This window comes from Ruegeria sp. CK2 (assembly GCF_056536585.1).
Genome location: NZ_JBQFPW010000007.1, coordinates 1 through 115343 on the forward strand (window position 1 = coordinate 1; position 115343 = coordinate 115343).

105 protein-coding genes, 1 tRNA gene, 3 pseudogenes and 1 riboswitch (1 of these 110 running past the window's edge) are annotated in these 115343 nt (G+C 56.0%); of the genes and pseudogenes, 64 read left to right on the plus strand and 45 right to left on the minus strand.

Going from position 1 to position 115343, the window contains the following annotated elements; translation table 11 throughout:
- Window positions 1-95 (plus strand): annotated as a pseudogene (locus tag ACR0BU_RS12185) (bifunctional methylenetetrahydrofolate dehydrogenase/methenyltetrahydrofolate cyclohydrolase); the annotation flags it as partial.
- Complete coding sequence (locus ACR0BU_RS12190; RefSeq protein WP_480737574.1) at window positions 92-577, plus strand: hypothetical protein; 486 nt, start codon at window positions 92-94, stop codon at window positions 575-577. The pseudogene ACR0BU_RS12185 and the gene ACR0BU_RS12190, both read left to right, overlap by 4 nt.
- Here the strand turns inward: ACR0BU_RS12190 and ACR0BU_RS12195 are convergent.
- Window positions 562-1407, minus strand: coding sequence for an EamA family transporter (locus tag ACR0BU_RS12195; RefSeq protein ID WP_480737575.1), 846 nt, complete (start codon window positions 1405-1407; stop codon window positions 562-564). The two genes, ACR0BU_RS12190 and ACR0BU_RS12195, sit on opposite strands and share 16 nt — an antisense overlap.
- A gap of 140 nt (window positions 1408-1547) precedes the next feature.
- On the opposite strand from ACR0BU_RS12195, the gene ACR0BU_RS12200 reads away from it, so the two are divergent.
- On the plus strand, window positions 1548-1979 hold the full coding sequence (locus ACR0BU_RS12200) for a group II truncated hemoglobin (RefSeq protein WP_480737576.1): 432 nt from the start codon (window positions 1548-1550) through the stop codon (window positions 1977-1979).
- Window positions 1980-2091: 112 nt separating this feature from the next.
- Here the strand turns inward: ACR0BU_RS12200 and ACR0BU_RS12205 are convergent, their stop codons facing one another.
- The 5 genes from ACR0BU_RS12205 to ACR0BU_RS12225 all read right to left on the minus strand — a co-directional run bounded on the left by ACR0BU_RS12205 (window position 2092) and on the right by ACR0BU_RS12225 (window position 8640).
- A complete protein-coding gene (locus ACR0BU_RS12205) occupies window positions 2092-2298 on the minus strand; it encodes a helix-turn-helix domain-containing protein (protein WP_480737577.1) in 207 nt (68 codons plus the stop codon).
- Window positions 2299-2305: 7 nt separating this feature from the next.
- Window positions 2306-4543 carry a serine/threonine-protein kinase gene (locus ACR0BU_RS12210; RefSeq protein ID WP_480737578.1) on the minus strand — a complete coding sequence of 746 codons (2238 nt, stop codon included), beginning with the start codon at window positions 4541-4543 and terminating at the stop codon, window positions 2306-2308.
- A gap of 305 nt (window positions 4544-4848) precedes the next feature.
- The gene (locus ACR0BU_RS12215) at window positions 4849-5889 is read right to left on the minus strand and encodes a hypothetical protein (RefSeq protein ID WP_298935182.1); all 1041 of its coding nucleotides are present in this window, start codon (window positions 5887-5889) and stop codon (window positions 4849-4851) included.
- A 76-nt stretch (window positions 5890-5965) separates the two neighbouring features.
- On the minus strand, window positions 5966-7537 hold the full coding sequence (locus ACR0BU_RS12220) for a phosphate ABC transporter substrate-binding/OmpA family protein (protein ID WP_299890388.1): 1572 nt from the start codon (window positions 7535-7537) through the stop codon (window positions 5966-5968).
- Window positions 7538-8022: 485 nt separating this feature from the next.
- Complete coding sequence (locus tag ACR0BU_RS12225) at window positions 8023-8640, minus strand: helix-turn-helix domain-containing protein (protein ID WP_480737580.1); 618 nt, start codon at window positions 8638-8640, stop codon at window positions 8023-8025.
- A 101-nt stretch (window positions 8641-8741) separates the two neighbouring features.
- On the opposite strand from ACR0BU_RS12225, the gene ACR0BU_RS12230 reads away from it, so the two are divergent.
- The 6 genes from ACR0BU_RS12230 (at window position 8742) to ACR0BU_RS12255 (ending at window position 13287) form a co-directional block, all read left to right on the plus strand.
- Complete coding sequence (locus tag ACR0BU_RS12230) at window positions 8742-9932, plus strand: LLM class flavin-dependent oxidoreductase (protein WP_480737581.1); 1191 nt, start codon at window positions 8742-8744, stop codon at window positions 9930-9932.
- The gene (locus ACR0BU_RS12235; RefSeq protein WP_480737583.1) at window positions 9925-10602 is read left to right on the plus strand and encodes a glutathione S-transferase family protein; all 678 of its coding nucleotides are present in this window, start codon (window positions 9925-9927) and stop codon (window positions 10600-10602) included. Before ACR0BU_RS12230 ends, ACR0BU_RS12235 begins: the two co-directional genes overlap by 8 nt.
- On the plus strand, window positions 10602-11084 hold the full coding sequence (locus ACR0BU_RS12240; RefSeq protein ID WP_480737585.1) for a flavin reductase family protein: 483 nt from the start codon (window positions 10602-10604) through the stop codon (window positions 11082-11084). The genes ACR0BU_RS12235 and ACR0BU_RS12240 overlap by 1 nt, the downstream gene beginning before the upstream one ends.
- On the plus strand, window positions 11081-11977 hold the full coding sequence (locus tag ACR0BU_RS12245) for an alpha/beta hydrolase (RefSeq protein WP_480737587.1): 897 nt from the start codon (window positions 11081-11083) through the stop codon (window positions 11975-11977). Before ACR0BU_RS12240 ends, ACR0BU_RS12245 begins: the two co-directional genes overlap by 4 nt.
- Complete coding sequence (locus ACR0BU_RS12250) at window positions 11974-12348, plus strand: nuclear transport factor 2 family protein (RefSeq protein ID WP_299080513.1); 375 nt, start codon at window positions 11974-11976, stop codon at window positions 12346-12348. Before ACR0BU_RS12245 ends, ACR0BU_RS12250 begins: the two co-directional genes overlap by 4 nt.
- Window positions 12349-12630: 282 nt before the next feature.
- Window positions 12631-13287 carry a helix-turn-helix domain-containing protein gene (locus tag ACR0BU_RS12255; protein WP_299080511.1) on the plus strand — a complete coding sequence of 219 codons (657 nt, stop codon included), beginning with the start codon at window positions 12631-12633 and terminating at the stop codon, window positions 13285-13287.
- On the opposite strand, the gene ACR0BU_RS12260 is transcribed toward ACR0BU_RS12255, so the two are convergent.
- From ACR0BU_RS12260 to ACR0BU_RS12280, 5 genes are read right to left on the minus strand one after another with little or no spacing between them, the layout of a single operon-like run.
- Window positions 13265-13771, minus strand: a complete 507-nt coding sequence (locus tag ACR0BU_RS12260) for a GNAT family N-acetyltransferase (protein WP_298935173.1) — start codon at window positions 13769-13771, stop codon at window positions 13265-13267. The genes ACR0BU_RS12255 and ACR0BU_RS12260 overlap by 23 nt on opposite strands.
- Before the next feature lie 8 nt (window positions 13772-13779).
- Window positions 13780-14847, minus strand: coding sequence for a heme-dependent oxidative N-demethylase family protein (locus tag ACR0BU_RS12265; protein WP_480737588.1), 1068 nt, complete (start codon window positions 14845-14847; stop codon window positions 13780-13782).
- A 13-nt stretch (window positions 14848-14860) separates the two neighbouring features.
- The gene (locus ACR0BU_RS12270) at window positions 14861-15823 is read right to left on the minus strand and encodes a PDR/VanB family oxidoreductase (RefSeq protein WP_299080505.1); all 963 of its coding nucleotides are present in this window, start codon (window positions 15821-15823) and stop codon (window positions 14861-14863) included.
- Window positions 15820-16416, minus strand: a complete 597-nt coding sequence (locus ACR0BU_RS12275; protein WP_480737590.1) for a dimethylamine monooxygenase subunit DmmA family protein — start codon at window positions 16414-16416, stop codon at window positions 15820-15822. The genes ACR0BU_RS12270 and ACR0BU_RS12275 overlap by 4 nt, the downstream gene beginning before the upstream one ends.
- A 55-nt stretch (window positions 16417-16471) precedes the next feature.
- Window positions 16472-17617 (minus strand): aminomethyl transferase family protein, encoded by a 1146-nt coding sequence (locus ACR0BU_RS12280; RefSeq protein WP_480737592.1) that lies wholly within the window; start codon window positions 17615-17617, stop codon window positions 16472-16474.
- Between the two features lie 340 nt (window positions 17618-17957).
- Between ACR0BU_RS12280 and ACR0BU_RS12285 the strand changes: the two genes are divergently transcribed.
- The 6 genes from ACR0BU_RS12285 to glnT all read left to right on the plus strand — a co-directional run bounded on the left by ACR0BU_RS12285 (window position 17958) and on the right by glnT (window position 24075).
- The gene (locus ACR0BU_RS12285) at window positions 17958-19331 is read left to right on the plus strand and encodes an ammonium transporter (protein ID WP_298935168.1); all 1374 of its coding nucleotides are present in this window, start codon (window positions 17958-17960) and stop codon (window positions 19329-19331) included.
- An 11-nt stretch (window positions 19332-19342) separates the two neighbouring features.
- Window positions 19343-19558 (plus strand): hypothetical protein, encoded by a 216-nt coding sequence (locus tag ACR0BU_RS12290; RefSeq protein ID WP_298935167.1) that lies wholly within the window; start codon window positions 19343-19345, stop codon window positions 19556-19558.
- 146 nt (window positions 19559-19704) lie between these two features.
- On the plus strand, window positions 19705-20634 hold the full coding sequence (locus tag ACR0BU_RS12295; protein WP_480737594.1) for a class II glutamine amidotransferase: 930 nt from the start codon (window positions 19705-19707) through the stop codon (window positions 20632-20634).
- Window position 20635: 1 nt separating this feature from the next.
- Entirely contained in the window at window positions 20636-21319 is a 684-nt protein-coding gene (locus ACR0BU_RS12300; protein ID WP_300073779.1) for a GltB/FmdC/FwdC-like GXGXG domain-containing protein, read from the plus strand.
- A gap of 20 nt (window positions 21320-21339) precedes the next feature.
- The gene (locus ACR0BU_RS12305) at window positions 21340-22668 is read left to right on the plus strand and encodes an FMN-binding glutamate synthase family protein (RefSeq protein ID WP_480737783.1); all 1329 of its coding nucleotides are present in this window, start codon (window positions 21340-21342) and stop codon (window positions 22666-22668) included.
- Between the two features lie 78 nt (window positions 22669-22746).
- Window positions 22747-24075 (plus strand): type III glutamate--ammonia ligase, encoded by a 1329-nt coding sequence (glnT, locus tag ACR0BU_RS12310; protein ID WP_300073781.1) that lies wholly within the window; start codon window positions 22747-22749, stop codon window positions 24073-24075.
- Window positions 24076-24688: 613 nt separating this feature from the next.
- Here the strand turns inward: glnT and ACR0BU_RS12315 are convergent.
- Window positions 24689-25738, minus strand: a complete 1050-nt coding sequence (locus ACR0BU_RS12315) for a LacI family DNA-binding transcriptional regulator (RefSeq protein WP_480737596.1) — start codon at window positions 25736-25738, stop codon at window positions 24689-24691.
- Window positions 25739-25865: 127 nt separating this feature from the next.
- On the opposite strand from ACR0BU_RS12315, the gene ACR0BU_RS12320 reads away from it, so the two are divergent.
- The 18 genes from ACR0BU_RS12320 (at window position 25866) to ACR0BU_RS12405 (ending at window position 45607) form a co-directional block, all read left to right on the plus strand.
- On the plus strand, window positions 25866-27371 hold the full coding sequence (locus tag ACR0BU_RS12320; RefSeq protein ID WP_480737598.1) for a sugar ABC transporter ATP-binding protein: 1506 nt from the start codon (window positions 25866-25868) through the stop codon (window positions 27369-27371).
- A gap of 11 nt (window positions 27372-27382) precedes the next feature.
- A complete protein-coding gene (locus ACR0BU_RS12325; protein ID WP_299080482.1) occupies window positions 27383-28402 on the plus strand; it encodes an ABC transporter permease in 1020 nt (339 codons plus the stop codon).
- A gap of 19 nt (window positions 28403-28421) precedes the next feature.
- Window positions 28422-29468: a substrate-binding domain-containing protein gene (locus tag ACR0BU_RS12330; RefSeq protein WP_298935160.1), complete on the plus strand. Its 1047-nt coding sequence runs from the start codon at window positions 28422-28424 to the stop codon at window positions 29466-29468.
- A gap of 120 nt (window positions 29469-29588) precedes the next feature.
- On the plus strand, window positions 29589-30350 hold the full coding sequence (locus ACR0BU_RS12335) for an ATP-binding cassette domain-containing protein (RefSeq protein WP_298935159.1): 762 nt from the start codon (window positions 29589-29591) through the stop codon (window positions 30348-30350).
- Window positions 30351-30361: 11 nt separating this feature from the next.
- The gene (locus ACR0BU_RS12340; protein WP_298935158.1) at window positions 30362-31489 is read left to right on the plus strand and encodes an ABC transporter permease; all 1128 of its coding nucleotides are present in this window, start codon (window positions 30362-30364) and stop codon (window positions 31487-31489) included.
- Between the two features lie 84 nt (window positions 31490-31573).
- The gene (locus ACR0BU_RS12345; protein ID WP_480737601.1) at window positions 31574-32719 is read left to right on the plus strand and encodes a substrate-binding domain-containing protein; all 1146 of its coding nucleotides are present in this window, start codon (window positions 31574-31576) and stop codon (window positions 32717-32719) included.
- A 122-nt stretch (window positions 32720-32841) separates the two neighbouring features.
- Entirely contained in the window at window positions 32842-33804 is a 963-nt protein-coding gene (locus tag ACR0BU_RS12350) for a YncE family protein (protein WP_480737603.1), read from the plus strand.
- A complete protein-coding gene (locus ACR0BU_RS12355) occupies window positions 33801-34805 on the plus strand; it encodes a 4-hydroxythreonine-4-phosphate dehydrogenase PdxA (RefSeq protein WP_480737604.1) in 1005 nt (334 codons plus the stop codon). The genes ACR0BU_RS12350 and ACR0BU_RS12355 overlap by 4 nt, the downstream gene beginning before the upstream one ends.
- Window positions 34806-34815: 10 nt before the next feature.
- Window positions 34816-35991: an L-rhamnonate dehydratase gene (locus ACR0BU_RS12360; RefSeq protein ID WP_298935154.1), complete on the plus strand. Its 1176-nt coding sequence runs from the start codon at window positions 34816-34818 to the stop codon at window positions 35989-35991.
- Window positions 35992-35994: 3 nt separating this feature from the next.
- Window positions 35995-36903: a dihydrodipicolinate synthase family protein gene (locus tag ACR0BU_RS12365; protein ID WP_480737606.1), complete on the plus strand. Its 909-nt coding sequence runs from the start codon at window positions 35995-35997 to the stop codon at window positions 36901-36903.
- Window position 36904: 1 nt separating this feature from the next.
- The gene (locus ACR0BU_RS12370; RefSeq protein WP_480737608.1) at window positions 36905-38407 is read left to right on the plus strand and encodes an aldehyde dehydrogenase (NADP(+)); all 1503 of its coding nucleotides are present in this window, start codon (window positions 36905-36907) and stop codon (window positions 38405-38407) included.
- A 60-nt stretch (window positions 38408-38467) separates the two neighbouring features.
- Window positions 38468-39508, plus strand: a complete 1041-nt coding sequence (locus tag ACR0BU_RS12375) for a LacI family DNA-binding transcriptional regulator (RefSeq protein ID WP_480737609.1) — start codon at window positions 38468-38470, stop codon at window positions 39506-39508.
- Window positions 39509-39600: 92 nt separating this feature from the next.
- Entirely contained in the window at window positions 39601-40689 is a 1089-nt protein-coding gene (locus ACR0BU_RS12380; protein ID WP_480737611.1) for an ABC transporter ATP-binding protein, read from the plus strand.
- Window positions 40690-40719: 30 nt separating this feature from the next.
- Window positions 40720-42051: an extracellular solute-binding protein gene (locus ACR0BU_RS12385; RefSeq protein WP_480737612.1), complete on the plus strand. Its 1332-nt coding sequence runs from the start codon at window positions 40720-40722 to the stop codon at window positions 42049-42051.
- Window positions 42052-42133: 82 nt separating this feature from the next.
- The gene (locus tag ACR0BU_RS12390; protein ID WP_298935148.1) at window positions 42134-43060 is read left to right on the plus strand and encodes a carbohydrate ABC transporter permease; all 927 of its coding nucleotides are present in this window, start codon (window positions 42134-42136) and stop codon (window positions 43058-43060) included.
- 5 nt (window positions 43061-43065) lie between these two features.
- Window positions 43066-43938, plus strand: a complete 873-nt coding sequence (locus ACR0BU_RS12395; protein WP_298935147.1) for a carbohydrate ABC transporter permease — start codon at window positions 43066-43068, stop codon at window positions 43936-43938.
- Window positions 43938-44678, plus strand: a complete 741-nt coding sequence (locus ACR0BU_RS12400; protein ID WP_480737614.1) for a cytochrome b561 domain-containing protein — start codon at window positions 43938-43940, stop codon at window positions 44676-44678. Before ACR0BU_RS12395 ends, ACR0BU_RS12400 begins: the two co-directional genes overlap by 1 nt.
- Window positions 44678-45607 carry an SMP-30/gluconolactonase/LRE family protein gene (locus ACR0BU_RS12405; RefSeq protein WP_480737616.1) on the plus strand — a complete coding sequence of 310 codons (930 nt, stop codon included), beginning with the start codon at window positions 44678-44680 and terminating at the stop codon, window positions 45605-45607. The genes ACR0BU_RS12400 and ACR0BU_RS12405 overlap by 1 nt, the downstream gene beginning before the upstream one ends.
- Window positions 45608-45676: 69 nt before the next feature.
- Here the strand turns inward: ACR0BU_RS12405 and ACR0BU_RS12410 are convergent.
- Both ACR0BU_RS12410 and ACR0BU_RS12415 read right to left on the minus strand, forming a co-directional pair.
- Window positions 45677-45907 (minus strand): annotated as a pseudogene (locus ACR0BU_RS12410) (transposase); the annotation flags it as partial.
- Window positions 45908-46073: 166 nt separating this feature from the next.
- A complete protein-coding gene (locus ACR0BU_RS12415) occupies window positions 46074-47102 on the minus strand; it encodes a nucleotidyltransferase family protein (protein ID WP_480737617.1) in 1029 nt (342 codons plus the stop codon).
- A gap of 250 nt (window positions 47103-47352) precedes the next feature.
- Here ACR0BU_RS12415 and ACR0BU_RS12420 point away from each other — a divergent pair, with 250 nt between their 5' ends.
- Window positions 47353-47478 (plus strand): hypothetical protein, encoded by a 126-nt coding sequence (locus tag ACR0BU_RS12420; RefSeq protein WP_298935143.1) that lies wholly within the window; start codon window positions 47353-47355, stop codon window positions 47476-47478.
- 556 nt (window positions 47479-48034) lie between these two features.
- Here the strand turns inward: ACR0BU_RS12420 and ACR0BU_RS12425 are convergent.
- Together ACR0BU_RS12425 and ACR0BU_RS12430 are read right to left on the minus strand one after the other, a co-directional pair.
- Window positions 48035-48111 (minus strand) — tRNA-Pro (locus ACR0BU_RS12425).
- Window positions 48112-48227: 116 nt separating this feature from the next.
- Entirely contained in the window at window positions 48228-49343 is a 1116-nt protein-coding gene (locus ACR0BU_RS12430) for a THUMP domain-containing class I SAM-dependent RNA methyltransferase (protein ID WP_480737620.1), read from the minus strand.
- 297 nt (window positions 49344-49640) lie between these two features.
- Here ACR0BU_RS12430 and ACR0BU_RS12435 point away from each other — a divergent pair, with 297 nt between their 5' ends.
- From ACR0BU_RS12435 to nqrF, 6 genes are read left to right on the plus strand one after another with little or no spacing between them, the layout of a single operon-like run.
- On the plus strand, window positions 49641-50984 hold the full coding sequence (locus tag ACR0BU_RS12435) for a Na(+)-translocating NADH-quinone reductase subunit A (RefSeq protein ID WP_480737784.1): 1344 nt from the start codon (window positions 49641-49643) through the stop codon (window positions 50982-50984).
- A gap of 5 nt (window positions 50985-50989) precedes the next feature.
- Window positions 50990-52198 (plus strand): NADH:ubiquinone reductase (Na(+)-transporting) subunit B, encoded by a 1209-nt coding sequence (locus tag ACR0BU_RS12440; RefSeq protein WP_480737621.1) that lies wholly within the window; start codon window positions 50990-50992, stop codon window positions 52196-52198.
- The gene (locus ACR0BU_RS12445) at window positions 52191-53006 is read left to right on the plus strand and encodes a Na(+)-translocating NADH-quinone reductase subunit C (protein WP_480737622.1); all 816 of its coding nucleotides are present in this window, start codon (window positions 52191-52193) and stop codon (window positions 53004-53006) included. Before ACR0BU_RS12440 ends, ACR0BU_RS12445 begins: the two co-directional genes overlap by 8 nt.
- A complete protein-coding gene (locus tag ACR0BU_RS12450) occupies window positions 53006-53659 on the plus strand; it encodes an NADH:ubiquinone reductase (Na(+)-transporting) subunit D (protein ID WP_120631336.1) in 654 nt (217 codons plus the stop codon). Before ACR0BU_RS12445 ends, ACR0BU_RS12450 begins: the two co-directional genes overlap by 1 nt.
- Window positions 53659-54267 carry an NADH:ubiquinone reductase (Na(+)-transporting) subunit E gene (nqrE, locus tag ACR0BU_RS12455; protein ID WP_120631335.1) on the plus strand — a complete coding sequence of 203 codons (609 nt, stop codon included), beginning with the start codon at window positions 53659-53661 and terminating at the stop codon, window positions 54265-54267. The genes ACR0BU_RS12450 and nqrE overlap by 1 nt, the downstream gene beginning before the upstream one ends.
- A gap of 10 nt (window positions 54268-54277) precedes the next feature.
- Window positions 54278-55501: an NADH:ubiquinone reductase (Na(+)-transporting) subunit F gene (gene nqrF, locus ACR0BU_RS12460; protein WP_298935139.1), complete on the plus strand. Its 1224-nt coding sequence runs from the start codon at window positions 54278-54280 to the stop codon at window positions 55499-55501.
- Window positions 55502-55553: 52 nt separating this feature from the next.
- Here nqrF and tviB read toward each other — a convergent pair whose 3' ends face one another.
- Complete coding sequence (gene tviB, locus ACR0BU_RS12465) at window positions 55554-56837, minus strand: Vi polysaccharide biosynthesis UDP-N-acetylglucosamine C-6 dehydrogenase TviB (protein ID WP_480737624.1); 1284 nt, start codon at window positions 56835-56837, stop codon at window positions 55554-55556.
- Window positions 56838-56851: 14 nt separating this feature from the next.
- Window positions 56852-57865, minus strand: coding sequence for a GDP-mannose 4,6-dehydratase (locus tag ACR0BU_RS12470; protein WP_480737626.1), 1014 nt, complete (start codon window positions 57863-57865; stop codon window positions 56852-56854).
- A 182-nt stretch (window positions 57866-58047) separates the two neighbouring features.
- Between ACR0BU_RS12470 and ACR0BU_RS12475 the strand changes: the two genes are divergently transcribed.
- Window positions 58048-58812, plus strand: a complete 765-nt coding sequence (locus tag ACR0BU_RS12475; protein ID WP_480737627.1) for a metallophosphoesterase — start codon at window positions 58048-58050, stop codon at window positions 58810-58812.
- 41 nt (window positions 58813-58853) lie between these two features.
- On the opposite strand, the gene ACR0BU_RS12480 is transcribed toward ACR0BU_RS12475, so the two are convergent.
- Window positions 58854-59378 carry a CBS domain-containing protein gene (locus ACR0BU_RS12480; protein WP_480737628.1) on the minus strand — a complete coding sequence of 175 codons (525 nt, stop codon included), beginning with the start codon at window positions 59376-59378 and terminating at the stop codon, window positions 58854-58856.
- 122 nt (window positions 59379-59500) lie between these two features.
- Between ACR0BU_RS12480 and ACR0BU_RS12485 the strand changes: the two genes are divergently transcribed.
- From ACR0BU_RS12485 to ACR0BU_RS12500, 4 genes are all read left to right on the plus strand, one after another.
- Window positions 59501-59686 (plus strand): hypothetical protein, encoded by a 186-nt coding sequence (locus tag ACR0BU_RS12485; RefSeq protein ID WP_300069917.1) that lies wholly within the window; start codon window positions 59501-59503, stop codon window positions 59684-59686.
- Window positions 59687-59752: 66 nt separating this feature from the next.
- Window positions 59753-60778, plus strand: coding sequence for an FAD:protein FMN transferase (locus ACR0BU_RS12490; protein ID WP_480737629.1), 1026 nt, complete (start codon window positions 59753-59755; stop codon window positions 60776-60778).
- A gap of 15 nt (window positions 60779-60793) precedes the next feature.
- Complete coding sequence (gene nqrM / locus ACR0BU_RS12495; protein WP_120631329.1) at window positions 60794-61030, plus strand: (Na+)-NQR maturation NqrM; 237 nt, start codon at window positions 60794-60796, stop codon at window positions 61028-61030.
- Window positions 61031-61103: 73 nt separating this feature from the next.
- Window positions 61104-62774 carry a sulfatase-like hydrolase/transferase gene (locus ACR0BU_RS12500; RefSeq protein ID WP_480737631.1) on the plus strand — a complete coding sequence of 557 codons (1671 nt, stop codon included), beginning with the start codon at window positions 61104-61106 and terminating at the stop codon, window positions 62772-62774.
- Here ACR0BU_RS12500 and ACR0BU_RS12505 read toward each other — a convergent pair.
- Complete coding sequence (locus ACR0BU_RS12505) at window positions 62771-64192, minus strand: pyridoxal phosphate-dependent decarboxylase family protein (RefSeq protein WP_480737632.1); 1422 nt, start codon at window positions 64190-64192, stop codon at window positions 62771-62773. The two genes, ACR0BU_RS12500 and ACR0BU_RS12505, sit on opposite strands and share 4 nt — an antisense overlap.
- Before the next feature lie 3 nt (window positions 64193-64195).
- Window positions 64196-65335 (minus strand): DUF819 family protein, encoded by a 1140-nt coding sequence (locus tag ACR0BU_RS12510; protein WP_480737634.1) that lies wholly within the window; start codon window positions 65333-65335, stop codon window positions 64196-64198.
- Window positions 65336-65565: 230 nt separating this feature from the next.
- On the opposite strand from ACR0BU_RS12510, the gene gpmI reads away from it, so the two are divergent.
- Genes gpmI through ACR0BU_RS12525 form a run of 3 tightly spaced genes read left to right on the plus strand, consistent with a single transcriptional unit; the run spans window position 65566 to window position 69557 of the window.
- Window positions 65566-67083, plus strand: a complete 1518-nt coding sequence (gpmI, locus tag ACR0BU_RS12515) for a 2,3-bisphosphoglycerate-independent phosphoglycerate mutase (RefSeq protein ID WP_480737636.1) — start codon at window positions 65566-65568, stop codon at window positions 67081-67083.
- Window positions 67080-68210: a murein hydrolase activator EnvC family protein gene (locus tag ACR0BU_RS12520; RefSeq protein WP_480737637.1), complete on the plus strand. Its 1131-nt coding sequence runs from the start codon at window positions 67080-67082 to the stop codon at window positions 68208-68210. Before gpmI ends, ACR0BU_RS12520 begins: the two co-directional genes overlap by 4 nt.
- A 6-nt stretch (window positions 68211-68216) precedes the next feature.
- Window positions 68217-69557, plus strand: a complete 1341-nt coding sequence (locus ACR0BU_RS12525) for a S41 family peptidase (protein ID WP_298935126.1) — start codon at window positions 68217-68219, stop codon at window positions 69555-69557.
- Between the two features lie 54 nt (window positions 69558-69611).
- Here ACR0BU_RS12525 and ACR0BU_RS12530 read toward each other — a convergent pair whose 3' ends face one another.
- The 3 genes from ACR0BU_RS12530 to ACR0BU_RS12540 form a co-directional block, all read right to left on the minus strand.
- Window positions 69612-71138 carry an MFS transporter gene (locus ACR0BU_RS12530; protein WP_480737638.1) on the minus strand — a complete coding sequence of 509 codons (1527 nt, stop codon included), beginning with the start codon at window positions 71136-71138 and terminating at the stop codon, window positions 69612-69614.
- A gap of 78 nt (window positions 71139-71216) precedes the next feature.
- A complete protein-coding gene (locus tag ACR0BU_RS12535; protein WP_298935124.1) occupies window positions 71217-71576 on the minus strand; it encodes a hypothetical protein in 360 nt (119 codons plus the stop codon).
- Between the two features lie 11 nt (window positions 71577-71587).
- Window positions 71588-72349: a DUF6478 family protein gene (locus tag ACR0BU_RS12540; RefSeq protein ID WP_480737639.1), complete on the minus strand. Its 762-nt coding sequence runs from the start codon at window positions 72347-72349 to the stop codon at window positions 71588-71590.
- 248 nt (window positions 72350-72597) lie between these two features.
- Here ACR0BU_RS12540 and ACR0BU_RS12545 point away from each other — a divergent pair, with 248 nt between their 5' ends.
- Genes ACR0BU_RS12545 through ACR0BU_RS12560 form a run of 4 tightly spaced genes read left to right on the plus strand, consistent with a single transcriptional unit; the run spans window position 72598 to window position 78857 of the window.
- Entirely contained in the window at window positions 72598-75708 is a 3111-nt protein-coding gene (locus ACR0BU_RS12545) for an ABC transporter transmembrane domain-containing protein (protein WP_480737641.1), read from the plus strand.
- Window positions 75698-76594, plus strand: coding sequence for a CPBP family intramembrane glutamic endopeptidase (locus ACR0BU_RS12550; RefSeq protein ID WP_480737785.1), 897 nt, complete (start codon window positions 75698-75700; stop codon window positions 76592-76594). The genes ACR0BU_RS12545 and ACR0BU_RS12550 overlap by 11 nt, the downstream gene beginning before the upstream one ends.
- Before the next feature lie 59 nt (window positions 76595-76653).
- A complete protein-coding gene (gene accD, locus ACR0BU_RS12555) occupies window positions 76654-77586 on the plus strand; it encodes an acetyl-CoA carboxylase, carboxyltransferase subunit beta (RefSeq protein WP_480737642.1) in 933 nt (310 codons plus the stop codon).
- Window positions 77583-78857 carry a bifunctional folylpolyglutamate synthase/dihydrofolate synthase gene (locus tag ACR0BU_RS12560; protein ID WP_480737644.1) on the plus strand — a complete coding sequence of 425 codons (1275 nt, stop codon included), beginning with the start codon at window positions 77583-77585 and terminating at the stop codon, window positions 78855-78857. Before accD ends, ACR0BU_RS12560 begins: the two co-directional genes overlap by 4 nt.
- Before the next feature lie 56 nt (window positions 78858-78913).
- Here ACR0BU_RS12560 and zapE read toward each other — a convergent pair whose 3' ends face one another.
- Entirely contained in the window at window positions 78914-79972 is a 1059-nt protein-coding gene (zapE, locus tag ACR0BU_RS12565; RefSeq protein WP_480737646.1) for a cell division protein ZapE, read from the minus strand.
- Window positions 79973-80121: 149 nt separating this feature from the next.
- Between zapE and ACR0BU_RS12570 the strand changes: the two genes are divergently transcribed.
- On the plus strand, window positions 80122-81360 hold the full coding sequence (locus ACR0BU_RS12570; protein WP_480737647.1) for an MFS transporter: 1239 nt from the start codon (window positions 80122-80124) through the stop codon (window positions 81358-81360).
- Between the two features lie 14 nt (window positions 81361-81374).
- Here ACR0BU_RS12570 and mtnA read toward each other — a convergent pair whose 3' ends face one another.
- The 5 genes from mtnA to ACR0BU_RS12595 form a co-directional block, all read right to left on the minus strand.
- Window positions 81375-82469 carry an S-methyl-5-thioribose-1-phosphate isomerase gene (gene mtnA, locus ACR0BU_RS12575; protein WP_480737649.1) on the minus strand — a complete coding sequence of 365 codons (1095 nt, stop codon included), beginning with the start codon at window positions 82467-82469 and terminating at the stop codon, window positions 81375-81377.
- A gap of 118 nt (window positions 82470-82587) precedes the next feature.
- Entirely contained in the window at window positions 82588-83043 is a 456-nt protein-coding gene (locus ACR0BU_RS12580) for a YaiI/YqxD family protein (protein ID WP_299080375.1), read from the minus strand.
- On the minus strand, window positions 83040-84497 hold the full coding sequence (gene sthA, locus ACR0BU_RS12585) for a Si-specific NAD(P)(+) transhydrogenase (RefSeq protein WP_300069963.1): 1458 nt from the start codon (window positions 84495-84497) through the stop codon (window positions 83040-83042). The genes ACR0BU_RS12580 and sthA overlap by 4 nt, the downstream gene beginning before the upstream one ends.
- A 3-nt stretch (window positions 84498-84500) precedes the next feature.
- Complete coding sequence (gene fghA, locus ACR0BU_RS12590) at window positions 84501-85334, minus strand: S-formylglutathione hydrolase (protein WP_480737651.1); 834 nt, start codon at window positions 85332-85334, stop codon at window positions 84501-84503.
- Between the two features lie 104 nt (window positions 85335-85438).
- Window positions 85439-86368, minus strand: coding sequence for an AEC family transporter (locus tag ACR0BU_RS12595; protein WP_298935111.1), 930 nt, complete (start codon window positions 86366-86368; stop codon window positions 85439-85441).
- 201 nt (window positions 86369-86569) lie between these two features.
- Between ACR0BU_RS12595 and ACR0BU_RS12600 the strand changes: the two genes are divergently transcribed.
- On the plus strand, window positions 86570-87187 hold the full coding sequence (locus tag ACR0BU_RS12600; protein WP_299080364.1) for a TetR/AcrR family transcriptional regulator: 618 nt from the start codon (window positions 86570-86572) through the stop codon (window positions 87185-87187).
- 147 nt (window positions 87188-87334) lie between these two features.
- Window positions 87335-88780 carry a phosphonoacetaldehyde dehydrogenase gene (gene phnY / locus ACR0BU_RS12605; protein ID WP_480737653.1) on the plus strand — a complete coding sequence of 482 codons (1446 nt, stop codon included), beginning with the start codon at window positions 87335-87337 and terminating at the stop codon, window positions 88778-88780.
- 54 nt (window positions 88781-88834) lie between these two features.
- Here phnY and ACR0BU_RS12610 read toward each other — a convergent pair whose 3' ends face one another.
- Both ACR0BU_RS12610 and ACR0BU_RS12615 read right to left on the minus strand, forming a co-directional pair.
- Entirely contained in the window at window positions 88835-89536 is a 702-nt protein-coding gene (locus ACR0BU_RS12610; protein ID WP_480737655.1) for a GntR family transcriptional regulator, read from the minus strand.
- An 80-nt stretch (window positions 89537-89616) separates the two neighbouring features.
- On the minus strand, window positions 89617-90981 hold the full coding sequence (locus tag ACR0BU_RS12615) for a formimidoylglutamate deiminase (protein ID WP_480737657.1): 1365 nt from the start codon (window positions 90979-90981) through the stop codon (window positions 89617-89619).
- Window positions 90982-91062: 81 nt separating this feature from the next.
- Between ACR0BU_RS12615 and hutI the strand changes: the two genes are divergently transcribed.
- The 7 genes from hutI (at window position 91063) to nadC (ending at window position 99924) form a co-directional block, all read left to right on the plus strand.
- On the plus strand, window positions 91063-92274 hold the full coding sequence (gene hutI / locus ACR0BU_RS12620; protein WP_480737658.1) for an imidazolonepropionase: 1212 nt from the start codon (window positions 91063-91065) through the stop codon (window positions 92272-92274).
- Window positions 92271-93809: a histidine ammonia-lyase gene (gene hutH, locus ACR0BU_RS12625; RefSeq protein ID WP_299890271.1), complete on the plus strand. Its 1539-nt coding sequence runs from the start codon at window positions 92271-92273 to the stop codon at window positions 93807-93809. The genes hutI and hutH overlap by 4 nt, the downstream gene beginning before the upstream one ends.
- Window positions 93806-94600: an N-formylglutamate deformylase gene (hutG, locus tag ACR0BU_RS12630; protein WP_480737659.1), complete on the plus strand. Its 795-nt coding sequence runs from the start codon at window positions 93806-93808 to the stop codon at window positions 94598-94600. Before hutH ends, hutG begins: the two co-directional genes overlap by 4 nt.
- Window positions 94597-96279 (plus strand): urocanate hydratase, encoded by a 1683-nt coding sequence (hutU, locus tag ACR0BU_RS12635; RefSeq protein WP_480737661.1) that lies wholly within the window; start codon window positions 94597-94599, stop codon window positions 96277-96279. The genes hutG and hutU overlap by 4 nt, the downstream gene beginning before the upstream one ends.
- A gap of 175 nt (window positions 96280-96454) precedes the next feature.
- Window positions 96455-97504: a quinolinate synthase NadA gene (nadA, locus tag ACR0BU_RS12640; protein WP_480737663.1), complete on the plus strand. Its 1050-nt coding sequence runs from the start codon at window positions 96455-96457 to the stop codon at window positions 97502-97504.
- 6 nt (window positions 97505-97510) lie between these two features.
- On the plus strand, window positions 97511-99079 hold the full coding sequence (locus tag ACR0BU_RS12645) for an L-aspartate oxidase (protein ID WP_480737664.1): 1569 nt from the start codon (window positions 97511-97513) through the stop codon (window positions 99077-99079).
- Entirely contained in the window at window positions 99076-99924 is an 849-nt protein-coding gene (gene nadC / locus ACR0BU_RS12650) for a carboxylating nicotinate-nucleotide diphosphorylase (protein WP_480737665.1), read from the plus strand. Before ACR0BU_RS12645 ends, nadC begins: the two co-directional genes overlap by 4 nt.
- Before the next feature lie 80 nt (window positions 99925-100004).
- Here nadC and ACR0BU_RS12655 read toward each other — a convergent pair whose 3' ends face one another.
- Together ACR0BU_RS12655 and ACR0BU_RS12660 are read right to left on the minus strand one after the other, a co-directional pair.
- Window positions 100005-102416: a YbcC family protein gene (locus ACR0BU_RS12655; RefSeq protein WP_480737666.1), complete on the minus strand. Its 2412-nt coding sequence runs from the start codon at window positions 102414-102416 to the stop codon at window positions 100005-100007.
- Window positions 102417-102430: 14 nt separating this feature from the next.
- Window positions 102431-103981, minus strand: a complete 1551-nt coding sequence (locus ACR0BU_RS12660; protein ID WP_480737668.1) for a proton-conducting transporter transmembrane domain-containing protein — start codon at window positions 103979-103981, stop codon at window positions 102431-102433.
- 116 nt (window positions 103982-104097) lie between these two features.
- Here ACR0BU_RS12660 and ACR0BU_RS12665 point away from each other — a divergent pair, with 116 nt between their 5' ends.
- The gene (locus ACR0BU_RS12665; RefSeq protein ID WP_480737670.1) at window positions 104098-104973 is read left to right on the plus strand and encodes a LysR family transcriptional regulator; all 876 of its coding nucleotides are present in this window, start codon (window positions 104098-104100) and stop codon (window positions 104971-104973) included.
- A 35-nt stretch (window positions 104974-105008) separates the two neighbouring features.
- Here ACR0BU_RS12665 and ACR0BU_RS12670 read toward each other — a convergent pair whose 3' ends face one another.
- The 11 genes and pseudogenes from ACR0BU_RS12670 to ACR0BU_RS12720 all read right to left on the minus strand — a co-directional run bounded on the left by ACR0BU_RS12670 (window position 105009) and on the right by ACR0BU_RS12720 (window position 114334).
- Window positions 105009-106019, minus strand: coding sequence for a FecCD family ABC transporter permease (locus ACR0BU_RS12670; RefSeq protein ID WP_299890256.1), 1011 nt, complete (start codon window positions 106017-106019; stop codon window positions 105009-105011).
- A 1-nt stretch (window position 106020) separates the two neighbouring features.
- On the minus strand, window positions 106021-106971 hold the full coding sequence (locus ACR0BU_RS12675) for an ABC transporter substrate-binding protein (RefSeq protein ID WP_298935095.1): 951 nt from the start codon (window positions 106969-106971) through the stop codon (window positions 106021-106023).
- Window positions 106972-106983: 12 nt separating this feature from the next.
- On the minus strand, window positions 106984-107760 hold the full coding sequence (locus ACR0BU_RS12680) for an ABC transporter ATP-binding protein (protein ID WP_298935094.1): 777 nt from the start codon (window positions 107758-107760) through the stop codon (window positions 106984-106986).
- On the minus strand, window positions 107757-108113 hold the full coding sequence (locus tag ACR0BU_RS12685) for a DUF1636 family protein (protein ID WP_298935093.1): 357 nt from the start codon (window positions 108111-108113) through the stop codon (window positions 107757-107759). Before ACR0BU_RS12685 ends, ACR0BU_RS12680 begins: the two co-directional genes overlap by 4 nt.
- 99 nt (window positions 108114-108212) lie before the next feature.
- Window positions 108213-108420: riboswitch (cobalamin riboswitch) on the minus strand.
- Window positions 108421-108445: 25 nt separating this feature from the next.
- Window positions 108446-108970, minus strand: coding sequence for a hypothetical protein (locus tag ACR0BU_RS12690; RefSeq protein ID WP_480737673.1), 525 nt, complete (start codon window positions 108968-108970; stop codon window positions 108446-108448).
- Entirely contained in the window at window positions 108967-109188 is a 222-nt protein-coding gene (locus ACR0BU_RS12695) for a hypothetical protein (protein WP_298935091.1), read from the minus strand. Before ACR0BU_RS12695 ends, ACR0BU_RS12690 begins: the two co-directional genes overlap by 4 nt.
- A 134-nt stretch (window positions 109189-109322) precedes the next feature.
- Window positions 109323-109988, minus strand: a complete 666-nt coding sequence (locus tag ACR0BU_RS12700) for a D-lyxose/D-mannose family sugar isomerase (RefSeq protein WP_480737674.1) — start codon at window positions 109986-109988, stop codon at window positions 109323-109325.
- An 18-nt stretch (window positions 109989-110006) separates the two neighbouring features.
- Window positions 110007-110933, minus strand: coding sequence for a carbohydrate kinase family protein (locus ACR0BU_RS12705; RefSeq protein ID WP_480737676.1), 927 nt, complete (start codon window positions 110931-110933; stop codon window positions 110007-110009).
- Window positions 110934-110972: 39 nt separating this feature from the next.
- A complete protein-coding gene (locus ACR0BU_RS12710; RefSeq protein WP_480737787.1) occupies window positions 110973-111932 on the minus strand; it encodes a glucokinase in 960 nt (319 codons plus the stop codon).
- A gap of 66 nt (window positions 111933-111998) precedes the next feature.
- Window positions 111999-113300 (minus strand): annotated as a pseudogene (locus ACR0BU_RS12715) (GH1 family beta-glucosidase); the annotation flags it as partial.
- 2 nt (window positions 113301-113302) lie between these two features.
- Window positions 113303-114334, minus strand: coding sequence for a LacI family DNA-binding transcriptional regulator (locus ACR0BU_RS12720; RefSeq protein WP_299080306.1), 1032 nt, complete (start codon window positions 114332-114334; stop codon window positions 113303-113305).
- A 220-nt stretch (window positions 114335-114554) separates the two neighbouring features.
- Here ACR0BU_RS12720 and ACR0BU_RS12725 point away from each other — a divergent pair, with 220 nt between their 5' ends.
- Window positions 114555-115343, plus strand: partial view of an ABC transporter substrate-binding protein gene (locus tag ACR0BU_RS12725; RefSeq protein WP_298935087.1) — the 5' portion only. It continues 570 nt past the right edge of the window; only the first 789 of its 1359 coding nucleotides appear in the window; it begins with the start codon at window positions 114555-114557; its stop codon lies beyond the right edge, outside the window.

Sequence of the window (115343 nt, forward strand, 5' to 3'; positions counted from 1 at the left end):
TCGGACCCATGACAATCGCATGCCTCCTCGCCAACACACTAACCGCAGCATGCCGCGCAAACAAACTACCAGAACCCGAAGGACTAACGGCGTGAGTACCGCTGCCGCCGCCCAATCCACTGGCGGCAGCATGTTTTCTCATCCTGCGGTATCACGGTATTGGCATATTGCAGGCCGCAACACACGCATGGTGATCGTTTCGATTGGGTCTTCAAAATCCAATGCCATCCGATCCCGCGCTTTGGTGCTGCGCGCAACGCTTCTGGGAATGCCTGTAGATCAGCAGGTTTGGGGGCAGGGCATGGCAATTGAGGACTGCTACGCCAACATGAAAGAGCTTGACGCTGCTGCCGATGTGTTTGCCGTTCTTCTGCTTCCGGACGCACCGGTGCATATAAATGTGAGGAGTATTCGGCGGCAGCTACAATCGTACAAGGATCTCATTCGTCCCGGAGCATGGCATGGTGTCGGACCAGTGCGTCCGGGTGAGATTGAGTTCTTGTTAAACAGTGCAATTTCGGCCCACCAAACACATGGGAAAGTGATATTCAGATGCGATGCTCACATCGCGAGATAGCCAATTCCCGCGAAAGCGACGCCACACCCAAGCCATTGGCGTGGAGCCATGTTTTCCTTCAGAACCGCCCATGCAAGAACGACGGTAAGTAAGCCAAAAACCGAGGCTGCGACAGAAGCGTACTGGGCATTTGGCAATCCACCGGCAGCTACAACACTTAGAATTGCGACCGCGTCTAACAGGCCCATCAAACATAGCAGAGGCAACGCCTGCACCCCGGGCCAGATCGACTTGCCTGAGATGAGCGCGATCGTGGTCAGAACGAAGATTGCCGTCAGCCGCCCGATCAGTGACACGGAATATTCATCGCCGATCTCTGTTGCATATTGACCCAAGGCAAAAGCCGCAGCAAACCCGACTGCTGCAAGCAATGACAGGGCTATCGTCGGGCCGGGCGCAGGGTAGGTCGTGTCTGTGTCGTCGGACTGCGCGGCGACGATGGACACACCGACGCCGATCGCAATCACGGCTAGCCAATGCCAGACACTGACCGTCGATCCGCGCCATATTGCAAGCGTGACCGACAAGACCGGGTAGCTTGCAACAAGCGGAGCTACCAAACGTACCGGTCCACGCTGAAACGCGGCATACATGCTGAGGCCGGCCAGAAGATAAAACCCACCCGTTGCGATCGCAAAAGAGATCGCAACGCCGGACATTGGGCCGAAGTCACCCCAAGCTGCTACCAGAGCGAACTGCAGAAACGCACCGAAAACCAAAACGGCCATGAGCGATGCAATGACGCTGACGGACTGGCTGATATATCGGACCGACAGATCGTGAATTCCCCAGCACAATGCCGCCAGCAACCCAAGTAAAAGAGCGCTCATGCGGTCATCGCACGTGGTAGTTTCGAACCGATCAATCTGTTGCCAATCAATGATATCAGTCGCGCCAACATGTCACTGTTGATAAACTTATTTTCCTGTTATGCAACATAATTGACGGTAAAGACTTGGAGAAGCTGGATATGTCATCAGCTTTGGAACAACTGGGCGGCGAAGGCCAACTGCGGGTTCTTGTCGAGCGATTTTATGATCGGATGGAGACTGACCCGGCGGTGCAGTCTTTGCATAGGCTTCATTTTCGCGGTCACGGGCTAAATCATACCAGACAGGCACAGTTTGAATTTCTCAGCGGGTTTCTGGGCGGCCGCGCCTATTACCGCGAACGGTTCGGCCACATGGACCTGCGCGAGATTCATGCGCATGTGCCCATTCGGGAAGCGGATGCAGAGCTTTGGCTTGAAACCTTTGATGCTGCCTTAGCGGATTGTGGTTTGGACGGGCCAGTTGTCGAGAGAATACGCGCCACGCTGCGTCGTGCTGCATTAATGTTGATCAACGATGTACCTGATTGGCGGGTTGAGGTCGACGAAGGACAAAGGTCCGGGATTCTCTGATTAAGATAGGTCGAAAAAAAAATCGCCTTTGCGAAGCCAAGAGGGCTTGGTCAGATCTGTCGCAAAACTTAGAAGTGATCTTTGGTGGCATCGTCGTTTGCTAATGCTTTTGTCAGCACAGCGACTGCAGACCCCATTCAACTGACAAATCTGATCTCGGGGTGCCTAAGGTGCGCAATTGCATTGCGCATCGGAGAAATCCAAACTCCACTAATATCGAGATATGACGCTCGACAGTCCGAACGCTGATGTTGTTTCGCTTGGAAACCGCTGCATAGGAGGCGAAGCAGATGTGGAGACCGTACCGGCTGGCGCGCATCCACTACCTAGTTAGTACCTTCGTAGTGTAGATCCGCCAGCCACAAAGAAGCACCTCTTCTGACAGTGAACTTGAAGTCCGTCTGACCGTCACGCGATCCTGCTCGCAAAAGATCGGCAATCGTGTCTTGTCCATCGATACTTTCATCTGTTGGAAAATAGGCTGTCAGTTGATCATCTGGTTTCAGAGTTGTGCCAGGGCCGACATCATCTGGGACGTGAACCACGCTTGTAACCCACTTACCGTTTTCAGCATATTGGGATTGAAACATAACACCATTCGACAAGGTCGTGTCTTGTACGACACCCAGGGTAACTTCCCGCACTTCGACACCGTCTCGCGGATTAGAAAGTCCCAAGGTAACACCCAAGGTGCCTTCCTGCGAAGGGGTAGCCCCTGATTGAAGCAGAATGTCACTAATGGAATTTAGATCATTGATTTTGGTCCCATTGACCGCGTCAACACGCAGCCCCGCGTAAACCCATGCCGGGGCCTCGGCGGTTACGTATTCCACGGTATCGGGATTGTCCGCTGATGCCACGAAAGGCAGAAGAACCTTCCATTCCGATTCTATCGAGGTTGGTTCTAAATCCTGAAGGGGTTGTGTGGTTGTATCAACTTCGGCTTCGACATTCGCCTGAGCTATGCTTTCGGCTTCCACTTTGGCGGCCGCTTCGAGCTCAGCTTGTAGGCGGGCTTCAGCCTCAGCCTCTGCTGCCGCCTGAGCGGCCGCTTCGACCTCTGCCTGCGCTCGGGCTTGCGCCTCTGCCGCCGCTTTAGACGCGGCCTCCACTTCGGCCTGCGCACGGGCTTGTGCTTCGACCGCCGCTTTGGCGCGGGCTTCCGCTTCGGCTTGGGCCGCCGCCTGAGCGGCCGCTTCGGCCTCTGCCTGCGCACGGGCTTCGGCTTCGGTTGCTGCTTTGGCGCGGGCTTCTGCTTCGGCTTGGGCCGCCGCCTGGGCGGCCGCTTCGGCCTGGGCGCGTGCCGTGGTCTCTGCCTGCGCGCGCGCTTCTGCTTGGGCCAGACGCGCTTCGGCTTCTGCGGCGCGCGCAGTGGCATCTGCTATTGCTTCTGCCGCTGCCGCTGCTTCGACCTCAGCTTGGGCCCGGGCTTCGGCTTCAGCAGCCAATATGTCCTCTTGCGTGATCAGTGGTTCGGGGGCTGACGAAAACACTCCGCTGGCCAGAACCCCGACTACGGCGCCGACAACTCCAAGAGCAAGCAGTCCGCCGCCTATCGCAACGCGCTTGTTTCCCCCGGATGAAGAGACAGCAATTTTAACATCTTGCTCTACCGCTGGGGGTTCAGCCAAGTGGTCTATCGCCTCAAGCCACTCATCAGCGGTTTGAAAACGATCCTTTGGCATGGCCGACATGGCCTTGTCGAGCGCCTCGAGAAAAACGTCATCATATTTGTCAAAGCGACCCTGAAGGAGTTTGCAGGGATCGGGCTTCCGCTCGGCAATCGCAGAGACCCGGGTCTGGCTATCTGGTGCACGCTCTCCGGTGATCACATGATAGAATGATGCCGCCAAGGCATAGAGGTCGCTAAACGGTCCCTGAACGCCGTCAGTTACGTAAAATTCCTGTGGTGAATAGCCGTCCTTGACTGCGCGCAGGGCGGACAGAACACGGTTTGTTTTTCTGGCCTGCTCACGTGCGGCACCGAAATCAATCAAGACAGGTATCTTGTCCGGTCCGATCAGGATGTTGTCTGGCGAGATGTCCCGATGCAGCATCCCCTGCTTGTGCATATATGCTACCGCATCCAGAATTTGCCGTAGGATCGACATAACGTCGGCTTCGTCCAGCCGTGTGTCGGTGTCTTCGATTGCGTCTAGAAGATCCGGGCCTTCGATGAAATCTAGTGCCATATAGGCAGTGTCGTTGTCCTCAAAGACCTGGTGTACGCCAACGATATTGGGATGATCCATACTTGCAAGGCGCTGCGCCTCTTGGATGAAATGTCGTACAATCTGGCGAAGATTTTCCTTGTGCTTTTGAACACGTGCCTGCACCAACACGTTTTGCCGGCGGGCGAACATGGCCGGAAAGCACTCTTTGATCACCACCTTGCGGTTGAGACTGTCAGAGGCCAGATAAGTGATACCGAAGCCGCCGCTGTTCAGATAGTGATCAATCTTATACTGGCCATGCAACAGCTCGGTACCTGCAGGGAGGTCATCCGCGGAAGAGGCCCCGGTCATCTGACCTGTATCTTCATGACCAGTGGTTACAAGTTTCATTACGTTGCCCATGCCTCGTCCCGTCCGTTTTTCATCCTTTATCGCATCAGGAATTACTCAAATTCCGATCACAAGAAAGCTTCTCTGTTAAACACAATCTTTAAGCGAATCTGTTCAAACCATGATTTCCAGAAGACACTTTGTTGGATCCAAGTTGGTCAGCGTAGAGATGTCAGGACATACAAACGTTTAACTCCTAATTTACCGGATCCGGAACCATTGCACGGATGAGTTGATCAGGCAAAGGTTCCCGGTGTCTGCGAACATATGATGACCCGAACAAGCCTTGTCGTTTCAGCAGCCTGCTACAGTTTGGCTTTTAGATTGGCGGCGATACAGGATGACCGAATGTCGCGAGAGTAATAGCGGCGCATATTGTTCACCAACTGCGAGAAGATTTCGACCGGGCGTTTAGAGTTCATAAATGTGGCCTGATCAATCGAGGTCTCAACAGGGGTACGGATCGACATCAAAGTCTTATAGCCTCCTGCAATTTCCAAAGCCTGCACCACGCAATCGTAGTCAACGGTGTCTCCTTCACAGGACTCACAGTAGCGCTTGACGATATTCAGGTAACTATCGGTTTCACTGATGCGGGAAATGTTTTCGTTCAAGCGAACCAAATTGACACTTTCCGGCAAATCCGAGCCGCGGCCAAGCATAACCGTCGTGAACTGGTTTGCTTCGTCGGAAAAATGCTGATTGAGATTCAGCAGCCGCGCCAGCCGTTTCAGACCCAACAACCCTGAGACCCGCTTGGGATTGGCCTCTTCCACAAAGGCGCGCATCGTGATTGCCTTGTTTTCCCGCGCCATATAGGCTTCGATCCACTTGAGAAAACCAGCTTCGGACAGGCCATAGTTTTCTGCAGGCATGGAATTGATCAAGTCAAAACGGCCGTTGTTCAGTGTATTCCACAATACATACTCAGCACCTTCAACCTCACCATGAGATTGCAACGCTATCGCGTTGCTTATCGGCTGGCGACCAACCCGATACCCAAAGACGGCCTCACCGTTTGCTTTCAGGGCAGGGTCGCTCAGAGCAAGCAACCAGTTTACGGTTCCCTTGTCGGGATCCGGCGCGCGCAGAAGTTGGTCGCGTCCCGGATGGTCAATCAAATAGTCGGAAAACCCACCCGGTACCGTGTCGCGATCAATCTGACCGAGGATCATCTGCGCCGAACTGTTCCCCTGACTGGCCGCTTCCGACAAACCCTGCAGGCCTTCGGCCTCGCTGCCGTTTAACCAACTTTCTACAGCGGTATTATACGGCTCTTCCTGTGCGACAGCCGTCCCTGACAGGTGCAGTAGGAAAACATTGGCCAAAATTGCGAGCATTCTCATACTACGTTACTCCATTGAATTATCGTCTTGGTCACTGACCGGTGTATCCCTGTTTCGAAGCTGAGTTGGTGCCTCGCTATTGGGATGTCGCGACGATGTCCCGCAGCCAAACTTCCACACGGCGATTGATCCGGCGGCCATTCTCGGTGTCATTGCAGCTTAGCGGCGAGATCTCGCCATAGCCCAGCGTGCGGATCGTTAACCCATCTAGGCTGTTGGCAGGCGCTGCTTGCAACAAAGCGTCGTTGACCTGTTTGGCACGCTGCTGGCTGAGCGAACGATTGGATTTACCCGCTCCCACAGAGTCCGTGTACCCTATCAGCAGAAGCTCCTTGTTTGTGGTTTCTTCCTTGGCAAGCAAAGAAGCAAGACGCGTTATGTCGTCCTGTGCACGGGAATCCAGACGGGAAGATCCGAAGGCAAAACGAAAGGTGATTGAGCTACGATCGGCACCGGACAGCTCAGCCGACATTTCCCGCAACTGCTTCAGAGTGACCTCTGCATCAGTTGGCATAACTGCGCCAAGATACCGTAACCCCTGTTCATTCGGGCCTTGCAGGGATTCACCAAGCGACACAAACCCTGAAGCATCAATTGTCTCTTGCGCTTTTTCGCTTTCGAGGAATTGCATGAAACGGCTCAACTGTGCTGGCACCGTGTCGCCGGTATAAGCATACAAGCGCCGGCTTAGCGGGTATTCTTCTGTTTTGATGGTGAATGGGGTCGCAGGAACCTGGATGCCACAAACACCGCGAATTGCGAGAACCTTGGCTTCATCGGCACTTGCTAGGCTGGTAATCCCTATACCAAGTGGATCAGCGGCAACCGCCGCTGCCAATTCTGTGTCTGTTTCAAAGAGGCTCATCTCGTTCGAGTAAGTTGCCCCGGCGGGATTCATGATCAGGTCACTGAAAACTAACCCAGTTCCGCTGTCAGGCGCGCGCATGTATAGCTGGATCGGGGCATCGGGCCCACCAATCTGGTTCCAATTTGAAATGGCTCCGGAGAATATCCGCGCTAGATCCTGCTCGGCGATTGCCCGCAAAGGGTTACTTTGTGATGTAATGACAACCAAGCCATCCAGCGCAAAAATCTTCTGGTTTTCAGTTGTGGTCATATCCCCAAGCCCGGCCTGCGATGCGCTCGCAAGCTCGTCGGGTTGAGCAGGGCGTGTGGCCACAGCCAGTGCTGAGTTTCCATCGACCAGCTGCTTAATACCGTCGGTGGAATCACCACCCATCAAGGAGACTTCGGCCAAAAACTCGCCTAGTTCGTTGCGAAGCAGAAGTTTATCGACGCCTTCTTCCTGAGAACGTAATGCGGCGCCGCCGATTTCCTCTCCGAATTGCACGGTGAGATCGGCAAAAAGAACGTCCACCAAGCGAGAAGAGCCAGAAATACCATATTCCACCGGACCTTCGTTCCGGTCGGGGCAAGCCTCGCCGATGCATTCGACTTTGAAGGCGTCGACTGAAATTGTACCTACCACTGTTCGGAGCTCGTAGTTGGCACCATCGAAGTCAATAAGCTCTCCGGTTAGCGTCATTCCGCCATCCAAACTGTTCAACTGAACAGTTTCAGCGTTTGCCATGGTCGCAACGGAAAACATCAACGCACCAGAAGCATTTTTCAGGACCTGATTAAACATTTTCCTACCCTCAAACTCTAGATTATTGTTCTTCGTTTCACTGAGAGGAATTTCAAAAAACTGAAGCAACCCTCATGATTTGTTAATCACGTAGCTGTTTACTGGAAGTTCAGTCAAGGCCGCTGGGGAAGTACTTAAAATTGCCTTATTTCCCCCCATTTATGGACATGTTTGAGGCGGATTCTGACCACAGTTGCCGCTCTTTCTTAACTTGTGCTTGGGGGTGACGCGATTCAACGTCAGATTGCATCTTGCTTTTGTGCTTAGTTCTTTCCGTTGGATCGCCCGGAACGTATCTCATGCCAGTGTCGACAAGCATTAGCAGCCTTTGAATCAGGTGATTCTTATCTCAATCGGATGCCTGAAAAGCCAAGCTGGGCCTATTGGTCAGGTGTATCGCAAACTTCACGCTTGGGCTAACCTGAGTCCTGCGTGCGTGTTGACCGCGCTGATCCGTTTTGAGTCGCGTTAGAATTCTGAATTCCTCACCAGCTGATCCTGATTGGAGACATCGCCCAAACCATTGTCGCCTCCTTCTTGGTGCGGTTTCGAAACCGATGCGCGATCATGGAAGGGTAGGAAAAGCTGTCGCCTTCGCGCAGGACTATGATCTCTTCGCCAAGGCGCAGTTCGACTTCTCCGGTCAAAACAATTGCATGTTGCTCGCCCTCGAATGTGTAGCCCTCCAGGGGGTCAGGTGGTGTGCCTGCGCCTGGGCGAAAACGAGACAGGATCAGATAGCATTGACCTGACAATGTGCTTGAAAGCAGTTCGTCTTCGAAGCCGAGTTCTTCGGCGGTCCGTGTATACATCCCCGACAATGCCCGACGGTTTTCGGCGCGGACGACGTGCTTTCGCTCGAGTGAACCGTTTCCCGATTGTTTGGGAAAGAACCAGTTGGGGTCAACCGAAAGGGCCGCACTGATTTCTTGCAAAAGATCTGATGATACCTTCGCCGAGCCAAGCTCGATCCGACTGAGGTAGGCCGTGGAACATGACACAGCGGCCGAAAGATCATTCAGTGTAAGCCCGCGTGCTTTGCGCACTTCCCGGATTTCGCTGCCAAGCTGCCCGGCATCCGTCTGTGAAAGGTCTGTATCCATATTGTCGATATAGAAGATTCAGGTTGATTTTTCGAGCAAAATTCAATCTAGTTTAAAAATGAGAAAATATTCAACCAATCGCGACTGTTTGGGAGGACGTCATGCGCTTTGATTTGATCGCGAATTTCAGCCCCGGAGAGACGATTCCCTGGACTCGCATACTGGAAATGATCATCGAACAATGCGCACTGGCTGAGCAGGCCGGGTTTACGACCGCATGGTTCACCGAACATCACTTTGCCCATAACGGCTATATGAATGCCCCGCCCAATCCGATCCAGATGTGCACCCATGTTGCGGCGCATTGCAAAAAACTGCGGGTGGGGACGGCTCCGATTGTTTTACCCGACTGGCATCCGCTGCGCGTCGCGGAAGATGTGGCGATGCTGGACAACATGACCCTCGGCCGCGTGGATTTTGGCGTAGCGAAGGGCATAAACGAACGCGCGACCCTGCAGTTCAACAAGGATGCGGATCGCCGGGACAATGACAAGGTGATGCGTCTGTATCAGGAAAGCCTTGAGGTTATTCTGAAGGCCTGGACGAATGAAGCGTTTACTCACAAGGGCGAATTCTACCAGTTTCCGGTCCCCGGCTGGACAGAGACCAACCGCTTTTTTGAACCGCTTGATCCGCGCTATCACACGGACGATGGCGAATACAAAGCGATGTATTTGCATCCGCGACCCTATCAGAACGGCCACCCGCCAGTTTGGCTGATGTCCAACGCGCCACCCACCTTCAAACTTGCTGGAGAGAAAGGCTGGGGCGTGATTTCCATGTCCTCTGGGCCCAAACGCACACTCGCTTGCTGGGAGCCTTACCGCGAAGCCTTGTCACAGCGCGAAGGGCGCGACGTGAAACTCGGTGAGGGGGTGGGCGTATGCACAGCATTCTATGTGGGGGAGAACATGGACGAAGCAGTTGAAACGATCCGTCCCGCCATAAATGCCTATTATGAATTCCTCGGTGGCTCGCGCCCAGCAGGAGAATGGACCAAACATGGCTATCTTGATGTCAGTGAAGAGATGACACCCGAGGATGAGGCGATGGACTGGTTCGACTTCCTTAACAAGCGTGGGATCATCGTGGTTGGCGATGCAGCCTATGTGGCAGAGCGTTTTGCCGAGAAGCAGGAGACCATCGGCCTTGATCATCTGATGTTGATGCAGCAGTACACCGGCGTGCCCTACGAGAAGATCCTCGCAAGCTGGGACCGTCTGTTCGAGCATGTCGTGCCGAAGTTCGGCACACAGTCGATCGCAGAAAAACGGGTGCTGCAACATGCTTGAAATCTGGGGACGCCCGTATTCGTCCAACGTGATCCCGGTGATCTGGACCGCAAACGAACTGGGGTTGGACTACACCCTTCAATTGGCCGGCGGGAGCTTTGGCAAACTAGATACCGAGGCCTATGCGAAACTCAATCCCAATCGCATGATCCCCGCGATCCGCGATGGCGACTTTCCTTTGTGGGAGAGCCTCTCGATCGTGCGCTACCTGTGTGACCGTTACGGTGCTGGCACGCTCAGCCCGTCCGACCTCCGGACCCGTGCGCTTGCCGATCAATGGATGGAGTGGTCGGCGAGCCGTGCGTTCTCGCCCGTCATTTACCTCTTCTTTGCCACTGTGCGCACGCAACCCGATCAGCGAGACATCGCAAAAATCGCCGAACTGCGTGATCAGGCGCACGAGGCTCTGACCATTCTGGACGGGCATCTGGGCAACCAGCCGTTTGTGTGTGGTGACGCATTTACCATGGGCGACATCCCTCTTGGCTGCATTGCTTATCGCTACTTCAACGTGGACGTTGAACGCCCTGCGCTACCAAACGTGTATGCGTGGTACCAGCGATTGGCGGAGCGCCCTTCTTATCAGGATCATGTAATGCGCCATTTTGGAACGAATCCGGATGAGTGGGCGGCCTTGGAAAAAGCCTGCGCAAGTGAAGGGGTGCTCTAATGGACATCCGCGACTATCGACGCGCGCTTGGGTCTTTTCCGACGGGTGTCACCATCGTGACAGCCTTTGATACTGATCATCAGCCCTGGGGCCTGACCGCCAATTCCTTTACGTCGGTGTCACTCGAGCCACCGGTGATTTCAGTCTGTATTGCGAAATCCGGTCGCGTGTTCCCAACCCTGTCAGGGTCCAACCACTTTGCAGTGAACATCCTATCTGCGGATCAACAGATGCTGGCACTGCATTTCGCCAGCGATGTGGAGAACCGGTTTACCGACACCGACTGGACCACAGGTCATGCGGCCCCGATCCTGCCGGGCGCTTCGGCGCATCTGGATTGTGAGGTGCACGGCCGCATGGATGCGGGTGATCACGAAATCCTTTTGGGCCGCGTCACAAGCTACACACATACGCCTGTTCCACCTCTTGTCTATTGCCGCGGCAGCTTTTTCGGTGCGTCACAACCGGAGGCTTTGGGATGAGCGATCATCTGACTTATCACACTCGGTTCACGCCTGCTGAGTTCGATGAGCAATACAACCTGCGCGCCGGTCGGCCGGATTATGAAGAGACGGTCATTCCGGGGTGGAGTGCCGATAGTGAAGCCGCGCGCAACAGGCTCGATTGCAGCCTGGACATACGCTACGGCGATGGTGCCAACCAGAAACTGGATGTGTTCCGTTGTGGCAACGCGTCGGCCCCGACACAGGTCTATTTTCATGGCGGGTATTGGCAACGCGGCGACAAATCCATCTACAGCTTCATTGCAACGCCATTCGTCGCCGCCGATGTCAATGTCGTTATCGTGGGCTATGATCTGTGTCCTTCCGTCACAATCACACGGATCTCGCAAGAAGCACGTGAGGCGATGGCGTTTATCTGGCAGAACGCAAGCGACCTGGGGATCAACCGCCACCGCATAACCGTGATGGGGCATTCTGCGGGGGGCCATATCACCCAGATGATGATGGCGACCGACTGGCCTGTCTTTGGGGCGGATTTGCCAAGCGACCTGATCAAGGCGGGCATCCCTGTCTCACCCCTCAGTTACCTGGAACCTGTGCGCCTGACCGAAGCCCTGAATGCGGGCATTCGGATGGACCCGGCCGAGGCTGAGGCTGAGAGCCCGATGGTCAACCATCCACCGGTCACCAACGCACCACAGCTGGTTGTGGTCGGCGGGGCCGAGACGGATGAATTTCACCGTCAGGCATGCATGTATGTGCAGGCCTATGGGAGCACGAAGCGATCCGTTGGCCTTTATACGGTGCCCGATGTCGATCATTTCGACGAATTGAACGTGCTCGTCGATCCGACAAGCCCGTTCTTTAATTATGCCTGTCACATGCTTCAGGGAAAAGGACCAAACCTATGACTGCTCTGACCCGAGACCTCGTTGACTCCGTGGGCGACGCTTTCAACGCAAATGACATCGACGCTGTAATGAAGCATTTCGCCGATGATGCGACTTTCGATCACGCGGTCGGCACAGAACCGCACGGTGTGCGATTTGAGGGTGCCGAGACAATCCGCAGCGTGTTCGCGGGACTTTTTGAGAAAGTCGAGAATGTGCATTGGGAGACGCTGGATTGCGCTCTGGCGGGCAACAAGGCGTACTGCGAGTATCGGCGCACGGCCACGCATAAAGATGGATCCAAGGAAGAGTTTTTGAGTGTAGATATCCTGACCTACCGCGACGGGCTGATCGTTCACAAAGACACCTACTATAAACAGCGAACGGGTTGAGTCGGTCGGTTTGCCGACGTCAGGCTACAAGACCGGCAACCGAGCTGATCAAGCCTATGCCGACTGTGTCTTATCTCTCGCGTTTGTTGCAGTCAGCAACTTGAAGACCACGGTCAGCTAGCTAGCCGACAGCCAGGAATCCAGGCTCCGTTAATTTGTCTGTCAGCATGATTATTTTACTATCAGGAAAAACTGGTGCTAAGATAAATCGAATTGGCAAGGGGAATGCCTTGCACCTGCTTGCAGAACCAGTTCGGACACGTGTAGCAATGCATTGGACCTATGAAATTGAAAAAACGCGATACAGAAGTGGTGGCAAATCTGACGCAGGACCCTCATTCCGTTCGGACAGGCGAACGTGAAAAAGTACTCGAAGTTGCCATCGGTCGCGAAGTACGTGCCTTTCGTAAGCAGCAAAACATCACCGTCGCGGATTTGGCCCAACTGACCGGATTGTCGATTGGTATGCTGTCAAAGATCGAAAACGGCAATACGTCGCCGTCGTTAACCACACTGCAATTGCTAGCCGATGCCTTGTCGGTGCCGCTGACAAGCTTTTTTCGGCAGTTCGAAGAACGCCGGGAAGCCGTTCACACAAAAGCCGGTGAGGGTGTGGAACTGGAACGCGAGGGCACGCGTGCCAACCACCAATACAACCTGTTGGGCCATATCGGTGCCAATGGATCTGGAGTGATCGTCGAACCCTACTTGATCACGTTGACAGCCGAGTCCGACGTTTTCCCGACGTTCCAACATGGCGGTATCGAAACGATCTATATGTTGGAAGGCGAGGTTGATTATCGCCACGGGGATCAGATTTATCCACTCAGGCCTGGCGATACGCTGTTTTTTGACGCCGACGCACCGCACGGTCCGGAACGGTTGGTTAGTTTGCCCGCGCGCTACATCTCCGTGATCAGTTATCCGCAGGCAAACTGATAGGCTTGCGTAAAACAAACTCCGTGGGTTGATCAAATCCGGCGTGCGTACCCGTAGCTACGATCGTAAATCCAAACCTTGAAAATACCCGGTGGTTCTCGGTCAGCTCCACGCGTGTTTCCAACTCCAATGCCGGAAGCCCAAGGGAAAGCGCCCGACGTTCTGCATGATCGACCAGGGCCCGGCCAACGCCTTGTCCACGCATCCCGTCTTGCACTGCAAGCTTGCTCAAATACAGGCTCTCGCCTCTGGGTTTCAGGAACATGCACCCAAATAACGGTCGGCCGACAGCCCAGATTTCCCCACCATCCCGGCAATGCTCTTGCATCCCTTCCACCGTCAGATGGTGGATTGATGATGGTGGGTTGATGCGTGCGTTCATATAGTGAAAAGACGCCCGCACCAGAGCAAGCGCGTCATACATAGCAGAGTCGTCCTCTGCTACGCTCCAGAGGGCCTTATCCAGAGTTTCAACACTAGCCATGACACCCGCTACTTCGCCAGTGGCGGTTCTGTTTCCAGATCCGGCCAGATTCCGGGTGAGGTCGGAAGCCCGTCGTCAAACCGGCTGAGGTAATCCAGCATCATCGGTCTGTTATCAATGAACCCTTTGTAGGTTGCCAGTTCTTCGGGCAGGTCACGAATAACCCGGTGCAGGCGGCGACCCCATTTCGGCACCGTCATCAGATCCTGAAAACTGCACAAATAGCAACGGATCGGGAACACCAGCGCGTTGGAGCGCGGCAGACGGAAGAACGTCTGCAACTCAACCCGCAGATGCTGCTTGTGGGCGATGTTTTCGGGCGTCAGAGTCGTCTTCTGGATACCCCACTTGTGGTAGTTTTCCGGGCTGGTATCCAGCAGCGGGTTTACGGTCATGGTCCAGTTCAAACGCCGCGCGGGGGCGCCCTGCTGGATGTTCAGCAGGAACTTCAGGGCCCGCTGGAAAATACCCATTTCATGGGCTTTCGGAACTGGCGCATGCCATTCGAAAAAGTTCATTCCAATGTCGAAATCCAGGCTCCAGTCGGCCTGTGTGGTTACCATGCCGGCGTCCATCCACAGCATCTCGTCGCGCTGATCCAGCACGGCGAAATCACCTTGCGCCTGCCGGGTGATGTACTCCATCGGGCCATAAGGCAGCGTGGTTTCATCCATGAAGGTAAAGCTGTGATCAATACCCATTGGCTTATTGATCCAGCGCCACTGGTTGCCGTTGCGATGCAGTTCGAACAAATCCGGGTAATCCTCGGATTTGCTGACCATGATCAGTTCCAGTAGGTCCCAGCCCGCCAAGGTCATATGCGGCAGCGACTGACAACGCAGCGGGTCCTGATCCAGAACCATAGCGCGGTCTTTCATCTCTGAGACGTAGTGCTCGTCCACATCGAACCGCATCTCATAGACTGATCCCTCGGGACCGCCCCGATGCTGCTCCATGTTGACAGAATACATGTAGCTGTCTTCGTGAAACGGGAACGGAAACCGTTTGATCGCCCAGTCCGAGTTGTGGAACGTATAATCGTCGCGGAAGGATTCGTCGTTGAATTGAATGGTCATGTCGGGCTTCCTCTCAGCGGTCCAGCTCGAGGGACTTGCCCTCGAAACGCGATACGCAGGGCATGATCTTCTTGCCCGAAGCTTTTTCTTCAGCGGTCAACCAGTGGTCACGATGCACGAAGTTGCCATCGTGATCCAACACCATGGTTTCGCATTGGCCACAGGCGCCGCCGCGGCACAGATAAGGTGCGTCGACGCCTTCGCGTTCAATGGCTTCCAGCAGGCTTTCATTCTCACCTACATGGACAACCTTATCCGACTTCGCCAACCGAACCTCGAAAGGTTTGCCAGGTTGTGGTGCCAGAAATTCTTCGTAGTGGATGCAGTCAACAGGCCACCCCTCAGCGGCAGCGGTATTGCGCACCCAATCGATCATGCCTTTGGGACCACAGACGTAAACATGAGTGCCCAGAGGCTGGCCGCTTAATAGGTTTTTAAGATCAATCGCCTGGCTCTGGTCGTCGTAATAAAGTCGCGTCTCGTTTGGGTATCTGTCTGTAAGTTGGTCGGCATATGAAGCGAGCGCATGGTTACGGCAGGCATAGTGCAATTCCCAATGGCCATGCAGCACGTCCAGCTGTTTGATTTGTGCCAGAAAAGGCGTGATCCCAATGCCACCGGCCAGAAACAGATGTTTGCGCGCCCGCAAGTCCAGCGAGAACAGGTTAACCGGGTAGCTAATGGTCATTTCATCGCCCAGCTTGACCTGACGATGCATGAACAGCGATCCGCCCCGACCCTCATCATCGCGTCGCACCGAGATGGTGTAGGACGACTGATCGAACGGATCCGACATAAGCGAATACGGATTTAGCCGCGTGATGCCGCCATCTTGCATTTCGACCACTGTATGCGCCCCGCCCGAAAAAGTTGGCAATTGCCCTCCGTCGACGCGTTCAAACCGGAACCGCGTCACCAACTCGTTTAGCGGGGTGATTTCGGTCACTTTGACCTGAATTTTTTCGGCACCGCTCATTCGTAAATCCCCTTCGGCTCGGGCACGTTGCCATGATCTTCAGCGTCGACACGAACCCCTTGATAGGCGGCAAGGCGGCGGGAATAGTGATCGCGTACGAACAGGTTCAATCCGCAATGCGCGCAGACATAGGGGTCAATCTCGACGTCTTCGGTAATGCCCTTACAGTGCACGCATTGCATGCGGCGCGCGACTGAACCGCGGTGTTCGGTCTGGATTGCGGTGTGCGGCAGGCCAACAGCCATCACTTCGTTCATGGCCTGCCCCATCATACCTTCGGTGCCGGTCAGATAAACCTGCAACCCCATATGCGCGTCTTCCAACACACGGCGAATGCGCTGCAGCGAGGCCTCGTAGGACGGACCTTCGTAGAACTGCGCGGGATTCAGTGCTTGCAGTCGCTCAACGTAATCCGTTCCCTTGGGAATGTAGATCAGATGGGTTTTGGCCATCAGGTCGGGTGTCGCGATGGCAAGAATGGCTTCGGCCCCTTCGGCCTCGGCGATCATGAGATGATGTTCGCCCTGGCGAACCTCTAGCGTGCCCCAGACCGGGCGGCTTGCGATTGACTTGGGAAATTCGAACTTTGACATTGTGCCCTCAAATAGGAGAAGGGCGCCACGGTATGTCCGTCGCGCCCCCTGAAACTCAGCCCTTTGCGGTTCTGATCGATTTGTCCTGATCGTAGAACGGCATCTCTTCCGCAGTCGCTGCTATTTCTGTCCCATCACCGTTGCGCACTGTCAGCTTGGTGCCGGGTGAAGCACAGGCGACCGGCATCCGCGCGATGCCGACATTGTGCCCGTTGATTTCGGAATACATGCCGAAGGTCACGACGCCGACCTTTTCGCCGTTTTGAAGCAGGTCCGCGCCTTCATCCGCCGGCGTAGTGCCGTCAAGCTTGACGCCGTAGATCTTGAACCGCTCTTTGCCTTGCGAGGCATAGTGGTTTTCGGCCCCGATAAAGCCGGTTTTCCCGGGTGAAACGGTGAATTCCAGGCCCAGCTCCCAAAGCGTATCACCGCAGGTTTCGCCGTCGAACGGGTAGGTTTCCGAGTTGTCGCCCGGATAGAACAGAAGATAGCTTTCAGTGCGCAGCAGATCGAGCGTCGAGAATTGGACCGGGACGATGCCCATATCCTTACCCTCGGCCAGAATGCTATCCCACAGATGCACCGCGTGTTTAGCTTGGCAGAAAATCTCATACCCGCGCTCACCGGTGTAACCGGTCCGCGAAATCATAACCGGGCAGCCATAGAGTTTGGTCTGTATGATGCCGAAATACGCCAGATCGCGAATTCCGGGGATATGCTTGGCCAGGAAATCAACGGCCACTGGTCCCTGCAGCGACATGTCATGCATGTCGTCGTCAAAAATGATCGAGCAGTTCTTGCCTGCCGCCACCGATGTCAACTGCTCCATGCCCGTTCCTGTGCCGTGCACCACAAGCCAGGTGTTCACCGACAGGCGATAAATGATGCAGTCATCAACAAACTTGCCTTCGGCATTCAGGATTGACGCATAGGTCGACCGACCCGGCATGATCTTTTCCACATTACGCGTGGTGACTCGGTCAATGACATAGGCCGCATCTTCGCCCACGACATGAACCTTTTTCAGGCCCGAGACATCCATCAGACCGGCTTTGGTGCGGATGGCTTCGTAATCGGCTTTGGCACGTTCCGGGCTGTCGTCGTAGAACCATGCGGTCCCCATTCCATTCCAGTCTTCAAGCTCACCGCCGATTTCGGCGTGGCGCTGCGCAAGGGCCGACGTCCTCCAAAGAATGGCCATGGTTCAGGTCTCCCGTTGGTTGCTTTTGTTGGCCATATTGAGGCCGATGTCAGATCGAAAATCAACACCTCAGTGCAGATTTTTTTCCTGATGGGAATATTTGCCTTCAAATTTTGTACCCTGATCAGGGAGTGCGGCGAACTCAAAATCTGTTACTTAGCAAGAGGTTACGGCTAAATTCAACCCTCTGGAACACCGATGCGACACCACTCTAAAAGATGTTTGCCCCACATATCTATTGACAGGTGATCAACGAAATTGTCCCCTGAGTGGATAATATTTCCCAGCAGGAAAGTGTCCGCAGAGACGCCTTCTGCTGCAACAATAGGGAGACTGAGAAGTGGATGGTAATCTAAACGCGCTCACGACCGTGTTTACCGAGTTCTATTACTGGGTAACGGTCGTTTTCATGTTCCTCATCCATGTGGGCTTTTGCATGTACGAAGTCGGCGCCAGCCGTGCTCGTAACCATATGCACACATTGATGAAAAACATCATGATCATTCCGTTGGTGACGGTCACGTTCTTCTTGTTCGGATGGTGGATCTACTGGGCCTTTCCGAACTTTCCGTTCTGGGGCGGTCTGGACACTGAAGCAGGTGCTGCGAATTTGCCTTGGGCCGATACGATGGCCACAAATCTGGGTGATAGAATCACGGGTGTTTTCTGGGCCGCATTCCTGCTGTTCTCATGGACCGCTGCCTCGATTGTTTCTGGATCTGTGATCGAGCGGATCAGATCTTCGGCCCTTTGGGTGCACGCAGTTCTGATTGGATCGGTTTTTTGGATCATCGATGCGGCTTGGGGTTGGCATTATGGAGGCTGGATGGTGCGCGTACTGGGATATCACGATGCATATGCATCGGGAGTTATCCACGCGATTGCTGGTGGTTACGCGTTGGGCGTCATAATGGTGCTTGGTCCGCGCTTGGGCAAATTCGCCAAGGATGGCACGCCCCGTGATATCCCCCCCCACAATCCATGGCTGCTGACCATCGGAATTTTTCTGATTTACACCGGGTTCTGGGGCTTCTACGCCGCATGTAACGTCCCTGTAATTTCGCCCGAAGTAATCGATGGTCAAATTACCGGAGCGACCTGGACTGCGACCAACATCTATCTGGCACCCACGACGCTGTCGGCGATCACTTTCAATTTCCTGATGTCGCTGTCTGGCGGGTTGATGGCGGCTTATGTGATCTCGAAAGGTGATGCGTTCTGGACCTTCTCTGGTGGACTTGCTGGCATTATCACCGCTTCGGCAGGAAATGATCTGTACCACCCGATTCAGGCGATGATCATTGCCGCTATTGGTGTCGTGATTGTGTACAAACTGCACTATTGGGTCGAACGCCGGTTCAAACTGGACGACGCGGTTGGAGCTGTTGCGGTGCATGGTTATGCAGGGGTAGTCGGATTGGTGATTTCTGGTTTTGTCCTGTGGGGCGTGCCGTCTTCGCCGTATGAAGGCTATGCAGCAATCAATCCGATCGGCCAGATCACGGGCGCAATCATCATGTTCTTCGTTCTGGGCTTTCTGCCTGGTTGGATCGTGGCAAAGATGCAGGCCGCAGCAGGCGTTCTGCGCATCCCTGAAGAAGTCGAGCTGCAGGGCCTCGATTATGCTGAACATCATGCCTACGAGGACGCCAAAGCAGCAATTATCGAGGCTGACAAACAAGAACTTGCAGCCCGTGGCGTGGCGGCGAAGTGAGGGAGAACACTATGTCTACGAATGGATATTCAGACTGGGCCGTTGACCTGGCCGAAGTTGGACCAATCTATCCCTTTCAGGGTTATGAGGTTCTGATGGTCATCATCGGTGTGATCTTTTGGATCGGCTGGCATCGCATCCAGTTTGTCCGGGAAGCCGAGCACCTCGAAAAGGCGCGCCACACTGGCGACGAAGAGAAGGTGAAGGCGCAGTTAGAGCGATACTGACCTCGATTTGAAAACCAGCAATGGGCGGAAAATCGACATTCCGCCCATTGCCTCTCAGGAAAATTATTTTCCTATGATTATTGATGTCCCCCGATTTTGTTGGTAGCGTCGAATCATAATGAAACACACAAGGAGATCTGCCAGCCATGTGCGGAATTGTTGGATTATTCCTCAAAGACCAGTCTCTTGCGCCCCAACTGGGCAATATGCTTACAGACATGCTGATCACGATGACAGATCGGGGACCAGACAGCGCCGGAATTGCCATTTATGGTGAAGATTCTATTGGGAAAACCAAGATCACGGTCCAATCCCCCAATGCCGATAGTGACTTTGTCGGGTTAGCCGAGGAGTTGGGCAAAGGCCTGGGCGTGGCAGTGACGCAGACGGATAATGACACGCATACGGTGCTGGACATCCCCGCAGGGCAATTTGAAGCCGCACGCTCCATCCTAGCCGAAATTCGGCCTTCTGTGCGCATTATGAGCCGGGGTGAGAATCTCGAGATCTACAAAGAGGTAGGCCTGCCCAAAGATGTTGCAGACCGCTTCAACCTGAGCGGCATGACCGGAACTCATGGGATCGGGCACACTCGCATGGCGACAGAGTCCGCCGTGACAACAATGGGTGCGCATCCGTTCAACACAGGATCAGACCAGTGTCTGGTTCATAACGGGTCGCTGTCCAACCATAACTCTTTGCGTCGCAAGTTGCGCCGCGAGGGTGTGACCATCCAGACCGAGAACGACACCGAGGTCGGTGCTGCCTATCTGACATGGAAAATGATGAACGGCGCCACTTTGGGTGAAGCACTGCAATCGAGCCTGGATGATCTGGACGGTTTTTTCACCTTTGTTGTGGGCACCAAAGATGGCTTTGGCGTTGTTCGCGATCCGATTGCCTGCAAGCCGGCCGTTATGGCTGAGACAGATCAATATGTAGCCTTTGGCAGCGAGTATCGCGCGTTGGTGAATTTGCCCGGTATCGAAGATGCACGTGTTTGGGAACCCGAACCGGCGACGGTCTATTTCTGGTCCCACAATGACAGCCCTACATCCAAAGAGAAGGCGGCCTGAAATGCAGACCTATGACCTTGAAGCAGAAGGGCTGCGGGGCCTGAACTCGACCCTGCAAAAGCAGAGCGGCGAGACAAACCAGACAAATTGGCAAGTGATAAACCCCAAGGGAAGCCACGCCATTGCAGTCGGGCTGGACGCGCCGATTGAGGTGACTGTCAAAGGGTCCACTGGCTACTATTGTGCAGGCATGAACCAGCAGGCGACCATAAAGGTCGAAGGATCAGTAGGGCCCGGCGTCGCCGAAAACATGATGTCCGGTCAGGTGATCATTGATGGCGATGCCAGCCAATATGCCGGGGCTACGGGCCACGGTGGGTTGCTGGTGATTAAGGGGAATGCAAGCTCGCGCTGCGGTATTTCGATGAAGGGCATCGACATCGTCGTTCACGGCGATATCGGGCACATGTCTGCCTTCATGGCGCAGGCCGGAAATCTGGTTGTGTGCGGCGATGCAGGCGACGCGTTGGGAGATTCACTGTACGAAGCCCGCCTGTTTGTCAGGGGTTCGGTCAAAAGTCTGGGCGCGGATTGCATCGAAAAGGAATTGCGGCCCGAGCATTTTGAGATTTTGAAGGACCTGTTGGATCGCGCAGGCTCTGATGCCAAACCTGAAGAGTTCAAACGCTATGGCTCAGCTCGTCAGCTTTATAATTTTGATGTCGACAAATCAGCCGCCTACTGAGGAAGAAGGGTATGAAAGATATGGACGATCAAATCCCCCGCACCCTGCCGATCCAGTCGGCGACATTTTCAAACCCGATCAATGCAGAAATCCGACGTGCTGCGGCTACGGGCATCTATGACATCCGCGGCGGTGGGGCGAAACGGAAGGTGCCGCATTTTGACGACCTGCTATTTCTGGGCGCGTCAGTCTCCCGCTACCCGTTAGAGGGGTATCGAGAGCGCTGCGATACATCCGTCACTTTGGGCACGCGTTTTGCCAAAAAACCGATCTTGCTGGATATTCCTGTCACGATTGCCGGTATGAGCTTTGGTGCCTTGTCCGGCCCCGCTAAAGAAGCGCTTGGTCGGGGCGCCTCGGCCGCTGGTACGTCAACCACAACCGGCGACGGTGGCATGACCCCAGAAGAGCGCGGCCATTCCAACAAACTGGTCTATCAATACCTCCCCTCGCGGTATGGCATGAACCCAAATGACCTGCGCAAGGCGGATGCGATCGAGATTGTCGTCGGTCAAGGCGCCAAGCCAGGTGGCGGCGGCATGCTGCTGGGTCAGAAAATCTCTGACCGTGTCGCCGACATGCGGACCCTGCCCAAGGGCATTGACCAGCGCTCGGCCTGTCGCCACCCGGATTGGACTGGTCCGGACGATCTGGAGATTAAGATCCTCGAACTGCGGGAAATCACCGATTGGCAGGTGCCAATCTACGTCAAGGTTGGCGCCACGCGGCCGTATTACGACACCGCTTTGGCGGTGAAGGCAGGGGCTGATGTGGTGGTGATGGACGGGATGCAGGGCGGTACCGCTGCTACACAGGATGTTTTCATCGAACATGTCGGATTGCCTACGCTCTCTTGCATCCGCCCCGCCGTTCAGGCCTTACAGGATCTGGGGGTGCATCGTGAAGTGCAGTTGGTGATTTCGGGCGGTATTCGTACCGGGGCCGATGTAGCCAAAGCGTTAGCCTTGGGTGCAGATGCAGTGGCCATCGGGACCGCCGCATTGGTGGCCCTTGGTGACAACGACCCGAAGTGGGAAACAGAATATCAAAAACTGGGCACAACCACCGGTGCCTATGACGATTGGCACGAAGGTAAGGATCCGGCTGGCATCACCACACAGGATCCAGATCTGGCAGCGCGTCTGGACCCGGTTGAGGCCGGGCGGAGGCTGCGCAACTACCTGAAGGTGATGACACTGGAGGCTCAAACCATTGCGCGCGCCTGCGGACATAATCACTTGCACAACCTCGAACCCGAAGACCTGTGCGCGTTGACAATGGAGGCGGCCGCGATGGCGCGCGTGCCACTTGCGGGAACCAGTTGGTACCCCGGCAAGGAAGGGTTCTGAATTGATGCTGCGCGGCTCCCTCATGGGGGCCGCGTTTTGCTTTGAAAATCGAAAAACAACAGGGAAAGGAAAGCAATCGTGACGACAGATCTCGCAGCTTTCGCAAAAGAAAAAGGCGTCAAATACTTCATGATTTCGTTCACCGACCTGTTCGGTGGGCAGAGGGCTAAACTGGTTCCTGCGCAGGCGATCGCTGACATGCAGGAAGACGGCGCTGGGTTTGCCGGGTTCGCCACCTGGCTGGATATGACCCCGGCCCATCCCGACATGCTGGCGGTGCCGGATCCATCTTCTGTGATACAACTGCCTTGGAAACCCGAGGTGGCCTGGGTTGCGGGCAACTGCGTCATGGAAGACAAGGACGTCGCTCAGGCGCCGCGTAACGTGCTGCGCCGACTGATTGACGAAGCGGCAAGCGAAGGCCTGCATGTCAAAACCGGGATCGAGGCAGAATTTTTTCTGCTGACCCCGGATGGAGAGCAGATCAGCGACCCGTTCGATACCGCCGAGAAACCCTGCTATGATCAACAGGCGGTGATGCGCCGTTATGATGTTGTGCGCGAGATCTGCGATTACATGCTGGAACTGGGCTGGGGCCCGTATCAAAACGACCACGAAGACGCCAATGGCCAGTTCGAGATGAACTGGGAGTTTGACGATGTCTTGCGTACCGCTGACAAGCACTCTTTCTTCAAGTTCATGACCAAATCCGTGGCTGAAAAGCACGGTTTGCGCGCCACGTTTATGCCAAAACCGGTCGAAGGTCTGACCGGCAACGGCTGTCATGCCCATATCTCGGTCTGGGATGCGCCGGGTGATGCCGCAAAAACCAACGTCTTTGCGGGTGACGGCGATGGCCCAACTGGTGAAGTTGGCCTGGGCGAACAGGGCAAGCACTTTTTGGGTGGGATCATGAAGCACGCCAGCGCATTGGCGGCCATCACCAACCCGACCGTGAACTCTTACAAGCGCATCAATGCGCCGCGTACCATGTCGGGCGCGACTTGGGCTCCGAACACGGTGACTTGGACAGGCAATAACCGTACCCACATGGTCCGGGTGCCAGGGCCTGGCCGTTTCGAGTTGCGCCTGCCTGATGGGGCAACTAACCCCTATTTGCTGCAGGCAGTCATCATCGCCGCTGGCTTGTCCGGCATTCGCAGTAAGGCAGATCCGGGGCGGCGGTATGATATCGACATGTATGCTGAGGGCCACACCGTGACCGACGCGCCGAAGCTGCCGCTTAATATGCTCGACGCCCTGCGTGACTATGACAAGGACACCGAGCTGAAGGCGATGATGGGTCAGGAGTTCTCGAGCGCATTCCTGAAGATGAAACATCAGGAGTGGAACTCGTTCGTGTCACATTTTTCACGTTGGGAAAAAGAACACACGCTGGATATCTGATCAAATTCAGGTGGCGGAATTGGGGCCGCGGGTTGAACTGCGGCCCTGTTCTCTGCGATCAATCCACATCGGTTGCTCGATGAGTGTTTTGAATTTCCGGCATATGCCGGGTGAAACGCCGTTACGCTTCTTCAGTGTATTCCAACGCGTGGCGACATTACCTGCATCGTGTATCGTTACCCGTCACGAAATTGAACGACGCGTTTATTGTTGGAAACTGTAAAACAGTAGATCTTTGATTGGTCCAACTGGGCAAAGCCAAGTGACACAAGAAACTGAGCGCTTTCTACGGCTGCAAGACTACCTTCTGCAATAATCCAGCCGCCCAAATTCGGCCCGACCGGAGGCAATATCGTAGTGACCAATGCACCGTCCAGGCTGTCGTACAGCTCCTCTTTGAGCAACTCGTCGCGCAGGTTGCTGTAGAAGCTCTCGATTCAGGCGTATGTCGCGGTTAGCCCGGATCGGTATAGAGCCATTCAACATCACGCCGCCGCGCACTGCTGAGACGTCCGCGCTTGCGGGTCCAAATCTGGAGATGTAGCCATTCATGGCTCGGGTGATGTCGATTCAGCGTCGGATCAGTGGCTTAGACTAGCGGCTATGAAAACTGCTACGCGCCAGCTGTAGGCTTCAAGACCGTGCTACCAGGAATGAGCCTAAACCCGACGTCTTTGGCGGATTTCACGGGCTCTCCGTTTATCTGCGCTAAAACCATCTCGGCGGCGATTTGACCGATTTTCAGATGTGGCACAGCGATAGATGTCAACCGGTATGGCTGAATTGCCGAGATAGGCAAGTCGCCCCATCCTGCAATACCGATGTCATCCGGCACGCGAAGACCAATCTTCTGGGTGTATTGCAGGCCGCCAATGGCCATGTTGTCGTTCTGATAGAAAATGGCTTCGATGTCGCGATGGGCCGCCAAAAGCTGCTCGGTCCCATAAAAACCAGTGTAGAAGCCAGGGGTATCCTTGAGCAAAAGTTGTTTTTCAAGCCGCCCATTTGCGTCTTCAATTGCCTTGGAGAACCCGTTCAGCCGCGCTGTCGCGGCATTGGCGACGTCATGCGACGTGCCAACATATCCAAACTTTCGGTACTCCATCCCGGCAAGGTAGCGCCCCATGCTGTAACCGCTATCAAAGTGATTCAGGCCAACGCACATATCCAATGGGCTGGAATTGAAGTCCCAGATTTCCACCAAGGGAATGCCTGCACTGCGCAGCATTTGAATGGCTTTGGGGCTGTGTGAGCGTCCGGTGACGATCAACCCGGCAGGTTGCCAGGACAGAACGGTTTCGATCCACTTTTCCTCGTGGTCGATTTCGTGCTCGGTCAGGCCCAGAACCGTCTGATGGCCAAATGCCCCCAGTTTGCGGTCAATGCCCTCGAGCACCTGAGCGAAGATTTCATTGCCCAATTCCGGGATGCTGACGCCGACAAACGTCGATTTCTTGCCACCCGCAAACACGGTCGCCAAGCGATTCGGCAGGTATCCCAAGCGATCGACTTCTACCATGACCTTGGCACGTGTCTTTTCCGAAAAACCTCCTTCGTCTCGCAAGACTCGACTTGCAGTCATCTTGGAGACGCCTGCAGCCTTGGCCACTTCGGCCAGGCTTATTTTATTGTTTCTATTAGATTTATCCGGATCGTCGCTCATTTACGTTACGGGTAACTCTTTTTTGTTGACAACCAAGTGGGCTGCGAGAATGCTAACGTAACGTTACGGGTAACTCAACACGTTGTTGAGGAGCATCAGGGTTACCGCGATCTGGGAGGAGGCCACAGTGCCCGGCACTGCACAAAGCAATCTGTTCTTTGATGGGATAAAGAAGCATTTCGGAGGCACCTATGCCTTGCGCGATGTATCCCTGAACATTGAACGCGGCGAGATCGTTGCTTTGTTGGGTGAAAACGGGGCCGGGAAATCCACTCTCATCAAGATCCTTGGTGGCATTCACAAAGCCGACGAAGGTCGGGTTCTGATCGATGGTCACCCATACGAACACAGCCCTGGCGATTTTGGAGAGCGTCAGTCAGTTGCGTTCATTCACCAAGATTTGGGGATGATCGAATGGATGACGGTCGCGGAGAACATTGCATTGGCGCTCGGCTACTCTCGGAAGAACGGTCTTATCAACTGGAGGACAGTGAATGAGTTTGCCCAACAAGCGCTGGATAAGGTTGGATGCGAATTTGATCCAACAACTCGTGTTCAGGATCTTTCGCGCACCGAGAAATCGCTTGTCGCCATTGCCCGCGCCTTGGCGGTGGATTGCGACTATCTTGTACTGGACGAACCCACCGCGTCGCTGCCCGCAGACGAGGTTGAGCGCTTGTTCGAAGCTCTGCGCCCGCTGAAAGAGCAGGGCGTGGGCATGATCTATGTATCGCATAGGCTGGACGAGATTTTTCAGATCGCGGACCGCGTGGCGGTTTTGCGCGATGGTGAGTTGGTTGGGTTGCGCAGCATTGATCATACAACGCCGGAAGAGCTTGTTTACATGATCGTCGGGCGAAAGACACGCCAGGTGATCAAGCCCGACAACCCGCCGGGCGAGACCATCCTGCAGGTCAGCGGCCTGAATATGGACGCGGCTCACAATGTAAGTTTCCAGCTGCAATCGAATGAGATCGTGGGGCTGGTTGGCCTGCGCGGGGCAGGGCACGAAAACGTCTCTCGTGCATTGTTTGGGGCCGAAATGTTCGATGGGCAGATCACCCTGCGTGGCGAAGCGCCCAATCTATCCTCTCCCCAAGCAGCTATGGCGTCTGGGATCGGGCTGGTTGCCCGGGACAGGACCGAGGAGTCCGTGGCGATGTCGCTGACCATCCGGGAGAACACATTCCTGAATCCCGCGGCCTTCGGGCGAACACTGCTATCTTTCATGAGCCACCGTACAGAAACAGAAAACGCCGCCCGCGTGGGTGCGGATGTCGCGTTGTCGCCGAATGATCAAACCATGGCCATTGAAAGCCTTTCCGGTGGAAACCAGCAAAAGGTTGTGATCGGCAGATGGTTGGAAACAAAACGCAATTTGTTGATCTGCGAGGATCCTACTGCAGGCGTCGATGTCGGCGCCAAGGCGGAAATCTATGCGTTATTGAATCGGGCAATGGAAGGTGGCGTCGGGATCATCGTGGTCTCGACCGATTTTGAAGAAGTTGCAGCCATCTGTCACCGGGCCATTGTCTTCAGCCAAGGGCAGATCGTGCGTGAATTGATGGGTACTGAGCTGACCACAGAAAATCTCATACAAGCCGCCTCGGCCTCGAACGCCGTTGCGAGTTAAGGACTACGAATATGCAATCGCTTGAATCCAATGCGCTGGAACCTACCAAGGCCGAGTTGAAGAACGCTTCGCTCAGAACACGGATACTGCGCTTTCTTCCGGTCTATGGGCTGGTGCTGCTGACCGGATTCCTGATCATTCTGTTTTCGGTCCTATTGCCCAATACCTTTCCCACACTCCTGAATTTGCGGGCAATCATTTCGGACAAGGCCATTATTGCGCTGTTGTCGCTTGGGGCCATGATCCCAATGGCGGCCGGACGTATTGACCTGACGGTGGGGTATGGGATCGTACTGTGGCACATTCTGGCGATCTCATTGCAGACGACGTTTGGTATCCCCTGGCCAATTGCAGTTGCGATCGTTCTCTCATTGGGTTTGTTCACCGGTTTCCTGAACGGTTTGCTTGTCGAAGTCGCAAAGATCGACAGCTTTATTGCCACGCTTGGCACGGGCACTGTGCTGTACGCGCTGGCGCTGTGGCACACGGGAGGTCGTCAGATGGTCGGCGCGTTGCCGGATAGTTTCTACGCCATCAACGGCACCTTTGTGTTCGGCCTGCCGATCACCGGCTTTTATGTGCTGGGCATCACCGTCGCGATGTGGCTGATTCTGGAATACACGCCCATCGGTCGATATCTGTATGCAATCGGTGCCAACCAGCGCGCCGCGCAGCTGAACGGTATTCCAACGCGAAAGTTTGTCATTGGCGCGTTTATGTCATCGGGCCTGATCACCGCATTTGCCGGGGTGTTGCTGGCATCGAAACTACGGATCGGGCAAGCCTCGGTCGGTCTTGAATTCCTGTTACCTGCTTTGGTCGGGGCCTTCTTGGGGTCCACCACCATCAAGCCGGGACGCGTGAATGTTTGGGGAACAGTTGTGGGTGTCGCGATCCTGGCTGTCGGTATCTCGGGCATTCAGCAATTCGGTGGATCCTTCTGGGTCGAGCCGATGTTCAACGGTGTCACGCTGCTGATTGCGATCGGGATTGCCGGTTACGCTCAGCGCCGCAAAGGCGCCAACAAGTAAAAGCATAAGGGAGGAGATTATGCTGAAACGGACTTTTATGGCGGTATCCGCCGCCGCCCTGCTGACGGGGCTGGGTGTACCGGTCATGGCCGAGACCGCTTTTGACGGACCTACAAGCGGCCCCAAAGCTGCCGAGGGCAAGTCGATTGTCGTCGTTGCAGGGGATCTGAAAAACGGCGGTATTCTGGGCGTCACCAATGGTGTCGAGGAAGCTGTCGGAGCCATCGGCTGGGAAGTCCGCGTGCTGGACGGCGCCGGTTCCATTCAGGGCCGCACAGGTGCCATCGGTCAGGCAATGGCCTTGCAACCGGACGGGATCATCATCAATGGCTTCGACGCCGTCGAACAGCAGGCTGCGCTGGAAGGCGTTGTGAATGCGAACATTCCGATGGTCGCATGGCACTCAGGCCCCAAGATCGGCTGCGACGCACCGGGCGGTATCTTTGCCAATGTCTCAACCGATGCGATGACCGTGTCCGAAGTTGCTGCGGAATGGGCGATGAATGATGGTGGGGATGCGGTCGGGGCCATCATCTTTACGGACTCCACCTATCAGATTGCCATCGACAAGGCCGATCGCATCAAAGAAACCATCGAGGCCGCAGGTGGCACGGTATTGGAATATGTCGACACGCCCATTGCTGATACGTCAGCCCGGATGGGGCCGCTGACCACCAGCCTTCTGCAGAAATACGGAGATCAGTGGACGCACGCTTTGGCGATCAATGACCTGTATTTCGACTTCATGGGGCCTGCACTGGCGGCCGCAGGAATTTCGTCGGATGACGGCCCGCAGGCTGGCTCGGCCGGCGATGGGTCCGAGGCTGCGTTCCAGCGTATTCGCAGTGGCAGTTATCAGACCATTACCGTGGCCGAACCGCTGAACCTGCAGGGCTGGCAGCTTGTGGATGAGCTGAACCGCGCCATTCAGGGCGAGCCGTGCTCGGGCTATGTGACGTCGCCCGCGCTGGTGACCGAGGAAGGTCTGGCCAAGCTGGGTGATAGCAACCAGTTCGACCCCGACAGCCCATATCGCGATGCTTACGTGACGATCTGGGGCAAGTAACCACTCTGGCAGCCTCTGCCGTTCAGGGGCGGGGCTGCCTTCCAAAGAGATGACACAGCGCAAAGCCATCACACCGGTCTTTTGACCGCCATGGTGAAGCTTTGCGCAAAGGAGGAAGCCATGAGCGATCAGCCATTGGTTCAAATGCAGGGAATAACCAAACGCTTTGGCGGCGTCACGGCGCTGCAGGATGTTGATCTGACCGCGTATGCCGGTGAAGTTTTGGCCATCGTTGGTGACAACGGGGCGGGAAAATCGACGTTGATCAAGATCCTGACCGGTGTTCACCAGCCGACCGAAGGGCGGATCTTGATGGACGGTCAGCGGTTGGAGATGTCCAGCCACTCGGACGCAATCGCTAACGGGATTGACGCGGTTTACCAGACACTTGCGCTGGCGGATCATCTGTCGCCTGCCGCCAATATGTTCCTGGGAAACGAACTGACCAAGAACGTCCTGGGCATGGCGTTTCTGGACAATAAACGCATGAAGACCGAGGCTGCCCGGGTTCTGGAAGAACGTTTAGGCGTGCGTTTGAGGTCAATGGACGTGATGACGGAAAGCCTGTCTGGCGGACAACGTCAGGCCGTCGCGATTTCGCGCGCGGTGTACCACGAAGACCTGCGCCTGCTGGTGATGGATGAGCCCACTGCCGCGTTGGGTCCGCAGGAAACAGCCCGAACCCTGAAGCTGATCAAGTCGCTTCGAGAACAGGGGCTGGCGGTTATCCTGATTTCGCACTCGCTGGATGATGTCTTCGAAGTGTCCGACCGCATTCACGTGCAACGCCGGGGCCGCGCTGTTGGCGTTGTCAAAACCGCGGATAGTTCCGTTCAAGACGTCCTGGGCCTGATCGTCGGCGCTCAGGATGCGGCCGCGTGAAGGAGAGCAAGATGTCCGCGACCACCACCACCCCCGAACATAAAACCATCATGGACCGGCTCGAGCCGTATCTGGCCTTCATCGGTCCAATGGTGATGATCCTGGCAATCCTTATCTTCATGGGTATCGCCGAACCTGCACGGTATTTCCGCGCCACAAACCTGAACCTGATCCTACTGGACGCGGCGCTGTATATGCCAATGGCTATGGCGATGACCTTTGTTATCACCCAGCGCGGGATTGATCTCTCTATTGGATCCATTGCAGCGTTCTCAGCCATTCTTATGGCCTTTTTGATCAAGCAGTACGGCTTTCCCGCATGGGTGGCAGTGCCATTGGCTATCGTCATGGGGGCGATCATGGGTCTGATCAACGGCCTCGTGATTACTCGGTTCAAGGTACCGGACCTGATCGGCACCTTGGCTATGGACCTGGTGTATCGTGGCCTCGCGCTCGTCATCGCAAAAGGTCTGGTGCTTGCTCGGTTCCCCGACTTGATTACGGATATTGGGCGTGGGCAAATCCCCGGATTTATCCCGATCCCAGTGATTTTGGGCTTACTCACCATGGCTGTCGGCTATGTGGTTTTGACCCGCACCTATTTCGGGCGTTACACCATCGCCATTGGTTCAAACCCCGAAGCCAGTGAAATGACTGGTGTCGCGGTCGATCGCCACAAAATCTATGCATATGTGCTGATGGGTGCGGCGGCGGCGATGGCGGGTGTGATGCTGACCGGAAAACTGAACGCCATCCAGGCAACTTCAGCGCCGTATTTCAACCTACACGTCATCGCGGCGGTTGTTGTGGGCGGCACCTCTCTGTTCGGCGGACGGGCGTCAATGCTGGGTTCGCTAGCCGGTGTGCTTCTGCTGTCGATGATGATCAACGCATTGGTAACGCTGCGGATCGAGTTCTTCTGGCAATCCGTCGCTTCGGGTGTGGTCATCGTCAGCTCGGTCGCTCTGTACACGTGGATGCAAAAGAAAGACCGGGACGGTGCACATGGCTTGATGGCCGCACTGCGCAGCAAAGAGGCGCAGAAGCTGCTGCGGTTCTCGGCTGCGCTGATCGGTGCACTGATCCTGTTGTTGGCCCTTGGGGCGGGCCTGGCAACCGAGCCTGCGCCAAGCGGCTAAGGCAGACAAAAGTGGTGCGCCGGGAGGTAGGAGTCCCGACGCACCTGCAAGACCCCACAATGTTCGCGAAAGGGAGGACTTACCGTGAAACAATTGAACAAAGCCTTACTGACGACAAGCGCATTTTGCCTGTGTGCTGCTGCTGCCTTGGCGGAAGGCAACCTGCCATTGAAAGAGCTGCCCGGTATCGCAGATCGGGACTACTGGGTTCCGGGCGAGGTAAATGCCGACGGCAAGCTGGAAGCGCTGCAAGCCACGACCGGGGCTGAAGCGATAAAGTATTCAGGCACGCAGGACGGGCCGTTGCAGATCGCTTTGATCTACCCTTCGGCGGATACGTCAGATTTCTGGGCGCGCAACTATCTGGCGATGATCAAACGCCTGGACGAGTTGGGGATCGAATACGACACCACAGAATTTGCCAGCCGTCAGATCGAACACAGCCTGCAGTCAACTTATGCCAATCAGGTGGTTCAAGATGCGGATCTATATGATTTCGTCATTTTTGGCCCATCGGAATTGGCCATTCAGGCAGACAACATCGACAAGATGTCGGCTAGCGACGGCTTTGCCACCTTCGTCTGGGCCTTTCACACGCCGCCCAAGGATCTGGAAAACCAGCCGGATGCATGGTTCGATTTCAGCTCGGCCGCGGGTGCGCTGACCATGTGCGACTACATGCTGGAACGCTTGGGCAATGACGTGACCATGGCGATGAACCGGGGTATTCCGGGGATCACTGACGATCAGCGCTCGGGCGATTTCAAGGCCTGTGTTGAGGATAAGGGCAACTGGACTACCGTTTATGAACACTATGGTGAGTACCAGCGCGAAGGTGGTTTTGAGGGCACTAGCCTGATCCTGCAGGCGTATCCTGAGGCCACGATCATCCACAACGCAAACACGGCGATGGCGATGGGTTCGGTCGAGGCACAGGTTGCAGCTGGCAAAGAGAAAGAAGTCTTCTCGACCGGTTGGGGCGGTACAGGTCTTGAGCTGGACGCCATCCGTCGCGGCGAACTGGATGCAACCCCGATGCGCATGGGCGACGATGTTGGTGCCGCCACGGCTGAGGCCATCAAGGCGCATATGGAAGGCCGTCAGGACGAGCTGCCTTTTGTTTTTCTGGGCCGGATTACGGTCGCACATGACCAGATGAACCCAGACGAATTGGATGCGCTGGAACAGGAAGCGTTTCGGTTCTCAGGCGTGGGCGCTCTGGAGCGTTGACCTCGGGCTGGGCGGGGACATCCCCGCCCAAACTGAATTTGGGATTGACGATTTACGGCGCGACGCATAACGATGTGACCGGTCACATAGAATAGGTTTGATGACTCGGAAAGGGGTTCAAAATGGCGCAATCCATGATGCTGATCGAAAAGTGCAGCCATTGCGTAAGCTGGTATGATATTCAAACGGGTGCCCGTCAGGGTCGTTTGGACCTGCCACATTTTCCCCATGAGTTCGTGGTCGACGATGATTACCAGTACGCTTATGTCGGTCACTACGGGGTGCAGAATTCCGGTATCGAGGGTACCGAGGGTCGGTCGGTCATCGTGATTGATATCCACAAACAGGAAATCGTGCACACCTACGATCTGGGCGAACATGCCCGCCCACATGGGATCGGATTGGACGGGCAGGGGCGGTTATACGTGCTGTCGGAATGGACAGGTCATCTGTTAGTCAAGGAAAACCCGCGCGCCTTCGATCAGGGATGGGATCATATCACGCCGACGGGCGGCACCAAGTGTCATCTGTTTGCCCTCACCAAAGATGGGCACACGGCTTATTCCATGAATTTGACCTCTGGCGATGTGACTGTTTTCAACCCCTACGATGTGTCAGTATCGCCGATCTCAATCAAGACCGGGCAGAAACCCGAGGGGAGATGTCTGCGAGAAGAAGCACACACGCTTTATACCTCACAACGGATTTCCAACACCGTAGCCGTCATCAACACCGAAACGCTGGAAGTCGAGCGTACTTTCCCAACACCGGATGACCCCTGCCGTATTTACTATGACGAAAAGCGCAATCGCCTCGTGACGATGAACCATTTTGGCGGCTCGTTTTCCGTTTTTGACGAAGCGACGGGTGAGATGCTGCACGAACAGAAAACGCCGGCGAATCCGCTGGCCCTGTGTATCGATAACGAGGCCGCCTTCGCCTATATCGCGATTGATTGCGAGCAGGTGCAGCGGTTCAACCTTGATACATTCGAGGTGGTGCAGACCTTTGACACGGGCAAGGAGCCAGACGTGATGGTCATCCTGCCCGACGGATTTTCAAAATACTGGGAGGGTGTGGCATGATCAAACCTCGCATCGCAATTGTTCCTGGCGATCCGTCCGGGATCGGGCCAGAACTCATCGCCAAGCTGCTAAATCAGGATGGCGTTCAGGATGCTGCCGATATCGTGCTGGTCGGCGACAGCCATTTGTGGCAACGCGGCGCAGAACAAGCTGATCTTGAGGTCCCTTTGAACACGGTGTGTGAGGTGACGGATCAACATGGGCTTTCCCATCTGGAGCTGGACACAATTGCACCCGAGGACGTGAAAATCGCCAAGGTGACGGTTGAAAGTGGCACCACATCCCTGCGCTGTCTCGACAAGGCGATGGATCTGGCAATGGCGGGACGGGTGGACGGCATCCTTTTTGGCCCGTTCAACAAGGCGGCGATGACGGGCGCCGGGCTGAACGCCGAGGATGAGCATCGCTATATGGCGCGGTATCTGGGTCATGAGGGGTATCACTCGGAACTTAATGTTCTGGATGAGCTGATGACCACGCGCGTGACCTCTCATATCGGGCTAAAAGACGTCGCGGCCAACATTACCGAAGACAGGATACTAAAGGCCGTCAATCTGGCCGATGACACCCTGCGCAAGGCGGGCAAGGTTCGTCCCAACATCGCGGTAGCGGCGCTGAATCCGCACGCAGGCGACAACGGCAAATTTGGTCGGGAAGAGATCGACATTCTTGAACCTGCCGTCCGCAAGGCGCAGGAAAAACAGATGAACGTGACAGGGCCATGGCCCTCGGACACCGTGTTTCTCAAGGCTCAGCGGGGCGAGGTTGATGCGGTTGTGACCATGTATCACGATCAAGGCCAGATCGCGATCAAGCTGATGGGGTTTGAGCGCGGTGTAACTGTTGCGGGCGGGCTACCGATTCCAGTGGCGACCCCAGCACACGGCACTGCCTTTGATATCGCCGGACAGAACAAGGCCAACCCGAGCGCTACACGGCAGGCGTTTGATCTGCTGGTGCGGATGGCCAAGACACATCGCGCCGATCGTGGCGCGGCCTGAGGAGACTGAGATGACCAAAATTAAAGCCGTGCGCACCCGCGTCTGGAACTGGACCGGACCCACGGTACCACCCACGGGCAACTTCTGCACCAACGCGTCAGACGCACTTTGGGATAAGGGCGACGCAATGTCCTCTTTCCGGTTTCACCAATGGCTGACCTGCGAAATTGAAACCGAGGACGGCACCGTCGGCATTGGCAATGCGGCACTTGCGCCGACAGTGGTCAAGAAGGCCATCGATGATTGGTTTGCGCCCATGGTGATTGGGGAAGATCCGTTCGATTATGCTTATCTGTGGGAAAAAATGTACCGCCGCAGCCACGCCTGGGGACGCAAGGGCATCGGGATGACAGCGATCTCGGCGGTGGATCTGGCGATTTGGGATCTGATGGGCAAGCTTGTGGGCAAGCCTGTTTTCAAATTGCTTGGCGGGCGGACCAAGGAAAAGATCCCGGTCTATTACTCCAAGCTTTATTCCGGCCCGGTCGAGTCCATGCAGGCTGAGGCTGAAGAGGCCAAAAAGCACGGCTATTCCGCCTACAAAATGCGCTTTGGATGGGGGCCCAAGGATGGAATGCCCGGCATGCGCGAAAACCTGAAGCGTGTCGAGGCGGTGCGCGAAGTCATTGGATATGACGCGGATCTGATGCTGGAATGTTATCAGGGTTGGAACCTCGACTACACCAAACGTATGCTTCCGAAGCTGACCAAATACGAACCTCGGTGGCTGGAAGAACCGGTGATTGCCGACGATGTCGAAGGTTACCGCGATCTGAACGCAATGAATATCGTGCCGATCTCGGGCGGGGAGCATGAATTCTCGGTTATCGGTTGCAAGGATCTGATCGAGAAAAAAGCCGTCTCGGTCCTGCAATATGACACCAACCGTGTAGGGGGCATCACGGCGGCGCAAAAGATCAACGCGATCGCCGAGGCGTTCCAAGTGCCGGTCATCCCTCATGCCGGACAGATGCACAATTACCACCTGACCATGGCAAATGCGAATTGTATGATCAGCGAATACTTCCCCGTCTTTGATGTCGAGGTTGGCAATGAGCTGTTCTATTACATCTTCGAAGGTGATCCAGATGCGGTCGACGGCTTCATTGATCTGGATGACGACAAGCCAGGCCTAGGGATTGAGATCACGGATAAGCATCTGAAACATTTCGAGATAACGGAGTAGCCCATGACATACACTGGCATCTGGCCCGTCGCTCCAACGCCGTTCAATGATGACGGTACACTTGATCTTGATGGGATGAAGCGTGTTTTGGATTGCCTGATCGATCAGGGCGCAGACGGGATCTGTGTTTTGGCGAATTTTTCGGAACAGTTTCTGATCTCAGACGAAGAACGTGCAACCTTAACCCGGCTAAGCTTGGAACATGTCGCCGGGCGCGTGCCGATGATTGTGACGATCAGTCATTTTGCCACGCAGATCGCTGTCGAACGCGCTAAGTTTGCGAAAGACCTTGGCGCGGACATTGTCATGATGATGCCGCCTTATCACGGGGCGCTTTTGAAAGGGAACGCGCAGCAGACCTTTGATCAGTTCGCGGCTGTGGGTGAAGTCGGTATCCCAATTATGGTACAGGATGCGCCGCTCTCAGGTGTTGATCTACCCGTGTCGTTGTTGGTGCAGATGGCTCAGGAAATTGACATGGTGAAGCTGTTCAAGATCGAGTGTCCTCGCGCGGCCAATAAGCTACGGGCATTGATTGCCTCAGGTGGTGATGTAATTGAAGCGCCGTTTGACGGCGAAGAGGGCATCACTTTGCTGGCTGATCTGGATGCCGGTGCAACCGGTTCCATGACATCCGGAATGATCGTTGATCAGATCAAACCCGTGATTATCCATCACCACGCTGGCCGCATTGATGAGGCGACTGACGCTTATGGGCGCGTGGCGATGGTGATCAACCACGAAAACCGGCAATGCGGTTGGCAGTCCTGCAAGGCCGCGATGGTCGAAGGTGGCGTGATCCGATCCGAATTTTGTCGCCACCCGATTGATCCGCTGCAACCGGCCATTCGTGACCGGCTGATAGACCTTCTGAAACCGCTGGACCCACTGGTCCTGAAATGGGGAAAATAAGATGATCCTTGGAAAAAACCTGATCGACGGCACATGGGTCGGGTCCGACAATCTGCGCGCGTCTGATGATCTGGGCGGGCAAAGCTTTGCACAGGCGACCGCAGCGCAGGTCGACGAAGCTTGCCAGGCCGCCCGCCGTGACTTTCGTGCCTATTCCGGAAAATCACGTACCGAACGCGCCACATTCCTGCGCGCAATAGCGGATCAAATGGATGCTCTCGGCGATGAGATCACCGAGACCGGTATGGCAGAAACCGGCCTGCCCGATGCGCGGCTCATCGGCGAGCGCGGCCGTACGACGGGCCAGTTGCGTATGTTTGCCGATCTGATTGAAGAGACAGGATATCTTGATATCCGCAAAGACGGCGCACTTCCTGATCGGACGCCACTCCCCCGTCCTGATCTGCGCCTGACGCACAAAGCAATCGGCCCCGTGGCCGTGTTTGGTGCGTCGAATTTTCCGCTCGCCTTTTCGACAGCAGGTGGCGACACCGCATCGGCACTGGCCGCTGGTTGTCCCGTTATCGTCAAGGGTCACAGCGCACATGCTGGCACCGCCGAACTGGTGGCGCAAGCTATCGCCAAGGCGGGCGAACTATGTGATATGCCTGCGGGCACGTTTCAAATCGTTCAAGGCTCTGGCCGTGAAGTTGGTTCGGCACTTGTTCAGCATCCTGAAATCCGGGCGGTCGGCTTTACCGGATCCTTGGCCGGGGGGCGGGCACTTTATGATCTGTGCCATGCCCGAGCCCAGCCCATCCCGTTTTATGGCGAGCTGGGTTCGGTCAATCCGATGTTCTGCCTGCCCGAGGCGATGGCCGCACGTGCAGCAGAGATTGGCGCGGGCTGGGCGGCGTCGCTGACGATGGGGGCAGGGCAATTCTGCACCAATCCAGGCGTAGCGGTCATGCTAAAGGGATCAGATGCAGATGCTCTGGAATCGGCTTGTGTCAACGCGCTGAACGAAACCGCCGAGCAGAAGATGCTGACAGACGGCATTCACGATGCTTATGAAAAGGGTGTCCGTGAATTTCGCGAGCTTATGGTCGAGGTCACCTCTTGCGACGCTGTAACTGACAGTCGCTCGGCTGTTCCGGCCTTGTTCAAGGTCAACGCCAAGGAGTGGATGGCAAACCCTAAGCTGCAACACGAGGTATTTGGCGCAGCGGGCATTATCGTTCGGTGCGAGACCCCTGATGAAATGCGGGCGCTTGCCGAGTGCCTGGAGGGACAACTGACCCTGACCTTGCACATGGATGAAGCTGATGAAGCGTTGGCCCGTGAATTGATGCCGGTGCTGGAAGAGAAGGCGGGCCGTTTGCTGGCCAACGGTTTCCCGACAGGTGTCGAAGTGTGTTCATCCATGATGCATGGCGGGCCGTACCCGGCCAGCACCGATGTCCGCGCGACCTCGGTCGGCACTTTGGGCATCGCGCGCTGGTTGCGGCCAGTAAGCTATCAGAACATGCCAGCGGCTCTATTACCCAACGAGTTGCAGGGCTGAAGTTCTGAGATTGTGACCGGGAACAAGGTGGTCTAGTTTCTGCCCAAAGGTGGTGGTTGCATGACGAACAAGAATCCCGGTCGCACACATGTCACGATGCGAGACGTTGCAAAGGCGGCAGGTGTATCGCGGATGACTGTCAGCCGCGCGCTGAAGAAAAACAGCCCAATTTCCAAGGAAACACGCGACCACATCCTGCAAGTCGTCAAGCAGATGAACTATGTCCCAGACCAAATGGCAGGTTCTTTGACGACCAAGAAGTCTGGCTTTGTCGCAGTGCTTTTGCCCTCGCTGAACAATTTACACTTTGCGTTGACCGTCCAAAGCTTGACCGAAGAGCTGGAAAAAGTTGGGCTGCAATTGCTGCTTGGACACACGGACTATTCTGCCGAGCGGGAAGAACAGCTCGTGGAAACCATGCTGCGCCGCCGTCCAGAGGCTATAGTCTTATCTTATGACGGTCACACACAGCGCACTCTTGACCTGTTGGCTGACGTATCCGTGCCCATCGTTGAAATTTGGGAGAAACCGCAAAATCCAATTGCGCATACGGTCGGGTTTTCGAATTCAAAAGCTGCTTATGACATGACACAGGCGTTGATCGAACGTGGCTTTGAGAACATCGTTTTTCTTGGTGAAGGTCAGGATGATTGGACCCGAGGCGCGGCGCGGCGCGAAGGTTTTGAGCAGGCTATGAGCAGCGCCGGGCTAGATGCCAAGGCGCAGATCATGCTGGGCACTCCACCGCTGACCATCGAGAATGGTGCCGCCGCCGTCGATCACATTCTGGACAGGTATCCCAACGTCGATTGCGTGTTTTGCGTGTCAGACATGGCGGCCTTTGGCGTTCAGAGTCGTCTTTTGCAAATCGGCAAGGCCGTTCCAGACGAAATCTCTGTCGTCGGTTTCGGTAACTTTGAGGTCTCGAGGTTCAGCTCCCCCTCGATTTCCACCGTTGTTGTTGACCCGACTGAGATTGGGCGGCAAACCGGGAAGCTTATTTCGAAACTACTTGGTGACGAGGAAACTCGCACAGATTCGCCATGTCATGTGACGCTCACACCGCGCATCGAGTTTCGCGAAAGCTGCAGATTCTCCTAAACTCATTAACCTGCTGATTTAAATCGTAATATTTTACTATGTGACCGGTCACATAGATGCTAGTGTGACCGGTAACAAGGGGTGGAGGGATAATGCCCAGAATACGATTAGAGGGCCTCGTCAAACGCTACGGGGACTTTGAAGTCCTGCACGGAATCGACCTCGAGATGGAAGAGAACGAGTTCACCGTGTTTGTTGGCCCGTCTGGATGTGGCAAGTCGACAACGTTGCGTATGATTGCCGGGCTTGAGACGGTATCGGAAGGTGAGATTTTCATTGATGATCGCCCGGTCAGTCATCTTGAACCCAAGGCTCGCGATCTGGCGATGGTGTTTCAAGATTATGCGCTCTATCCGCATCTTGATGTGGCGCGAAACATGTCTTTCGCACTGAGACTGCAAAAGGTCCCCAAAGCTGAGATCGACAAAAAGGTAGGCGACGTCGCCCGGATGCTGGGCTTAACCGATTACCTGCATCGCAAACCGGCGGAATTATCGGGGGGTCAGCGTCAGCGAGTTGCCATGGGCCGGGCGCTGACGCGCGACAGCAGTACGTTTCTGTTTGACGAGCCCCTGTCCAACCTTGACGCCAAATTGCGTGGTCAGATGCGTGCCGAGTTGGCTCTGATGCGTCAGCAGGTACAAAAAAACATGATCTACGTCACTCACGACCAGATCGAAGCCATGACACTGGCGGATCGGATCGTTGTTATGCATGGCGGGTACATTCAGCAACAAGGCACACCGGAAGAACTGTATAAAAATCCCGTTAACAAGTTTGTCGCTGGCTTTCTTGGTTCGCCACCGATGAACTTTCTGGACGCAAGTGTTGAAGATCGTGGTGGTGAGCTGTTTGTGACGGGCGCCGGATTTTCTATCAGCTTAACTCAGAAGCGCCAGCAAAATATGCAGAAAGCCGATCTGCGCAATGTCACGCTTGGCATTCGACCTTCTGATCTGCGCTTTAATCCTAACGCCCCCGAGGATGCCAGTCTGGACCTGAAGGTCGTGGTCTCGGAATACATCGGCGCGCAATCCGTACTGATCTGCGATTGCGCAGGTCAGAAAATCGAGGTCGAACTGAAGTCGGATACGCCCATCGCCTTGGGTGAGACCCTTCGGTTTGAGGTCAACGCCGACGCAATTCATCTATTTGATCGCGAAAGGGAGGTCGCCCTCTAAGAGCGGCCCAAAACAGCATGGGAGGAGCAAATGCTGAACTTACTCAAACAGACCGGTGCGGGCGTCGCGGCCCTAACACTGACTGTAGGGTTGGCAACCGCCAATCCGTATGAGCCCTATGAGGGCTCAACACTTGTCGTGAATTTCCCGGCACATCCTCACTTTGACGCGGTGATGCAGGTGCTACCACAATTCACCGAAGAAACCGGCATTCGGGTTGAGGTCGACCAACTTCAATACCTGAAGATGCGTGAAAAACAGACGCTGGAACTGACAAAGAACAAAGGCGACTACGATCTGATCGCCTATGTGGTGTTTTCCAAAGCCGATTACGTCTATGCGGATCAGCTGGAAAACCTGGCCAAGTACTTCATGAATCCCGCGCTGGCAGACCCGAACTACGACGCAGAGGATCTGATCGACGGATATGTTGGTAACATTGGCGTTTCTGGTGGCGCTAAGGGATACCTGCCCGGACCTACCGGATCGTTGTTCGGCATTCCTTTCGGGTCCGAGACTTCGATCTTGGGATATCGCAAGGATATCTTTGACAAGCACGGCCTTGAGGTGCCGAAAACCTATGACGACCTATTGGAATTGGCGTGTAGAATTCCCGAGCTGGAACCCGGCATGGGTGGTCTGGCATCGCGCGCCGCTTCAGGACATCATGCGTCGCACGCATACCTTCTGCACCTCGCGCCGTTGGGTGGTCGCATTTTCGATGACAACTGGAACCCGATTATGAACAACGAAGAGGGGGTCAAAGCTGCCGAAGCGTTGAAAACAATTGTCGAGTGCGGTGCCGAGGGCGCGGAGACTTTCGGCTTTGCCGAGGCGGGTGCATCGTTTCTGCAAGGCAATTCAGCGATGTTCCTCGACTCCACTGTCTTTGCAGGTCAGGTCAATAACCCGGAGAAATCCAAGGTCGTTGGTAAGATCGGCTGGGCGCCACACCCAGAAGGCGCACGCCGTGGGAGTCAGACCGGTGGGTTTGGCATTGGCATTCCGACAAATGCCCAAAATAAGGATGCCGCCTTCCTGCTGATGCAATGGCTGACTTCGAAAGAGGCGGACAAAGCTATAGCGGTTGCCGGCGGTAACCCCTCGCGCTTCTCGACCCATAGCGATCCTGATGTTTTGGCTGAACAGCCGCATCTTGAAGTTTTTGGTGAGGCACTAAAACATGCCGATCCCGATTGGCGTCCTATCATCCCGGTCTGGGGTAAAATCAATGCCGATCTGGGTACAACGCTCAGTCAGGTTCTGACCGAAGACCTGGATATTCAGACTGCGCTGGACGGTGTTGCGGAACGTAGCAAGGCGATTATGGACGACGCTGGCTACTACACCTGGCAGCAATAAGCTCACTCCCCAAGGCGGTGCCTGAACCAATGTTCGGGTGCCGCCTCTCAAGACGAAATTCAAAAATCAAAGGGCCGCTGTTATGAGTGCTGTAGCACGGGCCAATCGGCTCACCCCATATCTGTTCTTGGCGCCCGCAGCGGTTGTTCTGATCTTTGCGCTGCTCTACCCCATCGGATACATGATCTATGCCAGTTTCCTTGATTGGAGCCCCAGCCAGCGTATCGGTCAGGCCGAGTTTGTTGGTCTAAAGAACTACGCCAATCTGCTGCATGACAGTGCGTTCCACGAAAGCTTCTGGGTCACGATCAAATTTGCGTTCGTTGTAGTGACTTTGGAGATGGTTCTGGGTGTAGGTCTGGCTTTACTGTTGGATCGGAACATTCGCGGCATGTCCGTCTTGCGGACGGTGTTCATCCTGCCGATGATGATTGCCCCGATCGTGGTCGGCCTGATGTGGCGCTACATGTACCATCCGACCGTCGGCATCTTTAACCGTACAATCAAAAGTTGGGGTTTTGATGAGGGCATTCCTTGGCTGTCGGATAGTACCTGGTCTTTTGTTGCCGTTGTGATCGCCGACGTCTGGCAGTGGACACCGTTCATTTTCATCCTTGCCTTGGCTGCCATGCAGTCTTTGCCGCGTTCAGCGTTGGAAGCAGCCGAGATTGATGGCGCCAGCGAGTGGCAGAAAATCACTCTGATCAAGATACCCCTCATGATGCCGGTTTTGGTCGTGACTTTGCTTTTGCGGCTTATCGATGCGTTCAAAGTGCTTGAGGTCATTTTGGTCCTGACGAATGGCGGCCCTGGCTTGTCCACAGAGATAATTGCCTTGCGAATTTTCCGAACTGCCCAGGAGTTTCAGGAGCTGGGCGAGGCGGCCGCGATGTCCAATGTCCTATTGCTGATGCTGATGGCACTGACCATCGGGATGTTCATGTACACCAAGATTCAAGAAGCCCGGGCCGCCAGGATGCGAGCTGCTGCCGAGCAAACAGAAAGCTGAAAATCATGGCAACGCAAATCGAAAAACAAAACCCGGCCTTCTATGCTTTGCTCGCTGCATTGGTCGTCATGTCAGTGGGGCCGATCCTTTTGATGCTGGCGACGTCGTTCAAAATGAACGTCGACATCTATGATGAAAGCGTTTCAGCCTTTTTCTTCACGCCGACGATCAGAAATTATGAAACGGTTTTGTGCGACGTGCTGTGGTACGATCCTGACCATGTGCAATACTGCGATCCAACTTTCGGGCGGGCCCTTCGCAACTCGTTGATCGTGGCGACAATCTCGACGGGGATCACCCTACTGATTGGCTGCATGGCCGCATATGCTTTGGTCCGGTTTCGCTTCATGGGCCGCGGAGCGGTGTCCATCACAACGCTGATGATGCGCATGGTGCCGCCGGCTGTGCTGTTGGTTCCGGTTTTTGGCATCTGGACGTTTCAGTACCATCTTGATCAATCCTACACAGGGATCATTCTGGTCTATACGGCCATGAACCTGCCGTTTGTCATCTGGATCTTGCAGAGCTTTATCGTGCAGGTTCCAATCCAGCTGGAAGAGGCAGCGCGAATGGATGGTGCCAACCCGCTTCAGGTATTCTATCTGGTTGTTTTGCCGATCATCAAACCCGGGCTTGCGGCTGCGGCGATATTTACATTCCGTATTGCTTGGAACGAGTTCCTCCTGGCCAACGCGCTGCTGGGAAGGTCGACGCGAACGGTACCTGTGACAATCGTTAACTCGATCACCGAATATGACATCGACTGGGGCGTGATCATGGCCACAGGAATGTTGCTGGCAGTACCGCCCATTATTTTCACATTTGTTGCATCGCGACAGATCATTACTGGAATGACAGCGGGGGCCGTGAAAGGCTGATGATCGAGTGGTTGTTTTCACCGATTGATCCAACGCGAGGGCATGATGTCGGTTTCTTTTTGTCCTGGCATGCTCGGTGCATGGTGATTGCCTGGGGCGTGATATGCCCGGCAGCAATCTTAGCAGCACGCTATTTTAAGATACTACCGGGTCAGAACTGGCCTCAGGAACTGGACAACCGGGTGTGGTGGTTGTGTCACTGGAAAGGCCAGACACTCGCGTATGTGCTATCGCTTGTTGGGCTCGGACTTGTCCTTAGTAGCTCCGGTGGGCGACCGGACGCGTGGTTGCATCGGATCTTGGGGTATATCGTGCTTGCTCTGGGCACGTTGCAAGTTGTATTGGGCGTTTTCCGGGGCACCAAAGGTGGCCCGACCGCACCGGCAAATGACGGCAGCTTTTCTGGCGATCACTATGATATGACGCCTTGGCGAGTGGCGTTCGAGCACATTCATAGAACTTTGGGTTATCTAGCGCTGGTTCTCGGGGCAATAACGATCCTAAGCGGGTTATGGTCGTCGAATGCGCCACGCTGGATGTGGGTCATGATCAATGGTTATTGGTTGGGCTTGATTGCGATTGCCGTTTTTTTGCAACTTTCTGGCAGGGCGCATGATACATATCAAGCAATTTGGGGGCCGGGTCCCGACCTGCCGGGCAATCGAAGGCACAAAATGGGTTGGGGCACCGTAAGGCCCGGAGATCAAATGATTTCCCCCTCAGAGGAAGGAACAGAGTGATGTTTGGTGTTTTGGAAGGCACTGGCTTTGAGGTCAACGAAAAAGAGTTCGAGGCATGTTTCATCGGGCATGCCCGCGTCGAGCGGCTATGGACCGGGGCACGTTGGACCGAAGGACCTGCTTGGTTTGCGGCCGGTCGCTATCTGGTCTGGTCCGACATACCCAACAACCGGATGATGCGTTGGGATGAGACGGATGGTTCGGTTTCAGTATTTCGCGAACCGGCCAACAACACCAACGGTCACACGGTTGACGGCCAAGGACGTCTTGTCTCGTGCGAGCATCTGACCCGTCGGGTCACCCGCACGGAGCATGATGGCTCGATTACAGTTCTGGCTGACGCTTGGCAGGGCAAACGGCTCAACTCTCCAAACGATGTTGTCGTTAGATCTGATGGCTCAATCTGGTTCACAGATCCGTCCTACGGGATCATGATGGATTATGAAGGCGAGCGCGCGGAAAGCGAGATTGGGGCTTGCCAAGTCTATCGGATCGACTCTGATACGGGCGAGGTGACTGCGGTCGCGACAGATTTTGTCAAACCAAACGGATTGGCTTTTTCGCAGGACGGAAATACGCTCTTCGTGTCGGATACTGGTGGTACACACATGCCAGATGGACCGTCACACATCCGCAAATTCTCGGTCGGTGGCGATGGGAAGTCTTTGTCTGGCGGCGGTGTTATCGCGGAATGCACCAATGGTTTCTTTGATGGTTTTCGGTTGGACCACGGCGGCAGAATCTGGAGCTCGGCCGCTGATGGTGTGCATTGCCTGAACGCCGAAGGGGATTTGATCGGGAAAATCCACATACCTGAAATCGTTTCAAATGTCTGTTTCGGTGGCGCCAAGCTGAACAGATTGTTTGTTACCGCGACCAGTTCGCTTTACTCGATTTACTTGAATGTGAACGGGATCAGGCACTCCTAGGCTCCGGACTCATACCCAATAGGTGACGAGAGCGGTAAGCGTGATCGCTGACAGGAAGAACTTCGGGCATCAGTCGTAGCGGGTCGCAACCCTCCGCCAATCCTTGGGCCTGCCGAACATTATCTCGATCCTGTCGCGTTTTTAATAGCGCAGCTTGTCGTATCGGATAGTCGATTTGCGTTGCTTCCGGCTGGGGATACAGGCACGTATCCCTTTGTCTTTCAACGCTTCTCTGAACAAGTCGGTGTCGTAACCGCGGTCCCCAACAAGCGATCCGACCTTCTGCAGGCTGCCAACCAGAAAAACAGACACGTTCACCGCCTGTTTTTGCGGCGGTGAACCATGCAGAACAACGGAAATCAATCGATCCCGGGCCTAATACAAGGGCTTCTGGTGTCAGTCTCTGCGCTTCAGTGGCAGTCAGTCCTGAAATAACGTTGCGGTTTCATTGCGCACGTTCCTGTCTTCAATCTGAACAAACACGATCCAAAAGGTGCCGCGTCTCCGGCATACGCCCCAACGTGGCGTCTATCCGCGCTCGCCACTTAGGCCCGCGGGACCGGGCATCTTCATAGGCTTCACGCAATTCGTCCGGACGATCCTCGGCCAGCACCTCAATCAGAAAGGCGGCTTGGCGCTGGTCTTTTTCCGACTTTAGTGCATTCTCCCCGCCGCGCCGGCGATCCGCGACGATCAGCTTGTGGATGGCATAACGCTCGGGTTGCGGGATCTGCACCATGACGCCGCTGCGATAGGTCACAGCCGCCTTGATCGGGTCGGCGATGAGGTAGTTCAGATGGTGCAGACCTTGCGCATCTACGCCGAGCGCGGGCAATTCGCGCACGCCTTCTTCTTCGCCAAAGGACGGTGTCAGGAACTCGACCAGGGTATCGCTGCGTGTTTGTTTCCAGCGCCAAGTCTTGTCAGCCTGCAGGCTGGGCTGAGGCACAAATGAAAAGTCCCGGAAAACCTGTTCAAGCGGCGGTGTGGCGGCGTCCTCAAGGGCGAGGGAGAGGCGGGAGAAGCTGGCGATGTCGATGTCATCGGTATGCGCCATCAGATCTAGGCCGTATCGGACACCCAATTCTCCCTCGTAGAGACGAAACGCATGGGTGCCTACGATGGTGCCTCCAAGGCGAAATACGCCAGACGCTGCCATCGCCGACATGAGACTGCCTGTTGCAGCGTCCAGATTTAGAAAGCCTTCTGCCCGGAGAAGGCGCACAAGCCGGGTTCGGTTCTTCCTGCGCTCATCGGCTTCAGCTTTGAGTTGCTGATGTTGCTCAAGCCTGGCCCTGAGTTCCTCTCTGTCCTCGCCGATATAGCGTTTCTTGACGTCAGAGCCGACCCGGTATGTGTCATACCAGTAGACTTTTCCATTGCGTGAGACATGTGTTGGTGTGCCTCGGATATCCGAAACAGCATCGTCTTTAAGCGATCGCAGCAGGTCGTGATAAGCGGCTTGGGCGATGGATGAATGTCGCTTGAACGTCATGTTGGCGCCGTGTTCTACAAAAGGTTACTTTGTTGAACATACTACGTGTTCAACAAAAAAGAAAGGTGTTGAACATATCAGGCGTTTCCCGCCACATTCCCAAACGGACCATCGCTATAACTAAGATATTCAGCGTGTGTTGCGTCATTTCCGGGAGGATAGATATGACCAAGAAGCCGGATGAAAACAACCGATTGTGCCTTTTCCCCCCAACTGGGCCACTACTTTGGCTTAGAAAGGGGAAGAGGAGGTGGCTCGAAAGCAATACTCGGACGAAGATATTCTGAAGCTGCTGCGTGAGATTGAACTGAAGCTGGCCGATGGCGACGATGTTCGCATGGCTTGCCGCGGTGTCGGCGTCAGTGATGCGACTTAGTACAACTGGCGGCGTCGGTTCGGAGGTATGGGCAGATCGCAGCTTTCGGAGTTGAGTAGTCTGGAGAAGGGAACGCCCGGCTTAAGAAGATCGTGGCCGAGCTTGAACTGGACAAGCCGATCCTAAAGAAAGTCTGAACTACCTTAAACCGAGGGCCTGACGACGAGCCAACTTTGTCAGGCCGTCATTCATGCTCGCCAGAAGCTCGTCACATCAGAGCGGCGCACCCACAAGGTGGTCGGCCTTGCGCTCATTTCCATGCAGTGCCAGACCGTCGAGAAGGACGACGATGCTCTTCGACTGGCGGATGTGTCACCGCGCGTTATGCGGCACATCGCGGCAGTTCATATGGCATAGGCAGGTATCTCGATCGAGGAGATTGGACAGTTTCTCGGCCATTCAGATTCGTGGATCACCGCGTCCATTAATGCGCGCTACAGCCCGGAGCACCTGCGTAAGGCTGCTAGCGTCCTAGAGTTCGACTGATGCTCAGGTTTAACAACCTCGGATCACTGTCCTGAAAACACTAAAGGCGCGATCGGGCAACTTGAAAACTTGGTCGGAGTGAGAGGATTCGAACCTCCGACCCCTGCCTCCCGAAGACAGTGCTCTACCAGGCTGAGCTACACTCCGACCGTGGCGGGTGATCTATACCCCGCAATTGGGATGCGCAAGTCGATTTCCGGGCCTGAGATTTTGCAAACCTCCGCCAGAGTTCATTTGTCAGTTCGGCCTATGACAGTGCGCAATCACGGCAACGCGCTGGTTCTGTGCAGTTTTATTTTTGTGCCTCCGTGATCAACAACCGGCCCGGTTGGGAGTAACGGAAGGCGCGTCGATCGGGCGAGGGACGGGTTGCTGGTTACGATGCCGACGCGCCAACCGGAAAACCGTGACATAAGGACTTTGCCCAGACTGCCATACAAAGACCGCAGGCGCTTTTCATCCCCGATCCGTGCGCCGTAGGGTGGGTTAACGATCACCAGACCGGCCTTGCCTTCCGGGGGTTTAATGTCGCTGACGGCGCGTTGGGCAAATTGGGTCACATGGGAAACCCCGGCTTGAGCGGCATTGGCGCTGGCGGCTTCGATGGCGCCTGAGTTTCGGTCCGAGCCGTAGAAACGAAGGGTCATCTCTGGGGGCGGGGTGTCTTGACGCAATGATTGCCAGACTTGTGCGTCAAAGCTGGCCAGATCCTCGAATGCGAAATGGCGCGAGCGTCCTGGTTGCAGACCCAACGCGATTTCGGCCGCTTCAATCACAAATGTGCCCGAGCCGCACATGGGATCCACCACCGGTTCAGTGCCGTCAAACCCGCATTCTCGTAAGAACATGGCAGCCATGGTCTCACGCATAGGGGCCTTGGCGATGGCTGGTTTGTGGCCCCGTTTGTGCAGCGGTTCACCTGAGGTATCGATGGAAAAGGTGCATAGGTCTTTCTCGATACGTAGCAGGACGCGTAGCTTGGCGTCAGAAGAAATTGGGGCACCAAGGGTCTCGGATATAGCGTTTTCAATTCGCTGCCGGGCCGCGCCTGCATGATAAATGCGGGATTTCCGGCTGGTGGCCTCGACTTTGACCGGTATGTCAGGGCGTAGAAAAACTGACCATGGAAATTTGCGCGCCCGTTTGTCCAACTGGGCCAGGTGCACGGCCGGAAAACTTCCTATGCGTACCAATACCTTATTCGCTCCGCGAAGGCACAGGTTGGCACGCCAGGCTTCGGACCAATCCCCGCGGCAACTGACGCCTCCGGCGACCTTATGGGCCTCGGCGAATCCGTTTTGGATAGCCTCTTCACACAAAGGCGCTTCGAGACCGGGTGTGGCCACCAAAAAGATTTCAAAACTGTCTGAAGTGTTCATCCCCGTTGCTTACACTGGAAGTAAATCAGGCGCGACACGCTTTTTTTGTGCTATTTTGGTCGCGTCGCTGCGAGTTCAGGATAAAGTGACTTTGTTGTGCTGATTTGCGCGGTAACAGGTTTGCGTTTTAGGACGTCCGCGCGTAAAGGGTCCGTGATTGGAATAACGCGAGCGGATATCGGCAGGTTTGTGGCGCTTTCACGGACCGATGGCGAGACAATTCGCACTATTTGATGCCCAAGACTGAAAGGCGACAAATAGCGGACGCAGGAACGAGGCTTGGAAGACCGTAGCGACATGCAAACTTTCAAACTGAAAAAAGGGTTGGAGCTGCCGATTCAGGGTGCCCCTGAGCAGACTATCCGGCCGGGGCCGGAGTTTTCCAGCGTCGCTGCGCTTGGGTCGGATTATTTGGGCCTGAAGCCGCGCATGCTGGTACAGGAAGGTGATGAGGTTCGGCGGGGAACACCATTGTTCTGCCACAAGGACGCACCAGAGGCGATGATGGTCGCGCCGCTGAGCGGCAAGGTCGTTACAATAAACCGTGGCGCACGCCGGGTTCTTCAAAGCGTCGTTGTTGAGGTCTCTGACCCGAATGATACGGGTGTCGATTTTTCTGACGTAGGCGATGCAGACACAGCCGAGGGCGTGACCAAAAAACTCTGTGCGGCCGGGTTGTGGACCGCTTTCCGCACACGGCCGTATTCCAAGATGCCTGAGCCGGGGACAAAACCAACCGCGATTTTTGTGACTGCAATGGACAGCGAACCTTTGTCCGCTGATGCCGCAGTCATCATCGCGGATGCCGGGGATGACTTTGCCGCCGGGCTTGGTGCAATTGCCAAACTGACCGAGGGCACGACCTATGTGTGTCACAAGGACGGCGATACCATGCCGGGGGCCGACGTTGCGGGTGTCGAAGCCGCAGCTTTCTCGGGCCCGCATCCGGCAGGGCTGGCCGGGACGCATATCCATTTCCTCCGGCCATTGGCCGGTAACACCCAGGTCTGGACCATTGGGTATCAGGATGTGATTGCAGTTGGTCGTCTGGTTCAGACAGGTCATCTGGATCCAAATATCGTGATCGCATTGACGGGGCCGGGGGCACGTCAGCCACGTTTGATCCGCACTGTTCTGGGTGCCTCGACCGAGGATCTGACCCGTGATGAGGTCGATGTTGACGGATCGGCGCGCATCATCTCGGGCTCGATCTTGTCCGGACGCCACGCGGATGGACCAACCGCCTATCTGGGACGGTTTGCGCGTCAGATTACCATTATCCGCGAAGATCACGATCAGATCCCAATGGGCTGGATTCGTCCCATGCCGTCGAAGTTTGCCGTGCAGCCTGTTTTGGGCTCGGCTTTTGCCAAGAAACTGTATGCGCTCACCTCGAACCTGAATGGTGGGCGTCGTGCGATGGTGCCAACGGGGACGTTTGAGCAGTTGATGCCGCAGGACTACCTGCCGACGCAATTGCTGCGTGCGATGCTGGTGATGGACACCGATAGTGCTCAGGCCCTGGGCGCGTTGGAGCTGGACGAAGAGGATCTGGGCCTTGTGGGCTTTGCCTGTCCGGCAAAATATGAATACGGGTTGGCGCTGCGCGACTGCCTGACCAAGATTGAAAAGGAGGGCTGATCCAAATGGGTTTGCGCAGCTTCTTTGACCGGATCGAGCCGAACTTTACCAAGGGCGGCAAGTACGAGAAGTATTTCCCCATCTACGAGATGGTCGAAAGTTTCATCTACACTCCGAAAACAGTAACCACCGTCGCGCCGCATGCGCGGTCATACATCGATATGAAGCGGATCATGACCTATGTCGTGATCGCGACGATCCCATGTATCCTGTGGGGGATGTACAATACGGGTTACCAGGCGAACTCGGCTATTGCAGCGCTGGGGCCCGACGCGGCAACTGGTTGGCGAATTGCGATCCTGCGGGCCTTTGGTGTGTCATTGGACCCGGGCAGCATCATTGCCAATGTGTTGCACGGAATGATGTATTTCCTGCCGATCTACATCGTCACACTGGTCGCTGGTGGTATTTTCGAGGTGATTTTTGCCACCGTGCGCGGCCACGAGGTGAACGAAGGGTTTCTTGTCACTTCGATGCTTTACACGCTGATCATGCCGGCAACTGCACCCCTGTGGCAGGTGGCGCTGGGGATCATCTTTGGCGTTGTGATTGGTAAGGAAGTCTTTGGCGGCACCGGCAAGAATTTCCTCAACCCCGCGCTTGTGGGTCGGGCGTTCCTGTATTTCGCTTATCCGGCCAACATGTCCGGCGATGCTGTTTGGACACCGGTTGACGGATTCTCGGGCGCGACCGCTTTGGCTGTGTCCGCTGCCGATGGCGTGCAGGCCCTGGCAGCAGATGGGATCACCTGGTCGAATGCTTTCTTCGGGCAGATACAAGGCAGCTTTGGTGAGACCTCGACATTGGCTTGCATGGTTGGGCTGGCCTTCCTGCTGATGACGAGGATCGCCAACTTTCGTCTGATCGTGGGCTGTTTGGCCGGAACCATCGGCTTCACCTTGCTGCTGAACCTGATCGGATCTGACACTAATCCGATGTTCGCGATGCCGTGGTACTGGCATGTGGTTCTGGGTGGGTATGCTTTTGGGCTGGCCTTCATGGTGACCGAGCCGGTTTCGGCGAGCCATACCAATCTGGGACGCTATATCTATGGTGGGTTGATTGGTGTCATGGTGGTAATGATCCGGGTGATCAACCCGGCCTTCCCGGAAGGCATGATGCTGGCAATCCTGTTCGGTAACGTCTTTGCGCCGCTGATCGACTATTTCGTTGTGCAGGCAAACATCAAACGGAGGGCGCGTCGCCATGTCTGATACGCAATCCCCTGAACCAAAGGGCGCGATCGCCCGGTTTCTGGCGGCCTCGCCGGATTCTGTTGGCAAGACGATCTTTGTTGCCGTCGCGGTCTGCCTTATTGCGTCGATGGTCGTATCGGCGGCGGCCGTTAGCTTGCGCCCGGTGCAAGAGACCAACCGGCTGAAAGACAAACAAGTCAACGTCCTGCAAGTCGCAGGTGTCTATGAACCCGGGATTGATGTGACCGAAGCCTTTGCCGCCTTCGAACCACATGTTCTGGAACTGTCGACCGGCGATTTCGTCGATGACCAATTTGACCCGGCTACATTTGACGATATCGCTGCCGCAAGCGATCCTGAACTGAGCGTCGCTCTGGATGACGATCCGGCGGGGATTGGGCGCAAGGCGAAATACCGCGTGGTCTATCTGCTGCGTGATGACACTGGTGGTTTGGATAAGGTGATCCTGCCGATACAAGGATATGGCCTTTGGTCAACGCTTTACGGTTTCATTGCGTTGGAAAACAACGGCAACGACATATATGGCCTTCAGTTCTATCAGCACGGTGAAACCCCCGGCCTTGGGGCCGAGGTCGATAATCCGCGTTGGAAAGCGTTGTGGAACGGCAAAAAGCTGCGGGATGACGCGGGCGACTTGCAGATCACTGTCGCCAAGTCGCAACCCGCCGCCGGCCTCGATTTCTACATCGACGCGCTGGCCGGGGCGACGCTGACCTCGGTCGGTGTCGACAACCTTGTGAAATTCTGGATGGGCGATGCCGGTTACGGCCCCTTCCTTGGCAAATTGCAAGCAGGAGAGTTCTGATGTCCCAGACAAGGAAAGAGCTTCTGGTCGACCCGCTTGTCGACAACAACCCGATCACCTTGCAGGTGCTGGGCATTTGTTCGGCATTGGCGGTCACCTCGTCATTGCAGGTGTCGGCAGTGATGGCACTGGCGGTGATCTTCGTGACATCCTTCTCGTCTTTCTTCATCTCATGCCTGCGCAATCAGATCCCCGGATCAATCCGGATCATCGTGCAGATGGTGATTATCGCCTCTCTGGTGATCCTGGTTGACCAGATCCTTAAGGCCTATGCGTTTGAGATCTCAAAAACCCTGTCCGTCTTTGTAGGCCTGATCATCACCAACTGCATCGTGATGGGCCGTGCCGAGGCGTTTGCGATGAAGAACCCGCCCGTCGCATCCTTCATCGACGGGGCGGGCAACGGAATGGGCTATGGTCTGATCCTGCTGCTTGTGGGTTTCATCCGCGAGCTGTTCGGAGCCGGGTCGCTGTTCGGTGTGACCATTCTTGAGACCGTGAACAATGGTGGCTGGTACGTGCCAAACGGCATGCTTCTGCTGCCACCCTCGGCATTCTTCATCATCGGGCTGATCATCTGGGCCTTCCGCACATGGAAACCAAACCAGGTCGAAGAACGTGAATACAAAATCCAGCAGGTAGAGGCGCACTGATGGAAGGTCTACTGTCCCTGGCCGTAAAGGCCATCTTTGTTGAAAACCTTGCGCTCAGCTTCTTCCTTGGCATGTGTACCTTCATCGCCGTGTCCAAGAAGATTTCCACCGCGCTTGGTCTGGGCATTTCGGTGATGGTGGTGCAGGCAATCACCGTCCCTGCGAACAATCTTCTGTTGAATTACCTGTTGAAACCGGGTGCGCTGTCCTGGGCTGGGTTCCCGGATGTGGATCTGACATTTCTTGGCTTGATCTCGTATATCGGTGTGATCGCAGCGATGGTTCAGATCCTCGAGATGATCCTCGATAAGTACTTCCCTCCTCTCTACAACGCACTGGGGATCTTTCTGCCGTTGATTACGGTGAATTGCGCCATCCTGGGCGGCTCGCTGTTCATGGTCGAACGTGACTACAACTTTGCCGAAGCGACGACCTATGGTCTGTCCTCGGGCTTTGGTTGGGCGCTGGCGATCACCGCGATGGCGGGGGTTCGAGAAAAGCTTAAGTACTCTGACATTCCGGATGGCTTGCAGGGTTTGGGCATCACTTTCATCACCGCAGGATTGATGGCGATGGCCTTCATGTCCTTCTCGGGCGTGAAACTGTAAGGAGGGGCCAATGGAAACTTTTAGCTTAGGCGTCATCCTTTTCACTCTTATCGTCCTGGGGCTGGTGACCATCATCATGGCCGCGCGCTCGCGGTTGGTGTCGACGGGTAATGTCAACATCACAATCAATGGCGAGAAGACGGTTTCGGTTCCCGCTGGCGGCAAACTTCTGCAGACACTGGCGGCCGAAAAGCTGTTCGTTCCGTCCGCCTGCGGCGGCGGTGGCACCTGCGCGCAGTGCCGCGTGCGCATCCACTCTGGCGGTGGGTCTATCCTGCCAACCGAGGAGGGCCATATCACCAAGCGCGAGGCCGCCTGCGGCGACCGCTTGTCCTGTCAGGTCGCCGTTAAGCAGGACATGGACATCGAAGTTCCTGAAGAGGTTTTTGGCGTCAAGAAGTGGGAATGCACGGTTCGGTCGAACGAGAATGTGGCGACCTTCATCAAGGCGCTGACTTTGGACCTGCCCGAAGGCGAAGACGTTAATTTTCGCGCGGGTGGCTATATCCAGATCGAAGCACCCGTACACCAGTTGAAATACACCGATTTCGACGTCGAAGAGGAATACCGCGAAGACTGGGATCGGTTCAATCTGTGGCAGTATGACTCGGTCGTGTCAGAGCCAATTGAACGCGCTTATTCGATGGCCAATTATCCGGATGAAAAAGGCATGATCATGCTGAACGTCCGGGTGGCGTCGCCGCCTCCGGGGTCAGAAGGTATTCCGGCAGGTCAGATGTCGTCCTACATCTTCAACCTTAAACCCGGTGACAAGGTCACCATCTCGGGGCCGTTTGGCGAGTTCTTTGCCCGCGAAACGGAAAAGGAAATGGTGTTCATTGGTGGTGGTGCCGGTATGGCCCCCATGCGCAGCCATATCTTTGATCAGCTCAAGCGCCTGAAGAACAAAGATCGCAAGATCACATTCTGGTACGGCGCTAGATCGAAGAAAGAGATGTTTTTTGTCGAGGATTTCGACCAGCTTGCTGCGGAATTCCCGAATTTTGAGTGGCATGTAGCCTTGTCCGATGCGCAGCCCGAGGATGACTGGAAAGGTTATACTGGCTTCATCCACAATGTTCTGTTCGATGAATACCTCAAAAACCACCCAGCGCCCGAGGATTGCGAGTATTACATGTGTGGCCCGCCGATCATGAACCAATCGGTCATCAACATGCTTCTTGATATGGGCGTTGACCGCGAAGATATCATGCTCGACGATTTCGGCGGGTAAACGAAAAAACCGGCGCATTTAGCGCCGGTTTTGTTGCTTTGGGGCCTGTGCCCTACAATCTCAGGTCGCTGGCATCGCGCGGCAGGCAAGATTTGATGTCGAAAACCACACTGACTGGTTTGCCATAAGATCGAAACTGCTCTGGGTCGAGTGCTTGGTATTCCTGATGTGCCACCGCAAGAACCACGCCGTCATAGGCCCCTTCATGAGGTTGGTCTAACAGAGACAAGCCGTATTCAGCCTCCGCCGCTTTCGGATCGGCATGCGGGTCGTGCACATCCACCGAGACGCCGTAGCTTTGTAGTTCCTCGATGATATCGATCACGCGCGTGTTGCGAAGGTCGGGACAGTTTTCCTTGAATGTCAGGCCCATGACCAGAACCCGCGCCGCGCCGACATTGATCCCGTTGCGCGCCATTTGTTTGACCAGTTGCGAAACGACGTAGCTGCCCATCCTGTCATTCAGACGCCGTCCGGCCAGAATGATCTGAGGGTGATGCCCGACAGCCTCGGCCTTGTATGTCAGGTAGTAGGGGTCAACGCCGATGCAGTGCCCGCCAACCAGACCGGGCCGGAAAGGCAGAAAGTTCCATTTGGTACCCGCCGCCCGCAACACTGCATCGGTGTCTATGTCCATACGACCAAAAATCATCGCCAGCTCATTGACCAAAGCGATATTCAGATCGCGCTGGGTGTTTTCGATGACTTTTGCGGCCTCGGCCACGCGGATGCTTTCGGCCTTGTGGGTTCCGGCAGAAATGATCTGCGCATACAGCGCGTCCACCAGATCGGCTACTTCTGGTGTTGAGCCAGAGGTCACTTTGCAGATATCCGAAATCCGGTGTGTCTTGTCGCCGGGGTTGATCCGTTCCGGGCTGTAGCCCGCGAAGAAATCCCTATTGAACTTTAAACCAGAGACCTGCTCCAGCACTGGGACACAATCCTCTTCAGTCGCTCCGGGATAGACGGTGGATTCGTAGATCACCAAATCGCCGGGCTTCAACACGCGGCCCACCGTGTCCGACGCGCTGAGCAATGGTGTGAGGTCAGGCTGTTTGCCAGCAGTGATCGGGGTTGGGACCGTGACAATATAGGTGTCACACTCGGCCAGATCGGTGGCTTTGGTCGAAAACGTCAAGCCTGTAGCTGCGGTCAAGTCCTCTGGCTCAACCTCCAGCGTCGCGTCTTCGCCCGCGCGCAGGGCGTCGATCCTAGAGGCGTTGACGTCGAACCCCACTACAGGACCGATCTTGCCAAAAGCCACGGCCAAGGGCAGACCAACATAGCCCAGCCCTATGACTGCGATCTTCCGCGACTTGGGGTTTGTGTCCAGCATTCAGCTCTCTTTGGTCATTTATCGTGATAGTCGCGGAACCATTCGACGAACCGCGCGATCCCGTCTTTGAAATCGGTCTGAGGACGATAGCCAGTCAGGCGTTGCAGCAGGTCTGTATTAGCCCAAGTTGCCGGAACATCGCCCATTTGCATCGGCATGTAGTTTCGGATTGCTTCCTTGCCGACCGCTTCTTCGATGGCTTCGACAAAGTCCATCAAGCGCACCTTGTCACCATTGCCGATGTTGACGACGCGATACGGCGCGACCGGGGACAGGCTGTCGCCTTCTTCGATCTGATCGGCGCTTGCGGGCCGAACCGGCGGTGTATCGATCAACAATCTGATCCCGCGAACTAGATCTTCCACGTTGGTGAAGTCACGATACATGTCGCCATGGTTGTAAATGTCGATTGGGCGGCCATCCAGAATCGCATCAACAAACTTGTAGAGCGCCAGATCAGGTCGGCCCCAGGTACCGTAAACGGTAAAGAACCGGAACATGGTTGTTGGTAAATCCCAGAGGTGCGCATAGGAGTGGCCCATCGATTCATTCGCCTTTTTTGTGGCGGAATAGATGGTCAGTTGCGTGTCGGCTTTTTCAACCTCGGTAAAGGGCATGTCCTCATTCGCGCCGTAAACGGATGAGGTCGAGGCCATCAGCAGGTGGTCGACCTTGTGCGTTCGGGCAACCTCCATCACGTTGAATGTGCCCACGATATTTGAATCGATATAGCTACGAGGTTCTTCCAGGCTGTAGCGCACGCCAGCCTGCCCGGCTAGGTGAACGATGATCTCTGGTTCAAACTCATCACCGATCTGTATCAGGCGTTCATGGTTTTCCAGAAGGTCTTCAGTCGCGGAAAAATTTGGTGTCTGCAGCAGCATCTGATGGCGCCTTTGCTTCAGTGCGACATCGTAATAATCTGTCATTCCATCATAGCCATGCACGCGGAAGCCTTCTGCCAGCAGCAGTTTTGCCAGATGGAACCCGATAAAGCCGGCAGTGCCTGTAACCAATACTCGTTTCATAAAACCCTCAAACCCAAATCAAACCATATGCACATCAGGGATACTTTCCCCAAGACAAGGTCAAGGGTATTTTCCCTTCTGCCCTGCCATATCAGACGCGTGTATGCTTTGGTCAACCGGTTTACGCGATCGAAAATTTGCCGATTGTGGCCCGGGATTGGGCCGGGTAGGGATGAAGCCGCATGGTTAAGAATTGGATCAATGGGCTGTTTGGGCAGAACACGTCGCATGGCGTGGACGCGGTAGTGTCTGAAATCGCACCAGACGAACGGTTTGTCGTCATTGGTGACATCCATGGTCGGCTTGATCTGTTGCAATCCCTGTTGCCCAGGCTGGATGACGATATCCCTCTGATATTTGTCGGCGATTACATCGATCGTGGCGATTACAGCGCGCAGGTCTTACGCCAATTGCATCACCTGAGCAAATCCTCGCATGGGCGGGTTATCTGTCTGCTTGGTAATCACGAAGAGATGTTGCTGCGGTTTGTCGAAGACCCCAAGCGCGTCGGCGGACTTTGGTTGCAAAACGGGGGCGTAAAGACACTGGCTTCTTTCGGCATTACCGGTATCGCCGAAGCCACGGTCGGAGATCGGGCTATTGTGGTCGCTGATCAGCTGCGGCAGGCGATGGGCCAGGATCTACTAAGTTGGCTTGCCGACCGCCCGCTGACCTGGACCAGTGGAAATGTGACCGTTGTACATGCAGCGCTGGATCCGTTGCAGCCCGTTACAAACCAACCGCGCCAGATTTGTCTGTGGGGCCATTCTCTGTTTCCAAACCAAGCCCGACAGGATGGGCAGTGGGTGGTGCATGGGCATACGATTGTCGATCATGCCCGCGCCCGCAACGGGATCGTGTCTGTGGATACCGGCGCATTTGTGACGGGCCGCTTGACGGCGGCCGAGATTTTTAAAGGCGGCGTGCGGTTCACCTCAACCGGGTGATGCAGATTTAGGAGGCTGCGTACATAGCCGGAAGGTTGGCTTTAACCGACAATCATCTGCTTCATGCGAAGGGCTTCGTATTCCAGTTCCTTCAAACGGAAATGCACGACGTCGCCAATCGTGATGACACCGCACAGATTGCCATCGCGTAGAACCGGCATATGGCGAAAACGGCCTTCGGTCATGGTCTTAAGCACATCATTTAGCAGATCATCTGGCGTGCAGGACAGAACGTCCTTTGTCATCAGGTCTTCCACGGATTGCGGCAAGGTTTGCCCCGGGGTGTCCGCCATGCGTCGCACGATGTCACGCTCTGACAGGATGCCTTGCAGGGTCCCGTTCTGATCGGTCACAACAACCGCGCCGATCCGTCTTTCCTTAAGGGTGTTGACCACCGAGTGAATTGTCTCATTGGGGCGCACGGAAAACACCGCATCCCCTTTGCCTTCCAGTAGCTTGGACACGGTTGTCTGGGTGTGCGACAGGTTGGAATCAGTGGATTGGCTGTAAGTGCCAGCACCCGCCTTGTCGCCTCGGGTCGGGGGCCGATAAGAGCTTGGGGCCATGGGCAATCTCCTCCTGTACGTGCAATGTCTTTCCCTTGTACCTTAGCGCAGCTAAATGACCTGTATAGGGTGGAATTATCCTGATCGGCGAAATCCGTTGCTAAAAAAGGAAACGTAAGTCTTTGACCGACCTGTATCTTACGCCCGCGCTGGCCGTGATGATTTTCTTTGCGGTGGTGGTTTGCGGCCACAACTTCCGGATGGCGTGGAAACAGCAACCACCCGGGTGGCAAAAGCGGGCATGGCTGTTTGGAATACCGGCGGGGATTGGTTTACTGGTGCTTGGCTTCGTGCCGCTCAAGCTCTGATCGCGGTTTGACTCCGACGGGGGGCGCTGGCATACGCCGAGCACGGATTTTCCAGGAGACCGCCAAATGCGTCTGATGCCTGTACTGGCCCTTGTAACACTTGTGTCGGGTTGCCTGTTCGACAAGGAACCCGACGTGGTGCGCCTGTCCGGCGAAACTATGGGCACCACGTTCAATGTGACAGCAATCGGCGAAGACCTGGACGAAACCGCGCTGGCCACTGCCGTCGAGGGGACGCTGGCAGAGGTTAATGCCAAAATGTCCAACTGGGACCCAAATTCCGAGGTTTCGACCTTTTCGGCCTCGGACAGCACGGACCCAATGCCAATCTCATTGGAATTTGCTCTGGTGATGGCTGCTGCCAATGACGTGCATCAGAAAACTGATGGCACTTTCGATGTAACGCTGGGGCCATTGATCGAGCTTTGGGGTTTTGGCCCCCGCACGCCGGAAGATCCGGTGCCATTGGATGCCGATATTCAGGCTGCGTTGAGCGGTGTCGGTCAGGGCAAACTGCTGACGTTGGATCCAGAGGCGAAGACCCTGGCAAAATCCGACGCCAGCGTCGGGATCAATCTGTCTGCCATCGCAAAGGGTTATGGCATCGACGCAGTCGCCGAAACGCTACGTGACGCTGGTATCGATGACTACCTTGTTGAGATTGGTGGTGATCTTGTCGCCAAGGGTCAGAATGATAAGGGTGAAGACTGGCGGATCGGCATTGAAAAGCCCGAGGCGGGAGCGCAGAGCCTACAACTGATTGTCTCTCTGGACGATCAAGGCATGGCAAGTTCGGGCGATTACAAGAATTTCTTCGAACAGGACGGTGTGCGCTATTCGCATATTCTCGACCCGAAAACCGGGCGCCCGATCACCCATCATACGACATCGGTCACCGTTTTGGCCGACAACGCGATGATGGCCGATGCCTGGGCTACGGCAATGCTTGCCCTGGGGCAGGAAAAAGGGCTGGAACTTGCCGAACTGCATAAACTTGCTGTGTATTTCATCTCGAGGGATGTGACAGGCGGCGAAGATGCCTATATCACAGTACACAGCACCGCGTTCAAAGACGCTTTGGGAACCAACTGACAGGTAGGAACCGAGATGAGCACCTTTATTCTGGCCTTTGTCCTGTTGATGATCATCATGGTCGGCATGTCATTGGGCGTCTTGTTGATGGGCAAAACCATCAAAGGCAGCTGCGGTGGATTGAACGCGATCTCGGGCGCTGACAAATGCGTCGTATGCCAAAAGGATGTCGACCCTGACAGCCCGCTGCGGGATCAGCTGCAATGCAAGCGCGCCAAGAAGATGCTGCAACAGATGGAACGGCAGGCCTGAGATCAGTTTGCGCTTCGTTCTGAGAGCGGAACTGGCTAAGTAAGTCCCTGACACCATTCAGGGGGACGCAGAATTGGCCGAAGCCAAAAACATCCTGTTCATCATGTTCGACCAGCTGCGCTGGGACTATCTGAGTTGTTACGGCCATCCTCATCTGCAGACCCCCAACATTGACCGCTTGGCGGCTAAAGGCGTTCGGTTCAATCGCGCCTACATCCAGTCGCCGATCTGCGGTAGCTCGCGCATGTCCATATATACCGGGCGCTATGTGCATTCGCATGGCGCGTCATGGAATGGTATCCCGCTGAAAGTGGGCGAGATAACAATGGGCGATCACCTGCGTCAGGCCGATATGGATTGCTGGCTGGTCGGTAAGACCCATATGCGCGCTGACGCTGAAGGCATGGCGCGGCTGGGCCTGGAACCGGACAGTCTGATCGGCGCGCGGGTTGCTGAATGTGGGTTTGATGTTTTCGAACGGGATGACGGTATGCTGCCTGAGGGGCCGGATGGCTACTACGACCCGGATGGTGCGAAGGAATACAACAAATTCCTCAAGTCCAAGGGGTATGAAAGCGACAACCCCTGGCACGACTTTGCAAATTCAGGATTGGATGCTGACGGGAATGTTCTGTCCGGGTGGTTTCTGAAAAATTCAGCCGAGCCCGCCAATATCGCCGAAGAAGACAGTGAAACGCCCTATCTGACTGGCCGAGGCATGGAGTTTATGGAAACTCACAAAGGCCCATGGTGTTGCCACCTGAGCTTTATCAAGCCGCATTGGCCTTATGTGGTGCCAGAGCCCTACGCCTCGATGTACGGTGCAGGGGATGTCCTGCCGGTGGTTCGATCTGAGGGTGAACGCCAGAACGCCCATCCGGTTCTCAAGGCTTTCATGGACACCAAAGTGGGGCAGGCTTTCTCTCGGCAGGACGTGCGCGATGCGGTGATCCCAGCCTATATGGGTCTGATCAAACAGGCCGATGACCAAATGGGCCGCTTGTTTGACTGGATGGAACAAACCGGGCGGATGGACGACACAATGATCGTGCTTACGTCGGACCATGGCGATTTCCTGGGTGATCACTGGATGGGGGAAAAGACCTTCTTCCATGACGCATCCACCAAGATGCCCTTGATCATCTATGACCCGTCGCCCGAGGCGGATGCGACACGCGGCTCGGTCAGCGATGCGCTGGTCGAATCCATCGATCTGGCGCCCACTTTCGTCGATGTCGCTGGGGGCGAGGTTGCTGGGCACATCCTGGAAGGGCACTCTTTGACACCCATCTTGCGAGGGCGGGCGACTGAGACCCCTCGGGATGTAGTGATCTGCGAATACGACTATTCGGCCTCGCCGGTTGCGGATTTGCTGAATGCCTCGGTCCGGGATGCGGTGATGTTCATGGTTGCTAGCAAGAAATGGAAGTTGATCCATTGTGAAGGCGGCCACCGTCCGATCCTGTTTGATCTGGAAAATGACCCCGATGAATTGAATGATCTGGGCGATAGCGCGGATCATGCCGAGGTGATTTCAGAGATGTACGATCACCTGTTTACCTGGACGCGCAGGGCGTCACAGCGCACCACTCGATCCGAGCAGCAACTGATCGAGATGCGGACGAAAAGCCGGGGCAGGGGCGTGATCGTTGGGATTTACGACGAAAACGACGCGCCGTTGGATCTGACAGTCAAATACCGCAACCGGATAGCGCACCCCTACAGAACCTACCTCAAGGATTAACTGCGCCGGGCCTTCCATTGCACGTAACGGGCCATGCCGCGTTCCAACAGGTTTGGGGATTTACTGTTGTCCAGTCGCAAGGAACCACCGCCGGCCCGATACATCTCTGCAAATACATCCAGTACCTTGGATTTGACCATCCCGCGCAGCGGGACATGTGCCATCATGCCATAGGTCGCGGCACCACCGGTCTTTGCCAGCTCGGGATGTGCCCGAACCGTGGTGACGGCCTGTGCCAGATCTGCCAGATACGCGTCGGCGACGTGCAGGTGTTTTGCGGTCACCATACAGTGAATGCCGTCGGGGTTTTGCACCCTGTTGATGCTCCAACCGGCTTGTTCCAACTGATCCGCTACGGCGTAGATGTTCAGCTTTGAATCGGTCGAGCCGTAGGCCAGCAAAGGGCCCTGAGGCTGGCCCAGAATGCGAAGCCCGTTGATCGCGGTAATGCCCGCCTTCAGATTTTCAACGGCCTTGGACGTGTCCTGCGCCAAGCGGCGGTATCCATCAACCCCTAGCTTTTGCATGACGGCCCATGCCGCCGCATAGGCGCCGCCGGGGCGTGTGCCCAGCAATGCCGGTGAGGCAAAAACGCCGCCGGGCCAGTCCTGACAGACAAACATCTGGTGCTTTAGTAACTCGAGGTTGCGGTACAGGATCGTCGAAGCCCCTTTGGCTGCATAGCCGTACTTGTGCAGATCAACTGAAATCGATGTAACACCCGTCACACGGAAATCCCAATCGGGCAGGTCAATGCCGTTGCGCTCCATGAATGGTAGGATCAGTCCCCCGACGCAGGCATCAACATGCAGCGGAATGCCCTTGGACTGCGCAATTGCGCCCATGTCGGCAACTGGATCGATTGTGCCATGCGGATACTCCGGAGCGGATCCAAGGATCATCACCGTACCCGCGTTGATCATGCGTTTTAGCTTTGAGATATCGGTCGCATAGTCTGACGTCATCGGCAGCAGCCGCGCTTTGACCCCGAAATACTCTGCCGCTTTGAACCAAGCGACATGTGCGGTTTTGGGCAGGATCATGTTGGGTCGGGTCACCTTGCGCTGCTTGCGCGCCATGTCGCGGTACGTTTTCACTGCTATCAGGCAGCTTTCGGTGCCGCCTGCGGTGACGACGCCGCATGTGTCCGGGCCGCCATGCAGCAGACCGGCCAGTGTCGAAATGATTTCGCTTTCCATTCGCTTCAGACTCTGGAAAGCAGCCGGGTTGAGGCCGTTGGCCGAGGAAAACGCACTGTAGGCTTTGGCCGTGAAGGCGTCATGGTCATCATCCAGATGGTAAACAAGGCTCCATGTGCGTCCGTCACGGTAATTCGGGTCGTTCTCAGCGAAGGATTTGAGTTGGTCTAAGACTTCATCTTCGGACCGGCCTGTTTCGGGCAGTGTCAGATGATCCATGTTCTATCCTTTCCCAGCCAGTAGCAGAGCCAGCGAAATGCCCAGATAGTTCCCTATGGCAAAGCCCAGAATGCCGGTCGCCATTCCGGACATCAAGATCGCAGGGTTGCGCAGGCTGCGCGATACCATCGGCACAAAAGCGGGTGACATGACCGCGGCCACTGATGTGATCAGGAATGTGTCGCGGTCGATGCCCGCCAGCCGCGCCAATACCGCATGCAGCGTGAAGCTGCCGAAGGTCGCGATCAGCACAAAGCCCAGCACTGACAGGTTCACGGTGCTCAAGGTGGCCAGATCCATCGAGGCGGCAACGCTGAACGAAAACACATACAGCAGATACATTCCGATATGCGGTGCAGCTGCGTTTTGGCGCAATGTAGGCGTCAGGGATCCTAGAATGCCAAATGAGGTCAACAGCACGATGATCATAATCTGAGGTTCAGCGAATGGCATCATCGGAGCGAGCGCCGATGACGCGCCAACACAAAGCGCGGCACCGGCGACAGCGATCAGACCCTGAGCGCCCCAATTTCGTTCTGCCGGGTTGGCAGTTTCTGACGCATCGGATTCGTCGTCGCGCGACCCGTTAAAGGGCAACAGAAAACGGCCCATGACGACAGGTGCGAGTGTCAAAACAAACAGCAGATACCCGGCGCCAACAACCGTATCCATTGTGGCAAACAGCAGGTATCGGCCCTCGGGGATATCCAGAGCCAGTTTGATCGCCCCCATATTCGCCAGACCGCCGGTATACATGCCCACCGCCATACCAGACAGCTGTTCAGTTTCTTCCGTGCCGCCAGCACTGAAGAGGAGAAACAGGACCGTCGCAATCACACCCACCGAAACGATGGCCAACCCCATGGATAGCAATGCGGATCCGGCGATGCGTCCCCAAGCGCGCAAATCTACGGCGAATAGCAATAGAGGTAAGGCCAGTCCAAGGCTGGCCTCGATGATCGTGTCCCGGATCGGTGAAACGCTTTCGGGCTGAGCTCCGGACAATCCCAACAGCAGCCCGGCGATGTAACACAGGACAATGGGTCCCAATCGCGCGGCGAAACCCGACCGATGTGCCAGCCACATCAACGCCGCCGGTGTTAACAAATAGATCAGCGCGAAGCCCACAGCATCTGATTGCATTAATTCGATCTCCCTTACGCCGAGACTAGGCAGCAGTTATGGGCTGGCACAAGCCGGTCTGACGTAAGGTTCACACGGTATCCGGGCAAAACCGCGGCATTCCTGTGAGGGCGTTGAGGACGTGTTCTTTGTGGTTTTGATTAAATCTGCATCAATCTCTGCAAAGACGGTTCACCCTCCGGCAGCCAGACGCTAGAAGATGACGCAAGAGCAGTTACCGGAGAATTTCAATGGCCGCCCCAAAACCCGTTGTCCTGTGCATTCTTGATGGCTGGGGGTTGTCCGAAGAAACCGAGGCCAATGCGCCCCTCCTTGCCAACACACCGACCTTCGACGCGATCATGGACAAGTGTCCCAACGCAACACTGATCACCCATGGGCCGGATGTTGGCCTGCCTAGCGGCCAGATGGGAAACTCGGAAGTTGGGCATACAAACATTGGTGCAGGCCGGATTGTCGCCATGGATCTTGGGCAGATTGATCTGGCGATTGAAGATGGTTCGTTCTTTGAAAACGCATCCCTGCAAGAGTTTATTGCCAAGGTCAAAGCTGCGGGCGGGACTGCGCATCTGATAGGGTTGATCTCGGATGGCGGGGTGCATGGGCATCTGAACCACATTGTTGCGGCCGCCAAAGCGATTGCCATCGCCGGTGTGCCGGTGGCGCTGCACGCGGTTACGGACGGGCGCGACGTGGCACCGAAATCGGCCTTGACCTATATAGCTAAGCTTGAAGACCGCCTTCCTGACGGCGCGCGCATTGTTACCGTTTGTGGCCGCTACTACGCAATGGACCGCGACAACCGTTGGGAACGTGTCGCCGAGGCTTACAAGGCGATGATCAAAGGCGAGGGGTGCGTGGCCAGCTCCGCGCATTCTGCCGTGGATCAGGCCTATAACCGGTCCGAAACAGATGAGTTTGTCACTTCAACGGTGCTGGACGGGTTTGAAGGCGTCCAAGATGGGGATGGATTTTTCTGTCTGAATTTCCGCGCGGATCGCGCGCGTGAGATTTTGCGTGCCATTGGTGAGCCGGGGTTCTCTCACTTCGACACAGGACCAAGGCCAAAGCTGTCGGCGCTTTTGGGGATGGTGGAGTATTCTGATGGTCACAACGCCTATATGGAAACGGTTTTCCCCAAGCGGGCGCTTGTGAACACCCTAGGCGAATGGGTCGCCAATCAGGGTCTGCGTCAGTTCCGGTTGGCCGAGACCGAAAAGTACCCGCACGTGACCTTCTTCCTCAATGGCGGCAAGGAAACCCCCGAAATCGGCGAAGATCGGTTCATGCCGAAATCGCCCAAAGTAGCTACGTATGATCTGCAACCCGAAATGTCTGCCGCCGAGGTCACTGCGAAATTCGTTGAGGCCATTGAAGAAGGCTATGATCTGATCGTCACCAACTATGCCAACCCTGATATGGTTGGACATACCGGCGACCTGCAAGCGGCGATGAAAGCTTGCGAGGCGGTTGATCAGGGGTTGGGTCAGGTCGTGTCTGCTTTGGAAAAAGCAGGTGGCGCTATGATTGTCACGGCTGATCATGGCAATTGCGAAATGATGGTCGACCCGGAAACAGGTGGCCCTCATACGGCGCATACACTCAACCCGGTGCCGGTTGCTCTGGTTGGTGGTCCCGAAGGCGCGAAACTGCGCTGCGGGCGTTTGTCGGATCTGGCTCCAACACTGCTGGAGTTGATGGGTCTACCCAAACCGCCCGAGATGACCGGGGAAAGCCTGCTTTCATGAGGCTTGCCGCAATCGTCATATGTCTGCTTGTTGCAGTGCAGGGGCATGCTCAGACTGGGCCATCACAAGCAGCGTTAGAGGCGGCGCAAATGCTGGAGCAGGCGTCGATATCTCTGACCCAAGCCGATAGCGCTCGTGACCGGGTGCGCGCCCTAACTGAGACGATACAAGCCTACGAAGCCGGGCTTGCTGCGATGCGGGATGGGTTGCGCAAGGCGGCAACCCGAGAGGCGCAATTGACAGCCGAGCTTCGCGCGCGGGAAAAGGATGTGGCGCAATTGCTGGGTGTGTTGCAAACGATCGAGACCACGGCACCGCCGGTGTTAATGTTGCATCCGTCCGGGCCATTGGGGGCCGCACGCACCGGTATGATGCTGTCTGAGGTCACTCCGGGGTTGAACGCAAAGGCCGAAGTTTTGGCAAAGGACCTGCAAGAGGTTCAGACATTACGGGCTCTGCAGCAGAACGCCTCTGAAACCCTGACAGAGGGTTTAAGAGGTGCACAGGACGCCCGCACACGGTTGAGCGAGGCCATCGCTGATCGTACTGATCTGCCGCGCCGGTTTGTCGAAGATCCCGTTCGTACAGCCATTCTGATCTCGTCGACCGAGACATTGGACGGATTTGCAAGCGGGCTTTCTGAGATATCCGAGGGCGAAATTGCCCCGACTGATGCCAGCATCTCGGACAGAAAGGGTAATGTGCCACTGCCGGTTCAGGGTATCCTGCTGCACGGTGCCGGTGAAACCGACGCAGCCGGGGTGACGCGACCGGGCTTGGTGCTGGGCACGCGCCCGCGCGCTTTGGTCACTTCACCGACCGCCGCCACAATCCGCTATCGCGGACCCCTGTTGGATTTGGGGAATCTGGTGATCCTTGAACCTCAGCCTGGGCTTTTATTCGTGTTTTCGGGCTTGCAAGAGGTCTATGGCGCGCCGGGTCAGGTTATCCCCGAAGGCACTCCGGTGGGCTTAATGCCCGGTGAAATGCCTGAAATCGGCGCAATATTGTCAACAAGCAGTGATGGCACTGGAACTGACCGTTCAGAAACGCTCTATATAGAGGTAAGACAAGAAAACAGCCCCGTGGACCCGGAATCATGGTTTCGGACCGACAAGGATGGATAAACGAGTATGAAGAAATTTGTGATGGCCGGAGTGGCCGGAACCGTTGCAGGCATTATTGCAACCACTCAGATCGCAGGACCCCTGTTGGCGCAGGAAGCCGAAAACAAAGCCAGCGTCTATCAGCAACTGGACCTGTTCGGTGATATTTTTGAACGTATCCGCGCCCAATACGTGGAAGAGGTCGAGCCCGAGGAACTGATCGAAGCGGCCATTGATGGCATGCTGACGTCTCTGGATCCACATTCCAGCTATCTGTCGCCGGATGATGCGGAACAGATGCGCGTGCAAACCCGTGGTGAGTTTGGCGGTCTGGGCATCGAGGTGACGCAGGAGGAAGGCTTTGTCAAAGTTGTCTCTCCGATTGATGATACACCAGCGGCCGCAGCCGGGATCGAAGCCGGTGACTTCATCACACATGTGGATGGGGAAAGCATTTTGGGTCTGACCCTGGACAAGGCGGTTGATTTGATGCGCGGTCCGGTCGGGTCCGAGATCGCCATCACCGTTGTGCGCGAAGGTGAGTCCGAACCGTTTGACGTCACGATCATTCGCGACACGATCAAACTGACTGCGGTTCGTGCCCGGACCGAGGGCACAAGTGTCATCCTGCGCGTGACCACATTTAACGATCAGACCTACCCAAACCTGCAGGAAGGCCTTCAAGAGCAAATTACCGAAGCCGGTGGTATCGACAAGGTCAATGGGGTCGTGCTGGATTTGCGTAACAATCCTGGCGGCTTGCTGACACAGGCTATCAAAGTGTCGGATGCGTTTCTGGACGAAGGTGAAATCGTGTCGACTCGAGGCCGTGACCCGGAAGAAGGCGAGCGTTTCAACGCAACCATTGGTGACCTCGCCGAAGGGAAGCCAATCGTTGTTCTGATCAACGGCGGGTCAGCTTCTGCATCCGAGATTGTGGCAGGTGCGCTACAGGATCATCGCCGCGCCATCGTTGTTGGCACGAAAAGCTTTGGTAAAGGGTCGGTCCAGACGGTCATGCCGCTTCGAGGTGATGGGGCGATGCGTTTGACCACCTCGCGATACTACACGCCATCGGGACGCTCGATCCAGGCCCTGGGCGTCAGCCCCGACATTATCGTTGAACAACCGCGTTCGGAACCTGAGGTGGAGGAGGAGGAAGACAATCCCTTTACCCGCTCAGAGGCCGATCTGCGCGGCAGTCTCAACAATGACAGCCTGAGCGAGGATGAAATCCGCCAGATCGAGGAAGATCGGGCCAAGGCCGAAGCCACGGCTGAGTTGCGCGAAGAGGATTATCAACTGGCCTACGCCATCGATATCCTCAAAGGGTTGTCCGCCTTCAATCCAAGCGGACCATCCCAGTAAGGTAAACGGGGCCGCGAATTTCGCGGCCCTTTTTGTTTGACGGAGTGCGCAGTGTCAGCTTTCGATTTTGTGCAGCTTTTTCTCGTCCAGCATCAAGGCAAGTAGGATTCCGATCGAAACGGAAACCGTCGAAAAGATGAACGCCGAGCTCATGCCACTGTCAAAGGCGGCTGCAAGTGCATTCTGAACTTTTTCGATCTCACCTTGGTCAAGTTTTTGCATGACAGCCTTGGCTGAGTCGGTGTTGAGAGTTCCTCCATTGATCGCCCTCTGATCAGCCTCTGACAGGTTGACGCCCAAAGAAGCCAGACGATCGCGTAGGCTGGATAGGGACACCATGTACATGATCGCCGTTGCACAAGCGACGGATACCGCCCCATAGACGAGATGGGTCATAAAGCTCAGCCCGCCCACCAGCCCGGCGCGTTCAGGTTTCACCGCACAGACCGCCGCCGTACCTGACGGACCAACCGTCAGCGTTGCGCCCAGCCCGATCATTGCCATTCCCGGCAAGATCCGGAAATAGCCCAACCCGCTGGGCAGCAAAACAATGCTCGCCGAACCGATCGTGGCAATCAGATAGCCCCAAAACAACAGACGCTTGGGACCAAAATCGTTGTAAAGCGTCCCGGACAAGACCGAGCCCACTGCAAGCAGAACTGTCAAAGGAGCCAATCCCAGCGCAGACTCAAATGCAGACCAACCCAACACCTTTTGCATGTATTGCGGGAAATACATCAAAGCGACGAAGGCGGCGGACACGTTGAACATGTTAAGGCCGAGGGTGATGCGAAACTCCCGGTTTTGCATCATTTGTGGCAAGAGCAGCGGTTCTTTCACCCGTTTTTCAACTTTTGGGAAGAGCAGGAACAGAAATGCGCTCACAAAAAACACCAGCAATAGAGGTGCTGAAGTCCACCCCCAATCAGCGCCGACATCCAGTCCGTAAAGCAACAAGAGCACCGCAAACGACAAAAGGCCCATTCCGGCAAAATCGATATGCTCACCAGTCTTGTGCTCGGTTTCGCGTTCCATCAGTATTAGCGCCGTAGCCATCGAGATGCAGGAAAACACGACGTTGGCCAGGAAGAAATAACGCCACTCTCCGATGTTCACTACAAACCCACTGATCATTGGACCAAAGACGTTGCCGCTGGTGACGCCTGCCAGGATCAAACCCATCACTAGCGCCCGATGTTCGGGTTTGGACACTTTGGTTGCACCAAAAGCCAAGGTGCAGGGCCAGACGCAACCGGCGCCGATACCTTGCAACGCGCGCGCGCCAATCAGATAGTCCAGACTGGGCGCGAAAAAGCACATGACCGACGAAAACAGAAAGATCGTCAGACCGATGATCATTATCCTGCGATGCCCGTACATATCGCCAAGACGGCCTCCGGCGACCATGGTCATGGCAAAAAACAGCGCGTAGATATTCAGGACCCATTGGGTGCTGGTGATATCTGTGTCGAAACTGTTTTCAATGGCTGGAATCAGCATCAGGGCACCGGTAAAATCGATTCCGATACCAAAAGCCGTCACCATCAGAGCGATGACTTTAATAATGCTGCTGCGATCCATAGAGGCACCCAAATTGCTTCGAATGCCTCATTGATGCATGAAAATGCGCTAGATGACAGAAAAACCTAAACTTTCAGGTCAATTGGCGTCGTGGCAAATCCGCCTGAACGCCCGCTTCAACATGTCAAGCTCGGCGCGCAGCAACTCAACTTCTGCCCGTAGATCATCCGCGGCGGGTGATCCGGCAATTATTGTGAAGTCAGCCAGTTTTTGCGTGGTATCAATGTCCACAATGACAAAGCTATGCACCCCTTCGGACAGGGCGGTCACGGGTACGGGTACGTTCAGGTTCCAGCCGCCTTCGGCGGGGGACATTTCGACCCCACTTAGCGCAGCGCCTAAGTAACGAACCTCGATGCCTGGTTCGCTTTCGGCCTGAATGTGTCCTTGCCATATCCCGTTTTCGAACTTGATGAGTGTCAATGTTGGCTGCGTCATGTTTGGGCGTCTCACAAATCGGCGCGATGATGGCGACAGAAGGTCAGGTCGCGCAGAACGATCCGGTTCATACGCGGGTTTTTAAAGATCAGGTCCATCCAGATTTTCTCGATCCGCCGTTCGTTCAAAGGCAGATGTCCCAGATCAAAGTCAATTGCGATGGACCGGCCGGACAGGTCCAGCTGCCTCAGTACCTGCTCAGAATTCGGCCCATGTTGGATATTGAGACGGGCGAAGACTTCGATGGCCTTTTCGCTGTCGATCAAGGAATCGACGCGCATCAGGTGATGACGGGTCAGGTCTTGGGCGGCGTCGGTCGGCAACTCGATTGACAGAGACAGGAACGAGCCTTCAAAGCTGAAGACCTCGAGTGCCAGGCTGAAAGGTGCGAGATCGCTTTCATGCCTGTTTCTGATCTGTCGTGCGGAAATCTCTGAATGACGACAATCGTGAAACAGCGTGACCTGCGGATCAATCATCGATTTTCGCGGCGCTGATGCAACCCCGGGGCGGGCCAAGGGGCCGCGCCAAAGATCGGGTCGCCAGCTCCAGTCTGTTCCGATAGGCTTGGGAAACCGCTCGGACCCGATCTGCGGTCTGGCCAGCCGTCCATCTGCAATATGGATTATCCGGTCCAGATGCGTGCGTAGACTGCGCGCCTGATCGCGTTGATGGCGCAGAAGTGATTGCGGTGCATCCGACGATTTTTGCGCAGCCTTGCGCCAGCGCCCCAAAACCTTGCGATGAATATAGAGATCCAGAATCCTGCCCATGGCCCCAACGTCCAAAGTTGTACCTCTTTAGTCAAAGACTTGGTGAGGGACAAACCCGGAATACCACTATCAGCAATCAATATTCATGACTAATGAATCGCGGTCACATAAGTTGTGCCCCGCATCGCAAGAAAGGCGTTGTCCATTCTTGCAATAGGCAGGGCCAGTGCGTACCGTCTGTCACCTGACTAAAGTGGGTCACCCCCGGTACCGCCGCGTAGCAATTTCAATCAAGACAAGGTCAGGGTATGGAATCCACTCTGTTCGCGTTCATCTGGAAACATTCAAAGAAACAACAGCTTGTCCTGCTGTTTCTGACGATTTTGTCGTTCCCGTTTCTGTATGCCTCGCTGGAATTGCCAAAGCAGATCATCAACGATGCAATCGGTGCGCCCGGTGATACCGTGGCGATCTGGGGCTTTACGGTGACCCAGGTGCAGTACCTGTTGATACTCTGCGTTGCGTTTTTGGCGACGGTGATCGTCAGCGGCTTAATGAAGATGCGCATCAACACGATGAAAGGTGTTTTGGCCGAGCGCATGCTACGCCGCCTGCGATTCACACTGATCCACCGTGCAATGCGCTTTCCAAGATCCTATTTCGCGACTACCAGTCAGGGTGAGTTGGTATCAATGATCACGTCCGAGGCCGAACCGATGGGCGGTCTGATGGGCGATGCCATTGCTCAACCGGTGTTCCAGTTCGGGCAGATGATGACCATCGTCACATTTCTGTTCATGCAAAGTGTTTGGTTCGGTCTTGCCAGTATCGCCCTCATCCCTTTGCAGGCCTGGTTGATCCCGAAACTACAGCGCCAGATCAACCTGTTGAACAAGGATCGTATACAAGAGGTCCGGCATCTGAGTTCTGAGATCGGCGAAAGCGCGGCGGGGATCAGCGACCTGCGCACCAATGGCGGCTGGCGCTATCGTCTGGCGCAGTTCAGCCATCGCCTTGGAACCTTGTTCGAGATCCGGTTCAAAATCTACAACAAGAAATTCTTCATGAAGTTTCTTAACAACCTGATCACTCAGATGACACCGTTCCTGTTCTATTCGGTCGGCGGCTATCTGGCGATCACGGGTGAGGTAACCGTCGGGGCTCTGGTTGCTGCATTGGGCGCATATAAAGACCTGAGCGGCCCGTGGAAGGATTTATTGACTTATTACAACCAGGTACAGGATATGTCGCTGCGCTGGGAAATCGTCACCGAACGCTTTGACCCGGAAAACATGGTTCCCGAGGAGCTTTTTGATGGCGAGCCTGAAACAATCCCACATCTGAATGGTGACATCGAACTCAGGAACGTGACGGTGCGTGACAGTGATGGCAAAACAATATTGGAAGATCTGGACTTGGTCATTCCCAAGGGCGCGCGGGTGGCGATCCAGTCGACGCACGCCTCGGAACGCAACGCTTTAGGTCAATTGCTGACGCGAGAGGTTCTGCCGGTTCAGGGAGAGGTGATCATGGCCGGTCATAATTTGCGGGGGTTACATCAATCGGTGATCGCCGCGCGGATCGGGTACGCCTATTCACGGCCCTATCTGTTCGACGGGACATTGGGTGACAATCTGATGATGCCGCTGCGCACCCATCCTCAGCATGAAGCGGACGCGGCAAAGGCCCCCACGCGTAGGCAGATTGAGGCAGTACGGGCCGGCAACCCGCCGGATTCGTTGTCAGATGAATGGATTGATCCCGGATTGGCCGGGTTGGACGATATCGATGGGATTCGGGACTGGTGGTTCCAGCTGGTCGAAGCGATGGGCATTGATGAATTCATGTTCCGTCGCACGTTGCGGTCCCAGTTCGACCCCGAGTTGCATCCCATTCTTGCGCGTGAAATCATCGCCCTGCGCGAGATTGTGGCGGAACGATTGCGTGAAAAAGAACTGGATCGATATGTTTATCGCTTTGATCCGGAGCGCTTTAACCCAGCCGTGCCGTTGGGTGGCAATCTTCTGTTTGCGTCGCCGTCGCGAGATATCTCACCGGATATTCTGGCGGGAGATGGTCGGTTTCTTTCGATGCTCAGCGCGCATGATCTGGCCGACGAAGCCATGAGCATCTCAAACGCCGTGCTCGAGACACTGAACCAGACATTTGGTCGGGACGGCACCGACCATCCTTTGTTTTTGCGTCTCGGCATGTCGAAGGACATGTATCACCGATTGCTGGACATCGAAGAGCGGCGCAAATCCAAAGGTCATGCGGACTTAACTGACGAAGAGCGGGCTCTGCTGTTGACAGTGCCCTTCCTGCTGACGGCCGAGCAGATCGGCTCTGATTTTCCGGACGAGTACAAGGACAAGATCTTATCGATCCGAAAGGGGCAGGCCAAACGGTTGCGCGGCGCGATGAACGGTATGTTTATCCCGGTGTCCCCGGACATCTATATCCCCCGCCTGTCGGTGATAGAAAACGCGATCTACGGGCGGATTTCGTTGATGGCCGGGGCCCATGCGGATGATATCGAAGACGTTGTCGCCCAAGCCATGAATGAGGCTGGCTTGCGCCGTCGGGCCGCGGCAATCATCTATGACCTGCCGTCGGGCTTGGGCGGAAACAACCTGCCAACAGTGTTTCAGGAACGTGTTGCATTTTCGCGCGCCGGGATAAAACGCCCGGATATCCTGATCCTCGACAAGGCTTTGGCCAGCCACGATTCCGAAAGCCGGTTGCGCACGCGACTGAAACTGCGAGAGTTGTTGCCCGACTCGATCATGATCTTCATGGAAGATCATTTTGCGCACCCCGAAGCCTATGATTTGTTTGTCGAAATCAAAGACGGTCGCATCGATGGCGTGTCGAGAACCAAGCTTGTGCACGAAGAAGGCGCATCCGCCGATCTTAGTCGAAAGCTGGAGGTCATTTCCGCGACCGAGCTGTTCTCGGGTCTCGATGGTCGAAATCAACGTTTGTTGGCCTTCTCCGCGCAATGGTACGAAGCGGCTGCGGGACAGGTCATATTCTCGCGAGGCCAAGGGCCGGACGCCGCCTATTTGTGCATCTCCGGGCAGGCGAGATTGGACTGGTCCGACGATGATGGCCAAAAAAGACCAATTTCCATCATCGAGCCGGGACGGCTGATCGGGGACCTGTCCATCATTACCGGTGAAGCCCGACAGTTGGATCTGGTAGCCGTCAATCAGTGTTTGTTCTTGCGGATTGGCGCAGAAGAATTACGTGCAGTGATAGAAAGCGATGCTTCGGTCGCCATGCAGCTGCTGCAGACTGTGGCCGGATATCTGACCACATTGTCCGACAGGATCAACGCGGCCCAAACTCCATCGGATGTTTTCCCGGAAGTTTCACAAGCGATTGCGGCAGAAGGCAAGGGTGGACATGCTGAGTAACCCACCCTTGGCATACTCTGCCCATGAACATCTGGTAAAGGATGCGCGTTCTCGGCCCGAATTGTGGCGGCTGATTTTAGGCCTGGGGTTGATCGGTGTTTTGGTTACGGCGCTGAACCTGGGATTGTTCGCGGTGGTCGCGGGGATGGCCCCGCATGATTGGACCATAGAGTTTTTACAAGGTGCCTCGCCATTAGCCATGCTTATTCTGCTAGGCAGTTTCGGGTTTATCACCTTCGGCGTTGCCGTTGTAGCCAAACGGCTTCAGCACAGGTCTCTGCATTCGATATTAGGCCAGTATCAATTGGGTTTACGTCAGTTCTGGCGGGTTTTGGGCGCGTTGGCGGTTTTGGGCGTGATTGTGGCCGTACTTCCGCCGTATGGCGTCGGAGAGCCATTGGTTCGGAACTTGGATGTCTCCACATGGCTGGTTCTGTTGCCGTTTTCGGTGGTGGCTGTGCTGATTCAAACCAGTGCCGAAGAAGTTTTGTTTCGCGGCTATATCCAGCAATCCCTGGCCGCCAGATTTCGGTCACCGATCATCTGGATGGGACTGCCAGCTGTTTTGTTCGCCGCCGGTCACTATGCGCCCGCTGTGGCCGGAGACAACGCCATGCTGATTGCGGTGTGGTCTTGTATTTTTGGTCTTCTGGCCTCGGACCTGACAGCCAGATCTGGAACGCTTGGTCCAGCAATTGCACTGCATTTCTTCAACAACATCATCGCACTTGTGCTTATTTCATTGCCTGACAACCTGAGTGGTTTGTCACTGTTCCTGTTGCCCTATGATATGTCGGACACAGGAATGCTGCGACAGTGGCTCTACGTGGATTTCGTGATGATGTTTGTTTGCTGGCTGGCAGCGAGACTTGCCATCATGCGTTGATTGCAATTCCTGCCGTAGCGTCTTATTTGACGTCAACGCCGCATCAGCAAGGTTCCGACATGAACTGGATCACAAACTACGTCCGCCCCCGGATCAACTCGATCTTCTCGCGCCGCGAAGTGCCCGAAAATCTTTGGCAAAAGTGCGATGAATGCGGAACAATGCTGTTTCATCGCGAGTTGGCAGATAATCAGAATGTCTGCACACAGTGCGATCATCACATGGCAATCACGCCGCGCGACCGGTTCAGCCATCTGTTTGACGGCGGTATTTTTACCGATGTCGAGGTTCCCGCGCCCAAAGACGACCCGCTACAGTTCCGCGATCAGAAGAAATATCCTGATCGTATGAAAGCGGCCCAGAAGAAAACTGGCGAGAAAGAGGCGATGCTGGTCGCCAAGGGTGAGATCGGGCGCACGCCAATCGTGGCCGCCGCGCAGGATTTTTCCTTTATGGGCGGCTCAATGGGCATGTATGTCGGAAACGCCATCATTGCCGCTGCGCAAGAGGCGGTGAAACTGCGTCGCCCGTTGATCCTGTTTTCTGCGGCGGGTGGTGCACGTATGCAGGAAGGTATCCTCAGCCTGATGCAGATGCCGCGTACAACCGTCGCGGTTGAGATGCTGAAAGAGGCAAACCTGCCTTACATCGTTGTGCTGACTCATCCGACCACGGGCGGCGTCACAGCCTCTTACGCAATGTTGGGGGATGTTCATATCTCGGAACCAAACGCCTTGATCTGCTTTGCCGGACCGCGCGTGATCGAGCAGACCATTCGGGAAAAGCTTCCCGAAGGGTTCCAGCGGGCTGAGTATCTGTTGGATCATGGGATGCTGGACCGGGTAACCAAACGGACCGAGATGCGGGACGAGCTGATCACCATCATCCGCATGTTGATGGACCTTCCGCCTGCGGTCAAAGGTGATCTTCCAGCGCCGGAACCCGCAGAACCGGCTGAGGAAACCCCGGCCGAGGACGCAGACAAGGAATGACGGCGCCCAAGTCCGACCTGATCCTTGACCGGATGATGGCGCTGCACCCAAAGATCATCGACCTGACTCTGGATCGAGTATGGCGCCTGCTGGCTGCGCTGGGTAATCCGCAAACCAAGCTACCTCCAGTGATCCACATCGCGGGAACCAATGGCAAAGGCTCGACGCAGGCAATGATCCGGGCTGGTCTGGAAGGCGCTGGACTGAGCGCCCATGCTTATACCTCGCCACATCTCGCCCGCTTTCACGAGCGCATTCGTTTGGCCGGAGATCTGATTTCCGAAGACGACCTGACCGCGGTTCTGGACGAATGCTATGCGGCCAATGGTGGTGAAAACATTACCTACTTTGAGATCACGACCTGTGCTGCTTTGCTGGCCTTTGCCCGATCACAAGCTGACTACACGCTGCTTGAAGTCGGGCTTGGTGGTCGTCTCGACGCGACCAATGTCATCGAACGGCCCGCAGTGACAGTCATCACACCGGTTTCGATCGATCATGAGCAATTCCTTGGTGATACCTTGGGCAAAATCGCGGCAGAAAAGGCCGGCATCATCAAGCCGGGCGTGCCTTGCATCGTCGGCCCGCAACAGGACGAAGCGCTGGAAGTGATTGAATACACGGCGGCCCGACTTGGCGCTCAGCTGTTCGTTCATGGTCAGCATTGGCACGTGCACGAAGAAAACGGGCGTTTGGTTTATCAGGATGAGACTGGTTTGCGGGATGTGCCCCTGCCCAACTTATTGGGCGCTCATCAGATTCAAAACGCAGGTGCGGCGCTGGCTGTGTTGCGGCATCTGAAAATGGGCGATGCTGCCTACGAAGCGGCTGTAACCAAGGCCGAATGGCCCGCCCGCATGCAGCGCCTAAAAGCCGGGCCGCTGGTGGAATTGGCTCCAGAGGCTGAGCTGTGGCTAGATGGTGGTCACAACGCCGCCGCTGGGATCGCTGTGGCGGATGTGCTGGCCAAACTGCCCGAACGCCCAACCCATATGATTTGCGGGATGCTCAACACCAAGGATGTGACCGGTTATCTCGCCCCGTTGGCCGAACAGGCCCAAAGCCTGACCGCCGTTTCAATTCCGGGCGAGACGAATACCCTAAGTGCCGATGGTACGGCGGCGGCGGCCGCCAAGGTCAACCTTCCAGCGTCCACTGCGGACAGCGTGGCTGACGCGCTGAAAGCAATTGTCACGCGGGATTCGCAGGCGCGCGTATTGATTTGTGGGTCGCTCTATCTTGCCGGCAATGTCTTGCGTGAAAACGGCTAAACTTCATCTTGCGACAAATATCTGCGGGCCCACCTATGGCGGCGAGGGCAGAGTCCCTATTTTCCCCAGCCCTGATCCTGCATTTCCCGCAAGCGCGAGGCGGTTCTTTCAAATTCAAACGTTCCTTCGCCTTCGACATAGAGCATTTCTGGCTCGGCGGCGGCGGAACAGATCAGGCGAACTTTCCCTTCGTAAAGCGCATCAATCAGTGTGACGAACCGTTTGGCCTCGTTAAAATTGTTGCGGGACAGTCGTGGGATATCCTCGAGGACCAGAACCTTCACCTCTTCAGCGATGGCGAGGTAATCGGCTGGCCCCAGCATACGTCCGCACAGATCATAGAACGAGGCGCGTGCCACTCCGTTGCGGAATTGGGGCAATTCAACGGCACGCCCCTTGACCTGCAGCACCAGCGGATCAGCTGGACCACCCGCAAGATCCGTCCACACACTACGAATACTCTGACGCGCCTCTGGGCCGATCGGAGTAAAATAGACCGGTGCGCCTTCCAGCCGATTCTGTCGATAATCGGTGGGTGACACCAGTTCCCAAACCTGAAGTTGTTCCTTGATATGAGCAATGAATGGCAGGAACAGTTGTCGGTTCAGGCCGTCCTTGTACAAGCCGTCCGGATGGCGGTTGGACGTTGTGACTATCACCACGCCGCCCTTGTGCAACATATCGAACAAGCGCCCGACAATCATCGCATCAGTGATATCGGTGATTTGCATTTCATCAAAAGCCAGCAAACGCACGGATTTCAAGACATCCTGCGCCACGGGTCCCAAAGCGTCCTCGACCCCGTCCTGTCGCGCCTTGTGCATTCCGGCGTGGATTTCCTGCATAAACGCATGGAAATGAACGCGTCTTGCCGGAATGTCTGTCAAATTGTCGACGAACATATCCATCAACATGGATTTTCCACGCCCAACACCGCCCCACAGATACAATCCTTCGGGTGCAGGCGGAGCCTTGCGAAAGAGACTGCGTTTGACCGGTTCGGCCAATGCTTTTCGAATGCGCTCGAAATGCGGCAGAACGGCCTCCTGCGCATCATCTCGGGTCAATGATCCGTCGGCGATGCGGGCCTCATAAAGCGAAATCAGATCCGTCATAGGTCTGAGCCTTAGCGTTGGACTTGCCACTTGAAAAGCAGCCAAATCTCCCAAGGCATCAAATTTGCTTATCCGTGACCGCAAATCTGCTGATTTGACGCCTTCACCAAAACCAGTAACTTCCATCATACGAATGCCCCGAGGGTCAAATGCCGCAATCCGTTCGCCTGATGAATCCAATCCTGATTGTCGCCTGCATCATCATCACGGTGAACTTTGCTGTGCGTGGCTCATTCGGCGTGTTCCAGATCCCGATAGCGGAGGAATTCGGCTGGCTGCGTACCGATTTCTCGATGGCCATCGCGATTCAGAACCTGGCTTGGGGGATTGGACAGCCGATCTTTGCGGCAATCGCTGAAAAGGTGGGCGATCGCCGCGCGATCGTTCTGGGCGCGTTGGTCTATGCCGCAGGGATGGTGCTTTCGGCGTGGTCCGTTACGCCGTTTGAACACCAGATGTACGCCTGGCTTGTCGGATTTGGTATCGCCGGGACCGGGTTTGGCGTGGTTCTGGCCGTGGTGGGCCGGGCATCGTCTGACGAAAACCGGTCCATGTCGCTTGCCATTGTCACCGCAGCCGGCAGCTTTGGTCAGGTTCTCGGTGCTCCGATTGCGGAATGGTTGCTGACATTCCTGCCTTGGCAACAAGTCTTCATTGTCTTTGCAATTGCGGTTTTGGCACTCGTCCTGACACTGCCGTTCATGCGTGCACCGCAGCCTGTCAGCAAGGCCGAGCTGGAAGAAAGCATGGCCCAGATTTTGGGCAAAGCAATTCGCGACCCGTCCTATGCGTTGATCTTCGTGGGGTTTTTCAGTTGCGGGTATCAGCTAGGCTTTATCACCGCGCATTTTCCTGCCTTCGTGACCGAGATGTGTGGTCCGATCCAACCGGGGGGCGTTCTGCATTCGATCGGTATCACCTCGACATCCGCGTTGGGTGCCGTCTCGATCTCATTGATTGGATTGGCCAATATTGGCGGCACTTTACTGGCAGGTTGGGCAGGAAATCATTTCCCAAAGAAGTACCTGCTGGCGGCCGTCTACACCGGGCGCACAATTGCGGCGGCGTTGTTCATCGTGTTTCCGATTACACCACTTTCGGTGATTGCTTTCTCGCTGGTCATGGGGTCGCTTTGGTTGGCAACCGTTCCTCTGACATCTGGTCTGGTCGCGCATCTCTACGGTCTGCGTTACATGGGAACACTTTACGGCATTATCTTCTTCAGCCATCAGGTTGGCAGTTTTTTGGGCGTCTGGTTGGGTGGCCGCATGTATGACCAATATGGCGACTACACCACGGTGTGGTGGATCGGTGTTGCCATCGGTGCGTTCAGTGCGATCGTTCACCTGCCAATCCGCGAGAACCGCGGCGCAACGGTGGCGGCATAAACCGTCAGCGTTGGTTAACCCGCCCGGTCGGGAAACAGCGCGGACAGTCCCTTTGCCGAGGCGTCGCACACGCCGCGTTCGGTGATTAGGCCTGTAACAAGCCGGTTCGGGGTGACATCAAAGGCAGGATTGCCGCCCTCGGTCCTGTCCGGCGCAACGCGCACATCTTCGACAGTTCCCTGATCGTCAACGCCCATCACATGAGTCACCTCGCGCTGATCGCGTTCCTCGATCGGGATTTCGGCCACGCCGTCCCGTACGGTCCAGTCGATTGTTGGCGATGGTAGGGCGACGTAAAACGGTACCCCGTTGTCGTGGGCCGCAAGTGCTTTCAGATATGTGCCGATTTTGTTGCACACATCCCCTTGCGCTGTGGTTCTGTCGGTGCCGGTGATTACCGCATCGACTTGCCCGTGCTGCATCAGATGCCCGCCCGCATTGTCCACGATATATCGATGCGGAATGCCGTGCTCGCCCAGTTCCCATGAGGTCAGCGCCCCCTGATTGCGGGGCCGAGTTTCATCGACCCAGATGTGGACCGGAATACCTGCCTCATGCGCGTGATACATAGGGCTAGTTGCTGTACCCCAGTCCACCGTTGCGAGCCAGCCCGCGTTGCAGTGGGTCAGCAGGCGGACTGGTTCGCCCTTGGGTTTGCGCGCTGCAATCTCCTTGATCAGCTCTAAACCGTGCCGGCCAATCGATGCATTGATCTCGACATCTTCATCAGCGATGTGCTGTGCTAGGGTCCAGGCCTGATCGACACGGTCACTGACGGCCAGAGGCATCAGTGCCGCGCGGCACCTGTCCAGCGCCCATCGGAGGTTGATGGCTGTGGGTCGCGTGGCGTGCAGGACGTCGTAAGCGGCTTCAAACGCGGCGTCCGAGCTGTCTCGCGACATTTGTTCGGCGATTCCGAAGGCAGCGGTCGCACCGATCAACGGCGCGCCCCTGACCCACATGTCGCGGATTGCCGTCGCGAATTCGTCGAGGGATTTCAGGGTCACAATTCGAAACTGATGCGGTAGCCATCGCTGGTCGATAATCCGAACCTCACCAGCCGTTTTGTCCCACCAGATCGACCGATAGTGATCGTTTTTCACCTTCATAGTCTACGCTCCGTGCTCAAACCCGCTGTGTTGTCCCGGGCGAGTGTTGAGGTTGCCGCAATCAGACGCAAGCGAAAGCCGCCAGAAATTCCGGTATTTGACGATTTTTGCAGGGTTGCTACTGGCGCTGCGAGGCTCGCAATTCCCTTTCCAATGCGTCTAGAAAGCGGGACCGGTCAGCCTTGCCAAAGGGTTTGCCGCCGCCGCCAGCACCCAGCGGATTGGCTGCGCGCAGGTCGGCCATAAGATCCCGCATCGCCAGCTGCTGGCCAATATTGGCCTGTGTGAACGCCTCACCATTCGGGCGTAGGACTCGCGCACCGGATTCAACACATTTCGCCGCCAGAGGGATGTCTGATGTGACCACTACATCACCTGTGCCGCAGCGGTCCGCGATCCATTTATCTGCCTCATCTGCACCTTCCGCGACAATTACGACTTGTACCAAAGGATTGGCCGAAGGCCGCAGCCCACCGTTTGAGACCAGCGCAATTGGCACTTTGTGCCTTGTGGCCACCCGCTCGGCCTCGGCCTTTACGGGACAGGCATCTCCGTCGATGTAGAGCGTGGTCACGCTTTCTTGGCCTCTTTCTTGGTGGGTTCGTCGGCTTTCTTGCGCACCTTGAATTCTTCGGGGATCGGCATGCGATTGAACGCGTCTAGGCCGGCGATCTTATAGGCTTCTGCCAGGGTCGGATAGTTGAACGTGTTCTGCACGAAGTAATCCACAGTGCCTTTCAGGTTCAACACCGCCTGCGCAATATGGATCAGCTCGGTCGCGCCCTCACCCACGATCTGCACACCCAGAACCCGTCGGGTTTTCAACGAGAACAGCATTTTCAACATGCCATGTTCCAACCCCATGATATGCCCGCGCGAGGTTTCGCGAAATCGTGCCACGCCGACTTCGTAGGGGATGCCACGTTCCTGCAGTTCTTCTTCGGACATACCGCAGGTGGAAATTTCAGGCACCGAATAAATCCCATAGGGGTACCATGGGCTTTCCGGCAATGTCGGGGTGTCCAGCGCATGGCAAGCTGCCACACGACCTTGCTGCAATGATGTTGACGCAAGCGACGGGTGCCCGATCACATCACCGGTTGCATAGATATGCGGCACCGTTGTCTGATAGGTTTTGCGGTCCACACTGATGCGGTTGCGGTGATCGGTTTCCAGCCCAACGGAATCCAGATTGAGAGCTGACGTAGCCCCCATGCGCCCGGCTGCAAACAGCAGCATTTCGCCCCGAACGTGCCGTCCATTGTCCAATGTGACTTCAACATGGCTGCCAGCGTCTTCAATCTTTTCGACGGCCGATCCCAATCGCAGATCTACGCCGTTTTCGCGGATTTGGTGGGTGAAATCATGGATCAACCGGCTATCGATAAAATCGAGGAAGGTATCACGTGGTTCGATCAACGTGACCCGCACATCCAAGGCAGAGAACATGGTAGCATATTCAACGCCGATCACCCCGGCTCCGATCACCACGAGAGAGCGGGGGATTTCAGCCATTTCCAGAAAAGTGTCGCCGTCAACAATGGTCTTGCCGTTGAAGGGCACGTAATCCGGCCGATAGGTCTTTGTACCGGTCGCGATCAGAAACTTGGCCGCTGTCAGACGCGTTGATTCACCGGCGTCTGTTGCCACCTCGACCTCGTGCTGTCCAATGAATTTAGCAAAGCCATTCAGGGTTTCGACATGGTTTCGATTGAATTGATGTTCTAACACGTCGACCTCGTGGTCGAGTGTCATATGCAGCCTGGCCTTCAGATCTTCGGCGCGGATTTGATCTTTGACCCGGTAAGAACGGCCATAAAAACTGCGCTCGCGCCAACCCGACAGGTTCAGGACAGTTTCGCGAAGTGTTTTGGACGGGATCGTGCCCGTGTGGACGGAAACGCCCCCCAACCGATCCTGACGATCAATGACCAGAACACGCCGTTGCAGCTTGCCGGCCTGAATTGCCGCGGCTCGCCCCGAAGGGCCGGAGCCGATGATGATCAGGTCATAGTCATACTCGCTCATCTCTTAGTCTCCGTATAGCGCCTCGGCGTGGAAGGTGACGTGGTCTTCCATGAACGTGGACACAAAGAAATACGAGTGATCGTAGCCGGGTTGCAGACGATAGATCGCTTGCTGGCGACGTTCGGCAATGGCGTTGGCGAGCGCTTCGGGACGCAACAGATCGATAAACTGGTCATTGGCCCCTGTGTCGATCAGGACCGGGCCGTCAAAACCGGTCTGTTTCATCATCACCGACGCGTCGTGTTTGGCCCAAAGTGCCTCATCCCCACCCAGGTAGGCGCTTAGCTGCTTGCGCCCCCAATCAGCGCCGGTGGGGTTGGAAATCGGCGCAAAGGCCGAGACCGAGCGGAACCGTCCTGGCAGGTTCATTGCCAGCGTCAGCGCTCCGTGCCCGCCCATGGAATGCCCGGTGATCGCCTGACGATCGCTGTCTATCGCAAAGTTTTCGACCAGTAATGCGGGCAGTTCTTCGGCAACATAGTCCCACATGTTGAAATGTGGGGCCCAGGGACCCTGCGTTGCGTTGACATAGAATCCGGCACCCTGACCCAGGTCATAATCGTCGTGATCAGCAACACCTTCGCCGCGCGGCGATGTGTCTGAAAAAACAACGGCGATACCTTGCTCGGCCGCCCAGGCCTGCGCCCCGGCTTTGGTCATGGCGTTTTCATGGGTGCAAGTTAGGCCCGACAGATACCAAAGGATTGGAACCGGCCCATCCTTGGCCTCGACTGGCAGAAACAGACCAAAGGTCATGTCGCACTGGCAGGCAGCTGAGGCATGGCGGTATACGCCTTGCACGCCACCGAAACAGGCATTTTCCGATAGGGTTTCCATCAGGCATCGTCCTTACATTAGTGTCGCGATATGGCTAACGATCCAACGTCCTCGCGTAAAGTCCGCGCGTCTTGGGCGGCGGGCTTTTTTCGCAATGGTGCCGATCAGGGTGTTCCAACCCAAGCGATAACCAGCGGAATTGTCAAAATACTGGCGATGGTCGACAACAATATCGCTGCTGATGCACGGTGTGGTGCGATCCCGTAATGCGCCGCCAGCATGTAGACATTGCCTGCAACAGGCAACGCAGCCGCTGCGATGGCAACCGCTGCCGGGAAGGGATCGATAGGGATCAACCAGATCAAAACAACAGCAACGCAGGCCGGATGGATGACCAGTTTGCAAAAGCTAAGCCAGGCAGCGACTTGGACCCGTTCCGCTGACTTGCCGGCAAGCGAGGCACCGATCGCGAACAATGCGCCGGGCGTCGCAGCGCCACCAAGGATAGTCAGGAAGTTATTCAGAGGTGCCGGAACGGGCACTTGAAATGCAGACCAGATGAGGCCTGCGGAAATAGATACTATCATCGGGTTTTTTAGCAGGCCCAACCCGATCAGTCGAAACGTGGCAGGTGTCAGCTTTCCATCTCGACCTCCATTGATCAGGATGACGATAAGCGATGAAAAGACCACCAGATCCACTGTTAACACCAGCATGACGGGCCCTATCGCAGCCTCGGTAAACAGCAGCGCCAGCATGGGTAGGCCTAGAAAGCCGACATTTCCAATCGCCGCACATTGCGCCTCGACCGCAGCGGTGGGTATGTCGAGACCCCGCATCCAGGCCACGAAGGTTGCCAAGGCGTAAACCGCAGCAGTCCCGATCAGGTACCCCAGCATCAATCGGCCATTGAATATCTCGGCAAATGGTAGCGTGGAAGCAAAGCGAAACAGCATCGCCGAGAGAGCAAAATAGAAAACGAATTTTGTGAGATATGCTGTGGCTTCTGCGGTAAAAAACCGGGTTCGCCCGGCCCAATATCCCAGGCCGATGATCGCAAAGAAAGGAAGTGTGCGTAAAAAGATATCGACCATGCGAAACGTCCTAACACGGATTGTGCTTGGCGCAACCGCCGCGGATCGGATGTGCCATATATTTGGTGGGCTTAGTGCAAAGGTGCAATTGGGCCACCAAAATAATGAACTCTGCGTGAGCCGCCCGAATTTCGCTGAGAATCCTTGTGTCTGAACTGATCGGTTTATAAGCTCAATCCATTCAAAATCTGAGGAGATGACATGACCCAGACCGCCGCCATCCTGCGCACCGGCCGAAAATTCGACCAGGTTCTGCGCGGGGCCCGAGAGGTTTTCATGGCGGATGGGTTTGAAGGCGCAAGCGTGGATGACATCGCGCGTGCGGCGGGAGTCTCCAAAGCGACGCTCTACAGTTATTTCCCCGACAAACGCTTGTTGTTCATGGAAGTAGCACAAACCGAATGCAGCCGCATGGCGGATCGGGTCATCTCGATGATCGACGAAACCAAACCCGCGCGTGAGGTTTTGTCGATCGCTGCGACGCAATTAACCAGTTTTCTTGTGTCCGATTTTGCCCAACAGGTGTTTCGTATCTGCGTCGCCGAGCGCGACAGATTCCCGGAATTGGGACGAGCGTTTTATGAGGCGGGTCCTCAGAACGGCCAGCGCCAGATGGCAGAGTATCTGGAAAAGGCCGTGGCCAAGGGCGAATTGGCGGTCGAGGATGTTCATATTGCGGCGGAACAATTCTCGGAGCTTTGCAAAGTGCGCATTTGGACACGCGCAGCCTTTGGAATCCAGAACAGCTTTACCGAAGCTGAGATAGGTGAGGTCGCGTTGCAGGCGGTCGACATGTTCATGGCGCGCTACGGGGTTTGACTATAGTGGGTAGCGCGCATTGGCTTGGGTGGCAATTTTCTTGTTGAAAAGCACGGCCATCTGATCATTTTTGTCCCGGCACACAAAGCCAATAAACGCTTTCGATCTCGAACAGCGGTTGGTTTTTCAGGTAAGGACATACGCGCAATGACGGCCGAAATTCGTAACGAAGGTATGCGCATTGGCGGAAAGGTTGTTTTCACCGAAGACACCATTCCTGTTCACTATCCCTATACTAACGAAGTGATTGGCACAGTTCCCGCGGGCAAGGCTGAACATGCACAACAGGCGTTTGAAATTGCTGCCAACTACACCTCTGGTCTGACCCGGTTCGAACGCAGCCAGATATTGCAGCGGACAGCCGAACTGATCGGAGAGAGGCGCGCGTATCTGGACAAGTGGCTGACGTTAGAGCTGGGCATCTGCCACCAACATGCCGTCCATGAGACAAAGCGCGCGGAAGATGTTTTTCAGTTTGCCGCGTCGCAAGCGCTTGTTGACGATGGCCAGGTTTATTCCTGCGACCTGACCCAAAACGGCAAGGCCCGAAAGATATTCACCAAACGCGAACCGGTTAAGGCCATCAGCGCCATTACCCCCTTCAATCACCCATTGAATATGGTTAGCCACAAGATTGCGCCGTCGATTGCCACGAACAATTGTATGGTCTGCAAGCCCACCGAGTTGACGCCTCTGACGGCGCTGGCACTGGCCGATATCCTATACGAGGCGGGCTTGCCGCCCGAGATGTTCCAGGTGGTTACTGGTTGGCCAGATGACATTGGTGACGAGATGATTACGAACGATTACATCGATATCATCACTTTCACTGGTGGTGTTCCTATCGGTAAACTGATCGCTTCCAAAGCCGGTTACAAGCGTCAGGCCTTAGAGTTGGGCGGAAACGATCCATTGATCGTATTAGACGATCTTGATGATGCAGACTTGGAACGGGCTGCTGCCATCGCAGTGGCGGGGGCAACCGGCAACTCAGGTCAACGCTGTACCGCGATCAAACGTATTTTGGTTCAGGAAAGTGTCGCTGACAGGTTTGCGCCGATGGTTTTGGAGAAAGCCAAAGCCATCCGTTTTGGCGATCCACAAAACCCCGAAACTCAGCTGGGATGTGTGATCCACGCCGAAGCTGCCGCGTTGTTCGACAAGCGCGTGACTGATGCGGCTGCGCGGGGGGCTGAAATCCTGTACCATCCGGGTCGTCAGGGCGCGCTGTTGCCCCCGGTTGTTGTCGATAAAGTTCCTCATGATAATGAGTTGGTGATGGAAGAGACCTTTGGTCCGGTAATTCCGATTGTCCGCGTCCCCGACGATGATCAGGCGGTGATGGCGATTTCAAACGGGACGGCATTTGGCTTGTCATCCGGCGTTTGTACCAACGACCTGAACCGCGCGATTGCTTTTATCAATGGTCTCGATGTCGGCACCTGCAACATCTGGGAACAACCCGGATACCGCACCGAGATGTCTCCGTTCGGCGGCATCAAGGACAGCGGCAATGGTGTCAAGGAAGGCGTCATCGAGGCGATGAAGTTCTTCACCAACGTTAAATGCTACTCACTTCCCTGGCCAGAGTAAGGTTACGGGTCCGGCCAGATCAAATGCCGTGAGGTTGATGCCGCTTCGACAAAATTAATACGTTGTCCGCATCCGATATCCCTGGTGAAAGGTCATGCGCACAAATGTCACGGGATCGTTTCGGAACCATGTTGTGCGTTCCAACTGAAACAAAGGCGTTCCTGATGAGACCGACAAAAAATCTTGCAGCTGCCCTTCGGCGGGAACAGCGGAAAATGAGATTTCCGCGTTTGAAAAGGGCACTTCGGCCAACAACCATTCATTTGGACTAACGGTCAGAAAATCCTCAGCCACCACATGTGGAACCGCGCTGACGTTGATCCAGCGTTCTTCGAACTGAAAAGGGCGGTTGTCGGCGTGATGCATGCATTGCAGACGCAGCACCTTTGCCCCTTCGGGGATTCCAAGCTTTGCCTGCAACCAGGCCGGGCAGTCAATCAGCGTCCGGCTCACAAGAGCGTAACGGTATTGCGCGTTCATGTCTTCGATGGTTTGACGCACAACAGTGATGGGCAACTTGGCCTGTTTCACCGGCGTCGTAACAACCCGTGTCCCGCCTTTGCGTTTGCGGGTCACGATACCTTGTTCAGCCAGTTCGCGTAGCGCCCGGTTTACGGTTGCCCTGGCACAACCAAACTCGGCGGCCAGTTCTAACTCGGTCGGAAGCAGGCTGCCTTGCGGCCACACCCGTGTCTGGATGCGCTCGATGACTTCGTCACGGATACCCTGGAATCCGATACTCTTTGGCTCTGTCACGTGTGGTTCTTGCTTATAATAGTAGACATATTATTAATATGTCGGGAAATAGGGCGTGTGCAAAGGATTGATTGCACCATTTAGAGGCAAGCCATCAGATGGGTCATCACCGTCCTGTATCGGGCAACGATCCTGTCTCGGTCAACATGCCGGCCCTCTTTGACACGATGACGGCCGGCCGACCACAGGTCCGTTACCACGTGACCCCTTGCGGCAAAGACAAAACCATCCAGAAGCTGTTCGGGTTTTAGGCAACACAAGGATTGATCCCGACTGTCGATAGCAACCAGATCAGCCAGCATGCCTTCTGCGATCTGTCCTGCGGACCGACCCAAAGCCTGCGCGCCTCCAATAGCTGCCCCGCAATAGAGCGAGTGCCCGACAGATCCTTCGCCACGAACCATTACGTTTCGCGACAGATCCCGCAGCCGCTGCGAATATTCAAGCATGCGCAGTTCTTCGGTCAATGAGATCAGAACATTAGAATCGGACCCGATGCCAAACGCCCCGCCTGACATAAGATAGTTTGCACCGTTAAAGGGACCGTCGCCAAGATTTGCCTCGGTGATCGGGCACAACCCGGCGACCGCACCGCTGGCAGCCATGTTTTGAGTTTCACGGTCGGTCATGTGGGTAGCGTGGATCAGGCACCACTTAGAATTGACGGGGGCATTGTTCAGCAGCCATTCGACGGGTCGCGCACCCAGCTCTGCTTCAATTTCCGCAACTTCTTTAGGTTGCTCAGCAATATGGATATGAATGGGCCCCGCCGAATGGGTCTTTAAGACGGCAGCCAGGTCGTGCGGCGAGGTGGCTCGCAAGGAATGGGGTGCAATCCCAAGCCGACAATCCTTGGGCAGGGATGAGAGAGCATCTTTGGCCTGGTCGACCAGCACACAAAAACGGCTGACGTTGTTGCCAAAGCGTTTCTGAGCAGCTTCCAGTGGTTTTTCGTGCGCGCCCGAATAGGTGTAGAGAACCGGCAAATGAGTCAGGCCAATCCCGGTCTCGGCTGCGGCGGCCATGATCCGGTCCGACAACTCGCCCAACCGATCATAAGGTGTGCCGTCGGGTTGGTGATGGAGGTAGTGAAACTCGCCGACCGATGCAAACCCAGCCTCCTGCATTTCCATGTAGACCAGCGCCGCAATCGTCTGGATCTGATCGGGGTTCAGGTGAGCGGTAAAGCGATACATCAGCTCTCGCCAGGTCCAGAAACTGTCGCGCCCGACCATGCGGTGTTCCGTCATCCCGGCCATTGCCCGTTGAAACGCGTGGCTATGAAGATTGGCCATTGCCGGTAACAACGTGTCCGCCGTGATATCTCCGGGTTGCGCCACGCTGTCTTTTTGCAGGGACGAAATGTGCCCAGCATCGATTTCTAACCGCAGGTTGGTCACCCAGCCCGTATCCAGCAGGGCGTGCTTTGCGAAGATGGCAGACATTTTTACCTCATTTTATGCATAGACATATTACATAATGATTTGTACTAGAAAAGAGAGAATTGCAGAGGGGCTCTGAGTCGAATGCAGACGCAAGTTCGCGTATTTTCAGATCTGAACGCCGCGACGATGATCGGCGGGTCGGTGCCCTACGGGCTGATTGAGCGTGCGGCGATAGCGGTTGAGAATGAGCGTATCGTCTGGGTTGGGCCCCAAGAAGACCTACCGGACAAATATGCGGATCGACCCCGAATCGCGCTGGAAGGGCGTTTGGTGACGCCTGCGCTGATCGACTGTCACACACACGTGGTCCACGGCAGCCACCGCGCCGTTGAGTTCGAGATGCGCCTGAACGGGGCCAGTTACGAAGAGGTGGCGCGCGCTGGCGGTGGTATCATCTCGACCGTGAAAGCCACGCGCGCAGCCAGTGTAGACGACCTGATCGCGCAGGCCCTGCCGCGTGTCGATGCGATGCTGGCCGAAGGTGTGTCGGTCATAGAGGTCAAATCCGGCTATGGTTTGGACCGGGATACCGAGTTGACCATGCTTCGCGCCGCACGGGCCTTGCCGAGCCATCGTCCCATCCGTGTCGTGACCAGCTTTCTTGGCGCGCATGCTGTGCCCGACGAATTCAATGGCAGGGCAGAGGCGTATATCGCTGAGGTGTGCATCCCGACACTGAAAGAGGCTCATGCGCAGGGGTTAGTGGATGCCGTGGACGCGTTCTGCGAAGGCATCGCGTTCTTGCCCGAGCAATTGGTGCCGCTGTTCGAGGTTGCCAAAGAACTGGGACTACCTGTCAAACTGCACGCCGAGCAACTATCGAACCTGGGTGGGGCGAAACTGGCAGCGAACTACGGCGCATTGTCAGCGGATCACATCGAATATCTCGATCAGGACGACGTTGACGCCATGGCCAAAGCAGGCACCGTTGCCGTGATCCTTCCGGGTGCTTTCTACACGTTGCGCGAAACACAGGCACCGCCAATTGATCTGCTGCGAGCAGCAGGCGTGCCCATGGCGTTGGCCACGGATTGCAACCCGGGATCGGCTCCGATGACCTCATTGCTTTTGGCTATGAATATGGGATGCACGCTGTTTCGTATGACGCCCGAAGAAGCCTTGCAAGGAGTCACGGCCCACGCGGCTCGCGCCTTGGGTCTGTCAGATTGCGGTCAGATCGCCCCGGGTTTGCGCGCCGATCTGGCCGTTTGGAACGTAACCCACCCGGCCGAACTGTCGTATCGCATTGGCTTTAATCCGTTGCATACCCGCATTACCGGAGGTGATCTGTGACAAGTCTGACGCTGACCCCCGGCACTGTTTCTTTACAGCAACTTGAACAGGTATTCCGCAAAGAATGCGCCGTGCGTTTGGATGCGACTTGCCGCCCTGCGATTGAGGCTGCGCATCAAAGCATCGCCGCCGCAGCAGCTGGCGATGCGGCGGTCTACGGCGTCAATACTGGCTTTGGCAAACTGGCCAGCGTCAAGATCGCACCCGAGGATACTGCGACCCTGCAGCGCAACCTGATCCTCAGCCATTGCTGTGGTGTTGGGCCAGCGATCCCGCGTGCACATGCGCGATTGATGATGGTGTTAAAGCTGCTCAGCCTTGGGCGTGGTGCATCAGGTGTACGGTTGGAATTGATTGACCTTCTAGAGGCAATGCTAGCCAAAGGCGTTACGCCCGTGATCCCGGCGCAGGGCTCGGTTGGGGCTTCGGGTGATCTGGCGCCCCTTTCGCATATGGCTGCTGTCATGATGGGTGCTGGAGAGGCCGAGTTCAAAGGTAACGTGATGCCCGGCGACGCGGCCCTAGCGGCAGCTGGTTTGAACCCGGTTGAACTGGGCCCCAAGGAAGGGCTGGCGCTGATCAATGGTACGCAGTTCTCCACCGCTTTTGCGTTGGCCGGTCTGTTTGGAGCCTGGCAGGCGGCGCAAAGCGCTCTGGTCACCTCGGCCCTGACCACCGATGCGATTATGGGCTCAACTGCTCCGCTGCAGCCCGAGATTCACAGCTTGCGCGGTCATCGCGGTCAGATCGAAGCCGGGGCAACCATGCGTGCCCTCCTGGCCGGATCTGTTATCCGTGAAAGCCATCGGGACGGCGATACACGCGTGCAGGATCCCTATTGCATTCGCTGCCAGCCTCAGGTCGTCGGTGCAGCGATGGATGTTTTGCGTCAAGCGGCGACAACGCTTGAGATTGAAGCCAATGCGGCCACGGACAATCCTCTGGTCTTGTCCAAAGCGGGGCTGATCGTATCGGGCGGGAACTTCCACGCCGAGCCGGTGGGTTTTGCCGCCGATATGATCGCGCTGGCCCTGGCAGAAATCGGAGCTATCGCGCAGCGGCGCATTGCCCTGATCGTTGATCCGGTGCTGAGCTTTGATCTGCCGCCTTTCCTGACCCCCAACCCCGGGTTGAATTCAGGCTATATGATCGCCGAGGTGACCACTGCCGCGCTGATGAGCGAGAACAAGCATCTGGCCAATCCCTGCGTCACTGACAGTACGCCAACCTCGGCCAATCAAGAGGACCATGTGTCCATGGCTGCCCATGGTGCCCGCCGGTTGGGGCAGATGGTGACCAATTTAGAACGCATTCTGGGGGTCGAGCTGCTTTGCGCCACACAAGGTGTCGAATTTCGCTCACCTTTGCCAACCAGCGACGCGCTGCAGGGCGTTATGGCTCGCCTGCGCGCGGTTGTTCCAGTTCTGGAAGATGACCGTTATGTCGCCCCGGATATCGAGGCCGCCGCGACCCTGATTGGCAGCGGCGAGATTGCCCAAGGCACGGGGATCACCATGCCGGATCTTGGCGCATGACGAACCCCGTCGAAATCACACGGGGCACCGGCCCAGTGGTTCTTGGCCTACCGCACACCGGTACTTATGTGCCGCCTGTGATCAAGGCCAAACTGAACGCCCGTGGCAAGGAGCTGACGGATACGGATTGGCATATTCACAGTCTTTACGATGGCCTTTTGGCGGATACGACGACGGTCAGGGCGATGTTCCACCGCTATGTGATCGACGCGAATCGTGACCCCTCAGGTGTGTCGCTTTATCCTGGGCAGAACACGACGACACTGGTGCCTTTGACCGATTTTGACGGGCGGGACATCTGGGATGTTCCTCCTTCGGAGCAGGATATCTCAGATCGGCGCGATGCGTTCCACAGCCCGTATCATACAGCACTTGAAGCAGAGCTGGAGCGTGTGAGAGCGATCCATGGGACTGCGGTGCTTTATGACTGTCATTCAATCCGCAGCCGCATTCCCTTCCTGTTCGACGGTAAACTGCCAGATATGAATATTGGCACAGACGGTGGTGCCACTTGTGCGCCGGACATCGAGACCATTGCCCATGAGTTTGCTGCCTCATCGCCCTACAGCACGGTCTTGAACGGGCGTTTTCGAGGAGGCTGGACCACGCGACACTATGGTCGCCCATCCGAGGGTATCCACGCTATTCAGATGGAGCTGGCCCAATCCACTTATCTGACCGCAGAGGCCCCGCCCTGGACTTATGATCTAGAAAAAGCCACCCGCCTGCGCCGCTGGCTCACCGACATTCTGGACGCCATCCAAGATACAGCATTGGAGCTTGCCCCATGACCGATCCTCGCAAAAACACCCGTCACGTTTATCCACCCACTGGCCCGGAACTGAATGCCAAAAGCTGGATGACCGAAGCGCCGATGCGGATGCTGATGAACAACCTTCATCCTGATGTGGCCGAGAACCCGCATGAGCTGGTGGTCTATGGTGGCATTGGCCGCGCTGCGCGGACGTGGAAGGATTTTGATACGATTGTCGCCAGTCTGAAAGAGTTGGAAGACGACGAAACGCTGGTGGTTCAGTCCGGCAAGCCCGTCGCCATTGTCCGAACCCACTCAGACGCGCCCCGCGTGCTGATTGCGAACTCTAACCTTGTGCCGCATTGGGCCAACTGGGACCACTTCAATGAGCTCGATAAGAAGGGCCTGATGATGTACGGCCAGATGACGGCGGGTTCGTGGATCTATATCGGAACGCAAGGCATCGTGCAGGGCACTTATGAGACCTTTGCCGAAGCCGGGCGACAGCATTATGATTGTGACCTGACTGGGAAATGGATCCTGACCGGAGGCTTGGGCGGCATGGGCGGTGCGCAACCGCTGGCCGCCGTATTCGCCGGGGCCTGCTGTCTGGCCGTTGAGTGCAACCCCGACAGCATCGATTTCCGGCTGCGCACCAAGTACCTTGATGAAAAAGCCGAAACGCTGGACGAAGCCCTTGAGTTGATCGACCGTTGGACCAAGGCGGGCGAGGCAAAGTCGGTGGGTCTGCTGGGCAACGCGGCTGAAATTTTCCCGGAAATCTATAACCGGATGCAGGCGGGCGGGATGCGGCCCGATATCGTTACCGACCAAACCTCGGCCCATGATCCGGTGAACGGGTATCTTCCGTTGGGTTGGACCATGGCGCAATGGAAAGACAAGCGCGAAAGCGATCCGAAATCGGTTGAAAAAGCCGCGCGCGCCTCGATGAAACAGCATGTTTCTGCGATGGTGGACTTCTGGAACGTGGGTGTGCCGACGTTGGATTATGGCAACAATATCCGACAGGTGGCGCAGGATGAGGGACTGGAGAATGCCTTTGCCTTCCCCGGCTTTGTGCCCGCCTATATCCGCCCGCTGTTTTGTAGAGGTGTTGGCCCGTTCCGCTGGTGCGCCCTTTCAGGCGACCCAGAAGATATCTACAAGACCGACGCCAAAATGAAGGAATTATTCCCCGAGAACGCTCACCTGCATAACTGGTTGAAGATGGCGCGGGACCGCATCGCGTTTCAGGGTCTGCCCGCGCGGATCTGCTGGATCGGGTTGGGTGACCGCCACAAAGCGGGGTTGGCGTTCAATGAAATGGTGCGCACTGGCGAGTTGAAAGCCCCCGTTGTCATCGGGCGGGATCATCTGGACAGTGGCTCGGTCGCCTCGCCCAATCGCGAGACCGAAGCGATGAAAGATGGCTCGGATGCTGTTTCTGACTGGCCGCTCCTGAATGCCTTGGTCAATACAGCCTCTGGCGCAACCTGGGTGTCGCTGCATCATGGCGGTGGCGTTGGCATGGGGTTCAGCCAACATGCGGGCGTGGTGATCTGTGCAGACGGAACCGACGCCGCCGCCAAACGGTTGGAGCGGGTTTTGTGGAACGATCCCGCCTCAGGGGTTTGGCGCCATGCGGACGCAGGTTACGACATCGCCAAAGATTGCGCCCGGGAACACGGTTTGCGCCTGCCGGGCATCCTTGGGTGACCAAATCGCCCGGAATGCCTGATGCACTCCGGGCGTTTCCTGCCATCTATGGATTTGCCAGCTTAACTTAGCGCTAACGTCGAAATTTCCGGTTTCGGATTTAAACTCTATCGGATACGCCTATGTTTTTATGTAGCCCGCCAGGCACACGAAAACTGAAAAGGTGGCTCGTCCGTTGCTCGATATTACACATGTTCGGTCCGTTCTGACAGACGTCTATGACCTTGCCCCTTCGGCCACGCTGGCCGCAGAGATGCAGGATATATATGCGCGCATGGACCGGGTGATCAGCCCGCCGGATTGGGCAATCTATGCGCCCTATGTCCGTGCAATCAATGCGCTAAAGAAAGAGCGCAACGCGATGATCCTTGGGCATAATTACATGACACCCGAGATCTTCCACGGCGTGTCCGACTTTGTTGGCGACAGCCTGCAGCTCGCCATGAAAGCCAGCGACGTCAAAGAGGACGTGATCGTTCAGGCGGGTGTGCATTTTATGGCTGAGACGTCGAAGATATTGAGCCCGCAAAAGACCGTGCTGATGCCAGACATGGCCGCCGGCTGCTCGCTAGCAGAATCGATCACGGCCGATGGGGTTGAAGAGATGCGCGCCAAATACCCAGGCGCACCCGTTGTCTCTTATGTAAACACTACGGCCGAGGTCAAAGCCGCCTCGGACATCTGTTGCACGTCGTCCAACGCAGTTCAGATCGTGAATGCGATGGACAGCGATACGGTCATCATGACGCCTGACCAGTATCTGGCGCAAAACGTCGCCAATGAAAGCCACAAGAACGTTGTATATTGGCCCGGCTCTTGCATTGTGCACGAGCAATACACGGCAAAAGATCTGCGCGATTTCAGAGAGTGGAACCCCGGCACGCAATTGATTGCCCACCCGGAATGTACGCCGGATGTTGTGGCCGAGGCCGATTTTTCGGGATCCACCAGCGGTATTATCAAGTATGTGCACGACAAAAAGCCCGAGCGCGCGATGCTGATCACAGAATGTTCGATGGCGTCGAACATTGCCGATGAGTTGCCAGAGGTCGAATTTGTCGGACCCTGCAACATGTGCCCCTACATGAAGAAAATCACGCTGGAAAAGATTCTTTACGTTTTGCACACGATGGAAGGTCAGGTCGAGGTCGACGGAGATGTCGCTGACAAGGCGCGTAAGTCGGTGCAAGCGATGATTGATCTGTCACGCAAGCTTGGTCTCTGATCGAAAATGACCGAAATCACGACGGACCGGGTTGTTATCGTAGGGGCCGGGCTTGGTGCGCTCTATGCCGCGCTGAAACTGGCGCCGCGACCCGTTGCTGTGATCTCACCTGATCCGTTGGGCGAAGGGGCCAGTTCCGTATGGGCCCAAGGTGGCGTGGCCGCAGCGATGGACAGTGCGGACAGTCCGGAAAGCCACGCAGAAGACACTGTAAAAGCCGGGGCAGGAACCGTCGTGCCCGATGTTGCAGATCTGGTGACCCGCGAAGCACGCGACTACGTTCTCGACTTGACGACGATGGGCACACCTTTCGATCGCTCGGAAGATGGCGGCTATGTTCTGTCCCGTGAAGCCGCCCATAGTTTCGCCCGTGTTGTGCGGGTCAAGGGCGATCAAGCTGGCAGTGAGATCATGGCTGCCTTGATTGATCGTGTCCGGGAAACGCCATCTATTCAGGTTCTCGAGGGCACAATTGCCGTTGGATTGGCCGTGTCGGACGGGCAGGTGACGGGCGTCGCGGTTCAGGACGCTTCCGAGGATGGTTCGCAGACCGTGACATTGCGGGCCCCGGCGGTGTTGTTGGCGGGCGGCGGGTCTGGTGGTCTTTATGCACTAACAACCAATCCCCCACGTATTCGCGGGCAGGTTATCGGCATGGCCGCGCGGGCCGGTGCGTTGATTGCGGACGCCGAATTTGTCCAATTTCACCCCACCGCGATGGACGTGGGCGAAGATCCTGCACCCTTGGCGACCGAGGCCCTGCGCGGGGAAGGCGCTGTTCTTATCAACAAACACGGCGCGCGTTTTATGCAGGCCATGCACCCAGACGCAGAACTTGCCCCACGGGACGTTGTTGCCCGCGCCATCTTTGCGGAGGTTCAGGCCGGGAACCGGCCCATGCTGGACACGCGCGCAGCCTTGGGCGAGCGGGTCAAAGACCTGTTCCCGTCTGTTGCTAGCTACTGTGCTCGCAATAACATCGACCCCGCAAGAGACCCGATCCCTGTAGCGCCGGCCGCGCATTACCACATGGGCGGGATCGCGACCGACACTGAAGGTCGTGCCAGTCTTGGTAGCTTGTGGGTGTGTGGCGAGGCCTCATCAACGGGATTGCACGGGGCAAACAGATTAGCGTCGAATGGCCTGTTAGAAGCGTTGGTCTACGCCCGAATCTGTGCTGACGGCATAGCGGACACTTTACCACCCGTTGCAGATGCGGATTTAATCGAAGTTCAATTTGCCGACGGTAAGTCGCCCAACAAGGCCAAAGCGGTTGAAGACCTGCGCAAGAGCATGACGCAAGATGTCGGGGTGGTGCGAGACCGCGCAGGGTTGACGCGGGCGTTGCAAGTAATCGAAGCGCTTGAGGCGGAACATGGCGATTGCCAGCAATTCCGCAATATGTGCGCCACCGCGACCTTGATTGCCGCAGGTGCCTTGGTCCGCGAAGAAAGCCGCGGCGCCCACGAGCGATCCGATTTTCCGGAAACGACCCAAGGGCCCGGCAAACGGTCTCGGATGTACCTGTCCGATGCACTCACCATTCGGGCCCAGGCCTGCAAGGAGCTAACATGAGTTTCTCAAACCTGCCTGATCTTGTCCTCGAACCGATGATCAAGGCTGCGTTGATGGAAGACCTCGGCAGCTATGGCGATGTGACGACACGCGCTGTTATTCCCGATGGCATAACCTACCAAGCACGGCTGAACGCACGCGAGGATGCGGTTGTTTCGGGTATGCAAGTGGCGGAGATTGCCTTTCGGTTGGTTGATCCTTCGCTTGAAGTAAGTGCACATGCTCAGGATGGGGCTGCATGCCGTAAAGGCGATAACCTTATGACCATCTCGGGATCTGCCGCGTCCATCCTGTCGGGTGAGCGGGTCGCCTTGAACTTCGCCGGTCGGCTGACCGGAATTGCAACGCAGACGGCAGCATTCGTTGAACAAACCAAAGGTACTTCGGCCCGCGTGACTTGCACCCGCAAGACAACGCCGGGGCTTCGGATGGTTGAAAAGCTGGCAGTGCTGCATGGCGGTGGCTTCAATCATCGCTACTCGCTATCCGATGCAATTTTGATAAAGGACAACCACATCGTCGCAGCGGGTGGCATCCGCCAAGTATTGGATGCCGCGAAGGCGCAAGCCAGTCATATGATGGCTGTGGAGATCGAGGTGGACCGGCTGGACCAACTGGCAGAAGTGCTTGAAGTAGGTGGTGCCTCGGTGGTGTTGCTGGACAATATGGACGATGACACGCTGCGCGAGGCGGTTTCCATGGTGGACGGACGTATCAGGACCGAGGCTAGCGGCAATGTGACACTCGACCGAATCGCATCCATTGCTGCAACCGGGGTGGACTATATCTCATCCGGTGCGCTGACGCATTCTGTGCGGACAGTCGATCTGGGCCTGGATTTCTAAAAGGCACTGTTCTGACTTTTTCGCGCTCTGCGGTGTGAAGTTGGTCCGGGGGACGCGTCGGGACCAACCAACTGGCACAACTATTCTGCGGCTATAGTTTGATGTTCCTCAGCACTGCTTGTCATCGGGACCCATTCCAGGTCGCGATGATAGCGCCATGCCAAATCGCCGTTCTCATCCATTGCAATCAAGTGTAGCCAGCGATTATCAAACAGAGCCTTAACACCCGAATGCCGTTCTAGGATGCCATTCATAGCTTCAATCGGGGCTTCGATGATAACGGACAGGCGCAGCGGCTCATGCTGCAGGTTTTCGCCATCATGAACCGACTGCCATGGCAGCCCGGGCCGCAATGACCCGCCATTTCCTTCAACCACGCCGATACCACCGACAACGTTGTGCAACAGCTTGTTGCCGCCACCAAACAGTTTGGGTGCGACGGTCGAGCCGTAATATTGCAAGCTGATCCAGCTGGCGACCACGACTGGCGCGGTCATAATCAGTTCCAAAACTCCAAAACCTTCGTCTGCGCGCCAGTCATAACTATGAAGGAATGATTGCCCAGCGAGACCGACCCCGTCGGTCCGATTGCGCGGGGCCGCGATGAAGGCCCGGCATCCGGCCAATCCCCATTCCGGGCGCAACTCGGCCCAATCCACGGCGCGGCGCGCGATGCCGTCCGATTTGGTTGCACGCGGCAGTCGGTCGGCGCGTTCGGTCCGCGCCAAACGTCCGGCTGACTGTAACCAACCTTTCAGATTTTGAATTTCCTCTGCCTGCGCACCCTTACCGATATCCTGATCGAATAGAGTCACCTCATCGGTTGTCGTATGATGCAACGCTGGCAGGAACAGCGTATCTGTCGGAATATCGATGCCTGCCGCACGCAACCCGTCACGCACCGCGCCGTCATTTAACAAGCCAGCCAATAGACGCGCGCTGACGTCCCCTGCATGCCCTCCGCAGGCGCCGCATTGCAACGCGCTTTCGTGCGGGTTGTTCGTGACATCCGCACCATGGCCAGTCAGCATGACAATTGGCGCGAAATTATCGGTCAGTGACATCGCTGTCAGTATGGATTTGGCCATATCAACACGCGTTGCCAGATCAATTGACGGGTCCAATTGCGGGGCGGGATCGATCCGGCCAGTCCCATTCTTCGGACCCATCGCATCGCGCAATAGTTTCCCGGCGTAAACGGGGCCGGTGGCTTCGACAAAGGCGAACGACGATACTGCTGCCAGTTTGAACCGACCCCAAGCACGCTTGGCCCGCGCCGTGTACCGACGTTTGAGATCAGCGTGCTGATCCTCCGCCGCGGTTGAGGTGACATTTGGGTTCAACAGGACCGGTCCGCGCAGCTCGGTCACATCTGATCCGGCGGCCTTATGAGCACTGGCCAGCCCAAAAAATCCGGCAAAGCCAATTGTCTCAATACCGGCGCCCTGTGCTTCAAGCGCACGGCGGAACACTTCAGACCGTACGTCGATACAAAACGCAGCCTGAACCAATGGGCGTCCTTCAGTTTTGCGAGGGTGATGCGCCGTCAGAGCTTCGCCAAGCTTCCTTTGCTGCGCCCGTTCTGTAGCGTCTTGCCAGATCGCGTCGATAGCCAAGTCTCGGGTCGGGGTAATAGGTGCTTCGTGCTGAGCGATTGTTTCGACCCAACGGGCCGAGATTTGATCCCGATATTGATTGAACAACGCCTCTTCAAACACCAGCCGAATGGCCAGTAGTTCCGTCGTTGTCGTTTCGGTCTGCCCTGCAAGTTCGGCCTGCCACAAAAGGTAGCGCGCATACTGCGCCCAACCGCCCAACGTGATGAGCCAGCGATGAAAGGCTGTGCCTGCCGAGCCCGGCGTCACACCAAGGGTTTCACAGGCCCGGCCAATGGCGCGCCATTGTGATCTGTTGGTCCCGGCCACAAAGGCGCCGAACCCTTTTAGCCCATGAATTTCAAGTGTCAGATCACGCGAGGCAAAGTCACGCCATGCACTGAACGCCCCGCCTGTCCGGGCGGGCTGCCACAGCGCTTGCCCTTGATCAAAGTGACTGGCCGCCCAAGCACCAATCCGTTCCTCAATCAATCCCGACCAACCGACGCCCGATACTTCGGTGGCAAGTTCAGCAACTGTAGGCAACGCTGCCATAGGTGCAGGTTCTGCGCCCAATGCAGCCTTCAGGTCCTCAAGACTGGGAACATCAAACGGAGTGTCGATGGCCGTGCGCGCGCCGACCAGATCAGCATCCAACAGTTCACCTGTCCTGAGCTTTTGTGCCCAAACTGACCGATCTGGTGTGATACGTTGGCCCGCCACCCGTCCCAGACGGGCCGCGGCCACGGCCAAACTCTCGTCTTGGTGTCCAAGGAACGGGTTCACGGCAACGCTTGACGCAAGTGGGAACAGTGGTGGTATCTGACGGACAGCATCATTGGCAATTGCGACGAGTTCCAAAAGAGCGGCGGGATAGCTTTCGTGTTTCATATACATCTCAAGTGGTCCTTTCACGCGGCCCGGTGCCTGGACCATCCGTCCAGCAGCCGATCAAAAATTGCGTTTGCGTACAGCCCGTTCGAAAGATGGACCCGTAAACCGGCGGCAGCCGGATGCGATGCCCAAAGCGGGAAGGTGGATTGTGCTAGCGCAACAGCGCCAAAGCTGACCAAGGCGAGAATGATCAGGGCCCATTCCAAGGGACCGGGGGCAGGGGTTGTTGGTAGAGTTCCTGCAGTCAGGTGTTGCGCGGCCATTTGGAGCACGAAGTAACTAACCGAGGTGACACTTGCATAGATCACAGTGCGGTGCGTCAGTGCGCCAGGTGCGGCATCGGCAAAGCCCTGCGCCAGCAAATACGCGACGCCAAAGATCAAGATCACACCCAGAGCGATCGCCTGAATTGACTTTCCGTCGATGCCAAAGACCGCGGCAACCACGCCGTATATGAGAATTCCAATCACAAATGCCTGCAGCACATTTCTTGGGCTTGGCACTGCAACCGGGCCGGGTTTGCGCGTTGCGGCCACATTGCGCACAGCCTCACCAGCGCTGAGGAAGGCGTGCGCCTTGTAGAGGGAATGTGCCACGATATGCAGCAGCGCCAGTGGAAACAGGGCCAACCCGCATTGCATGATCATGAACGCCATCTGCGCAATGGTAGACCAGGCTAGTGATGTTTTGACGGCAGGTTGTGTCAGCATCACGAGACCGCCGAACAGCGCGGTGAACCCGCCTAACATAACCAATGAAGCCATGATCCCCGGCGCCACCAGCATGACATCGGCAAACCGGATCAACAGGAACCCGCCAGCATTGATGACGCCAGCGTGCAACAGGGCGGAAACCGGCGTAGGGGCCTCCATAACTTCCGTTAACCAGCCATGAATTGGGAATTGCGCTGACGCCAGGACAGCCGCGATAGCAATCAGCAGCGCGGCGGTTATTGTCAGTGCTGTGGGCTGCGCCGAGGATAAGATCGTGGCGATGTCCGAGGTGCCATAGACCAAAACCAGCAGTAGTACAGCACCCGCCAATGAGAGTTCACTGATCCGGGCGACGACTGCCTTTTTGCGGGCGGCGCGTTGCGCCGTGGTGCGGTCTGGATAGAACAGCAAGAGCTTGTGCAACGTCAGGCTTGTCACAACCCAGGCCGCTAGCAATTGGCTTAGATTGCCCGACATCACCAGCAGCAAAACCGCTGCCAGCGTGGCGGACATCCAGCCCATAAAGGCGCCCTGACGGGATTCTCCGTCCATGTAGGTTGCGGAATACCGAAGGACAATCCAGCCGATGAAACTGACCAGAACCAGCATTATGGCGCTGACCGCGTCCAGACGTATAGACAGGCCGATTCCCCACAATCCGATCAAGCCGGATGTCCCCGCGCCTTGAGTGATCAACAACAAAGCCGCCAAGGCCGACACTGCAAACGCTGCCAAGGCCGACCATTCTGACAGCTTTGGGACTATGCCGGGGCGCAAACCCGGATGTTTGCTGGCATACCAGGCTGAGGCCAGTAAGAACAAAGGGCTCAGCAATGGAAGAAACAAGTGGCTCATGATGTGGGTCCCTCAAGGTTTCAGGCTGCATTAGCCCGCCTAGCAGGACATATTTCGTAAGAATGATTATTAAAAATTCATTGTTTGGTTTGTATCATTCTATTAATTAGAACGACATGCCGTTGAATTATCATCACCTGAGGTATTTTTGGGCCGTCGCACATGACGGGAACCTGACCCGTACAGCACAACGTTTGAACCTGTCGCAATCTGCTTTGTCAGTTCAGATCAAGGATCTTGAAGAACGTCTGGGGCACCCTCTATTCGAACGCCGGGGTCGCAAGCTGCACCTGACCGAAGCGGGCCGCATTGCGCTGGACCATGCGGACGCAATTTTCGCAACCGGCCAAGAACTTGTGGCCACTTTGCAAGACGCAGGAAACACAAGGCAAGCGCTGCGTGTCGGCGCTCAGGCGACCTTGTCACGGAACTTTCAGATCGGGTTTCTGCGGCCTATTTTAGGGCGAACCGATGTTGAGGTCATCTTGCGTTCAGGCAGCCCAAGCGAATTACTCGAAGGGTTGGAAACGCTGAATTTCGATCTGGTTTTGATGAATCATGAACCTGCAAGCGACAGCTTGACCAAATTCGAAACCCATCATCTAGCAGAACAACCCGTAAGTATTGTGGGTACTCCGGCCCGGCTGGACCCGAAGCGCGCGATCAAAGATTTGCTGGCGGAACACCCTTTCATTCTGCCGACCACCAACAATAGTGTCCGCACGGCATTTGACGCAATGGCCAGCCGTCTTGCGGTACGCCCGCAGATTGCGGCCGAGGTTGATGACATGGCGATGATGCGTCTTTTGGCCCGGGAAGATATCGGGCTGGCCCTGGTCGCGCCGATTGTGGTTCAGGATGAGCTGTCCTCGGGGCGGCTGGTTGAGGCGCAGGAGCATCCGCGCATCAAAGAGAACTTTCATGCGGTGACATTTCGGCGGCGTTTTCCAAACCCGTTGATCCAGCTGTTGTTGGCCAGCAATTTGTCCTGATCGAGTTGTCTCTGGCCGGGTTCGAACCGAGATCTTCAGTCGGTACGTGCTGATTTGAACAAGTACAAAAACACAAACAGCGATCCGATGGATGTCGTAACGATCCCAACGGGCAGTTCCTGTGGCGCCAGCAAAAGGCGCGACAGAATATCGGAGAGGGTAAGCAGGATTGCCCCTACGATTGCGGATGCAATCAGCAGGTTACGGTGCAGGGTTCCGGCGATCCCACGTGCGATATGGGGCACCATGAGGCCAACGAACCCGATTACCCCGGCAACCGAAACGAAACTTGCCGTTGCCAAAGCCGCCACGAAGAACATGCGAAAGCGCAAACCCTGAACCGGAATGCCCAATGTGGCGGCCGTGAAATCTCCGGTCAGCAGCGCATCCAGCCAGCGGCTGCGGTACAATGCGTAGCCAAGGATCAGCCCAAGCCCGATCAGCACCAGCGGAAACGTCTCCCACCGGGCCAGCCCCAGCCCGCCAAGCATCCAGAAGATCACCGAATGTGCAGCGCGGCTGTCGCCCGCAAAAATCAGGTAATTTGTGATTGCCGAAAACAGGAACGAAACGGCCAGGCCAGCTAGGATCAGCTTTTCTGGCGCGCTGGTGCGCAGCCCCTGAACCAGCGCAAGCACGATAGCGGATGCAATCAAACCGCCGCAAAATGCAGCAAGGGGCAAGGTCCAGATGCCCAGTACATCACCAGTGACGGTGATGACCAAAACAGCCCCAGCCGCCGCGCCTGAAGACAGTCCAAAAAGGAACGGGTCCGCCAGATCATTGCGTGTCGTGGTTTGCAACACCACGCCGACAACGCCCAAACCTGCGCCAATGACGGCCGCAAACAAGGCGCGCGGCAAGCGCAGGTCGAAGACTATTCGGTGCAGGGGCGACATTTCACCTTCGGTCAGGCCCGTTCCCAACCCGATGGCTGCCAACACGTCCGAAACTGGGATCGGTGTGGTGCCATAGATCGTGGACAACAGCAAAAGGGCGGTCAGAACGACCGCCCCCAGTCCTACTATCCGGCCTGTATGGCCCATGTCAGTTGATTTCCGGGTGCATCGCCCGCGCCATTTTCTCGATCGCTTCGATATTCGCCGGCCCGGGCGTCAGTTCTTCGTATCGCAACCCGATCCAGCGCTCGTTCTTGACCGCATCGGTTTGCGACATCACTGGATGGTCCTGAAGAAATTCGAACGTGTCCGCCGCTCCATTGCCGGTTTGGTAGTCCAACAACACCAGAAACTCGGGGTTTGATGCGGCAACAGCTTCCCACGAGGTGCGGCCCCAGCTGGTGTCCAGATCGTGGGTGACGTTTTCGCCACCGGCGGCAGCGATCATCGCGTCAGGTATGGCAAACTTGCCTGCGGTAAAGGGCGCATCCGCCGGACCGTCCAACAGGAAGACACGAGGTTTTGCCAGAGCAGCGGTCCGTGTTTCGATGCCCGATAGCTGATCTTTCCATTCGGCGACCAGCGCTTCGGCCTTGTCTTCAACATGCATGACCTTGCCCAGGCGCAATACATCGTCAAACAGAAGGTTCATGCTGGCGTCGGGGCGATCCTTGTCCAGATGCACGCAGCTTTCTGTCAGGATCATGGTTTTGATGCCAAAGGGCGCCAACGTGTCGGGCGTCACGTCGCCACCTGGCTTCATGCCATAGTACCAACCGGCGAAGAACAGATCCGGCTCGACAGCCACCAAATTCTCGATCGTGGGGTATTTTGGGGCAAGTTCAGGGATTTCGCCGCGCAGCGCATCAAAATCTGGGCTGGTTTTGTACCAACCCGTGATCCCGGTCAGACCAACAATCTTGTCTTGCAGACCCAACGCAAAGGCCATGTCGGTCATATTCATATCGTGCACAACCAACCGCTCGGGCATTGTGTCAAACACCAATGGCTCACCGCAGTTGTCCACGGACATTTCGTGCGCGGCTGCACCGTTGGCCAGGCCGGTGATCAACGCCACAGGCCAGAGTTTCTGCATCATGATAAGCTCCTGTTATGATGTCAGTTTTCGTTTTCGGATGTCGAGTGCCGGGATCAAGCGGCCTTCATGCTGGAAGCACAAATAGTCCACTCCAAAGGTGTCCCGGACGCGATCCGGGGTCAGCACTTCAGTCACAGGCCCGAACCCTGTCAGACGGGTGGTTTTCATCAACGCAACATGGGTGGCAAACTCGGGGATCATGACCAGATCGTGGACAATCATGACCACTGTCACACCCAAATTTGCGACCAATGAGAGCATATGCCCCTTGGCGTCCGGATCCAGGTGATTGGTTGGTTCGTCCAGAAACAGCAGCGACGGGTTTTGCGCCAGCGCGCGCGCAATATGTGCGCGCTGCCGTTCGCCGCCTGACAGCATCCGCATTGATTTACCGGCCAAATGGGTCAGCTCGGTTATCGCAAGAACCCGGTCCAGATCTGCTTTGTGGTCAGCCGCTGACCGGTCAGCCTGAATGGGTATTTGGCCCAGTGCAACGTAGTCCCGCAGCCTCAAGCGGCCGTCCGGCAATTCCTGTTGGCCGACCACGGCAATGGTCCGCGCCCTTTGCTGCGCTGACAAGCTACGTAGGCTTTGGTTGCGGATACGCACATCGCCCAGGGCAAGCCGTTCAACACCGCATAACAGGTTCAAGAGGGTGGTTTTCCCGGCACCGTTTGGTCCGGCGATGGCAAGAACCGCGCCCTCGTCGAGATTGAAGGACACGTCCTGAAGCAGGACGTCGCCATTCAATGCATAATATCCAAGGCCTTCGGCGGTTAAAAAGCTCATGACCCGTCCTTGGCAGGCAAACATGGCAACCGCGAGAGTGTTTTGGTGAGCAGGGCAGGCGGGCGCTCGGACGCGCTGGTCCAACCGTCCTCACTGTCGAGATACTGATGGGCAAACTCGGCCACTGCGGTCAGATCTTTTAGGCTTGTGATTTCACCGAAAAGATACTGCGCTTTCTGCTTCGCCTGTAGGCCAACAGTCATGGGCCGTTCACACCCTGCCATGCATGCGATCAGTCGCGTCGCAAATCCGGTTGGCAGCTGCTCATCCAGCAGTTTTTGCGCTGTTTCAGCCGCCACTGGTCCCTGGCAGGTTGAGCAGATTAGTACAAAGTGGTCAGGAGTATCGGACATAGCAGTCCCCGCCACTCAAAAAATGCGGACAGAAAGTGCAAGTCTTGTGAACACGCAGACGCGCCATCATAGCCTCCTTCCAGGACGCCCCGCCCCGGGTTGGTTGAACATCTGATGGCAGGTCTCCTGACTTGCGGGTCGTCGCTTGGCCAACCTTCCCGACCCTCTGGGCCAGTGGTGATTTGGCGTCGCTCACCGCCTACAGTTGCGGGGGCAGTCACGGAATTGGCCCGATTGTCGTGGGCCGCACCGCATTCCCATTTTCATCCCCAAGGAGAACCTAAGGGAACCATCCCGGCCAGCTAGTCTGGTGTCGCATCGATTGTCAAGCGTCAGGTCATTGCCAGCGCGGCGTCACTGAACCACACGTAGAAAAGGCGTCGTGTCGATTGCCTTTGGTGATCGCCGCTGATGGGAAACCGGCTGGCCAATGTCAGCCCGGCTTGAATCAGATGTGCATCGGGATACCCACCGGTAACCTGACCAACGGCGTCTCGCGCAGCGGGTGTTTCATCGCGTCGCATGTGATGTAGCATTTTCAGCAACGCTCTCTCATCACAAGTGACTTCCCGCCGGTCTTCCAGGCTCAGAGGATCTTTGAAAGCCAGCCCGTCAGTGCGGCAATGCAAGGCGGCCTTGATGACTTTGAAAACAAGGTGCGCAAGATTGAGGCCCTGATCGTGCCCCCACTTTTCGATTGCGACCGAGTATGCATGTTGCCAGGCTTGGGTTGTGGGCTCCGAAAAGCTGAGGATGAAATGCCGCATGACGGGAAGAAGGCCCCGTTCGAAACCATCGAAATCCCGCAATGCATTGGGTGCGCGCGCTTCGCTTTGTCCGGAGGTGGAGAAACTCATGCGCGCCGCCTTTCCGTTTTTACTGAATGGCTGGACAGGCTTTGAACGTTTTCGGGCAGATCGCATTCGGCGATTGGGGTTTCACGCCGCGGTGATGCTGCGTGGGCTGGGAATCTGAGGGCGGCCTCAATTGCCTGCCGCAACTTTGGCTTCAGCGCACATCCGTGGCGGCTGGCGATAGTATCCATGGCCAATAGGTCGGTGAGTGTTTTTGTCATGATCGTCTCTCGGTCTCTGGTCCTTGACCGGGCGTGATTCCGAGGGATCTGACTGGGTCACACGTTATCTGACAAAAAGAGTCGGAAATGACAAGAGGAGTTGCGTCGCAAATATACCCAGCTTCAAGCTTGGGTCAGTAGTCGGCGACCAGCAGGAAATCGGGATCAGTATCTTCCTCGATCGTCGCAAAGCGGGGGATTGGCTCTTCGAAAACGTTGTCCGTGCGGTCATCGTTAACGGTAGAAACCTCTCCGATGAGGCAATCGCCGTGTTCCGCCCAGAAAGCATGCCAAATGCCGGGCATCAGCGTCACGCTTGCGCCGGGTTTCAAACGCAGGAGTTCGCCCGGCTGAATTGTCACTGGGCAGCCATCGCTTGGGACAGTCACGGGGTTGTCGCGATCGACGTCCCCATCTGGGTTCGATGCATGAACTTCCATGACCAGATCACCACCACCGCGATTGATAATATCCTCGGCCTTGATGACATGACGGTGCATCGGTGACAGCTGTTTATCACGTGAAATCAAAAGCTTTTCAGCGTATAGCATACCACGACCTTGGTTCAGGTCGCCAACGTCTCCGTTGCGCAGGGTGAACAGGAATAGACCGAGGTCATCAAATTTTCCCTGACCATAGTCGGTGATGTCCCAGCCCAACCCGCGTTCGCGGATACTTTCCGCCTTGGGGCCGCGCATTTGTTTCGGAGACCAGTCCGCGAACGGTGGTAGAGCAAACCCAAAAGACTGGATGAAGCTATGGGCCTCAGCTTTGATGCGGTTGATGTCGGATCTTTTCATTGTGCTTGCCTCATCAGATCAAAGCTCATGAGCCCACGGTGGGTTTGCCCCGGCCCGGGATACGGTTACCCCGGCAATTTTGGTGCCTAACGCAAGGGCTGCGCGCAAAGTGTCGGCCGTCAGACCAAGTAAGCCGGATTTGCTCAGGTGGCCCGATCGGTGTAGTTCTGCAAGAACCCCTGCATTAAAAGTGTCGCCCGCGCCGACTGTGTCCACGACCTGCACGGGCTTCACTGGAACAGAGGTTTCAGTGCCATCCGCCAGATACCCCGTTGCCCCATCGCCGCCCCGTGTGACAATGACCACCGAAGGCCCAGCCTGAAGCAACAGTGGCACCTTTTCAGCGTGGCTTTCGGGGCCCGGGATAATCCAGTCCAAATCCTCGTCAGATACTTTGATCATGTCGGCCTGCGCTATCATGCGGTTCAGGCGTGTGCGATACCGGGTCTGGTCCTTGATAAACCCGGGCCGGATATTCGGGTCCAGCATAACCGCGCTTTCTGATCCATGGCGATGCAACAGGGCGGCATAGGCGTCGGCGCAAGGTTCGCAAGCCAGGCTGATTCCGCCGAAATACAGCGCGGACACAGACGAAAGTTGGGTCGGCATATCTTCGGCTTGCAGCATCCGACCTGCGGTGTTTTCGTCAACAAAATTGTACGAGGCTTGCCCGTCCTGCAGTTGGACAAAGGCCAGGGTCGTGGGGCGGTCTGAGGTGATGACATGCGATGCATCCACGTGGCTGGCCTGTAACGCATCTGCCAATTGTTGTCCGAACATGTCCGAAGACAGCCCCGTCAGCATTCCCACCGGCGCACCCAACCGTCCCAACGCAATGGCCGTATTGAAGATCGCCCCACCGGAATGCGGAACAAAACCGTTTGCGCCCGAAACCGTTGGTTCGGCGATCATGTCGATCAGGGCTTCACCGCAGCACAGGATCATCCCGGGGTCCTCTTCTGAAATATGTATGAGGCGGCAAGCTTACCGCATAAGCGCATTTTTGCAGAAGTTGTTAGCGCCAACAATGCCAAATTCAGGTTGCTCTGAAACATAAAGGTTCATTGACTGACGCAGCTCACTAAAACGGCCACCGCCGTTAAACGCCTCGCGAAACTCACGGCCAAACAACCAGCGGTTTTTTTCCGCGACGCCACCGACCAGAAATACGCCCCCTGTAGGCATCAGAGTGACAGCCATGTCACCCATCAAAGCACCAAGATGCGTCGTGAAGATCTGGGCCGCTTGCGCCGCCACGGCATCAGCCCCGCTGCGCGCATCTTGCAAGATTTCTTTTGCGGACCTGAGCGGTGTATCGCATTGACCGGCCGCCATACCTGTGGCCTGGTATAAGATCGGCAGCCCAGTGCCACTTAGAAACATCTCGGCTTCCAGCGCCAGACTGTCACCAAAAAAGCTATTTGGCGCGATGCGACGGGCTGCGTCGAAAATTTCAACTTCTTCGCGATGACGAGGCGACAGACCGACATGCCCGCCTTCGCCGGACACGGTATGATAATGACCTTCTGAATAGAGCAGCGCCCCAACGCCAAGCCCGGTCCCGGGCCCGACAACCAGTCGTGTGCCAGCCGGGGGGGTGGCTTCCCCTTGCAAAACGGCGACCTCTGCGCTGGTCACTTCGGCGACCGACCATGCGGCTGCCGTGAAATCGTTGATCACATAGGTATGTTTGGCGCCGGTCGCTTCGTGCAGTTCTGCTTCGGACAGATCCAGATTCGCGTTGGTCAGGCGAATAGTTCCGCTCCTGACCGGGCCTGCTCCGGCGGCGACAACGGCCTGAGGATCGGTCCCAATCTCGTCGCGCAAACTGTGCAGGGCATCCAGGAGATCGGGCAATGTGCCGGTGGGGTGTCTGCGAAGATCGGTCAATAGACCGTTTGAGACAACACCTAGGCGGGTGTTCGTGCCACCAACATCCGCCACCAGATTCCAGTGTTCATGAACCGAACCAGCAGGTTGTGCCAGAGGCAACGCGACACGATCCGTTGTTTTGAGTGCGGACTTCAGCGCTTGGAAAGACGCTTTGGGTCTTCTTTCAAGAGTTTCAAAATCCACATCCACCAACCCAAAACGCTTTTCGTACCCGTAGGCCCATTCGTAGTTGTCGAGCAATGACCAGATAAAATAACCGTCGATCGGGACACCCTGATCCAATGCGTCCTGAACGGCCGAAAAGTGCTGGTTTAGATAGTCGATACGGTCATCATCCTGCCGACGTTCCGGGCTGGCCATACCGTTTTCGGTAACGTAAATTGGCAGGTCGCCCGTGTATTCCTTCTGCGTCCGTGTCAGGAACCTGGTCAGAGCGGCAGGGTCGATTTCCCATCCCATTTGCGTTTTAGGCAGCGGACCAGGGACCTCTTTCAAGCTTGGCCAGGCCGTGTTTGTAGGGGCAATGAGTTTGCGCGTGTAGTAGTTCAACCCACACCAGTCGACCGGCGCACCAATGGTTTCAAAATCATTTTGCCAGCCAGAGGGCAGGTAAGGCGCCAGACCTTCCAGAACATTTTCGGGATAGGCTTTGTTGAACACGCCACCAAGGAAGAATCGATTGTAAATGCCGTCATAGAGGTCTGCGGCGCGTCGTGCCTCGGCGCTGTTGTCCGCAGGTTCGGACCATTCAAGATTGAACACGGCGCCCAGATTTCCCATCCCAAGACCACGCATTGCCTGAATAGCGCTGCCATGGGCGAGCAATACATGGTGCATCGCGCGGGCTGCGGCCCGGACATCGCGCAGGCCGGGGGCGTGGTGCCCTTCAAAATGGCTCAGCCAGCTGACGCACCACGGCTCGTTGATCGGGGCAACGCTGTACATGCGATCGCCGATACGGCCCATTATGACTTCGGTAAAATCGGCAAACCAACCTGCAATATCCCGATTGCGCCAACCGCCAAGATCGGCGAGCGGAGAGGGGAGTTCCCAGTGGTAGAGGGTCGCACAGGGGCGGATGCCGCGCTCTAACAGCGCGTCAGCCAGGCGATCATAATAGTCCAGACCGGCCTGATTGACTTGACCGTGCCCCTCGGGCAGCACCCGCGCCCAACTTGTCGAAAACCGATAACAATCGAACCCGGCCTCGCGCACCAGATCAAAGTCTTCGGCAAACCGGTTCAGGTGGTCGCAGGCCAGATCGCCGTTTTCCCCTCGCACCACGTTGCCGGGCGATGCTGCAAACGTGTCCCAATGGGTCTGTCCGGCACCGCCTTGGGCATGCCCTTCAATCTGGTACGCAGAAGTTGCCACGCCAAAGAGGAAATCTTTGGGAAAGTCAGCGCGTGAGTATTTCATGTTCAGATCCTGTTGGGCGCGGGGCCAGTTGATCTGCCAACTACCAGTTCGGCTTCCAGCAATCTAGTTTTCGTAGGGTCGTCCGGAGATTGGATGCGCTCTATCAACATTTCGGCGGCCATTTCGCCTGCATTGCGCACGGATGAGCGCGTTGCTGTAAAGATCGGAACATCCTGTCCATTCTTGAGATAAGACAGGTCATCGTCATGGGCGATCACCGACACATCCTTACCCATTTCCAGCCCACTTTCATCTAGTGCCCTCCGGACGCCTATGGCTGAAATCATTGAGGAACACAAAATAGCCGTGGGCGGGTTATCCAGCCCAAGCATGTCCCGGGTTTCATGGTGGCCATAAACCTCTGTCATCTCGGCGCTGCGCATCAGTTCAGGGTTGGGCGACAACCCGGCCTGACGCAAAGCTTCGAGAAACCCATCGCGGCGACGTTGTGCAAAATCCATGTCTTCAAGCCCGTTGATCAGAGCGATCCGGCGATGGCCAAGATCGATCAGAAACCGGGTCGCGCGCAAAAACGAGCTTTTGTTGTTCACATCGATCCAGTCATACTGGCCGACTACTCCGGTCGAGCGGCCATGGACAATGAAGGGCACTGCCATACGCGTTAGAACCTCGATCCGGGGTTCATCTACCTTTGGGCCCTGCAGAACAACGCCGTCTACCGCGCCGCGCTGGAACAGGCTGCGATACGCTTCTTCAATCGACGTATCATCGGCATTGGTAAACATCATGTCATACCCATGCTCTGAGTATTTTTTTACGGCGCCGGCGACAAAATCTCCGAAGATCGGGTTAACCATTTCGTGCCTGGACGAGCTGGGAATCACATGACCGATCACCATGGAGCGGCCGGTCGCCAAACCCTTGGCGCGACTGTTTGGGCGATAACCGTGTTTTTGCGCTGCAGCCTGAACCCGCACCCGGGTATCCTCACTAACCTCAGGGTACCCGTTCAGCGCGCGGCTGACCGTTGTCTGCGAGAGGCCAAGAATTTCAGACAGCTGCTTTAGGTTCATCTTAGTATTCAAAGCGCCTTCAAATAGGGTTCAAATCTGTTTTGTGAGCAATTCTGTCGTGCGTCAACCTGTTTTGCCACCTTGTCCTGAATTATTAATAGTTATGAGTTTTTCAAACAGATTGTTGACAGGAGCAAAATGTTAGCGGATAAAATCGCCATCCAAAGCGCTTTGAATATTGAGTCTCATCAAGCGCAGGGTAACGTTGGGAGGAAGATTTATGAAACACGCGCTTTACGCAGGTGCGGCGACGCTCGCCTTGATGGCTGGGGCGGTTCAGGCAGAAGGCGAACTGCTTCATGCCGTCGGCGAAGGCAGCTTTGATTGGGATGGATACAGTGCGTTTGCCGAGGCAAATGACCTGTCCGGCGAAAGTCTAACCATTTTCGGGCCATGGCTGGCGGGTGAAGGCAAGTCCTTTGAGAACCTAGTAGCCTATTTCGACGAAGCGACCGGCTCGAACTCCAGCTATGTCGGCTCGGACTCACTGGAGCAGCAAATCCTGATTGATGCTGCTGCCGGTTCCGCGCCGAACCTCACGGTGTTTCCACAGCCTGGTCTGGCTGCGAACATGGCGAAGAACGGTTATCTGACGCCACTGGCAGATGGTTCGGCCGATTGGATCAAGGACAATTTTGCTGCCGGCCAATCCTGGGTCGACCTGGGTACTTTTGAAAATGCCGAAGGAGCGGATGGCTTCTATGGGTTTTTCTTCAATGTGAACGTCAAGTCCCTGGTCTGGTACAGCCCCGAGAATTTTGAAGATTTTGGGTATGAAGTGCCCGAAACGATGGAAGCCTTCAAAGCGCTGATGGATCAGATGGTTGCGGACGGCGAAACGCCTTTGTGTGTTGGTCTTGCTTCGGGCGGCGCGACTGGGTGGCCAGCAACTGACTGGGTCGAAGACCTGATGCTGCGCACACAGCCACCAGAAGTTTACGACGACTGGGTGTCGAATGAGATGAAGTTCGACGATCCGCGTGTGATCGCCGTGATCGAGGAATATGGC

What these genes read in the sequence shown, in the direction of transcription:
- ACR0BU_RS12530 (WP_480737638.1), bottom strand. Translation starts at nt 71,138, where the DNA reads ATGGATCGCAGCAGCATTATTAAAGTCATCGCTCTGATGGTGACGGCT.
- ACR0BU_RS12600 (WP_299080364.1), top strand. Translation starts at nt 86,570, where the DNA reads ATGACCCAGACCGCCGCCATCCTGCGCACCGGCCGAAAATTCGACCAG.
- ACR0BU_RS12475 (WP_480737627.1), top strand. Translation starts at nt 58,048, where the DNA reads ATGGTTAAGAATTGGATCAATGGGCTGTTTGGGCAGAACACGTCGCAT.
- ACR0BU_RS12430 (WP_480737620.1), bottom strand. Translation starts at nt 49,343, where the DNA reads ATGAACACTTCAGACAGTTTTGAAATCTTTTTGGTGGCCACACCCGGT.
- ACR0BU_RS12680 (WP_298935094.1), bottom strand. Translation starts at nt 107,760, where the DNA reads ATGAGCTTTTTAACCGCCGAAGGCCTTGGATATTATGCATTGAATGGC.
- ACR0BU_RS12390 (WP_298935148.1), top strand. Translation starts at nt 42,134, where the DNA reads ATGAGTGCTGTAGCACGGGCCAATCGGCTCACCCCATATCTGTTCTTG.
- ACR0BU_RS12350 (WP_480737603.1), top strand. Translation starts at nt 32,842, where the DNA reads ATGGCGCAATCCATGATGCTGATCGAAAAGTGCAGCCATTGCGTAAGC.
- ACR0BU_RS12720 (WP_299080306.1), bottom strand. Translation starts at nt 114,334, where the DNA reads ATGAACCTAAAGCAGCTGTCTGAAATTCTTGGCCTCTCGCAGACAACG.
- nqrM (WP_120631329.1), top strand. Translation starts at nt 60,794, where the DNA reads ATGAGCACCTTTATTCTGGCCTTTGTCCTGTTGATGATCATCATGGTC.
- ACR0BU_RS12250 (WP_299080513.1), top strand. Translation starts at nt 11,974, where the DNA reads ATGACTGCTCTGACCCGAGACCTCGTTGACTCCGTGGGCGACGCTTTC.
- ACR0BU_RS12675 (WP_298935095.1), bottom strand. Translation starts at nt 106,971, where the DNA reads ATGATGCAGAAACTCTGGCCTGTGGCGTTGATCACCGGCCTGGCCAAC.
- ACR0BU_RS12535 (WP_298935124.1), bottom strand. Translation starts at nt 71,576, where the DNA reads ATGACGCAGCCAACATTGACACTCATCAAGTTCGAAAACGGGATATGG.
- ACR0BU_RS12335 (WP_298935159.1), top strand. Translation starts at nt 29,589, where the DNA reads ATGAGCGATCAGCCATTGGTTCAAATGCAGGGAATAACCAAACGCTTT.
- ACR0BU_RS12195 (WP_480737575.1), bottom strand. Translation starts at nt 1,407, where the DNA reads ATGAGCGCTCTTTTACTTGGGTTGCTGGCGGCATTGTGCTGGGGAATT.
- hutG (WP_480737659.1), top strand. Translation starts at nt 93,806, where the DNA reads ATGACGAACCCCGTCGAAATCACACGGGGCACCGGCCCAGTGGTTCTT.
- ACR0BU_RS12235 (WP_480737583.1), top strand. Translation starts at nt 9,925, where the DNA reads ATGCTTGAAATCTGGGGACGCCCGTATTCGTCCAACGTGATCCCGGTG.
- phnY (WP_480737653.1), top strand. Translation starts at nt 87,335, where the DNA reads ATGACGGCCGAAATTCGTAACGAAGGTATGCGCATTGGCGGAAAGGTT.
- ACR0BU_RS12355 (WP_480737604.1), top strand. Translation starts at nt 33,801, where the DNA reads ATGATCAAACCTCGCATCGCAATTGTTCCTGGCGATCCGTCCGGGATC.
- ACR0BU_RS12440 (WP_480737621.1), top strand. Translation starts at nt 50,990, where the DNA reads ATGGGTTTGCGCAGCTTCTTTGACCGGATCGAGCCGAACTTTACCAAG.
- ACR0BU_RS12260 (WP_298935173.1), bottom strand. Translation starts at nt 13,771, where the DNA reads ATGGCTAGTGTTGAAACTCTGGATAAGGCCCTCTGGAGCGTAGCAGAG.
- ACR0BU_RS12300 (WP_300073779.1), top strand. Translation starts at nt 20,636, where the DNA reads ATGCAGACCTATGACCTTGAAGCAGAAGGGCTGCGGGGCCTGAACTCG.
- gpmI (WP_480737636.1), top strand. Translation starts at nt 65,566, where the DNA reads ATGGCCGCCCCAAAACCCGTTGTCCTGTGCATTCTTGATGGCTGGGGG.
- ACR0BU_RS12230 (WP_480737581.1), top strand. Translation starts at nt 8,742, where the DNA reads ATGCGCTTTGATTTGATCGCGAATTTCAGCCCCGGAGAGACGATTCCC.
- ACR0BU_RS12315 (WP_480737596.1), bottom strand. Translation starts at nt 25,738, where the DNA reads ATGAGCGACGATCCGGATAAATCTAATAGAAACAATAAAATAAGCCTG.
- ACR0BU_RS12480 (WP_480737628.1), bottom strand. Translation starts at nt 59,378, where the DNA reads ATGGCCCCAAGCTCTTATCGGCCCCCGACCCGAGGCGACAAGGCGGGT.
- ACR0BU_RS12265 (WP_480737588.1), bottom strand. Translation starts at nt 14,847, where the DNA reads ATGACCATTCAATTCAACGACGAATCCTTCCGCGACGATTATACGTTC.
- ACR0BU_RS12305 (WP_480737783.1), top strand. Translation starts at nt 21,340, where the DNA reads ATGGACGATCAAATCCCCCGCACCCTGCCGATCCAGTCGGCGACATTT.
- ACR0BU_RS12435 (WP_480737784.1), top strand. Translation starts at nt 49,641, where the DNA reads ATGCAAACTTTCAAACTGAAAAAAGGGTTGGAGCTGCCGATTCAGGGT.
- ACR0BU_RS12215 (WP_298935182.1), bottom strand. Translation starts at nt 5,889, where the DNA reads ATGAGAATGCTCGCAATTTTGGCCAATGTTTTCCTACTGCACCTGTCA.
- ACR0BU_RS12245 (WP_480737587.1), top strand. Translation starts at nt 11,081, where the DNA reads ATGAGCGATCATCTGACTTATCACACTCGGTTCACGCCTGCTGAGTTC.
- ACR0BU_RS12395 (WP_298935147.1), top strand. Translation starts at nt 43,066, where the DNA reads ATGGCAACGCAAATCGAAAAACAAAACCCGGCCTTCTATGCTTTGCTC.
- ACR0BU_RS12670 (WP_299890256.1), bottom strand. Translation starts at nt 106,019, where the DNA reads ATGGGCCATACAGGCCGGATAGTAGGACTGGGGGCGGTCGTTCTGACC.
- hutU (WP_480737661.1), top strand. Translation starts at nt 94,597, where the DNA reads ATGACCGATCCTCGCAAAAACACCCGTCACGTTTATCCACCCACTGGC.
- ACR0BU_RS12365 (WP_480737606.1), top strand. Translation starts at nt 35,995, where the DNA reads ATGACATACACTGGCATCTGGCCCGTCGCTCCAACGCCGTTCAATGAT.
- ACR0BU_RS12270 (WP_299080505.1), bottom strand. Translation starts at nt 15,823, where the DNA reads ATGAGCGGTGCCGAAAAAATTCAGGTCAAAGTGACCGAAATCACCCCG.
- ACR0BU_RS12470 (WP_480737626.1), bottom strand. Translation starts at nt 57,865, where the DNA reads ATGAAACGAGTATTGGTTACAGGCACTGCCGGCTTTATCGGGTTCCAT.
- accD (WP_480737642.1), top strand. Translation starts at nt 76,654, where the DNA reads ATGAACTGGATCACAAACTACGTCCGCCCCCGGATCAACTCGATCTTC.
- ACR0BU_RS12690 (WP_480737673.1), bottom strand. Translation starts at nt 108,970, where the DNA reads ATGAGTTTCTCCACCTCCGGACAAAGCGAAGCGCGCGCACCCAATGCA.
- ACR0BU_RS12510 (WP_480737634.1), bottom strand. Translation starts at nt 65,335, where the DNA reads ATGCAATCAGATGCTGTGGGCTTCGCGCTGATCTATTTGTTAACACCG.
- ACR0BU_RS12695 (WP_298935091.1), bottom strand. Translation starts at nt 109,188, where the DNA reads ATGACAAAAACACTCACCGACCTATTGGCCATGGATACTATCGCCAGC.
- ACR0BU_RS12325 (WP_299080482.1), top strand. Translation starts at nt 27,383, where the DNA reads ATGCAATCGCTTGAATCCAATGCGCTGGAACCTACCAAGGCCGAGTTG.
- ACR0BU_RS12200 (WP_480737576.1), top strand. Translation starts at nt 1,548, where the DNA reads ATGTCATCAGCTTTGGAACAACTGGGCGGCGAAGGCCAACTGCGGGTT.
- nadC (WP_480737665.1), top strand. Translation starts at nt 99,076, where the DNA reads ATGAGTTTCTCAAACCTGCCTGATCTTGTCCTCGAACCGATGATCAAG.
- ACR0BU_RS12570 (WP_480737647.1), top strand. Translation starts at nt 80,122, where the DNA reads ATGCCGCAATCCGTTCGCCTGATGAATCCAATCCTGATTGTCGCCTGC.
- ACR0BU_RS12525 (WP_298935126.1), top strand. Translation starts at nt 68,217, where the DNA reads ATGAAGAAATTTGTGATGGCCGGAGTGGCCGGAACCGTTGCAGGCATT.
- mtnA (WP_480737649.1), bottom strand. Translation starts at nt 82,469, where the DNA reads ATGAAGGTGAAAAACGATCACTATCGGTCGATCTGGTGGGACAAAACG.
- ACR0BU_RS12240 (WP_480737585.1), top strand. Translation starts at nt 10,602, where the DNA reads ATGGACATCCGCGACTATCGACGCGCGCTTGGGTCTTTTCCGACGGGT.
- ACR0BU_RS12220 (WP_299890388.1), bottom strand. Translation starts at nt 7,537, where the DNA reads ATGTTTAATCAGGTCCTGAAAAATGCTTCTGGTGCGTTGATGTTTTCC.
- ACR0BU_RS12400 (WP_480737614.1), top strand. Translation starts at nt 43,938, where the DNA reads ATGATCGAGTGGTTGTTTTCACCGATTGATCCAACGCGAGGGCATGAT.
- ACR0BU_RS12450 (WP_120631336.1), top strand. Translation starts at nt 53,006, where the DNA reads ATGTCCCAGACAAGGAAAGAGCTTCTGGTCGACCCGCTTGTCGACAAC.
- ACR0BU_RS12545 (WP_480737641.1), top strand. Translation starts at nt 72,598, where the DNA reads ATGGAATCCACTCTGTTCGCGTTCATCTGGAAACATTCAAAGAAACAA.
- ACR0BU_RS12595 (WP_298935111.1), bottom strand. Translation starts at nt 86,368, where the DNA reads ATGGTCGATATCTTTTTACGCACACTTCCTTTCTTTGCGATCATCGGC.
- ACR0BU_RS12615 (WP_480737657.1), bottom strand. Translation starts at nt 90,981, where the DNA reads ATGTCTGCCATCTTCGCAAAGCACGCCCTGCTGGATACGGGCTGGGTG.
- ACR0BU_RS12405 (WP_480737616.1), top strand. Translation starts at nt 44,678, where the DNA reads ATGTTTGGTGTTTTGGAAGGCACTGGCTTTGAGGTCAACGAAAAAGAG.
- ACR0BU_RS12505 (WP_480737632.1), bottom strand. Translation starts at nt 64,192, where the DNA reads ATGGATCATCTGACACTGCCCGAAACAGGCCGGTCCGAAGATGAAGTC.
- ACR0BU_RS12205 (WP_480737577.1), bottom strand. Translation starts at nt 2,298, where the DNA reads ATGCGCGCCAGCCGGTACGGTCTCCACATCTGCTTCGCCTCCTATGCA.
- ACR0BU_RS12645 (WP_480737664.1), top strand. Translation starts at nt 97,511, where the DNA reads ATGACCGAAATCACGACGGACCGGGTTGTTATCGTAGGGGCCGGGCTT.
- ACR0BU_RS12415 (WP_480737617.1), bottom strand. Translation starts at nt 47,102, where the DNA reads ATGACGTTCAAGCGACATTCATCCATCGCCCAAGCCGCTTATCACGAC.
- ACR0BU_RS12380 (WP_480737611.1), top strand. Translation starts at nt 39,601, where the DNA reads ATGCCCAGAATACGATTAGAGGGCCTCGTCAAACGCTACGGGGACTTT.
- ACR0BU_RS12280 (WP_480737592.1), bottom strand. Translation starts at nt 17,617, where the DNA reads ATGGCCATTCTTTGGAGGACGTCGGCCCTTGCGCAGCGCCACGCCGAA.
- sthA (WP_300069963.1), bottom strand. Translation starts at nt 84,497, where the DNA reads ATGAGCGAGTATGACTATGACCTGATCATCATCGGCTCCGGCCCTTCG.
- ACR0BU_RS12370 (WP_480737608.1), top strand. Translation starts at nt 36,905, where the DNA reads ATGATCCTTGGAAAAAACCTGATCGACGGCACATGGGTCGGGTCCGAC.
- zapE (WP_480737646.1), bottom strand. Translation starts at nt 79,972, where the DNA reads ATGACGGATCTGATTTCGCTTTATGAGGCCCGCATCGCCGACGGATCA.
- ACR0BU_RS12330 (WP_298935160.1), top strand. Translation starts at nt 28,422, where the DNA reads ATGCTGAAACGGACTTTTATGGCGGTATCCGCCGCCGCCCTGCTGACG.
- ACR0BU_RS12360 (WP_298935154.1), top strand. Translation starts at nt 34,816, where the DNA reads ATGACCAAAATTAAAGCCGTGCGCACCCGCGTCTGGAACTGGACCGGA.
- ACR0BU_RS12655 (WP_480737666.1), bottom strand. Translation starts at nt 102,416, where the DNA reads ATGTATATGAAACACGAAAGCTATCCCGCCGCTCTTTTGGAACTCGTC.
- ACR0BU_RS12445 (WP_480737622.1), top strand. Translation starts at nt 52,191, where the DNA reads ATGTCTGATACGCAATCCCCTGAACCAAAGGGCGCGATCGCCCGGTTT.
- ACR0BU_RS12560 (WP_480737644.1), top strand. Translation starts at nt 77,583, where the DNA reads ATGACGGCGCCCAAGTCCGACCTGATCCTTGACCGGATGATGGCGCTG.
- ACR0BU_RS12295 (WP_480737594.1), top strand. Translation starts at nt 19,705, where the DNA reads ATGTGCGGAATTGTTGGATTATTCCTCAAAGACCAGTCTCTTGCGCCC.
- ACR0BU_RS12665 (WP_480737670.1), top strand. Translation starts at nt 104,098, where the DNA reads ATGCCGTTGAATTATCATCACCTGAGGTATTTTTGGGCCGTCGCACAT.
- ACR0BU_RS12255 (WP_299080511.1), top strand. Translation starts at nt 12,631, where the DNA reads ATGAAATTGAAAAAACGCGATACAGAAGTGGTGGCAAATCTGACGCAG.
- nqrE (WP_120631335.1), top strand. Translation starts at nt 53,659, where the DNA reads ATGGAAGGTCTACTGTCCCTGGCCGTAAAGGCCATCTTTGTTGAAAAC.
- ACR0BU_RS12540 (WP_480737639.1), bottom strand. Translation starts at nt 72,349, where the DNA reads ATGGGCAGGATTCTGGATCTCTATATTCATCGCAAGGTTTTGGGGCGC.
- ACR0BU_RS12225 (WP_480737580.1), bottom strand. Translation starts at nt 8,640, where the DNA reads ATGGATACAGACCTTTCACAGACGGATGCCGGGCAGCTTGGCAGCGAA.
- ACR0BU_RS12705 (WP_480737676.1), bottom strand. Translation starts at nt 110,933, where the DNA reads ATGATCCTGTGCTGCGGTGAAGCCCTGATCGACATGATCGCCGAACCA.
- ACR0BU_RS12520 (WP_480737637.1), top strand. Translation starts at nt 67,080, where the DNA reads ATGAGGCTTGCCGCAATCGTCATATGTCTGCTTGTTGCAGTGCAGGGG.
- ACR0BU_RS12385 (WP_480737612.1), top strand. Translation starts at nt 40,720, where the DNA reads ATGCTGAACTTACTCAAACAGACCGGTGCGGGCGTCGCGGCCCTAACA.
- ACR0BU_RS12340 (WP_298935158.1), top strand. Translation starts at nt 30,362, where the DNA reads ATGTCCGCGACCACCACCACCCCCGAACATAAAACCATCATGGACCGG.
- ACR0BU_RS12700 (WP_480737674.1), bottom strand. Translation starts at nt 109,988, where the DNA reads ATGAAAAGATCCGACATCAACCGCATCAAAGCTGAGGCCCATAGCTTC.
- ACR0BU_RS12685 (WP_298935093.1), bottom strand. Translation starts at nt 108,113, where the DNA reads ATGTCCGATACTCCTGACCACTTTGTACTAATCTGCTCAACCTGCCAG.
- ACR0BU_RS12490 (WP_480737629.1), top strand. Translation starts at nt 59,753, where the DNA reads ATGCGTCTGATGCCTGTACTGGCCCTTGTAACACTTGTGTCGGGTTGC.
- tviB (WP_480737624.1), bottom strand. Translation starts at nt 56,837, where the DNA reads ATGCTGGACACAAACCCCAAGTCGCGGAAGATCGCAGTCATAGGGCTG.
- ACR0BU_RS12375 (WP_480737609.1), top strand. Translation starts at nt 38,468, where the DNA reads ATGACGAACAAGAATCCCGGTCGCACACATGTCACGATGCGAGACGTT.
- fghA (WP_480737651.1), bottom strand. Translation starts at nt 85,334, where the DNA reads ATGGAAACCCTATCGGAAAATGCCTGTTTCGGTGGCGTGCAAGGCGTA.
- hutI (WP_480737658.1), top strand. Translation starts at nt 91,063, where the DNA reads ATGCAGACGCAAGTTCGCGTATTTTCAGATCTGAACGCCGCGACGATG.
- ACR0BU_RS12290 (WP_298935167.1), top strand. Translation starts at nt 19,343, where the DNA reads ATGTCTACGAATGGATATTCAGACTGGGCCGTTGACCTGGCCGAAGTT.
- nqrF (WP_298935139.1), top strand. Translation starts at nt 54,278, where the DNA reads ATGGAAACTTTTAGCTTAGGCGTCATCCTTTTCACTCTTATCGTCCTG.
- ACR0BU_RS12660 (WP_480737668.1), bottom strand. Translation starts at nt 103,981, where the DNA reads ATGAGCCACTTGTTTCTTCCATTGCTGAGCCCTTTGTTCTTACTGGCC.
- ACR0BU_RS12210 (WP_480737578.1), bottom strand. Translation starts at nt 4,543, where the DNA reads ATGAAACTTGTAACCACTGGTCATGAAGATACAGGTCAGATGACCGGG.
- ACR0BU_RS12550 (WP_480737785.1), top strand. Translation starts at nt 75,698, where the DNA reads ATGCTGAGTAACCCACCCTTGGCATACTCTGCCCATGAACATCTGGTA.
- ACR0BU_RS12275 (WP_480737590.1), bottom strand. Translation starts at nt 16,416, where the DNA reads ATGTCAAAGTTCGAATTTCCCAAGTCAATCGCAAGCCGCCCGGTCTGG.